The sequence below is a fragment of the Vibrio albus genome (assembly GCF_003144035.1).
Taxonomy (GTDB): domain Bacteria; phylum Pseudomonadota; class Gammaproteobacteria; order Enterobacterales; family Vibrionaceae; genus Vibrio; species Vibrio albus.
In genome coordinates this window covers 1-115,343 of the sequence record NZ_QFWT01000006.1, presented here as the reverse complement: position 1 = coordinate 115,343, position 115,343 = coordinate 1, and the positions used below count along the sequence as shown (strand labels likewise).

Sequence of the window (115,343 nt, the reverse complement as noted above, 5' to 3'; positions counted from 1 at the left end):
AGCCAGAATATAGCCATCACCACGCATGGTTTTGATCAGTTTAGGACTCTTACCACTGTCTCCAAGACGGTTACGCAGACGGCTGAGCTGGACATCAATACCCCTCTCCATCGGCAGCGCATCGCGGCCCTTCATCACCTGAGAGATGGAGTCACGATCCAGAATTTCATTAGGATGTTCCAAAAATAGCATCAAAAGAGTGAAGTCCTTACCTGACAACTCTGACTCTTCTCCCGAACCCAGGTTTTTCAACGTGTGTGACTGTACGTGCAGTTGCCAGTTGGCAAACTTAAGCACCTGAGGTTTTACCTGAGGAGTTTCGGTTACCTGTGTACGGCGAAGAAGCGCTTTGATACGTGCCGTTAACTGGCGGGGACTAAAAGGTTTTGCCACGTAATCATCTGCTCCGAGCTCCAGACCTACAATCTGATCCGTTTCTTCTGACACAGCGGTCAGCATCATTATCGGCACATTGGAGGTCTTGCGTACATACTGACACAAGGTAAATCCATCCTCTCCCGGCATCATTACATCCAGCAGGATCAGATCCGGCTCACCTTCCAGCAGGCGCTGCTTCATCTCTTCCCCTTCTGATGCCAGCACCACGGTATAACCCATCTTAGTCAGGTACTCATCTAACAGCTCACGGATCTCCTGATCATCATCGACAACAAGAATACGCTTATTTGTATGTATATTTCCGTTCATCCCTAACAACTTCTTGAATGATTACTATTGAGTCAAGAATCTTACAAATACGGGCACTTTTCATCCATTTCATATTCAAAGCTGAATATCGGCGGCTCTTTTGTGATCTGACTCGACTTTTAAGGTACTTTGATGATACAAAATCATATGCCTCAATAAGCTTATATTTCCCACAAACTTTGCCATAACCCATAGCTATCCGGGATTCTGAGCTAACCAATATAAAAACTTAACCGCACTTTACCATGTCCTTACGCAAGACTTGCGCTATGTTACGTTATGTTACGTTCAGCGTGACGGTGCACTCGAAAAAGTTTTTTCCTTCCAATTAATATACTCATCGTCAACTGAGACAATAAATTTTTCAATAAATAGATTTTCAGTGTGAAATACATTTTTATTACTTAGTTCCCCCTCTAAGCAATTTATAAAATCACACGAATAATCAAAATAAAATTACTCTACAACTAAACCCAACGCCTTTTTAATAAAGATATTAATAAAGGCGTTAATATTGGAGGTTCGTATGAACGTATTTGGTACTATGCAGAAAATGGGACGCAGCCTGATGCTTCCTGTTGCCTGTATGCCAGCTGCAGGTATTCTGCTGGGTATCGGTGGTAACTCTGAAGTTGCTAAATTCCTGCCAGACATCGTCGCTCAGGTTATGACTGAGGCCGGTCTGGGTGTGTTTGCTAACATGTCACTGCTGTTCGCTATCGGTGTAGCGCTTGGCTTTACTAAGAACGACGGTGTGGCCGCTCTGGCTGCTGGTCTGGGTTACCTGACCATGGTTCGCGTACTGGGCGTTGTCGCTCCGGGTACGGAAACCGGGGTATTCGGTGGTGTTATCATGGGTCTGGTCGCCGGACAACTGTTTAACAAGTACCATACTATCCAGCTGCCAACTTACCTTGGCTTCTTCGGTGGTAAACGTTTCGTTCCTATCGTTACCTCTCTGGCTGCCTGTGTGGTTGCTGGTCTTCTGGCGGTTATCTGGCAACCAATCGGTGCCGGTATCGAAGCGTTCTCTGAGTGGGCTGCGTATCAGTCTCCTGAAGTTGCATTCGGTATCTACGGTATCGTTGAACGTTCTCTGATCCCATTCGGTCTGCACCACATCTGGAACGCACCATTCTTCTATGAAGTTGGTCAGTTCACGACTGCTGCTGGTGAAGTGGTAACTGGTGAAATCCCTCGTTACCTGGCTGGCGACCCTACTGCGGGTAACCTGGCTGGTGGCTACATGTTCAAAATGTTCGGTCTGCCTGCTGCGTGTCTGGCAATGTACGTAACGGCTAAACCAGAAAACAAACTGAAAGTGGCTTCAATCCTGGGTTCTGCTGCACTGACTTCATTCCTGACTGGTATTACTGAACCTATCGAATTCGCATTCCTGTTCGTTGCGCCTGCTCTGTATGCAGCACACGCACTGATGGCTGGTTCTGCATTCGTTGTGATGATTATGCTGGGCATTAAACACGGTACGACTTTCAGCCACGGTCTGTTCGACTTTACTCTGCTGTTCGGTCAGTCAACTAACGGTTGGATGCTGCCTGTTGTCGGCCTGTGCTACGCCGCTCTGTACTTCTTCGTATTCACTGCGCTAATCAAAGCGTTTGACCTGAAAACTCCAGGCCGTGAAGATGAAGCTGAGTCTAACGTTGCAGTTGAAACAAGCGGTGACGAACTGGCGCAAAACATCACGATGGCATTCGGCGGTAAAGCAAACATCAAAGACCTGGACGCATGTATCACTCGTCTGCGTGTAACGGTTAACGATGGCAGCAAAGTCGACACTAACAAACTGAAAGAGCTGGGTGCAGCGGGCGTATTCGCAAAAGGCGATAACTTCCAGGCAGTATTCGGTACTCACTCTGAAATCATCAAAGGTAAGATGGAAGCACTGGCTTAAGTGACTTTCTGACCTCTCCTGATACCAAGCCCGACTCTCAGAGCCGGGCTTTTATTATTATCTATATTACGCAAGGCTTGCGCTATGTTACGTTATGTTACATTCAGCGTGACGGCGCACTCGAAATTATTTTTCCTAATCTATTAATATAATCATCGTCGACTAAGACATAATTTAAAAAATCAATTTTCAGTGTAATTAAACCTTTTTCCATGGAACTAAGTTTCTACGCAGTTTATTTAATAACACTGATAATTAAACATCCTTAATTTAAAATTAAATCAATATTTCTTATTACTATCTAATAAGGTAAATATTAATTATCGGAGGTTCATATGAACGTATTTGGTACTATGCAGAAAATGGGACGCAGCTTAATGCTTCCTGTTGCCTGTATGCCAGCTGCAGGTATTCTGCTGGGTATCGGTGGTAACTCTGAAGTTGCTAAATTCCTGCCAGACATCGTCGCTCAGGTTATGACTGAGGCCGGTCTGGGTGTGTTTGCTAACATGTCACTGCTGTTCGCTATCGGTGTAGCGCTTGGCTTTACTAAGAACGACGGTGTGGCCGCTCTGGCTGCTGGTCTGGGTTACCTGACCATGGTTCGCGTACTGGGCGTTGTCGCTCCGGGTACGGAAACCGGGGTATTCGGTGGTGTTATCATGGGTCTGGTCGCCGGACAACTGTTTAACAAGTACCATACTATCCAGCTGCCAACTTACCTTGGCTTCTTCGGTGGTAAACGTTTCGTTCCTATCGTTACCTCTCTGGCTGCCTGTGTGGTTGCTGGTCTTCTGGCGGTTATCTGGCAACCAATCGGTGCCGGTATCGAAGCGTTCTCTGAGTGGGCTGCGTATCAGTCTCCTGAAGTTGCATTCGGTATCTACGGTATCGTTGAACGTTCTCTGATCCCATTCGGTCTGCACCACATCTGGAACGCACCATTCTTCTATGAAGTTGGTCAGTTCACGACTGCTGCTGGTGAAGTGGTAACTGGTGAAATCCCTCGTTACCTGGCTGGCGACCCTACTGCGGGTAACCTGGCTGGTGGCTACATGTTCAAAATGTTCGGTCTGCCTGCTGCGTGTCTGGCAATGTACGTAACGGCTAAACCAGAAAACAAACTGAAAGTGGCTTCAATCCTGGGTTCTGCTGCACTGACTTCATTCCTGACTGGTATTACTGAACCTATCGAATTCGCATTCCTGTTCGTTGCGCCTGCTCTGTATGCAGCACACGCACTGATGGCTGGTTCTGCATTCGTTGTGATGATTATGCTGGGCATTAAACACGGTACGACTTTCAGCCACGGTCTGTTCGACTTTACTCTGCTGTTCGGTCAGTCAACTAACGGTTGGATGCTGCCTGTTGTCGGCCTGTGCTACGCCGCTCTGTACTTCTTCGTATTCACTGCGCTAATCAAAGCGTTTGACCTGAAAACTCCAGGCCGTGAAGATGAAGCTGAGTCTAACGTTGCAGTTGAAACAAGCGGTGACGAACTGGCGCAAAACATCACGATGGCATTCGGCGGTAAAGCAAACATCAAAGACCTGGACGCATGTATCACTCGTCTGCGTGTAACGGTTAACGATGGCAGCAAAGTCGACACTAACAAACTGAAAGAGCTGGGTGCAGCGGGCGTATTCGCAAAAGGCGATAACTTCCAGGCAGTATTCGGTACTCACTCTGAAATCATCAAAGGTAAGATGGAAGCACTGGCTTAAGTGACTTTCTGAACTCACATGATAAAAATCCCGGCTCTTCTCAGAGCCGGGATTTTTTATATCGCGCATTGATAATCTCTTCTATCCGTTTCTGTTCCTGTCTGGCCTGCTCATACTGCTGCTTTTTCTGCCAGCGCTCGACGACGTTCTCCAGCCCCTTTACTTTGGCATGGCAGACTTCCAGCTGTTTTCTGGAATGCTCACACTCCGCATCGAGCACCGCTTTCTCATGTCGGTGATGATTAAGAGCACCCGCTAGCATTGTCCGGGCTCCGGCCGTATTCTGCAGAACCACACTGCTACAGGCTCCGGATACCACACGCTTCGCACACCCGGAGTGGAGCTCACCTAATAACTCCAGTTGCTGCTGGTAATGCTCGGCCTGATGGCGTAGCTGTTCCAGCAACATACCTTGTTGCTCACGCTGTTTCTCGGCGATTTTCTGTAACTTACTGACGGCACGTAACTTACTGTCCACCATTGATTCCCTGCGGTTGGGATGGACTGAACAATTCGGCCAGTTGGGTCAGGCTGGTCACGTAGTCAGACCTTTCCTCTATCCCCTGTTGTAAATACGCTTTCAGAGCGGGCTGCATTGTGACGGCCTGATCCAGTTCAGGATCCTGGCCTGCCTGATATCCTCCCAGAGGAAGCAGCTCCTTCACCTGTTGATAGTTAGCATTGAGCTGACGGAACTGATTAGCGACCGTCACATGAGAAGACTGAGTACAGCTGTTCATACAACGGCTGATAGACGCATTGATATCAATGGCGGGATAGTGCCCCTGCTCTGCAAGGGTGCGGGATAATACGACATGACCATCCAGAATGGCCCGGGCAGAATCCACCACAGGGTCCAGCTGGTCATCGCCATCCGCCAGAACGGTATAAATTGCTGTCAGACTACCATCAGGATGCTCGCCGTTGCCGGCACGTTCTAATAGCTGAGGCAACAGGCTGAATACCGAAGGTGGATAGCCTCTTGAGGCCGGTGGTTCACCGAGAGAAAGGGCGATTTCCCGCTGGGCCATCGCATAGCGGGTCAGGGAGTCCATCAGCAGTAATACATCTTTTCCCTGATCACGGAAGTATTCCGCAACCCGGTGACAAAGCTTGGTCGCCCGCAGGCGCATAAGGGGGGATTCATCCGCAGGAGCGGCAATCACTATCGCTTTCTGCATCCCTTCCGGGCCAAGGCTGCGTTCAATGAACTCACGAACTTCCCGGCCACGCTCACCGATCAGGCCGACCACAATCACGTCGGCAGAGGTGTTTTTGGTGATCATGCCCATCAGGACACTTTTGCCGACACCACTGCCGGCCATTAAACCTACGCGCTGTCCTTTACCTAATGTAAGCAACCCATTGATGGCACGCACTCCGACATCCAGAGGAGTATCCACCGGGCGTCGTTTAAGGGGATTTATCGGACTAGGGTCAAGCGATAACCAGTCACCTCTGTCCAATGGTGGACCATCATCTAATGGTTCACCAAGACCGTTAACAATACGCCCTATCCAGTCAAAGCTGATCTGTACTGTGCTACTCTCTTGCAGCGGAATCACTTTAGCCCCGGCAAACAGCCCACCCAACTGACGAATCGGCATCAGATAAGCGGTGTGATGATCAAAACCGACGACCTGAGCCTCCGTCATCACACCGTTATCGGTCTCTACCAGACAACGCTGTTCCAGTTTAAAGCGACAACCTACCGCCTGCAGCATCAGGCCAGTTACCTTCACCAGTCGTCCTGTTACTTTAGCAACAGGCACCGATTCCAGTGATGCGAGCGCATCATTCAGCCGGGTGGCTAATTGGCCATCACTCACCGGAGGCCCCGGAGTCTTTCTGGATTTCTATGGGTTCAGCGGACGAAGCGTCACCCAGCAGATGTTCCCGCACGTTCTGCATACAGGTTTCCAGACGGGCATCACAACTGACATCCGCTTCTGCGTGATCGGTCACCAACTGACACCCGCCAGCTGGTAGCTGATTGTCAGCCACCAGTTTCCATGCCGCTGGCAAGTCAGCATTAATATTACTGATCCGCTCCAGATCCTGCGGGTTAAGGTGGACGACCACTTTTTCTGTCTTACCCGGCAATGAGTCCAGGGTTTCATCCACCAGCGCCAGAATCTGCTGTGGCATCAGGGTCAGTTCTGCCCGAATCACCCGCTGAGCGACCTTCTGTACCAATTCGCAAATGTGTTCACGCTGTTCACGTTCTCTGTCATTCTGCCAGCGAGTCATTTTTTCCAGCAATTCATGCACTGGGCGGGCTGCTTCAATAAAGCTCTCTTTACCTGAACGTTCACCATTCACAAAGCCTTTCTGGAAGCCCTCTTTCTGTCCTTCCAGCAAGCCTTGCTGTTTGCCCTGTTGCAGCCCCTGCTGCATACCTTCTTCATGGCCCTGCTGGATACCCTGCTGAAATCCGTCTTCCAGGCGCTGCTGCAATTCTGCCCGCGCATCCAGGATATCCTGATCTTCATCCAGAAAAGCGGCCATGGACTCCTGCATCGGTTCGGCAACCGGAGGAAAACGGTGCTTACGGTATTGAGCTGGAGATAAACGCATCACATTGGTTGCTTTCATCGCTATTCCACCGTCTGTTCCTGATACAGGCTCAATTCGATCTCACCACCGTCTGACAACTCTCTGGCAATCTGCATAATATCCTGCCGGGCTCTCTCAACCCGGCTGACTGCCATCGCCCCTTTCAAGGCCATCTCATCTTCCAGCGCCTTAATCATACGTTGTGGCATGGACTGTTTTATGGCTTGCTGCAGGCGGATCTCAGCCCCTTTCAGAGCAATCGCCCATAGCTCGACTGACACTTCCTGAACCAGACGGTCCATGGTTTTTTCGTTCTGTCTGCCCAGCACCATAAAGTCGAACATATTCTCTTCAATTTCTGACACCACAGATTCATCATGCAGCTTCAACAGCTCCATCAACTGCCCGCGATCCCCTTCGAAACGATTCAGTATATCGGCAGCCTGTTTTGGTCCGGATACGGCCGTACCGTGGTTCGCTGACATAAATTCAATACAGCGCTCAATCAGCTCATTCAGATCCCGGGCCACTTCGTGGTCAATTTCCTGAATACGCGCCACCCGGTACAACAATTCGTCATGGCGGTCCTGAGGCATAAGCGTCAGTACCTGTGAGGAGGTTTCCGCCGGCAGATACGCCAGAAAGATCGCCTGCATCTGCGGGTGTTCCTGACTGATAAATTTCGCCAGCAGATCCGTATCCACCCACTGCAGGCGCTGCATGTTATTGCGTATTTCATCGCCGTAAATATTGTTCAGCAGTCCTTTGGCCAGATCGTTACCCAAGGCTTTATGCAACGTATTGGACAGATATTCTTTCGACGCCCCGCGGATACCACTATGCTCTTTAAAATCCTGAAAGAAACGGTGGATAACCTGCTTGGCGCTGTCGCTTTTTATGCCGTTCAGTTTTGCCATTGCCCGGGTAACGCGCTGCACTTCATCCCGGCTGAAATGCTGTAATACCTGAGCCGCGGCATCCTCCCCCATTCCCAGCAGAACCAGGGCTGTTTTTTCTACATTATTCAGCTGACTCATTTTGCGTACTCTGTTCGTTAACATTGACCCATTGCTTAAGAACTTCAGCAACCCGTGTCGGTTCTTCACTGGCTATCAACTGCAGGTGTTTCAGCTGAATTTCCAGCGGTGATCCCGGTGGTGGCAGCAGATCACTGCTCGCATCCAGTCCTGAACTGGAGACATCGATACCCCGGTCAGATAAACGCTGGTTAAGCACTTTTTCGTGCTCACGTTCCGCTCGTGTCTGCAGGCTGCTATCGTATTCGTCTTCTTCTTCCGGTGGCGCAAATTTCAGCTCATCATCCTTACGCTCAATACCGGTCAGGTGCAGAACCAGAGGCCGCAACACAAAGAAAATCATCGACAGCCCCAGAACACCGCCAATCACATAACGTATCGGCTGCTGAATTGTCGGATCCTGCCACCACGGAATCACCGGCGGCGCTTCTATTTCTACCGGCGTAAAGTTAAAGCTCATAATACTCAGTTGATCCCCACGTTCCGCTGAAATACCTACCGCATCACGAATCATGGTGCTGATCTGTTGCTTGTCAGCGTCACTCCAGCCAGCCGCTGTCGGGGCCACTGCAGAGTTCAGCAACACTGACACCGTCAGCTTATTCAGTTTGCCCTGCTGATAACGGGTATGCCGGACACTGCTGCCTACGGCATACTGTCGGTTTATTTCCGTGCGTTCACTGGTATTCTGGCTGTCTTCAGTGTTGTCCTCACCCTGTACCACCGGAGGCTCATTACTCAGGGTACCGGGAACGCCCAGTGCTATCTGATCAACCGACGCGTTCTGAATGCGGTGTTCATTCTGCACCACAGGATCCGAATCCACGATTTCACGGGTCTCTTCCGTACGGCTGAAATCAAGATCGGCCGCCACCTGAACCCGGAAGTTGCTCGCCCCGACAATCGGAGTCAGCATATCCGCAGCCCGCTGAATCACCTGCTTCTCCAGTTGCTTCTGATAATCCAGGTACTTCGCATTCACTCTGCCGGATTCTTCAGAGCCGATATCCGCACTAAGCAGCCGGCCATACTGATCCACTACCGATACATGTTCAGCTTTCATACCGGTCACACTGCCTGTGACCAGATTAATGATGGCTTCGACCTGCCCGGCTTTCAGGTCTTCCCCGCCTTTGAGTTCCAACATCACAGAGGCTGATGGTGCCTGAGCATTCTGGCGGACGAACAAAGTCTGACGCGGAATCGCAAGGTGTACCCGGGCATTCGACACGGCGTTCAGAGAAAGAATGGTACGCACCAACTCCCCTTCCAGGCCATGGCGATAACGTGCTGTTTCCATAAACTGGCTGGTACCGAGAGACGAGTCCTCCTGTAAGGAATCCAGCCCGGTCGGTAACTGAGCCTTGACCCCTTTAGACGCCAGCAGCATCCGGATACGGGCGACTTCGCCTTCTTCCACCAGCACCTGACCGTTTTCTTCCTGCAGACGATACGGGATACCTTCGGTTTCCAGTACCGACACAATTTCGCCGGTATCAAACCGCTCCTGATTCCCGTACAAAGGACGATAGTTCTGCGTCGAACTCCACAGAGCCACGACAATGATGGCAGCAACAATTGCCGCCAGTGCCGCAGACAGAACCAGATTGCGCTGACTGCTGTTCCACATTGATTTGGCACGTTCAATATATGGGTTAGCCTGCATGTCCGCTGGTGAAGCCGGCACAGGTTGAGGGATTACTTCAGACATCGTTATTTACACCGGCATTTTCATCACATCTTCAAAAGAAGCCACCACCTTGTTTCGCACCTGCATCAGGGCAGAAAAAGAAAGGCTGGCTTTCTGACTGGCAATCATAGCCCCCACCAAATCATCGCTTTTTCCCGTTTCAACTGCGGTCATACGGTTACTGGCATCCGTCTGCTGTGCATTGACCGTATCAAGCACCTGACGCATGGCACCGGAAAAAGAAAGCGGCTCATTCAGTGTGACTTTGTTGGTCATCTCCGCGGCAGATACGGTTTGGTCAAATGGATTGGCCGCCACCACAAAGTTGGGCTGTGCCAGCGATTCCATTGTCTGCATCTTGCCTAACATAAGTTGCTGGGCTTCTGCCATCTGCATCAAACTATTGGTTGTCATCTGTTCTCTCCAAATTAAGCTGCTGATCCCAGCACAGCCTGTAAATCAATGCCCTGCTCACGCATGGCGGCTAATTTGTAACGCAATGCCCGGGTCGTCACACCCAGAGCATTTGCAGTCTGGGTCCGGTTACCACCGAACTGACGCAAGGTATCAATGATGTACTGAAATTCCGCTTTTTTCTTGGCCTCAATATGACCACATTCCTGCATAGCCCGATGACTCTGCTGTCCGTTCATATGTTCCATCGGCAGCATCAAATCCTGAGCGGTAATCACATCACCGTGGCGCATCACCAGGGCCCGCTGAATAATGTTTTCCAGTTCCCGGATATTGCCGGGCCAGTGGTACTGAAGCAGGGCCCCCTGCGCATCTTCGCCAAGCCGGCACTGACTCTTTTCCTGATATTTCTGCACAAAGAACCGGCACAGCGGCAGAATATCTTCCGGTCGTTCACGAAGCGGAGGCCAGTGCAGAGGCAGCACATCCAGGCGATAATAGAGATCTTCACGAAAGATTCCTTTCTGAACCGCCACCCGCAAATCCTGATTGGTGGCTGCCACCACCCGGATATCTAATTTGACCGTTTTATGGCTGCCGATACGCTCCACTTCCCGCTCCTGTAAGACGCGCAACAGCTTAGCCTGCAAAGCCGGCGACATTTCGGCTATTTCGTCCAGCAAAATAGTGCCGCCGTTGGCTTCCTCAAATTTCCCTGTCTGGGTCTGGGTCGCCCCGGTAAACGCCCCTTTCATATGACCGAACAGTACCGCTTCCAGCATGCTCTCGGGAATAGCCGCACAGTTCACCGCCACAAACGGAGCTTTACTACGGGAAGAATGTTCATGAACATAACGGGCCAGTACTTCCTTACCCGTCCCGGATTCACCGGTGATCAGTACCGTTGCATTGGTGCAGGCCGCCCGATGAGCCAGTTGCAGAACCTGCTTACTGCGCCAGGACTCAGCAACAATATTCGCCATCGGTTTTTCCAGGGTTTCCACCCGGCGCAACAGGCTCAGAAGCTGATTGGGCTCAAATGGCCGTAACAGATAATCGGTTGCTCCGGCCTTCATGGCATCAGCCGCCAGCAAGCCCTGATCCTGATTCACCACCGCAATGGCGCTTCTGCCCGACCCGCTCTGCTGATGACGACGAATCCAGTCCGTCATACTTATATCAGACAGCTCCGAGCTAATGAGAGTGATCGAGGCATCCTGACCACTCAGCACCTCTCTGCCAGAGGTGGAGTGGATAACCTGATACCCTGCCAGAGCCAGAATGCCGGCCATCTGGTTTGCGGTATCCAGATCAGGTTCTATGAGCTGTATCTTTTTACACTGCATGATGGCGCTTATCCTTTTCCTTCAGAACGAATAACCCTGATCGTCACCCGACGGTTCCTGGCCTGCCCTTGCTCGGTTTCATTGCTGGCGACCGGATAACGCGCCCCGTGGGCACGTACTTCAATCAAGGCGGAGCGAACCCCTTCCGCTTCCAGTATGCTGGCAACGTCGTCGGCTCTGACACGGGATATCTGTCTATTTCCTATTGCAGAGCCAACATTGTCCGTATGACCATCGATCAATACATGAGTCACTTTTTTATCCAGCCGCACATAATGCGCCAGTTGCGACAAAATATGTTTCTGCTCCGGATTAACGGTTCTCTGGCCTAACTGATAATGCAGTTCAGTATCTCTGGCCTGCTTAAATGACATGTCCGGCAATGCGGCGCGACACTGATTAAAGCGCGCCATTGGCTCGTTAATATTGACGGCCGGAAGACGGACAGAGAATGACTCCCCGGAAGCATCCGTCGTCACTTGGATCCAGGCTCCACGAGACACCGCAGACACTAATCCGGCAACAGAATGAGTAAATATAACCTTTTGATTTTTAATGACAGCCTGTTGGGTAACCAACTCTTTCTTCTGACTGTCCAGATAAGGGGAAGGTAGAAAATAAACCCGGGCATGGTCAACTGGCTGAGGAAACCGGAAACTGGATAGTTGAAACTGGAGAATATGGTTGGGTTCAGCAATAAACGCAACATCACCAAAATTTTTTATTTTTTGATTTAATAAACAGCTGAACTGGTCTCCTTTATATTCCCACCTGGAAATATCCATAGGAACAGATATGTCTTTTGCCAGCGAAAACCCACAATAAGAGCTTAACACGGACAAGATAAGTGCTGTTGAAAGAGAGTAATACCGAAACATAATAAAATATATTTTCACATCCGTGAGTTAACATTATGTTAAATTTTATATTAAAATGTTAAGACCGCCAAAATGCAGCCGCCCGAGCTAATTAATAAATTTTATTTATTGTTAAATAACCATCATGAAACCGCTTTCCATTGAAATTCCAGATGATTGCCATTCACGATAAATTTTCTCGCAAAACTAAAATTAAAATTAAAATTAAATACAGTAACTTACATCAATATTATATAAAACAAGTGTTCATTTGATGCAGACTGCCTATCTGGGTATGTAAGCTTGCATTAAATTTTTGTCAAAAAAAGCCCCATTTTTGGTAAAATTTTAATGCGTGGACTAAGATCACAGTTTAGCAAAATGAGCTAATTAAAAACCTTTTATGTAGGTTAATCTCAGCATTAAAAATAGACAAACGCCTAATTTAAAATAAAGAGAATAATACCAAGCCGATATAGATTACCGTTTTTTTACACTAATATTTCAGATAACGAACAATGAAACGATTGAATAATAAACCAGATGCAGACATAACGAGTGTCAGTGTTGAATTATTGGGCAAACCTATTCATTCAATAAAGAATGAGTTGCATACTATTTTGCTCCAGGCAACCTCAGAAATAACACACCTGCTCAGAAAGTGGCTAAAAGAGCCAGGTATCAGTTTATTATTTAATGGTATTGACGTTCAGGCTAAAGAATCGAAAACCTATGAGCAAAAGCCAGCAATACTCCGGCATCAGGAAGGCGGGCTTATCACAACCAGCATGCCGATGGATCTACTGATGCGCCTGTCCGACGGCTTCTATGCCGCTGATGTAAAGCGCACACCTGACGACAGCGGAGCCATCACCCACGCTATCACCAGCAGCGATCTGCGCCTGCAACAACGTATCGCGAAGCTGTTTGCTTCCCATATTGCGCCGGCCGATATGTGGCACATTGTGGATGCGATCAGCGGCAAAGAGATCAGCCTGCGCGCAGAATTTACGCTCAGTTTAAATGACATATCCGGGTCACTGTATATTGACCTGGACAGCACTCTGGTACAAACGCTGGTCGACGAGCTGAACTTAGGCACTCATCCGGCTATCCAGGATAAATTTGATAAAGCCCTGGAGAATACCCCGGTCAGGCTAAACACCGTCTTGTGCCGTAAAACCCTGCCTTTAGATCAGGTACTGAAACTACAACCTGACGACATCATCAATATAGAACTGCTTTCCAACATGCCTGTCAGCATCGGCCAGGAACGCCTGTTTACCGGACATGTGGCTGAACAAAATGGACAGCTGGTATTAATTCTGAAGGACTGAACATGATGAGTAATGTTAACGAGCAAACGGCTTTCAATGCCGATGACCTGATGCTGGACGATCTGGAACTGGAATCGTTTGACAGCGACACCGCCCCTACCGCTGCGGCAGATACGATGGCAGAGCGGGACCTGAGTTTTTTCCGGAAAATCCCGGTGACCGTGACTCTGGAAGTGTCCAGCACAGAGCTTTCTCTTGGTGAACTGATGAAAGCAGGAGAAGGCAGTGTGATTGAGCTGGACAAGCTCAATGGCGAGCCTCTGGACGTGAAAGTCAACGGTTCGCTGATGGGCCATGCAGAAGTGGTGGTGATTAACGATAAATACGGTATGCGTCTGATCGATGTACTGGAGTCGCCACTCGACTCTATCGGTGACTAAACATGAAACGTGTTCTGCCAGTCCGTCTCTTCTGGTCTTTGATTATACTGGGGCTGATGACCGCTGGTGTCAGCCATGCGGCTATCGCCGCCCCTCTTGGCGACAATGGCGGGCTGTCCATCCTGACGGTAACCGACGGTCAAACCGAACAGGCCTACAGTGTCAAGCTACAGATTCTGTTGCTGATGACGGCGCTGAGCTTTATTCCGGCCTTTCTGCTCATGGCGACCAGTTTTACCCGCATTATTATCGTGCTGGCGATTTTGCGTCAGGCTCTGGGTCTGCAACAGAGCCCGCCTAACCGGGTACTGGTGGGTATCACTCTGGCGCTGACTATCCTGATTATGCGTCCGGTCTGGAGTGATGTGTATGACCACGCCTTCAAGCCTTACGACGCTGGTGAAATCACGCTGATGCAGGCTTTCAGCACAGCGGAAAAGCCCGTGCGGGAATTTATGCTGCGTCAGACCCAGCAAACCGCGCTGGAGCAGATGCTGCGCATCGCCAATGAACCGCTGGATCAGAACGTTGAAGACATCTCCTTTGCCGTTGTCCTGCCGGCCTTTGTTATCAGCGAACTGAAGACCGCCTTCCAGATCGGCTTTATGCTGTTTATCCCTTTTCTGATCATCGACCTGGTGGTGGCCAGTGTGCTGATGGCGATGGGGATGATGATGCTGTCTCCACTGATTGTCTCCCTGCCGTTCAAACTGGTAATTTTTGTACTGGTTGATGGCTGGGCCATGACGGTCGGCACCCTGTCTGCCAGTTTCGGATAAAGAGGAAACACCATGACACCGGAACTTGCGGTCACCCTGATATCCGATGCGGTATGGATCATCATCAATATCGTCATGGTCCTGATTATCCCCGGCCTGCTGGTCGGCCTGGTTATCGCTATCTTTCAGGCTGCCACCCAAATCAATGAACAGACGCTGAGCTTTCTGCCCCGTCTGCTGGTCACGCTATTGATGGTCATTTTTGCCGGACACTGGATGATCCGTAAGCTGATGGACCTGTTCGATTACCTGTTTCACAACATCCCCGGCATGATTGGGTAATGGCGGAGGAGTCAATCTGGTGGAGATGAGTTTCGAACAACTGAATGCCTGGATGGGCCAGTTCTGGTGGCCTTTTTTCCGTATGGGGGCTGCTCTGCTGGCCATGCCGTTCTTTGGCGATGCCCTGATTCCGGTCTGGGTCCGGGCATTACTTGCGTTGTCTCTGGTGGTGATTACTGCCCCTCTTATGCCCGCCATGCCGCAGATTGATCTGCTCTCTTTCGCCGCCATTGGACTGGCACTGGAACAAGCCGTATGGGGCATCCTTTTCGGCCTAATCCTGCATCTGCTGTTTACTGTCCTGACCATGCTGGGTCAGATTGTCTCCATGCAGATGGGACTGGCGATGGCCATCATGAACGATCCGGTAAACGGGCTCTCGGTCGCGGTATTAGGGAGAATGTTTCAGATCTTCTCTATGCTGCTGTTTCTGGCTCTGGAAGGCCATCTGTTGGTCATCGATATTCTGGTACAGAGCTTCTCGGTATGGCCGGTCGGCTCCGGATTATCCGACGTATCGATACAGGGCGTCATCAATATGGGCAGTTGGATGTTTACGGCAGCACTGGCATTGGCGCTGCCGGCCATCGTCTCCATGTTGCTGGCCAATATCAGTTTCGGCGTGATGAACCGGGCCGCCCCCAGCCTGAACGTGTACGCGCTGGGTTTTCCGATGACCATGCTGCTCGGTCTGTTCGCCGTACTGATCTCCGTGAGCAATGTCCCGGCCCGTTATACCGAGCTGGTACACGTCACCCTGAATGAGCTGCAACGCTATATCACGGGAGGCATATGAGTAATCAGTCGTCTCAGGATAAAACCGAAAAAGCCTCACCACAGAAAATAAAAAAAGCCCGTAGCGAAGGGCAAATACCTCGGGCCAAAGAGTTCACCACCTCCCTGCTGTTCATCGTGGTGGCGCTGTTTTTCTATACTCAGATAGAGTCTGTCTGGCACAGCCTGTCCGGCGTATTTCGCTTTAATATGAGCCTGACCCGGGCTGATTTAGAGAATCCATGGCAAACACTGGAACATCTGGGCAACAGTCTGGGTATCATCATTCAACTGCTGCTGCCCCTGTTCGCCGTTATTCTGCTGGCGACCATTGGCGGCAGCATGGTACTGGGCGGCTGGCTGTTTCACCTGCCGGGCGTCTTTCCCAAACTGTCCAAACTGAATCCTCTGTCCGGCATCAAACGTATGTTTTCTACCCGCTCTCTGGCCGAACTACTCAAGTCGTCGTTAAAGGTCTGTGTGATTTTGTTGCTGCTCTACACCTATCTGGATAGTCATTTGATCGAACTGCTGGGCATGCAGGGTATGCCCTTTAAACAAGGGGTTATGCTTATTTTGCAGATCCTGTTTGACGGCGTGTTGCTAATGGGCTGTACGCTGCTGCTGTTCGGACTGGTCGATATCCCCTACCAGCGCTGGGAGCATATGAAGCAGTTGAAAATGACCAAGCAGGAGCTGAAAGAAGAGTTCAAAAACAACGAAGGGCGTCCAGAAGTCAAACAGCGCATCCGTCAGGTTCAGCAGCAGTTCGCCCGGCGGAAAATAGAAAAAACCGTACCGGATGCCGATGTGGTGATCATTAACCCGACCCATTATGCGGTCGCCATTAAGTATGATCCGGCGGTCTATGACGCACCGTTTGTCGTCGCGAAAGGCATCGACGATGTGGCCATGCACATTCAGCGCATCGCCCGCGAGAGTCAGGTCGAGGTGATCAGCTCACCGCCACTGACCCGCTCTATCTACCACACCACTCAGATAGAACAGGCAGTACCGAACCAACTCTATATAGCGGTAGCGCATATTCTCACTTACGTATTACAACTGAAAGCCTTCAGACAAGGTCAGGGTAACCAGCCCCAGCCTCTGCCAGCTTTCGCTATACCTAAACATTTACAGCATTAACGGACGATCAGATGCTTAACTGGATACAGACACTCAGAACAACCGGCAAAGGGTACGTGGGTATTCCCGTGACCCTTCTCATGATACTGGCGATGGTAATTCTCCCCTTGCCCCCGCTACTGCTGGATGCCCTGTTTACTTTTAATATCGTTCTGGCGATTCTGGTATTGCTGGTCAGCACCACAGCCAAACGACCTCTGGATTTCTCCGTCTTTCCGACCATTTTGCTGATCGCCACCCTGATGCGCCTGACTCTGAACGTGGCATCGACCCGGGTGGTACTGCTGAATGGTCATAATGGCGGTGATGCCGCCGGTAAAGTGATTCAGGCCTTCGGTGAAGTGGTGATCGGCGGTAACTATGTGGTCGGTATGGTGATCTTCGTAATACTGATGATCATCAACTTCGTGGTGATCACCAAAGGTGGCGAACGTATCTCGGAAGTGGCCGCCCGCTTTACTCTGGATGCCCTGCCGGGTAAGCAGATGGCGATCGACGCTGACCTCAATTCCGGCTTGATTGATCAGGAACGCGCCAAACAACGGCGTAAAGAAGTGGCCAATGAAGCCGATTTCTACGGCTCCATGGATGGTGCCTCCAAGTTTGTCCGCGGGGATGCGATAGCGGGCCTGTTGATCCTGTTTATCAATATCCTTGGTGGGATCAGTATCGGGGTGTTTGAGTATGATCTGCCGGCTGCCGAAGCCTTTAAAACCTACGCGCTACTCACCATAGGTGATGGTCTGGTCGCCCAGATCCCGTCCCTGCTGCTGGCTACGTCGGCGGCGATTATCGTCACCCGCATCAATGATAGCGATGAAGATATGGCCCAGTCGATGGGCAAACAATTACTGGCCTCACCCGCAACCCTGTTTACGGTTGCGGCTGTGATGCTGATCATCGGCCTCGTACCGGGTATGCCGCATCTGGCCTTTTTCTCATTTGCCGCCGTGCTGGCTTTTTCTGGCTGGCGACAAACCAAAACCCCCGGCCACGAACATCAGTTAGATGAGCTGCAAACCATCTCAGATGCCATGCAGCATGAGGATGAGCATCCCCTGAGCTGGGAGGATATCCCGCATGTCCACAGCATGTCTCTGGCGCTCGGATTCCGTCTGGTCCACCTGGTGGATAAAACTCAGGGCGCGCCACTGTCACAGCGTATCCGCGGGATCAGAAAAAACCTGTCCGAGCAGGCAGGCTTCCTGCTGCCTGAACTGAGTATCCGCGACAACCTGAGCCTCAAGCCCAACCAATACACTATCTCAGTTTGCGGCGAAGTCATTGAGCAAGGCTTTATCGAGCCAGACCGTTATATGGCGATTGCTGTGGGAGAAACCTACGGTGACATCGACGGCATACTTGGCAGCGACCCGGCTTACCAGCTTCCCGCCGTCTGGATTGAACACCAGAATAAGGCCAAGGCGCTCAATATGGGGTATCAGGTGGTGGATGATGCCACGGTTATCGCCACCCACATCAGCAAAGTGATGAAAACCCATCTGGACGAATTATTCACTCACGATGATGTCGAACTGCTGATGCAGAGGCTCGCCCAACAAGCTCCTAAACTGGCGGAAGCCCTGAATGCCGCCCTGACTCCGGCTCAACAGCTTAAAGTCTATCGTCAGTTACTGCTGGATCAGGTACCGCTGAAAGATATTCGCACCATCGCTAATACCATGCTGGAAAGTGCGGAAAACACCAAAGACCCGATCCTGATCGCAGCCGATGTCCGTTGCAGCCTGCGCCGTACCCTGATCGGCCTTCTCAACGGTGATAAAAACGATCTGAATGTTTACGCGCTATCCAACGATCTGGAGCAAATCCTGCTCAGTTCGCTGCAGCAGGCACAGTCCGCCGGTCCCGTCATGCTGGATAGCTTCCCGGTCGAACCCAATATTCTCAACCAGTTCCAGCAGAATCTGCCGGTCGTCAGGCAACAACTGAAACAGCAGGGCATGCCGCCGATCTTATTGGTGATGCCTCAGCTAAGGCCTCTGCTGTCACGTTATGCCCGTACCTTTGCGAAAGGGCTGGCAGTACTGTCCTATAACGAAGTTCCTGAGAACAAACAGATCAATGTGGTAGGTAACCTTGGATAACGTATTAAGAAGTCAGGCGCTGTACGACAGCATACTGAGACGGCTGCCGAAAGAGCCGGAAACCCCAGATGATGCAATACTGCTGGAAGCCTTTACCCATAATGATGTGCGCCATGCCTGCCAGCCCATCCGGCATATCCGTACGGATCAGGTAACATACCAGCACCTGACTTTGCGCTTTGGCAGCAATGGTGAGCAGAGTGTGTACCATTTTGATACCTCCGAAGCCGTCAAAAGATGTCTGGATCTGTATAGTCTGTCACTTGCCATCCACCAGATAAGCTTCCAGCTGGAAACCTTCCACCCTGATGTGATTAACGATCTGGTGGTGCCAATCCGCGCTGATATTTTTTCCTGCCCGGATACTCAGAAGTTTATCCGTCAGCTTATTAGTCAGCATAAAAAAGCACTGAGGCATATTATTCCGACCGTGCAGCTGTTTAATCCGGATCTGGACCTCTCATTGCTGGCTTCTCAGTTGCAGCCTCTGAGAGAACATACGGCCGAGCTTTGGTTTGATGTCAAATCACCGACCCCTTATCTGGAACAATTGGAGCTGCTTGAACCAAAAACCATCAAGGTTTCTCAGCCACTGCATGACTTTAATGCTCAGGTCGGACTGATACCGATCATCAAATACATCCGTAGCCACCACTTGTGCCTGGTCTCCGGACAGGTCAATACACAAAAAGAACTCAATCAGCTGAAAAAACTGGGGACAACCTACTATTTCGGCTATATCAGCGATATTCCGATCTCATATTCCACCCACGGTCCTAATTCTCATCTCAATGAAAAGGAAAGCAAAAACGAGTTTTTGAAGAAATAACGCTGAAAAAAATTAAATTTGCTGTCTGATTACGAAGTAAATTTGTCGCACAAATCACAGTTCTACTTTCAGGTGAAATAATCAGCATTTTTTTTTATTTTCCGGTTAATTCTCCGCAAGATACATCCGCATAGAGTATGTGAGCAGGAACCAACCTCAGATAGATTTGATAAGGAGAACTATCATGGCTCTTTCAATGCACACAAATTATGCATCACTGGTTACTCAAAACACTCTGAACAATACTTCAGAATTGCTGAACACAGCAATGGAACGTCTGAGCACAGGCTACCGCATCAACTCTGCTGCTGACGATGCTGCAGGCCTGCAAATCTCCAGCCGTATGGAACTGAACACCCGCGGCATGGCCGTTGCGCAGCGCAATGCACAGGACGGCATCTCTATGCTGCAAACAGCGGAAGGTGCATTCGATGAAGTCACTAACATCCTGTACCGTATGAATGACCTGGCAACTCAGGCAGCGAACGGCACCAACAGTGCTGATGACTACACCGCACTTAATGCAGAGTTCGGTGAGCTAGAAGCTGAACTGAACAACATCATGGACAACACCACTTACGCTGGTGACACCCTGATTACGACTTCTGGTATCAAAACAGGTGACCTGACCCTGCAAATCGGTTCATCGTCTGCGGAAGTTCTGGACCTTGCGACAACGGTTGACACTGGTGTTGGCGCGGCCTATGACGACCTGACTACTGCTAAAACCGGCCTGGCTGATCAGGCAAGTGCTCTGACAACCATGGATGAAATGGCGGTCTCTCTGGGTCTGGTAGGTACTGCACGTTCTGGTCTGGGTGCGACAATCAACCGTCTGGATCACACCATCTCTAACCTGGGCAACATGATCGAAAATACCTCTGCTGCGAAAGGCCGTATCACTGATGCTGACTTCGCGGTTGAAACCTCCAGCATGACTAAAAACCAGATGCTGATGCAGGCTGGTACTAACATCCTGTCCCGTACTAACCAGCTTTCCGGCCTGACGATGTCTCTGCTGGGTTAATCCAAAGCTGACGCATATTGATGTGCGGAATCTGACTAAGCCTCCCGCGTGGAGGCTTTTTTTGTTCTAAGCGTAAAGGAATACGGAAATATCAGGCGGAAACCGAAGCGGAAGCAACACTTCCGCCGCCTAAAAAAATAAAATCACAACCATATGATATTAAAGGGTTTTATTTTATATGGACGTGGCACATTCCTTGCGATTTATACCTCAGTTTAATTAAGGAGTCTGGCAATGAGCTCTATTGACCCAGCAACAATGGCACAGAACTTAGCGACCTATGACATTCAGGGGTTTCAAAACCGTTACACCACACAGCAAACGAAGTATGAAAATCAGCTGAGTGCCCTGACAGCCATCGAAACGGCACTACAGGATTTCCGTAGTACGGTCAGTGAATTGAACACCAGCACCAGCGGCATTCTGCAAAATGCTGCCACACTGTCTCAGGACGGGTACTTCTCTGCCAGCGCTGATGCCAGTGCCTTGTCAGGCAGTTATCAGGTGTTTGTGGAGCAGGTCGCGACGGCCCACCAGATGTCTGTGGGTATGCCGGACACCATCACCGCCGATACCGAAGTACCGGCTGTCGGCATGCTGGATTTCACCCAAAACAGCAACACCTTGTCCATTGATTTATCGACCATTGATGCTAACGGTGATGGGGTGAACACCATTTCCGAGCTGATTAACGCTATCAACAACGCCTCAGACAATCCCGGCATCAATGCGACTCTGGTCAGAACCGATGGTGCAACGCATTTTATGCTTAGCAGCACAGAAACGGGAGCCGCCAACAACATCAGTGTCGCCGCCAGTGGCACCGGACAAGCCTGGTTTGAAGATGCCTTTGCCGCCCAAACCGATATCAGTACCCCACAAGATGCCGTTATCTGGCTCGGCGCAGAGGGGACCGGTCTGCAACTGACGAACAGTTCAAACACCTTCAGCGGGGTAATTGAGGGCGTCGATCTTACCGTAACGAAAGCCCAGACATCGGGTGATACCCCTGTCAGCGTTACGGTTGGTGCAGATCCGGAAGGCAGTAAAGAACAGGTCAATACCATCATCGACGCCTATAACACACTGATGTCGACCATCGAAAAATATACGGACTCCGGGGACGAAGATACGGCCAGAGGGGTACTGGCCAGCGACAGCATGATCCGCTCGATTGAAACGCGCATCAGTAACCTGTTCCATACCTCTTATGAAGGCAAAACATTGATGGAAATGGGGCTGAGTATTGACCGCAACGGCACCCTGACTCTCGACAGTGAACGTTTCGAGCAGGCTCAGCTAAACAACAGTTCAACGCTGGAAGCCATGTTTAGTGGCACAGACAATCTGTTCGACTCCATCGACGCCATCATTGCCCCATACACCCAATACTCGACCGGCCTGTTCAGCTCGCGAAAAGATTCTCTCCAGCAGAACATCAGCCGCATCGACGACAAACTGACGGTTCTGGAACGCAAATATGACATCTCTTATCAACGTTACCTGACCCAGTTTACCCAGATGAACAATCTTATGACTCAAATGAATCAGACTTCCGGTCTGTTCTCAGTATAAGGAACCACACCATGCTAATGCACGATTCCGGATATGACTCTTACCAGCAGGTTAACCTCGATGCACAGGCAGCCTCTGCGACACCACACCAGCTGGTGCTGATGCTGATTGACGGCCTGCTGGATGAACTGGTTCGGGTCAAAGGACATATCAGCGCAAAACGTCTGGCCGAAAAAGGGGAAGGCATTAACAAGTGTATGAACATTCTGATCGGACTGGACAGTGCACTGGATATAGACAATGGCGGTGAAATTGCCGCCAATCTGCACGACCTGTACGACTTTATCCAGACCGAACTGTTCCGTGCCAGCGTCAATAATGATAACGCCCGCATCGAAACCGCCGAACAGGTCATCACCACTATCCGTGAGGGCTGGGAGGGATTTGGCAAGCATGCATAATATCACGCCTCATCAGCTCAAGCGGTACGCCCGACAGCTGCTCAGTGCGACTGAGCATGCTGACTGGCAACAGATCCAGCAGTTGGATAAGGAACTGCGACCTCTGCTGAAACAGTGTCAGCAGATGCAGTTGTCTCCGCTGTTACAACAGGAAATGACCTATCTGAAAGGCTGCCATCAGCAAGCTTATACCACGCTGTCCGATGCCCGGGACCGGCTGAACGAACAGCTAAAAAGCTTTACTGAAACCAAAGAACGTAATCTGGCCTATCAGATGACCATGAACCTGGAGTAACCCATGGGTGCAACCATTCAGACACCAGCTCAGACACCGCAGCCCTCACCGGCGCGCGCCTCTGAAGACATGAACGTTCGGCCGGGCTTCTCCGCACAGACCGTAGCAGACGGCCAGAAAAAGCCCGCCAGTTTTGCTCAGCACTACAGCGCACCGGCCTCTTTTTCCGTCAGTGATACAGTTGGCCGCCGCACGGCTGATGTCGATGCGGACGCCAGCGACACACCCCAGGCAGAACCAGTCGTTCATACCTCAGATCTGTCCGCGTCAGTACCACCTTTGGGCATGCCTTATCAGGAAAGGGCTGCACACATGCCGGACAGCAAAGCCGACCTTCTGGCTCAGACTCAGGCACTGAGTGGCGGGTCACGGCCTACAGGCGTACAGGCAGGGCTACGCCTGACAGGTTCGGAGTACCGTCTTCAGCAACACCAGCTGTCTTTTGGCTCACAAGACACCGCGGCTCTGCTGAAAAGCAATAATACGGCGAACGTCACCCCGTCAGATCAACTGAATAAGTTGTTTCTGTCCCGGCATGATGCGCCGCTGGCCGGCACTGCCACCATAGCAACATCGGCCGATCCCGCTGCCTCCGCCGTACAGCATGCTTCGGCCGCAAGCCCGAACAGCATTGCCGCCACAGATAAGCCCGCCTGGGCCAATATTCAGGTCGATACCTCGCAGGGCAAGTGGGGAGAACAAATGATGCAGATACTGCAGGACCGGGTGTCCATGCAGGCCAGTCAGAAAATGCAGGAGGCCCGCATCCGTCTCGACCCGCCAGAGCTGGGTAAACTGGATCTGCTGGTTAAAGTGGATGGCGACCGCCTTCATGTTCAGATCAATGCCAACCATGCTCAGGTACGGGAAGCCTTGGTTCAGGTCTCGGAACGTCTTCGCCATGAACTACAGCTGCAACAGTTTGTTCATGTGGATGTGAATGTGGGAACCGATACCCCGCAGGATTCATCGCAGCCGTTCTATCAGGATGAAGATGACACCTACCAGATCACTTCAGCCACCCCGACGGACAGCGAAGACAACACCCGACCACACTCGTCTGACTACTGGTTATCAACCAGTGCATAGCAAGGAATTCCATTCATGACTAAACGTAATACTATTATGATTTTCGTTGCCATGCTGCTGACCTGCCTTACGGTCTCGGCAGCTACGGTGGCCGGCACCGTCTGGTATATGCAAAACCAGAACAAACTGGATTTTAAGTCTGTCCTTTCCCGCCTGTCGCTGAGCGACAATAAACCCGAAGATAAACCGACTTTTCATTCTCTGGAGAAACTGGTACTCGGGGTCAAAGGCAAGCAACAAACCCACTTTATCATGCTGGAGATTGCGGTCAAAACGCACAAACCTGAACAGATAAAAGCGATTGACGGGTACATGCCTCTGGTTCGCAACGCGCTGCTGAGACTGTTCAGCAACAAAGCCTATGAAGATCTGCAGGCGCAAAGGGAAATAGACACCCTACAGAACGAAGTGAAAGCCACCCTGCTGACAGCGTTTGCAGACACCCACTTTGTTCAGGATATTGACGATGTCATTCTGACCAAATATGTCATTCAGTGAGGCCGCCATGCTTGATGCCAACCCAGCGGCTGACTATCAGCCGGAAGTCAGTTACTCCCCGGCAAGCTCTGCATTTAACGAAGAACAGTTACTCAGACAACACCTGATCATCGTAAAGCGGGTAGTGAGCCAGTTGAGTTGCCACAGCAATACCCATTGCAGCACTGACGATATGCAGCAGATAGGATTAATGGGGCTGCTTGAAGCGGCTCGCCGTTATGAAAACGTCGATGACCCTAACTTTCCGGCGTTCGCCGTATGCCGGATCCGCGGTGCGATTCTGGATGAGTTACGCCGTCTGGACTGGCGTTCCCGCCAGACCCGCCAGCAAGCCCATGAACTGAATGACGTTACCCGGGATCTGACCAAGAAACTGGGGCGGCAGCCAACCGAGCAGGAAATTATCGCCGCACTGGGTACCAGCCGGGAAGATTATCATCAACGGCTGCAGGCCAGTATGGCCAGTGAAATGCAGAGTCTGGATCAGTTACTAGAAGCGGGCGGAGACACCGGGCCGGATCCCCGCGGGGACAATATCGCCCACGAACAGATGCGCAAAACACTGGAAGTGGCCTTGTCGAACCTCAATAAACGGGAACAACTGCTGATCACCCTGTTCTACCAGCACGAAATGAATCTGCACGAAATCGCCGAGGTGCTCGGCCTGACTGCACCCCGTATCTGCCAGTTGCACAAACAGGCCTTAAAACAACTTAACCAATATCTGTCCAGTTAGGAGTTTCCATGCAAAAAATTATTGGTGTTTTTATTATTATTCTTTGTGTGTTCGGAGGCTACATTTGGGCAGGCGGCAATCTAATTGCGATCTGGCAGCCTGCGGAAATGCTGATCATTGTCGGCGCTTCGCTGGGCTCGGTCATTATCGGCAACCCGCCACACGTTCTTAAAGAGATTCGCCTGCAACTGAGAAAGATCACCTCCGCCCGCAAAGAAGAGCCACAGTACTACATGGAACTGATGGCCCTTCTGCAAATCTTACTGGAAACCATCCGCAACAGCGGATTCAAGTCTCTCGATACCCATATTGAAGACCCGGAAAACAGTCATATTTTCAGCCGGTATCCACTCATTAAGCAGGACGACCACCTGGTCGCGTTCATTACGGATAATTTACGTTTAATGGCGATGGGGCAAATGTCGCCTCATGAATTAGAGGGACTGCTGGAGCAGGAAATCCACGCCATTGAGCAGGATTTGCTGCTGCCTTCCCGCTCGCTGCAACGTACCGCAGAGGCGCTGCCGGGATTTGGTATTCTGGCGGCAGTGATGGGCATCATTATTACCATGCAGTCCATTGACGGCTCTATCGCGATGATCGGCTACCATGTTGCCGCCGCTCTGGTCGGAACGTTCCTCGGCATATTCGGCTGTTATTGCCTGCTTGACCCGGCCAGTAACGCCATGGCTCAGCGGGTCAAACGGGAGATGTCAGCCTATGAGTGTGTCCGTGCGACTCTGGTTGCCTATGTCGCCAAGAAGCCGACACTACTGGCGATTGATGCCGGACGAAAACATGTTCAGCTGGATATCAAACCCAGCTTTAACGAAATGGAGAAATGGCTTGCCAGCCAGGAGGGGTAATGCAAAACCACGAACAGGTTGTATTTAAGCGCAGTTATAAATCCGGTCATGATGAAGCACATGGCGGGGCATGGAAAGTCGCTTTCGCTGATTTCATGATCGCGCTGATGGCTCTGTTTCTGGTGCTGTGGCTCTCCTCTGTCGTCGACCAGGAAGAAAGGGAAGCGATCGTTTCCTATCTTAACAGCTCCAGCGTGTTTGACGGTGAAGCCGGCAACCCGTTCGATACCTCCAGCAGCATGCATCCGATTGACTTTGGTGGCTCAGCAAACGACTTGAGTTCGCATAACGCCGCGGTCACCAATGCGTCCTTTTTCAGCGGGAATGGCGATGGATCACAGTCTAATTCGCTGATACAAGGCAAGTACGAAACACAGGAGCAGCTGGCCGTTCTGGCCAAAGTGGTCGAAGAGATGATCCGGCAGATATCCGCTCAGGGTAATATCATGGTTGAGGTCACCCCTCAGGGACTACGCATTGTGCTGCAGGATGATTATAAACAGCATATGTTCAACCGGGGCGGAGCAGAACTGACGCCGTTTTTTGAAGACCTGCTGCTGGCTCTGGCCCCGGTGTTTCAAAGAGTAGAAAATCCGCTGATCATCAGCGGTCATACCGACGCCACTCGTTTTAAAAGCCACAACAGCCGGTCAAACTGGGAACTGTCAGCGTCAAGGGCCAATGTTGCCCGTCAGACATTACAGTCCGGTGGTATGCCCGATAACCGCGTACTGCAGGTGACCGGCATGTCAGACCGGGCATTACTGAACGCCGAATCGCCGACCGCCAGTGAAAACCGCCGTATCGAACTGTTTGTCCTGACCTCTCCGGCCGCGGAAATTGTCGATGCTCTGTTTGGCAAACATCAGCCGAATAATGCGCTGGATAAAGCCAGACAACAGGCCCGGTTTAATCAGCCGGTTCTGCGCCGGGAAAAAGAAGCCGGATAACCAAAACCGGATTACGCAACACGCATAACAACAGGCAGAGAGACTGCTCCCGGTTGCCTCTTCTGCTACTTACCACTGGGAATATAAGGTCTCCTATGCCTTATCAGCTAATTCATAACCGTAAACCGGATCGGCTGCAGAAAGTCTTCGCCTGGCTGATTGTCATTGACTACCTGATGCTGACCGCCTTTCTGATCCGTCTGACCAGCCTGACCCTGAATGAAGGGGTCACCATCAGTGCCCTTCTGGTGCTGTATAATACTTTGCTGACCTTTCTCTGCTTTCGCCGCTCGCGACGGTCAGATGACTACTACACCATCTACCCCATCCTTTCTGCTACCTTGCTCGCCTTTATTCTGTTTCTCTATTTCTTCTTTATGCTGGCGTAAAAAAAAGGGGGGGCCTCGCAGCCCCCCAAAGGCTTGTGACAACAGGTAAGGCTCTAGCTCAGCAACGCAACCACGGTATGACGCGGCACATTGGCCTGTGCTGAGAGAGCCTGATAAGTCGAAGTAAAATGAGTGCGGGCCTGACTCACGACAGTCAGTTTCTTCTGAATGGTCTCAGTATCGGATGGAGAATGAGGACGGGCTTCTGCCGATGCCACCAGTTGGGACTGATGCCCCTTGATGGTGTCAACACTCTGTTGTACCTGACGCAGCCAGGTGTTGACTCCCGTCAGGGTCTGGCGTACTGCGTCTCGGCTTTTCAGTACCACATTGAGATCTTCCACCCCTTCCGGCTCCGGATGGGTGGTGATCAGGTTGGCCTGGCCGGCGGGGTAGCGGTGTCCCTGTCCGGTCACCATGACCTGTTGCTGCATTTTCTGATAAGCGCCGTCTGAGGTCGAAAACAGCAGTTGTCCTGCTGTATCACTCTGAACTCTGAGCCCTAATGGCACCAAATCGCGATCCATCTGCCGCGCCAGTCTCTTATCATCCACTTGCGGGTTGAACTGTAGCAACGCCGTACCCTGACCGGGAAATTCAATGCGTACCAGTTCTGCCTGCTGGCGATGACGCTTAAGGTCCAGTCCCGGAATAGTAAAGGTCCGGTTCGGCTCTCTGTCATAGTGAACATTCAGTTGCGTATCCAGCACCCTGCTGCCGTCTACTCTGGCACCATCGAGAATCTGCCGGATGGTGTGCTGATGCTGAGTAGCCCGTTCACTGGCCACCGGCAGGGTAATACTGGCGGTACTGAGTGACTGGGTGAGTTCCCGCTTCATCAGTTGCAGTTCTTTACCTATCATCCCCAGTGCCTGACGGGCCACCTGTGAGGTCGTGACCTGCTGCTGAGTGCGCTGAAGGGAGACACCAGAAGCAGAATACTGCCCGGGTGTCGCGGATGTCATGGGCCGTCCGGCGTGCGCCACTCGCGACGAGGTGGCCCCGGATTGGCCAGCATTTGAGGGCGGTAAGACCGTTGCTTTATTCTGCTGATCCGTTATCCGGACCTGCGGAGATCTGAGTTCTACAACTGAGTTCACAACCACTCCCATTACATGCGGTCAAACAGCGATAGCTCACTGATTTTCATATAGCTGGCCTGAGTCGCCTGTAATGCAGCCTGATAATCAGACAACCGGACCGAGGCTTCCCCGTAATCCAGTGCGCTGATCTCGTTGCTGACTTTATCCACAAACAACTTATTATCCGCATGGCTGCTATCCAGCAGATCCAGATTATTGTGCAGACCACCAATCTGAGTAATGCCACCCAGCACATTGTTGACCGTCTGATCCAGTACTGCCAGCGTGGTATCCACCTCGGTACGGAATGCCGCAGTCGGAGTATCAAATTCGGCAATCACCCGCTCCAGTTGCTGCAGGATATCATTCCCGCCCAGATCGAAGATATCCTTCGCCGTCAGGTTAGACTGCATCGAAATGCCTTTCGCCACCGTCACCATGCGCTTATCAGCATTACCGTCCACGGTATAGCCAGCCGTATCATCGTAAGACATGGCAGGGATATCGGTCCGGGTACCGGAAAACAGGTAATGACCCTCTTCATCGCTACGGTTCACGGTAGAAAAAACCGCCGCTTTCAGTTGTTCAAGCTGCTGAATAATCCCTAGCCTGTCCGGGTCACTTAACGTGCCGTTTGAGCCCCAAAGCACCAAATCCCGGGCACTCAGCAAACTGTCATTGATTGAGGTCAGGCTGACTTCCTGAGCTGAAAGCGTCGTTTTTACATTCTGAATATTATTCTGATACTGGGCAATCGCGCTCGATTCCCGCTCCAGATTAATCAGCTTGACCGCTCCGATCGGGTCGTCAGACAACTTGGTCATCCGATCACCGGTCGACATCTGCTGTAATACTTCACCAAGACCGGCATTATTACTTTGCAGGCTGCTGAGCATCATCTGACTGATCTGGTTATCACTGATTCTGATCATGACTTCATTCACTCCCTTCGCTTAGAACAGCTGTAACACGGTATTAAACAACTCATTGGCGGTACTGATCACTTTCATGTTGGCCTGATACGCATTGGAATAGGTCATCAGGTTGGCCGCTTCCTCATCCTGATTGACGGCACTCATGCTGTCCCGGGTCGCGACGGCCTGATCATGCAGCGCAGTCGCAGCATTGAAGTCCGATATCGCCTGACGGGCCTTAATGGCGGTCTGACCGACCATGGAGGAAAACGTATCATGGGCACTCATGTTGCCATAGCCGGTAATCGTAAGCTGAGTATTACTGGTCTCGATCAGTTGCTGAAGCACGTCATTATTGCCGGGCGTGCCATCCGCAGAAAATGCCAGTTCTTCGGCACTGAGTCCCGTTTTCTTCAGACTTGAGGCTGGGTTGGACGGATCGTAGCTAAACAGAGATTGCCCCGCGTTGCCCAGCAAATCCTTACCGCCCGCCAGCACAGTATTGATTTCATCGGCCAGCTGCGCGGCCATATCATCCAGTGCCTGATAATCCGGCAGCAGTACCTCTGTCTGATACTGACCGATAGCGCCCAGTTGTGCCCCGACATCGCCGGTAATCGCAAAGTTCTGCCCGGCAAAATCCACGTGCAGCTCAGCAAGGTAAGGGTCACCAGCATCAGGCACCGCCTTTAACTGCGCGGCATCTTCCCCCAGAACCAGCGGCTGTCCGGTTGCCAGTGTCACCTGAAGGCTGCCGTTCTGCTGCTCGGTCGTACGGATATCCACCCGCGAGGACAACTCTCCAATCAGCCTGTCCCTTTCATCCTGCAGCTGTGACGGGTTTCCGCCAGAGCTTTGCAGCTCGGACAATTTCATATTGACGTCAGCAATATTGCCTAACAGACTGTTGACCTCAGCAATGACCGCTGTGCGCTGCCCGCTCAGATCCCGGTGCTGGGAAAGCAGTGACTCGCTCAGAGTGCTGAAGCGGTTGCTTAACGCCTCTGATTCGTTCAGTACCTGTTGGCGCAACGGCAGGGATTCCGGCTTAACCGAGGCATCATTCAGGGCGGCATACAAGTCATCCAGCCCCGTACTGATGCTGAAGGCGTCAGAGCTGAGCATACTCTCCATCTGACTGATATTCGTGGAATAACTGTCGGAAAAAGCCTGCTGGCTGTTCGTCAGCCATGTCTGGCGCACCACATACTGGTCCGTCACCCGGCGAATGCCGGTGATCTCAACCCCGTTACCGGCACTGATACCTGCATATTTAGTCGCACTGACCGATGCCATGGTGGCCTGCTGGCGGCTGTAACCCGGAGTATTCACATTCGCAACATTCTGAGAGGTCACATCCAGTGCAACTTTGTTGGCATTCAGCCCTGACAACGCAATATTGATAATACTCATAGCGACTCACTGTTTATTTTTCGGATCAGCGGCTGCTGGAAAGCGCTACTGTTTACCGGTTCCGGCCATGTTGAGGTTTCCCCGGAAAGATTCTGTAAATCAAAGGCGACTGAGGCTGTATTAATATTAAGCGGCTGATTTTGTGCGGTCTTGGGGCTGGTTTCGGCGAACGGACCGTTCGCCGGTTCCACCATTTGTGCCACGGAACCCAACTGCTCAGGGCTAAGCTGCCTGACCAGCATCTCTGCAATCCCGCTGTTCTGTTTCCGTGCCAGCTCAATTGCCAGTTGTCCGTCATAAAAATCCCGGTACACCCCCTGTTCCTTGCTGGAGAAAGGAGAGTCCTCCGCAGACAGGACATCGCTGGCACTGCGCATCTGCCGCAGCACCATCTGCAGAAACATCGCTTCAAACTGACCCGCGACCACTTCCAGCTTCTCCTGCTGGTTAGGGTTATATTTCACTTCCGTCATCGCACTGTTGTCGTGATACAGCATTGCATTCGGCATGCTGCCTGTATTGTTATTCAGTTTCACCATGCCCCCTTAAATCACGACCAGATCGGCATTCAGAGCGCCGGCTTCATCCAGCGCCTGCAGAATAGACATCAGGTCATCCGGTGTGGCACCCAGACTGTTGACTGCATCCACAATCACGCTCAGTTCGGTACCTTCCGGCCAGATATACATTTGTGCTTCATCCTGATTAATATCCACTTGAGAACGCTTTACAACCTGGGTATTTCCTTTTGCAAACGGATTTGGCTGACTGACCTGATCCGCTTCGGTAATCGTCACCGTCAGATTGCCGTGACTGACTGCCGCTTCGCTCACCTTCACACTCTGATTAATCACCACCGTACCGGTGCGGGAATTGAAGACAATACGCGCGGGTTTGCGTCCTTCTTCAACGTTTAATTCTTCCAGCATCGACATCATAACAACGCGTTGATCGGTATCCTGTGGTGCCAGTACCTCGACCCGGCCTTTGTTAATCGCACTGGCGACTTCGGGGCCAAAGGTGTCATTAATCACCCGGGCGATATTCTTCGCCGTCGTAAAGCTGGCTTTTTTCAGGTTCAGCGTGATCTTAGACTTGCTGTTGAAATCGGAAACAATCTCGCGTTCCAGCGTCGCGCCGTTGGGAATGCGTCCTGTGGTCGGGGTATTAATGGTGATCCGGGAACCGCTGCGGCCCTCGGCCTTCACACCCCCAACCACCACATTGCCCTGCGCCACCGCATAGACTTCTCCGTCGACGCCACGTAACGGTGTCATCAATAGCGTGCCGCCACGCAGGCTTTTGGCATCACCAATAGAAGACACGACGATATCCAGCTCCTGTCCCGGCCCGGCCATCGGGCTGACAGAGGCGGTCACGCTGACCGACGCCACGTTTTTCAGTTTCGGATCCATATTGTCTTCAATCTGCACACCGAACTGACGCAGCATGTTGGTGATCGACTGGCTGGTAAATTTCACCTGGTTCCGGTCACCATCCCCGTCCAGACCAACCACCAGGCCATAACCCACCAGCTGGTTGTTACGAATGCCCTGCACATCCACCAGGTCCATCAAAGGGGTCGTGTCCTGTGCGTGAACCAAAGCCGTAAAGCCTAAGTTTATTCCCAGCAGACAGGCATATAGGTAGCGAGAAAAATACGTCATCAAAACGGCATCCAAGGGCTATTAAAGAACTGTGACAACCAGCCGGCACTGTTACTGTCGGCCAGAGCGCCACGACCGGAATAGGTAATGCGGGCATCGCCAATACGCTGAGAAGAGACCTGATTGCGTCGGTTGACATCGTCCACCCGGACAATACCGGTGAGACGGATAAACTCATCGCCCTGATTGAGGCGGATCCACTTCTCGCCACGTACCCGCAGCACACCGTTAGGCAAGACCTCATGTACGGTCACGGTAATCGCCCCTTCCAGGCGGTTGCCCTGAGAAGAGGAAGAGCTGCCGTCAAACGCACGGTCTGCCGATATCCCCACCGCCAGATCGTTCAGGGTATTTGCCCCCAGACTCGGAGCGGAAAAGTCCACCGAGGCGTTCTTGCCATACTGAGTGTCCGCCTGTTTGCTGGATTCCGTCTCTTCGTCCAGCTGCACCGTCAGAATATCCCCGACCCGGAAAGCCCGCCGGTCCCGGAACAGGGTCATGGCAAACTGATGGCGATACAGGCTGCCGTTCTTCGCTTCCGGTAAAGAATAATCCAGCGTCGGCGGTGCGTATTCCTGCGCATCCGGTTCAGGCGGTACGAAATCCGGGTGGCTGACACACCCGGTTAAGATCAGACTGAACAACAATAAGAACCAGACCGGAGATGTCTTCATAACCATTACCTTAGCGCCTGTTATTACACAGACTGCGCCACAAACTTAAGCATGTCATCGGCGGCAGACACGACCTTGGCGTTCATTTCATAGGCGCGCTGAGTGGTGATCATATCCACCATCTCTTCCACCACCTGAACATTTGAGCCTTCCAGAGCGCCCTGCTTAATGCTGCCGACACCTTCTGTACCCGGAACGACTTCATCCGCCAGACCACTGGCTTCCGTCTGACGGAACAGGTTACCGCCCACGGCTTCCAGACCGGCCGGATTGATGAAGGTTGCCAGGGTGATCTGACCTAAATCCTGCGGGTCAGGGTTGCCGTCCACGACCGCCGTCACCGTACCATCAGTACCGATGGACAGATTGGTGGTTCCCGCCGGGATCTGAATCTGTGGCTCCAGCGGCAGACCCTGACTGTTCACCATCAGGCCTTCTGCATTGACATGAAACTGACCATTGCGGGTATACATGATTTCGCCGTCAGAGTTTTCAATCTGGAAGAAACCGCCACCCATCACCGCCATATCCATCTGCTGAGTGGTGTTCTGCGTGGTCCCCTGAGTGAACACTTTCTGTGTCCCCACAACGCGGACACCGCTACCCAACTGCACGCCGCTGGGCAGTGTATTAACGGCATCCACCTGAGCACCCGGCTGACGCTGAATGCTGTAGAACAAGTCTTCAAACACCACCCGATCACGTTTAAAACCGACGGTGTTCACGTTAGCCAGGTTGTTGGAGATGGCCGTCATCTTGGTATCCTGTGCCGCCATCCCGGTTTTGCTGACCCATAATGCAGAATGCATTTCCTTCTCCTTAATCTGTTCTTTATCTGGTGCTCATCAGACGGTTACCGGCCTGTGCCAGTGTTTCTGCGGTTTTCATCACCCGCACCTGCATCTCAAAGTTACGCGTCAGAGACATCACTCCAACCAGCTCATCAATCGCGGATACGTTACTGCCTTCCAAGTGTTCCGGAGCGACCTGTACCGTCATATCCGGCGGAAGCATCCCGCCCTGAATGTTATGCAGCAGGCCATCGCTCTCTTTCTGAACCTGAGTAATATCCGGATTGACCAGCTTCAGCTGGCCCACGTTGATCTGTGCTCCGCCACCCGGAGGAACAACCGTCACCACGCCACGGGCGCTGATCTCTACGTTCTGATGCTCCGGCAACACCATAGGAGTGCCGTCACCCATCAGAGGAAAGCCGTTCACCCGCATATTGCCGGCCTCATCCACACGGATGTTACCGGCGCGGGTATACGCCTCATTGCCAGCCGGTGTCTGCACGGTAAAAAAGCCATCACCATTAATGGCAATATCCAGCGCCCGACCGGTTTTCACCAGATCCCCATTATCAAAACGGGTAGAGGCGGAATTGGTGGTGACCATGGTGCGACCATCAAACGCGCCCCCGGTTACGGCAATGCTCTGTGCCCGTTCCATATCAGCCCGGAACCCCGCCGTATCGGCGTTGGACAGGTTATTGGAACGAACATGCTGCGCTTTCAGAACCCGGCTTGCACCGCTGGTGGCGGTATACAACAAAGCATCCATCAACGAATCTCCTGAATTCCGTAACGATTACACGGCATTAAACAGTGTCTGCATCAGTTTATCGGAGGTGGAAATCGTCTTTGCGTTCGCCTGATAGTTGCGCTGCGCGGTCATCAGTCCCACCAGCTCATTACTCAGATCCACGTTGGAGCCTTCCAGTGCACCAGAAGACAGGTTACCTAAGGTGCCGCTACCGGGAACATTACGTACCGGCTCTCCAGAGCTGTAGCTCTGCATCCACGCCGTCCCGCTGGTTTTCACCAGTGCTTGCGGGTTAGCAAAATCGGCCAGTACCACTTGTCCCTGTAGCAGAGACTGACCGTTGGAATACGCGGCGAATACCATACCGTTGTCTTCCACCCGGATCCCGGTCAGTTCACCCGCGGTATAGCCGTCAGGGCTGTTGGTGCTGACACTGAAATCGGAACCGAACTGGGTACTGCCTTTCAGGCTGATATCTATACTCATTGCCTCTGCGCCAGCCGCCGGAAACTCAACGTTAAAGGTGCCAGTTGGTGACGCCAGGGTGCCGTCTGTGTTAAATGTCACGGCCTGATTCTCTACGATGGTGCCACCATCGATCTGCACATTGACTTGCCAGTTGTTGTCCGAGGTTTTGGTAAAGTACTGAGTCACGGTATGCGGATTGCCCAGTGAGTCGTACACCTTGGAGGTATAAGACGAGTTAAAGCTGTCCGTATTGGCCGCATCAAATGGTGTGACTGTGGTATCAATGGCCGTCGCACGGGCATCAAAATTAGCGATAAAATCCATATTACCGGTGGCTTTGGCCGGCAAAGAGGCCGTGTTGACCGCCAGATCGCCAAGCGCACCAGACTGCAGGGCCGAGCCATCTGCTGTCGCAGAAAAGCCCTGCAGCTTCATACCCGTATTGCTGACGATGTTGTTGTCTTTGTCGGTACCAAAGATACCTGAGCGGGTATACAGCGTCTGACCGGCGCTGTCTTTGGTGACAAAAAAACCACTGCCGTTAATCGCCAGATCCAGTGAGCGTCCTGTGCTGGACACAGAACCGTTCTTATCAAAGTTCTGTGACGTACCGGAGACTTCTACCCCGCCAGCCTGCATGCCGTTATAGACGGCAGCAAATTCAGTGCGTGATTGCTTAAACCCGGTTGTTGATGAGTTAGCAATGTTGTTACTGATGGTGTTGATCTGGCTGTTGGTTGCGTCCAGACCGCTTAATGCGATATCAAAACTCATAAGTTCCTCTTTTCAGGCTGTCTGTGCCTGCCGATAATTCTGCTTATCCGCCAAACTGGCTGATCTGATAAAATGGTACGCTGCCCACTCCGGCAACATTCACTAACGCGGCACCGCCATTGGACGGCACACTGACCTGAGCCACTTCGCCGGCCAGTAAGACTTCTGCCTCAGGCATATCTTCCTGCAACTGAGCGGCAATCGTGTACTGGCCCGGAGCCAGCTCCAGCTCATTCGGGTTAATGGTAAAGTCCACTTCCCCTGCTGCTTTAGGTCCCAGAGGCACTTTAGTGACCTGTCCATACTGATCCTGCAAGAGCAGGTTCACCGTATTTGAGGCATTCTCCAGCACCAGTTTTCCCTGCTGTTCCTGCCCGGTCAGCTCCACCTGATTCCCGTTCACATACACGGTCTGCCCGACCAGACCAGCCGTGGTCAGCACCTGCATGTTGTCCATCAGAACCAGATTGTTCTGCATCAGCGACGCCATGTTTTCCGTACTCTCTACCTGAGAGAACTGAGCCAACTGGCTGACATATTCCGCCCCTTCCATCGGGTTCAGCGGATCCTGATTCTGGATCTGAGCCACCATCAGGGTCAGGAATTCATTTTTCAGTGACGCTGCATCGTTCGCGTTTTCCTTGACCGCCAGTTCGGCTTCTGTCGTTGACACCGGAACGTCCATCGCCAGCGCGTCAAATTGTGCAATCGTCATCAGCTACCCTGCCCTAACCGCAGCAGCCCCTGCTGCATGCTTTTCACATTACTCAATACTTCAACATTGGTTTCAAAGCTCCGGGTGGCTGACATCATGTCGGCCATCTCTGCCACCACATCCACACCCGGGTAATAGACATACCCTTCGTCGTTTGCCAGTGGATTATTGGGCTCAAAGCGCCGCTCAGCCTCCTGAGAGCTCTGTACCACATCCACAATCCGCACCTCTGCGCTCGGAAAAGCGTTGTCACCAGCCGACAGTTGCGCATTGCTGTACACGGTCGCAAAGACGGGCTTCAGCGCCTTATACGCATCCTGAGGACTGGCGGACACGGCGTCAGCATTCGCCAGGTTACTGGCGACGGTGTTCAGACGAATGGTCTGAGCATTCATCGCTGACCCGGCAATAGAATAAATATCGGTAAATGCCATGGGGTTAACGTCCTTCTATCGCTTTCGCCAGTCCCTGAAATTTCATATTCATAAAGGTCAGGCTGGTCTGAAAATCCATACTGTTCTGGGTAAACTTGGCCTGTTCCACGCCCAGTTCAACCGTATTCCCGTCGCTGGAGTTCTGATAAGGCATGGCATACTTGGAGGTAATCAGCATCTGCGGCGGCGGTGTATCCACCTTGCCTGGTGACACATTTCTCATTACCGTTTCAAAACTCAGGTCTTTTGCGAGATATCCAGGTGTGTCAACATTTGCTAAGTTACTGGCTATAATCCTGGTGCGCTGAACCCTGAAATTCAGAGCATCAGGATGAACACCCAGTGCATTGTCAAAACTGATTGCCATATCAATTCCTTGGTTCCGGCCACATATCAGGGGGTTATAAGACAAAATACGTGCCAATAATATAGGCGTTTATTATCAATGAGTTATAATACAGGGCGGAAGGGAAACTTCCGCACATCGGAAGCCGAACGGAAAGACAGGAAGTTCATTCTGCACCTACTTATTTCAGCCCTGCTGTTCTTGATGGGCAGCTCCGCCGCAAAAGCAGAATCAGCAAGAAAAAATGAACTGGAAATGCACCTGAACCAGTCAGTGAGACAAGAGATCGCGACCTATGCCGCCCTGCATGACTGGACAAGGTATACACCACAGATCACGCTGCGTATCCCCTCTTCGGTTGAGCACCTGCCTGCATGCCCGCAGCCGTTACGGATCACCAGTCGTGATTACAATCAGCAGCCGATTGGTAACCTGAAACGACAAGTCAGCTGTAACGCTCCTGAGCAACAATGGCAGCTCAGTATCCGGGTTACCGTGAGTATCACCCTCCCGGTGGCGGTGGCAAAAACCACCATCAACAGAGAAACCAAGATCAGCAGTGAGATGCTGAAAATGGAGTCGATGACTTTCCGGCAGCCAAAAGATTTTGTGACCCGCTTTCAGTCACTGCTGGGCAAAAGGGCCAAACGACGCATCCGCAGCGGCCAGATTGTCAGTCCATCGTATCTGGAGCAGAACTGGCTGATCGAAAAAGGCGATGAAGTGATTATCACCGCCAGCAAAAACGGTATGCAGGCCAGCACCAAAGGTATTGCGATGGAAAACGGGGCCAGAAATGAACAGATCAGCGTGAAAAATGCGTCATCCGGAACCATTATCCGAGCCACAGTGACAGAGCGGGGAAAAGTAGAGACCAATTTCTGATAAATCAGCATGTTTTGGCACAAAGTTTTTCTACGATTCAAAAAGCGGAAAAAAGTATTTAATTCATTTCCGGTCTTTGTCGCTCTATTTAACTGAGAGAATGATATCCAGGAGCCCGTCATGAAAGTAGATAAAGTTGCCAGCTCACCGATCCCGGTTTCGCAACTGAATCAGCCCGCTTATCCGCAGACTGAACAGCCGCAGAGACCGACTTCCGTCCGGCCACAAACCACGATAGAGCAGGCTATTACGGCCACAGCAGCCGATCAGCTTGCACAGCTTCCGGATATCGACGCAGAAAAAGTCACCGCCGTGAAAAATGCGCTGGCCCGTGGTGAATTAGAGCTGGATATTCACGCGCTCTCCAGTGCTGTCATGCGTTTCCATACCGGACACGAATAACAGGTGACAGCATGGCAGCACCCATCAGTAAAAATGACGTAGTCAGAGAGCTAATCCGCGGTATCCAATACGATGTCCGCCTGTATGATGAGCTGTACAAATTATTGCTGAAGCAGCAGCACTGCTATCTCTCATTTGATGAACAGTCGATGCAGGCGATCACCGACAAGCTGCAACCCATGCTGGATACGCTGCACAAAAACGCCGAACACAGAACCAAACTGCTGGGGTACCTGGGGCTGGAGCAAAACAAAACCGGCATGAACCGGCTGCTTGGCGCATTGCCCGGTAAGCTGCGAACACAAGCAGGCCAACAGTGGCACATGCTGGAAACCCGGGTTCAGTCCTGTCAGCAACAAAACCAGCTCAATGGTCAACTTTCGGCTTCTTTTAATGAGATGCTGCAACAGTTTGACCATGACAGCAGCAACAGCTACTCATCCTCAAAACTGATGGAGTTACGATGAAAAGAGCGATCAGTTTCTTTTCTCTCTTCTTCTGTCTGTCTTGGTCACTGACTGTATCTGCTCAGACCTTATCGCCAGATAATAACCCTGAATATCACAGGCTGGCCGGATTCAAAACGCTCATCAACCAGCAGTTTGACCACTCCCGCCCAATCGTCCGGTATATCCTTGAAGAGCTTGAATCCAGGCAGTTACCTTCCAGTCTGGCTTTTGTACCGATGTTAGAGTCCTCTTTTCAGCCTGATGCGGTTTCACCGGCTAACGCCGCAGGGCTGTGGCAGCTAATGCCGGCCACCGCACAACGTTATGGCCTGACCGTTAATCAACATAAGGATGAGCGCTTTAACCTGAGCCGGAGCACTCACGCCGCCATCAGCTACCTGGCCTTTCTGTACCAGAAGTTTCACCATAACCTTTCCCTGACACTGGCAGCGTATAACGCCGGGGAAGGCCGGGTGGAAAGAAGCCTGCAAGAGAACAAGCGGTTTACTGAGCTTAAGCTGCCGGAAGAAACCATCCGGTATGTACACCGTTTCCATGCCCTGCTGGATCTCGTCGACCTGAGCCGGTTTTCTTCCGGATCTCATTCTATGTCACCGATTATCCGTCTGAATAACACCGCAGCAGCACCGCTGATTCCGATGCAGACCCGGGAGACTCAGAGACTGCAACAGCTATTCGCCAAACGCACTACCATCAATACTGACCATATCCAGCCACTGGTCAGGCTGAATCTTTAGACAGTCCCGCGAATATATAACGAAGGTCCTGCATCAGAATGTAACCGATACCCCGGCGGAGACAGCTACGGCTTCATCCCGATACCCTCCCAGAGAACCACGATAGATACGCTTATTCAGATCCTGGTCGAATAATCCCAGTAGGTTATGAAAATCCACCGACAGGGTGACATCCCGGGCAGGCTGATGTCTTAAACCGACATTAAGATAGATCTGTTCCCGATACGCCTTTTCATAGCCTTCGGTAATAAAGGGTGAGCCATTATCGAGCAGGTATTCACCATAATCTTTCGAGCCCTGATAACCCCAGAGCGCCCTTAAGGTGCTTGTGAGCTGGGTCTGCTCACTGATGTCGTAACGGTATCTGAGCTTAGCTGAGTAGGTGGCCCAGTCCGCCAGATCGTCTCCATAGCCAAACGGCATCGCTGTAATAGCCGTATTCTGTCCGTACAACTCAAAGTCGAGAAGCTTGGTGTAGGCAAAAGACAAGTTGAGCGCATGCCGGTCATAGTCCAGTGCCTGCTCAGCTTCAATACCCCACTGAGTCTGATTACCGATGGTGGATGAATTTCGAGCCGTCTCATCCCATCCCAACGCATCCAGATCAATATAAAAGACGCTGAAACCAAAGAAGTTCCCCTCCGACAAACGCTCATAACGGGCTTCAATACTGTTCAGCACCTCGGTATCCCCTTTACTGTTGCCGGACAGTTCCGCATTACGGTTCGCCTGAGCGATATTCATCCGCCGGGACTGGGTCAGTAACAGCTTGTAGATATTCCTGTCGTCGGAAGAGTAGACTGCCGACACTCTGGGTGAAAACAGGGTATCCGTATAGGTATGCTTATCCAGACGACCGCCGAGGAACAAAGTCCAGTCTTCATCCGGACGCCACTGCCACTCACCCAGTAGCGACGCGGTATAGGTATCCCAAAGCCCCCGGCTGCTAGTTTCAAAATCCAGACCATATTCTTCATAAGAATATTCCGCCCCCAAAGCCAGATCACTATCGGGCGTGGCACTCCAGCGGGCAACCACCCGGCCAAACAGTTCACCTTCTCCATAATGGTTAACCTTGGTATTCGGGAAAGGCTGCACTTTGGTAATGGTCGTCCGGTCATAACTGAGCATCCAGCTCAGTTCGGCATCACTCAGGGTCTGATGTTTCTGCTCAAAGGTGGCGGTAAACTGTTCATAGCCAATCTGAGACATCAGTTCACCCGGCATATCCAGCCCTTCAGGTGGCTCAACCAGCCCTCTGAACATGGTGGCGATATTGCGGCCCGCTTCGGTATATCTCAGCCATAAATGGCTGTCCTCATAATCCAGCCCCAGGTGTAGTTTTTTAAACGGCTGACCCCGGAACCCCTGCCAGTCTCTGGTGTTGGTTGGCATCGGTTCGCCACGGGGAATGGTTTCTCCGGTATTAATACTGACCCCTTCCGCAGCAAAGACCAGTGGCGCATCGTCACCGTTCGCCCCGTTAACATCCGCCAGCTCGGAGTGAAAATACACGCCCAGCCCGTTATCCAACTGGCGGCTGACATTAAGGTCGATGGCTTTATACAGCATACCGGCTCCGCCACGGACAGACACCGAATCGTGTTCCAGTGTAGTTGAATCAAAGGTCTGAATATCAATCACCATAGCAACGGCACCCAGACCATACATGGACGAGCCCGCCCCTCGAATCACATTGATCTGCTTAATATCCCCCATCAGTGGAAAGTCCCGCTCGGTGATCGCACCACGCCCCGAACGTTCATTCATTACCCGGCCATTCACCCGGATCATCACCTTATCTTCGCGGTCACTGATGATGCCCCGGATACCCAGATGCGGCAGTTCATAATGATGGCGAGTCATCTGCAGGCCAGGAACCGTTATCTCCAGCAGCTCAAGCAGAGAGCGAGCCCCTAATTGCTGAATATCTTTCTGAGTAATATGGGTGACTGCGGCAGGGACTTTGGCCTGACTGGTACCGGTCAGCGAACCCGCATCGGAGACCTGAACCAGCATCAGTTCAGAGAGTGAGAGGTTTAATAGGGAAGCAAACTGCTGATCGTCCTCTTGTGCATAACAGAGACTCACGGCACTGCTCATAAACCAGAACAGTATAAACTTAATGATGTTAGACATATGCAATGTCCCAGAAAGGATATTTATACACACAATAAATATGCGGATTATCAATAAGCATAGTAAACAACAACGCAAAGTACAAAAGACCTTTTTAGAGTCAGAATTCTCCGACAATTTGGAAAGATAGAACTTCTTACATTACTCTTTAGGTAGGCAATCCGGCAGACAAGGAGTAACAGTGTGTCACACTCACTCAACTGCGCTCCTTTTATTATGCGTGGAATAGTTGTCCTTCTCATCCTTTTGAATAGCAGCCCCGGTGTGGCTGCAGATGTAAGCCGCAATGACCTGACGGCGGCCTACCTTTTCCGTCTGGCCGAAAACATCCAGTGGCCGAATTCGGCTAGTATCAGCCAGTATCATATTCATCTGATCGACTCGAACCGGGGTATCTATCAGACCCTGCGCAACATTTCCCGTCAAAACAAACTCAACGGAAAGCCGTTCAGTGTGAGCCAGTCCCGAAGCACGCAGGTACCGCAGGGCACACACCTGGTGTATCTGGCGCAGTCTAAATCAGATGCCTTTGCCGATGTATTACGTCAACTTAACGGCAAAAATACACTATTGATCTCTGATCACGTTGCCAACAAGCAAGAAATCATGATCAACCTGTTCGAAAATGCCAGTCAGCAGGTGCAATTTGAGATCAATAAGGCCAATATCCTGAACCACAATCTGGGGGTAAACCCTGATATTATCCTGCTGGGAGGTACTGAAATCGATGTAGCCCGGCTCTACCGGGAAGGACAGAGACAACTTCAAAAGCTGGAACGACAGGTCAGTGAACTGAATCACAAACGCCAGTTACTGCAGGAAAGCGCCGCTCGCTCAGAGAAAGAAGTCTCTCTGTTAGCCCGAGATCTAAAAGCACAGAAACAGGCCATACAACAGGAAAAACAACGGCTTGCAGAAGCAGAAGCCAGAACCCAACAACAACAACAGGAACTGGAACATCAGAACGAGCAAATACAACGTCAGGAAACACTGATTACCCAACAAAAAGCGGCGGTACTGCAGGAACACACTCTGCTAAAAACGGCCCAGCTTAAGTACCAGATACAGAGGGAAAAGCTGAACACCCGGGAACAGGTGATTACCCGGCTCAATAAAGCGATACAGGATGAACAGAATCGTTTTAAAGCCGCGGAAGCCCAGACTAAGCAATTGCAGACGTTTATCAGGGATCAGGAACAACAGGTAGAAGAAAAGCTGCAAAGATATGAAGAACTTACCTCTAAAGTCAGCCAACAGCAGACAGAGATATCCCGCCAGGAAGAGCAAATCCGCAAACGTGCCGCAGCCATTACCCAACAGGACACCATCATCAGAGATCAGTCTGTGCAACTGGCCCAACAGGACGACATCATCGGCACACAGAAGAACTACCTGACGGCAATGGGCATCGCCGTTATCCTTGGTGTATTTCAGGTCCTGTTAATCCTGTTCGGCTACCGGGCTAAACAGAAAGCCAACAAGCACCTTTCCCAGCAAAACCTGCTGCTGGAAAAAACCACCAAACAGTTAACCATTACGCAGAAAAAGGCCAAAGAAGCCAATCAGGCAAAAACCATTTTTCTGACCACCATGTCACATGAATTACGCACTCCTCTGAATGCCATTCTGGGTTTTTCCCAACTGATGCAACGAGATACCTCACTACCGGAAACACAAAGAGAGAAACTCAATATTATCAATAACAGTGGTGAGCACCTCCTCGGCCTTATTAATGATGTTCTGGAACTGTCAAAAATAGAAGCCGGGCGTATTACTCTGAATACGCAGACCTTTGACCTTCACCGGATGCTTACAGAACTGGAAAGTATTTTTAAAGGGCGTCTTGAAGAGAAAGACATGGATCTATGGTTCGAAAAAGAGGACTCACTACCCCGCCTTATCCACACCGATCAGGGGAAATTACGCCAGATCCTGATTAACCTGCTGGGTAATGCCCTTAAATTTACAGAAAAAGGGCATATTGTTCTGAAAGCATCGTTAATAAATCATAGAGACTCAGGACAGGCTCCCGATCACCCCCTTACGGATGAAAGAGCCGGGCTGACGCTGAAATTTGAAATCACCGATACCGGTACCGGGATTGCCCCAAAAGACTACAGCAAGATATTTGCTCCCTTCGAGCAAGCAGAACACGGAGCACGAAAAGAAGGCAGTACCGGGCTGGGGCTGTCTATCAGCCAGCGATATGCTCAGCTAATGGGAGGACAGATAACCTTTACCAGTCAACTGGGTGTCGGCAGCACTTTTTGTGTGGAAATAAACGCACAGACTGGCGACCAAGAAGAGGAAGAAGCAACACCTCTTCTGCCAAAAGTAGCCTCTCTCGCTCCGGGGCAGGAGGAGATACGTATTCTGGTCGTCGATGATAACTACAGTAACCGCCTGCTACTGGATAAAATGCTATCGGAGGTTGGCTTCATCGTCAAAGAAGCCGCCAATGGTCAGGAAGCCATGACGCTCTTTGAGCAATGGCACCCGCACCTTTTACTTCTGGATATCAAAATGCCGGTAATGGACGGCACTGAAGTCACCAAACGTATCAGAGCAACGGACAAAGACACCGGTATCATCATCATCTCTGCCAGCGTATTTGAAGAACAAAAGCAGCAACTGTTGGATCTGGGCGCAAATGCTTATATCCGTAAGCCCGTGCGCGAAGAACAGTTGTTCTCCGAGATAAAGCAACAACTCAATATCCACTATACTTATCAGATCCCGGTGGACAAAACTGAAGGTCATAAACTGCAGCCAGAAGACATCGCCGGTTTACCTGAAACACTGCGCCGGGCATTCGCAGAAGCGGTTCTGGTCGGTGATATAGGCCGTCTGAACGAACTGGTCACGGAAGCCGAAGCCCATAATGCCGGTGTCGGCTCCGCGTTACGAACCATGGTGGAGCATTTTGAACTGAACCATATCCAGGCCCTTTTCGATCAGGATACCCCTAACACTCAAGGAGAACAGGATGACTCATGAACCTCCCCCCAAGCCCGTGATACTGGTCGCCGATGATAACCCGAATAATCTACAGGTGGTTTCTTCTATGCTCACCGAATGTGGCTGGCAAGTCAGGGTAGCCGTGGACGGTGAAGCCGCACTGAAGAGCATTGCAATGCAGGCTCCGGATCTGGTTCTGCTGGATATTCATATGCCCAAGTTAAATGGTTATGATGTCTGCCGGACACTCAAAGCCGACAGCAAAACAGCCGATATTCCGGTTATCTTCGCTACCGCCGTCTCCGAAGGGTTTAACAAACTGACCTGCTTTGAGCTGGGAGGGGAAGATTACATCACCAAACCTCTGCAGTTAGAAGAACTGCGTGCCCGGATAGGGATACAGATAGAGAAAGTCTTCTGCAAAAAACAGCTCGAACAGAGCTACGCCCAGATTCTTCAGCTAAAACGGCAGGTAAATGCACTATCCGGGGACCCACTCCCTTATCCGGAAGCCGAACACCCGTCTTGATTACTCTGGCATCTGCTCCACATACTCGGATACACGTTCAAATTCATTAGCGACACCGGTACATAGTTTCCCGGCCTGTGCCGCATCCTGATTTTTGGCGGCCTGTTCAAGCTGAATACAAAGCTCCGACAGAGCCATAGCACCAATGGCTTTACTGGACGATTTCAGCTTATGCATCATTTCAGCAACCTGTCGCCAGTTCTTTTGCTCAATATGTGCCGCAACCGAGGCCATAACCTGCTGATTGTCTTCCGTAAATTTATGTAAGAAATAGTGTTGAATTTTCTTATCATCCCCTAAGTACCGACTCATCAACTGATGATCAATCACGGATGATGACTGTTCAGAGATATTTAGGGTTTCAGAGTCGCTTGGGAGTTCAGAACGCTCCCCTTTTACCGGCTCGTCCATTAAAGGCAGCCACCGGGCTAAGGTTTCTTTCAGCTTGGTCAGCTCAACCGGTTTGGCCAAATAACCATCCATCCCGGCCAGCATACAGCGCTGGGATTCACCCTGCATGGCATTGGCGGTAATGGCAATCACTGGCAGGTGTGTCTCTTCATGCAGTTCCTGATCCCGGATGCGGGAGGTCAGCTCAAAGCCGTCCATTCGGGGCATATGGCAATCGGTCAGCAACAGACCATAGCTTCGTTGTTGCATTTTATTCAGTGCAACCTCTCCGTTTTCTGCTATTTCTGCCACATAGCCCAACAGGTTCAGTTGACGTTTTATGACTTCCTGGTTAACCACATTATCTTCTGCAACCAGTATTAACCGGCCCTCAGCTTCGGCCTGAGCCAGTGAAGGCAGCGGATGGGTATTACCGACCAGTTTTTCCGGTAATGCTTCTTCCTGATGTTCACCACACCCCATCGCCCTCTTCAGGGCCTTATGAATCGCTTCCGGGCGGAACGGATTTATCTCAGCCAGAACACCCTCCTTAAATGCCCTTTTCTCTTCCCGCTCTGACTCTGATATTAAAACGACGCTTGGCGTTTGGGGGTACCGATGCTGGTAGGCGTGAACTAAGCGTTCCTTTTCCGCTGTCTTCCAGGTTCCGGCAAAAAGCAATACCCCAACTCCCTTTTTCCGCACGTCTTCTGCAGACAGTACGTTTGCTCCCCGGGCAGTCAAATCCCGCTCGAGATATTCGCTAATGCGAATATCATTGCTCAGCAACAGAATATTATAGTCATCCAGAGATAACTCCGGCTTATCATGATTGACCGGCACACAAGGTAAAGTGACGACAAACTTACTGCCTTCTCCCTCCTGACTGACACAGTGGATTTCCCCCTGCATTAAACTGACCAGCCTGCTGCAAATAGACAGCCCCAGCCCTGAGCCTCCATAGCGGCGATGGGTACTGGTATCAGCCTGTACAAAAGGGTGAAACAAATTCTCAAGCTGCTCCGGACTGATCCCAACCCCATTATCTTCTACCTCCAGAACCAATGTATCTTGATGCTCCGGGTGTAGGAACAGGCGCACCAGAATATCCCCCTGAACGTTACCGGTGGTACTGGTAAATTTGATGGCATTACTCAGCAGGTTAAGCAGCAGTTGCCTAAGGCGGGCATGATCCCCCCGCACCCGGTTAGGCACCGCCGGATCCACCAGGCAGAACAGGTTCAGATGTTTATCCAGCAGGGAGCCAGAAACCATCTCCGCCACACTATCAATGAGCCCCCGCCAAGTCACGGGAATAGATTCCAGCTTCATCTTTCCGGCTTCTATTTTGGAAAAATCCAGAATATCATTGATGATATTGAGAAGAGACATTGAAGAGACTTTAGCAATACGCGCCAGACGTTGCTGTTCGTCATCCAGAGGCGTCTGATTCAACAGGTCAATCATGCCAATCACGCCGTTCATCGGGGTACGGATTTCATGGCTCATCATCGCCAGAAAAGAAGATTTGGCCTGATTCGCCGCTTCTGCCTGTTCCTTCGCGCTGATCAACTGCTCCCGTAATTCACGCTGCTCGGTAATATCCTCTTTTACCGCCACATACCGGGTAAACGAGCCGTCTACACCCCGTACCGGAGAAATCACCACCAGCTCCCAGTAAAAGCTGCCGTCCTTTTTACGGTTACACAACTCACCACTCCAGACGTTACCCCGGCTGATGGTCTCCCAGAGTTCCTGATACATCTCATCAGAATGTACACCGCTTTTAAAGATACGCGGGTTACTGCCGATAATTTCTGACAGTTCATAGCCAGTCACTTCGGAAGCGGAATGATTGGCGTATTCTATGGTTCCGTTCAGGTCGGTAATAATGATGGAGGTTCGGCTCTGCTCTACCGCCGCCTGCAGATTACGCAGTTCCCGGGCCTGCCGGGCCAGTTTAAGATGAACGCCTATCCGTGCTTTCAGCTCTTCCAGTTGAAAGGGTTTGGTAATGTAATCCACCGCCCCCAGCTCAAACCCTTTAACCTTACTGAACTCCTCATTCGCCGCAGAAATGAAGATAACCGGAATATCTTTAAAACGTTCATCTTCTTTTAATCTGGCGCAGGTCTGATAACCGTCGACGCCCGGCATATGGACATCCAGCAGAACAAGATCCGGTACTTTCATCGCCACGCTCTGTAACAGCATGCCCCCGTCTCTGACCAGACGAGCTTCACAGCCAAGCTCTCCCAACATGGATTCCAGTACGAGTAAATTGGCAGGGTCATCATCAGCTGCAACAATCGATGATCCACTCAGATCATGCTCCATCCACATTATTCACTCCCCATCCTTATTCATTCGGCCAGTCAGGCATACTAAAAAATGTACAGCTTTTGCTAAGTATAGTCTTTCCTGCTGACTATAATTAACGCAGACAGGCTTTATTCGCTGGTACGCAGCAACAGGGAGAACGTCATGAATTCACCGGAAAACACCGCTTCAGAAAACACTTCCGGCTCAGAGAGCAGAAACGAGCAGCTTTCCCGCCTGTCGCACGATTTACGTACGCCATTGAATACCGTGATCGGCTTTTCTCAGATGTTGATGTTAAAGGAATCGGACACAACAAAGCGACAGCAGTTAGAAGCCATTCATCAGGCGGGTGAAAAACTACTGTCCCTGATAGAACAGCGGGTCAGCCCGCATAAAAAAACCAACGTAGAACCAGAACCACCCAAGCCTCAGACCATTACCCCTGAAGACTTGACGGTACTGCCCGTTTCCCTGCGTACACAAATGCACAATGCCGTTCTCATCGGTGATTTTTCTCAGCTCAGAAAGCTGATTGAGCAGATAGATAAAGAACATGACGCGCTAGCACTTACTCTGCAAGCGCTTGCGGAGCAGTATGATCAACTGCGGTTACAGGCACTGTTTGAAAAAGACGGGGAAGAAGAAAAATGAGTTGTTATGTAACCACCTGCTACACTTGATCATGTACAAAACAAAATCCGAATAAAAAGGGAAAGGATTCATAGCGCCGGAGATATCACATGCCTGAAAACGTGGACCTGACAACACTACGCGTCATTGTGCTCGATGATGATGAGTTTATCCTACAGCAGACCCGGATTATTCTGGAACAGCTTGGAATTACCAACATAGCCGGCTACCCCGACGGAGCTCAGGCCTTTCAGCAACTTGAAGCCGGAGAACGCTATGACCTGGCGATTATCGACCTCAATATGCCGGTGATGGACGGCATTGAAGTACTCCGTAATCTGGCTAAGAATGAGTTCGCCGGCGCAATCATCCTGCTGAGCGGTGAGGATATGCGTATTCTGAAAACCGCACAGAATCTGGCGAATGCCCATCACCTCAATGTGCTGGGTGCTCTGCACAAACCGATCAGTCTGGAAGCATTACAGGCCAAACTAAAGCTGTATCAGCCTGAACAAGTTTCTCCCCTCAGTAATTGTGGCCTGACAGAAAGCTATGATGAACTCAGTATCGCCTTTAAAGAGCAGGAAATTGTTCCCTACTTTCAACCTCAGGTAAACGTCTCTGATAAAGCGGTCACGTCGGTTGAAGTCCTAGCCCGCTGGGTACATCCGGAACACGGCCTTATTCCTCCTACCGTATTTATTCCCCTGGCCGAAGAGCATGGCGTCATTGACCTGTTAACCGAACAGATATTAAAGCAGTCACTCTCGCTATACCATGAATGGATGAATGCCGGATATGAGTTCACCATCGGGATAAACCTTTCCGCAGACAGCCTGGAAATAGTCGACCTTCCGGAAAAATTTTCAGCCATGGCAGAAGAGTATGGTGTGCCATGCAGCGCTATCATACTGGAGATTACGGAAGGCAAACTGATTCAGAGCCAGGCTAAGGCGTTAGATGTGATTACCCGCTTGCGCTTGAAGGGGTTTGGCCTGTCTATTGATGATTTTGGCACCCACTATTCCAACATGGCCCAGCTAAACAATATTCCTTTCACTGAACTGAAGGTAGACCGGGAGTTTGTCCACAACGCCGCCGATGATTCGGCAACCTGTGCCATTCTGGAGTCCAGCGTAGATCTGGCAAAAAAACTGAACATGGTCACGGTCGCAGAAGGGGTCGAAAACCAGGCCGACTGGGATCGGGTCGCCTCCACCGGCTGCGACCGGGTACAGGGCTACTTTATCGCTAAACCCGCTCCGGCCGATGAATTTTCCGCCTGGCTGAAAGAATATTCTGGCGGGGGGTAAAGGGTTCTATACCATCACACCCTCTGCCCGGCGACGTAGCCGCTGCTCCAGCACCACTGGAAGTTGTAACCTCCCAGCCAGCCGGTGACGTCCAGCACTTCGCCGATAAAATAAAGGCCGGGGATGGTTTTTACTTCCATTGTCTTTGAGGAAATGTAGTCGGTATCCACCCCCCCGAGGGTCACTTCGGCTGTCCGGTAACCTTCGGTGCCGTTCGGTATGATCTGCCAGTGTTGCAGTTGGTGGTCAATCGCCTGAATGTCTTTCGGGTTCAGCTGCTTCAGCGGCTTGTCTGTCAGCTCTTTACGCTCTATCAACACTTCTACCAGCCGCTTAGGCAGCACTCTGGACAAGGTGTTTTTCAGGCTCTGATTCGGATGCTTTTCTCTGGAGTGGGTAAGCAGCTCTTCAATGTCGGTTTCCGGCACCAGATTAATGCTTACCTTCTGCCCCGCCTTCCAGTACGACGAAATCTGTAATACCGAAGGACCGGAAATGCCACGGTGGGTAAACAATAAGGCTTCTTTAAATACTGTTCCGTCTTCTGCAGTAATCTCCGCCGGAATCGCAATCCCGGACAGTTCTGCCAGATGATCTTTGTCTTCTTTATGCAGAGTGAACGGTACCAGCCCCGCGGTGGTCGGCACTACAGATAAACCAAACTGCTCAGCCACTTTATAGCCAAATGGAGTCGCGCCCAATTTAGGCATAGACAAACCACCAGTTGCGATAACCAGTGAGTCACACTCAATCTGCTGGGTATTGGCTGAGAGACGAAAACCGGCTTCAGTCTGTCCGATGGAGTGGACCTCAACCTGATAGCGGAATTCGACCTGCTGTGGATCGCATTCCTGCTGCAGCATCTGCACAATCTCTTTGGCGGAATCCAGACAGAACAACTGGCCATGGTCCCGTTCTTCATACTCAATACCGTATTCAGACACCAGGCCGATAAAATCCCAGTTGCTGTACTGCGATAAAGCCGATTTGACGAAGTGAGGGTTCTGACACAGGTAATTACCGGCAGAAATATCATAGTTGGTGAAGTTACACTTACCGCCACCGGAAATCAGGATCTTACGCCCGGGTCTTTTGGCATGGTCCAGCACCAGAACTTTCCGGCCCCGTTTGCCCGCCTGCGCCGCACACATCAGCCCCGCCGCTCCGGCACCAATCACTACTACATCAACCTTTGTCGTCACAGTTAAATCCACTCTCACTCCGGCATAGCCGGGATTACTATCAGGTATGAGATTAAGGGGTGTTTGTCGAGCAGATGTACGCAGCAGGGATGCTGCGTCCAAGCCTACAGGGATGTATTTACGGCGTTCTGAGCGACAATTAGCCCTTAATATATCAAGGCCTGGAAAATAAAAAGGATGTGCTAACCACGCACATCCCCGCTAATTGAACAGCATTTTAACCATTCATTCTACCATTGCCAATACAGGCATACCCTACTCACAAATCATTAGCACTTATCCCTAAATTACTCGCTTTAAATCAAAATAGCAGCGAGCAATGTGACGCCCAGAAGATTCATAAACAGAATAAACAGACCTCTGACTTTATCGCATTTTTTGATAAACAGAGGATCATGATGATGCATGTACTCACGGCTTCTGATGTAGTGATAAAGGCGAAACTGCTTCACAACATTGCCATGCGTGGTGAAAAAGTCCCTGCCATCGACTTGCTGATATAACAAAGGGTGAGCTTCACGCATAATATAAAGCAACGAACGCAATGCTGTCAGCGCACGCGCCAAGTTAACACTTACCACTACCATCAAAGTGAATAAAACAAGATCGCTACTGATCATCCTCTCCTCCTTACATCTTCAGGAATGCGTGCAGAAAAAGATGAACAGTACGCCTGTTAGGCATGATCTTCGTCTTATCTGCTTACGCGCCGCCAGCATCCATTACTGAAGATGAACCTTCTTTTGCCATTGCTGCCAGATCTTTATCCAGTAAGAACAGAGATTTACCATCCTCACCCACAAGCTCCAGCTTATCTAAAATCCCTTTAAACAACTTCTCTTCTTCATGCTGCTCTGCAACATACCACTGTAAGAAGTTGAAGGTTGAGTAATCCTGCGCGGTGAAAGCAACATGAGCCAGTTTGTTGATCTTTTCCGTGATCATTACTTCGTGGTCATAAGTTTCCTTAAACACTTCACCCAAGCTTTCAAAGTCATGCCTTGGGGCAGCGATTGAACCAAGAATCGGTAACGATCCAGTTTCACTCACATACGTAAACAGGCGCTGCATATGTTCCATTTCTTCTGTGGCATGAGCCCGCAGAAAAGCAGCTGCACCTTCGAAACCTTTATCTTCACACCATGCACTCATTTGTAAGTATAGATTGGATGAATAAAATTCGAGGTTAATTTGATCATTTAGTTGATCAATCATTGCTTGAGATAACATTTTTTCTCCTTGTAAAAGCTTACCAACTTCTGTTTAGCATAAGGTTTTATAAGACTTTTATCAGTAAAATATAGCACCTTTCTATTATGTGAGACGTAGAAAAAGACCGCTCCAGTTATGAGATCATGTATTCAAAAAACTTTCCGATTACCTGCTAATCTTAGTAAAGATACCTCGAAAAGGAGCTAATTCTATGTGTTACAAACATATTCTGGTTGCTGTCGATCTGACTGAAGAAAGTAAAGTGCTTATTCAAAAAGCAGTGGCGCTGGCCAAACCGATTCATGCTGATCTTTCTTTTATCCATATCGATGTGAACTACGCAGAGGTATATACCGGGCTGATCGATATTAACTTGGCCGATACCCAAAACCGGGCAATAGAAGCTTCAAAACAACAGCTACGGGAACTGGCTGACTTTGCCGATTATCCGGTCAAGCATACTATGGTCGGTGCCGGAGATCTGGGATACGAACTGAAAGATGCCATTAAGCAAAAAGAGGTGGATCTCGTCATTTGTGGCCATCATCAGGATTTCTGGAGTAAGCTGCTCTCTTCCACTAAACAACTGCTGAACAGCGTACCGATTGATTTGCTGGTCGTGCCATTAGATAAAGACTAATTGTACATAAACAGGTAGAATGCGGACGTTTTTTATTCATTCGTCAATTAACTTTTTTTAATTTGGTTACCAATCATGTTCTACCTTTCTGCCGTCACCCTGTTATGGGCGTTTTCTTTTAGCCTGATCGGCGTCTACCTTGCCGGTCAGGTTGACTCATGGTTCTCCGTTCTGATGCGCGTTGCGCTTGCTGGCGTAGTCTTTGTCCCTTTCCTGAAATTCCATCAGGTTCCCAAATCACTGATCATCAAACTAATGACGGTTGGAGGCATTCAGCTTGGTCTGATGTACTGTTTCTATTATCAGTCATTCTTATTGCTCTCCGTACCAGAAGTGCTGCTATTTACCGTCTTTACTCCTATTTACGTCACTCTGGTCTACGATCTGCTGAAAGGCCGTTTTTCACCCTGGTATCTGCTCACCGCGGCCATTGCCGTCGCCGGAGCGGTAGTCATCAAATTTTCCGGTATTAATGACAACTTCCTGACCGGATTTCTGGTGGTACAGGGTGCCAACCTCTGCTTTGCCATTGGTCAGGTAGGCTACAAGTACATTATGGAGAAAGAGGACATTTCCCTGCCTCAGCACACCGTATTCGGTTACTTCTACCTCGGTGCATTATGTGTTGCTGTCATTGCTTTTGCTCTGCTGGGTAACCCGGATAAGCTGCCGACAACGGCCCTGCAGTGGGGAATTCTGGTATATCTGGGTCTGATTGCTTCCGGGGTGGGCTACTTCCTGTGGAATAAAGGGGCATGTGTAGTGAATACCGGTGCTTTAGCGGTCATGAATAATGCACTGGTGCCTGCCGGTTTGATCGTCAATATCTTGATTTGGAACCGCGATGTCGATTTGGTGCGTCTTCTGATCGGCGGTAGCATTATCCTTCTGTCACTGATCGTGAACGAAACCCTGGTTAAACAGAAAGTTCGCAGCCAGTATCAGACACGATAAACACACTCTCAGGTAGTGCCTGTCACGGCGCTACCTGACTATCCTCAGCCATTAATGCAAGGCAGCAGGTACGTCAGAATCAGAAAGAAGCTCGGCCGTACCAGTCAAATGCTGCATTTTCACCAGCTTCTGCTCTATCTTAGCCTGACGGCTGGTGGCTTTTCTTAACTGCTTCTCCAGCTTCTTCTGTTTTTTCCCGGCTTTTTTCAGTTTCTTCAGAGACTTTTTCGTTTGATTTGGCTTAGCCATGACGACGTCAGCAGTGGCACCGACATTAGCGGCCTCAGAAATAAAAGGAATGGCTTCCGGCTTGCACAGCACTGATGACTCAGCAGACGTTCTGGCACAGGAACGACACAGGTATCGGGGTTCTTTGACCAGAGAATGTATGGTGCCCAGATTGGCCGCAATATCGTGGCGGTTAAATTTACATAATCGTTTAGCCATGTACAGCTCCAGCTACGTCACAATGAGCTTATGAGATAAATAGAAGTCAATGCAATTAAGAATCATTACTAATTGGATAATACGATAGCTGAACAATTTTTCAAGCAGAAAAACACCACCTGATGAGGGAGAACAGCTAACCCATTGATGCTTTTACATATACATCGAACCGGTTTTTTTTCGTTTCAATCGCCATGGTCGGTTTGCGCCCGGCCAGCCAGTCTGCATAGTCAGGCCGCTTCACAACCACCCTTTTTACGGCCAGCGCAAAGGCCGGCTCCAGCAACGCATCGGCATCCTCATCCGCGCCAACCAGAGACTGAAACACCCGCATTTCTTTCTTCACCAGGGCACTTTTCTTCTTGTTTTCCGGGTGCGGGTACATAGGGTCGAGGTAGACCACATCCGGCCGAACAAATGATGCCTGCTGAGTCAGTTGTTCAAGAGCATCATGGCTTGAGGCGTGCAACAGAGACATTCGCTCAGACACCCATCCACCTATGTCGGGATCCAGCTTCGCGCGCTTCAGACCGTCATCCAGCAAGGCGGCCACCACAGGGTTGCGCTCTATCATTTGTACGTTACAGCCAAGAGAGGCCAGTACGAAGGCATCCCGACCTAAGCCAGCAGTCGCATCCAGCACCGTTGGTGTCGCGCCTTTGTTCAGACCAGCCGCTTTCGCAATCGCCTGTCCTTTTCCACCCCCGAATTTACGCCGGTGCCCGACGGCTCCCCCAACCAAATCCACATAAATGGCCCCCAGTTTGGGCTCATCCAGTTTACGCAGTTCCAGACGTTCTGTTGTCAGTACCAGAGCAAACGGGCTCTGGTCATCATGGCTTAAATGCCACAATGCCGCTATGTCGTCTAAGCGGGGCTGTAAATAACTCTCTTCGCACAGTAACTGTAGCTGCACACTGAACTCCATAAATGAATAATCGTCGACATAAATAATGCCAAAAAGCAGGGTGGGTATTCTAACGGAATGGAGCCGGGTATCCTATCATTCCAGATGATATTGCGTGCCTAAGATCTCATCCACCAGCTCTGCCAGAGGCTTAGGCCGGTTAATCACATACCCCTGAGCATAATCGATCCCAAGCTCGGTCAACCGGCTGATAATGCGCGTATTTTCCACAAACTCTGCAACCGTACGTTTACCCATCTGTTTGACCAGGTCATTAATGGAGCGCACCATGACATAGTCGGTCTGATTGGTATCCATATCCCGGACAAACATGCCATCAATCTTCACAACATCGATAGGCAGTTTTTTCAGGTAGCCGAACGAAGACAACCCGGACCCAAAATCATCCAGAGCGATCAGGCAACCTTTCTTTTTAATCCGGGTAAACAGTTCAACCGCCTGATTGATATTCCCCATCGCCGCCGTTTCTGTCACTTCAATACACAGTTTCTCACTGGGAACCGAACTTTCATCAATGGCATTGAGCAGAAAACGGACGAAATCCCGGTTCCCTATCGTCTGACCGGACAGGTTAATCGAACAGAAAGATAACTGTTCGACAGCCTGTGGGTGTGCTTCGAGCCAGGCCAGCGTTTTTGTCACCACGGCCCGGTCAATCAGGTGAGCGATATTGTATTTCTCAGAGGCCGGCATAAAGATCCCCGGTGAAATATACTCGCCTTCCGGGTTACGGATCCGCACCAGAATTTCAAAATGGAGTTTTGGCTGACCATCTTCATCATTTAAATCAAGGATCTGCTGGGCAAACAGCTCCAGCCGGTCATTCGCCAGAGCCTCATGGACCAGGCTGACACTTTCCATTTCCTGCTGCCGCTGACGCAGGTCGGCATCATCAACGTGATACACATGATAGCGATTACGTCCTTCATCTTTCGCCGCATGGCAGGCGGTGTCGGCTTGAGCATGCACCATCTGAGGAGAATCTGCCGTATGATCAATCAGGCGGATACCGATTGAACAGGTAATATTCAGTGTAATATTTCCCCAGGTAAACGCACTGGTACTCAACACCTGAATGATCGCTGTGGCAATCTTCTGAGCCCCTATCTCATTACAGTCTCTCAGCAGTACCGCAAACTCATCCCCGCCCATACGGGCCAGGGTCGCACTGTAAGGTAACTCTTGCTCTACCAGGGCTGCTGCGAATTTTATCGCGGCATCCCCCGCTTCATGACCGGCAGTATCATTCAGGACTTTCAACTGGTCGAGGTCCAGATACAGCATCGCGTGGGTTCGCATATGCCCTTCAACTTCCCGCAGAGATTTCTCCAGCTCTAGCTCAAAATGGTTACGGTTAAAGGCTTCCGTCAACTGATCGTAACGGGCCTGATACTCCAGTTGTTCGGTCAGTGAACGTATCTCAGTAATATCTTCTCCCACCACCAGTAACTGGCCATCTTCACCAATAGGCCGTACATTCTCCCGAATCCAGAGAGACTGCCCGTCTTTATGCCGGTAACGAATTTCTCTTCGCCACACACTCTTTGCATTTTGCTGAGGCTGAATCAGCAGTTGTCTGGCCGGAAGCGACGTCTCATCGACATAAAAATCCCGCAGCCGATGCCCGAGTAACGCCATGTTATTATACCCCAGCAGCTCTTCTGCGAACTGGTTAACCGCCTGAATCCGGTTGTTATCATCCAGCGTCAGCATCATCACCGGTTGCTGATCATAATACGTTCGCAGCGTCGCTTCTCTCTCTACCAGCTTTTGCTGCGTTAATACTCTGGTCGTAATATCGCTGGCTTCAAACATATACTGAGACAGTTTACCGGCTTCCGAAGGCAGCGGACTCAATACCACATCCAGCAGCATACAGCCATGAGTTGAAGACAGAATTTCCAGTTCGAAGCGCTCGACTAACTGCATGTCTGTCGATTCAAAATAATGGCGCAAACGCCGAGCCGCTTCTTTTTCCAGTGCATGGTGTCGCCAGAAAGGCAGCTCCGGCTCAAATTCCTTTCCGGATATCAATTCCTGAAGGCGGGGGTTACTCAGTTTAACCCGTCCGAACGAGTCCAGAATCCCGACAAACTGGTGGCTCCTATCAAGCATGGATTCCAACAAAATCTGGTTGTGCTTGGCCTTATTTTCACTCGCATACAACCGCCTCAAATAATACCCTAACACCAGAATAATGACCGCCATCATCAGTATTAAACTCAATGCCAGGCGCAGAGTGCTCCCGTACCTTTCTGTCAGTGACTGTGGTTTATTCAACAGGGTGACCGACTCTTCCAGTGGGACAGTCAGATTCCACTGGCTGATAGCCGTATAATCAAGCACGGTTTTCGGGGTGCCATTTCGAACCGGTGGTAACGGTGCAGAAGGATTTCCGAGGATTTCCCGCAACATATGTGCAGCGGTTTCGCCCTGCCCACGCGCGCTCTGTATTACTCCCCCTACGGCACCATAGCCCATCCCTGAATCATGCGTCAGATATACCGGAGAGGCGGCAGACTCAGCGACACGCTTCCAAATATTGAGACGGGCTGGCTTCCCTTCCCTGTCACGATAATAGCCCCAGAACAAAATCGCCGTGTTTATTCCGTCCGACTCCGATACGCGCTCCAGCAGTTCGTCATAGGATTCAGGAACCATATGTTCAATCTGAACGCTCAGATTCGTGTGGTTTTGGATAAACCGATCTATCTGATCACGCACCGCATACCCCGTCACGGAATAATCGCTGATAATAGTGACACGCTTTGCCTGCGGCTGAACACGCTGAATTAAAGCCAGGTTCTCTTCAAGATCGATATTGGAACTGACTCCGGTTGCCCTTAACGCCTTGTGCATATCTGGCTGATAGCCATTGATGCCACTAAAAATGACCGGTGTATCGCCAAGTAAATCACCCAGACGGTTCATCAAGTTCAGTGCATTATTATCGCTGACCACAACAGCCTCAAACTGCTCTTCTTCCAACTTGGCGTGGTAAAGCCGATAGAGTTGCCGGAGATATTCCGGAGTTTGATCCCGTTTGGTATCCAGATAGAGAGCACGATAGGTAATGCCTTGTCCATTCAGGTCGTGAGACAGACCAGCCTGAAACTCATCTGTCCAGGAAAACCCCTGATGGTAAGAGTGCACAACCAACACATCTTTACTGCTTTTAGCTGGTGCGGCCACGCTCCATAAAAGAAGAAAAATAACAATCAGTTGTCGCAAAACAGAAGTCTCATGGGAATATGGGGATTTAATAGTATCATTCATGCTGATTAAATATACTATTTATATATTACTGTTTAAAATCGGATGTTTTTTATGCATACCTCTGCTCGTCTGGATGATCTCGACCGCGCCATTTTAAAGACCCTGATGGAAGATGCCCGTCGCCCATACGCTGAAATGGCCAAGCAGTTCGACGTCAGCCCGGCGACCATTCACGTCCGGATAGAAAAAATGAAAGCCGCTGAGATTATCGAAGGCACGGAAGTGATCGTGAATCCGAAAAAACTCGGCTACGATGTCTGTTGTTTTATTGGTATCAACCTGAATGCCGCCCGGGATTACCACTCCGCACTGGAGAAACTGAATGCCTTAGATGAAGTCGTCGAGGCGTACTACACAACCGGTGCCTATAATATCTTCGTCAAACTGATGTGCAAAAACATTGAAGAACTGCAGTATGTGCTGATAGACAAGCTACAGGCGATTGATGAGGTGCAATCTACCGAGACTCTGATATCGCTACAGAACCCGATAAACCGGAATGTGGAACCATAAAAATACCTAAGAAGCTAGACCACTTCGTTCCTAGAAACTAGAGACTATAAAAGAAGCTCGCAATGTAGGCTTTTATAGTCTCTAAAAGCGCAGCGATCTAGTTTCTGAAAGGTCTACCGCGCATCAATAATCTTACTGAATCTCAATCCCCGAATGTCTCAGCAGCGCATCGATTTCCGGTTCACGACCGCGGAAACGTTTAAACAGCTCCATCGGCTCTTCACTGCCCCCCATTTCCAGAATATGGGTCAGGAAGCTCTGGCCGGTTTCCGCATTAAAGATACCTTCTTCCTCAAAGCGGGAGAACGCATCTGATGACAGCACTTCCGCCCACAGGTAACTGTAGTAACCCGCGCTGTAGCCACCGGCAAAGATATGACTGAACGAATGCGAGAAACGGTTCCATTCCACACTTGGCAAGACCGCCACTTTTTTCTTCACTTCTGCCAGCGTTTCCAGAATGCGGGCACCCACATCCGGATCATATTCCGTATGCAGAGTGAAATCGAACAGGCCGAATTCCAGCTGACGCAAAATAAACATCGCTGACTGGAAGTTCTTCGCCGCCAGCATTTTATCCAGCATTTCAGATGGCAAAGGCTCGCCTGTTTCATAGTGACCAGAGATAAACTGCAATGCATCCTCTTCCCAGCACCAGTTTTCCAGGAACTGGCTCGGCAGCTCTACCGCATCCCACGGTACACCATTAATGCCGGAAACAGCAGAGACATCCACCTGAGTCAGCATATGGTGAATACCATGGCCAAACTCGTGGAACAGCGTCGTGACTTCATCATGAGTAAACAGCGCAGGCTTATCGCCGACCGGTTTGTTGAAGTTACAGGTCAGATACGCCACCGGCGTTTGCAAATCACCGGACTGAGTGACGCGACGCACGCGACATTCGTCCATCCAGGCACCGCCGCGCTTATGCTCTCGGGCATACAGGTCAAGGTAGAAACTACCACGCAGCTCATCGTCTGCATCAAAGATATCGAAAAATCGTACCGACTCGTGCCAGACATCCACACCTTCTTTGCGCTCTTCCACCCGCATGTTAAATACACGCTTCAGCACTTCAAACAAACCGTTGATCACTTTTTCTTCCGGGAAATACGGGCGCAGCTCTTCAGCGGAAATCTTGAACAGATGCTGCTTCTGTTTTTCGCTGTAATAAGAGATATCCCACAGATTCAGTTCGGTTACACCATACTCTTCCTGTACAAACTCACGCAGTTCCTGAACTTCACGTTCACCCTGAGGCTTGGCTTTCGCAGCCAGATCATTCAGGAAGCTCAGTACCTGGGTGGGCTCTTCCGCCATCTTGGTGGCCAGCGATTTCTCACTGTAGGTATTGAAACCCAGCATACGAGACAGCTCGTGACGCAGCTTCAGCTGCTCGACCATGATCTCGCTGTTATCCCATTTACCGGCATTCGGACCACGATCCGAAGCTCGGGTTACATACGCCTCGTACATTTCACGGCGTAGCTCCTGATTATCACAGTAGGTCAGCACCGGAAGGTAAGAAGGAATATCCAGCGTCAGTAACCAGCCATCCAGCTCTTTGGCTTCGGCCGCTGCTTTCGCAGCTGCAATGGCACTGTCCGGCATACCGGCCAAATCGGCTTCATCGGTAATCTGCTTGGTCCAGCCCATTGTCGCATCCAGCACATTGTTGGAAAACTGGGAGCTAAGCTCCGACATGCGTTTGCTGATCTCACCATAACGATGCTGCTCATCCGCTGGCAGGCCGATACCCGACAATTCAAAATCACGCAGCGCATCGGTAATGCTCTTTTTCTGGGCTTGCGTCAGCGTGGCAAACTCATCACTCGCTTTGATCGCTTTATAGGCTTCATACAGCCCCTTATGCTGACCAACCCAGGTGCCATATTCCGACAACAGGGGCAGGCAGCTTTCATAGGCTTCCCGCAACTCCTGAGAGTTCATCACGGAGTTCATATGGCTGACCGGAGACCAGATCTGACCCAGCCGGTCATCCACTTCTGCCAGCGGCGCGCAGATACTTTCCCAGCTTGGAGCATCATTGCCATGCAGCACTTTTTCAACTTCGACCCGGCAGTCCGCGATAGCCTGCTCTACGGCCGGTTTTACATGTTCCGGCCTGATACGAGAAAAAGGAGGCAAATCGGTAAATGTCAGAAGTGGGTTGGTCATAGCATGATTCCTTTATTGATTCGTTATAGTCAGGGCGTGCTGATATGCCGAGTTCGTTATTGCAATACTCTCTATCCCCATATACGACTATAAATGTAGGCTGAATATCAGAATTTCAATAGTCCGTTCGTCTGACTTATACCTGTCTATGGGTATATAATAACCTTAACTCAAATTCATCTTTCACACACCCCGAGAGAATCGCCTTGTTAAGTTACCGACACAGCTTTCACGCTGGTAACCACGCAGACGTGGTTAAGCATATCGTCCAGAGCCTGATCCTGGATGCCCTGAAACAAAAAGACAAACCATTTGTGTATCACGATACCCATTCAGGCGTAGGCCGCTACGACCTGACCCATGAATGGTCGGAAAAGACCAGCGAATACAAGCTGGGAATCGGCAAACTATGGGAAAAAACGGCCGCAACAGAGGCTGCGCTGCCTGAAGAGCTGAACAGCTATCTGGATGCTGTCCGTTGCCTGAATCAGGATAACACGCTGCGTTATTATCCCGGCTCACCACGTGTGGCCCGGGCACAACTCCGTCAGCAGGATCGCATGGTGCTGACCGAACTGCACCCAAGTGATTACCCTTTGTTGGAACAGGAATTCCACCGTGACCGTCAGGTAAGAATTTACAAAGAAGACGGCTTCCAGCGGCTGAAAGCCAGCCTGCCACCGAAAGAGCGCCGGGGGCTGGTCCTGATTGATCCGCCTTATGAGCTGGCCCGCGAGCACCGCGATGTCGTCACCGCCATTGCCCACAGCCACAAACGCTGGGCAACCGGGATTTATGCTATCTGGTATCCAGTGGTTAACCGCTGCGATATTGACGATATGATTGATGGACTAGCGTCACTCGGCATTCGTAAAATCCTGCAAATCGAGTTGGGTGTCACTCCGGATACCAACGAACGAGGGATGACAGCGTCTGGCATGATTGTGATAAATCCACCGTGGAAACTGGAAAGTCAGATGAAAACAGTGCTGCCTTTTCTTAAGGAAACCATTGCACCGGCCACCGGACACTATAAAGTAGAGTGGATAGTGCCTGAATAAAGACACATAAGAATAATGGAGAAAGTAATGACAACACATTTTGATTATATCTGTATCGGGGGCGGCAGTGGCGGTATTGCTTCTGCCAACCGTGCTGCAATGCGTGGTGCTCAAGTTGCACTGATCGAAGCCAACGAACTGGGCGGCACCTGCGTTAACGTCGGTTGTGTACCGAAAAAAGTCATGTGGCACGGTGCTCAAATTGCCGAAGCCATTAAATTATACTCTGGAGATTACGGCTTCGACGTCGACCTGAAATCGTTCAACTGGCGGAAACTTGTGGAAAGCCGCGAAGCCTATATTAAACGTATCCACGAATCATACAACCGGGTATTAGGCAACAATAAGATCCGTGTTATCAAAGGGTTTGCTAAGTTTGTCGACAACAAAACAGTGGAAGTAAACGGCGAGCAATACACCGCCGATCATATCCTGATTGCCACTGGTGGTCGTCCAACCATCCCGAACATTCCGGGCGCGGAATACGGTATCGACTCCAACGGCTTCTTCGAGCTCAACGAACAGCCGGGCCGGGTCGCTGTCGTGGGAGCCGGTTATATCGCCGTAGAGATCGCAGGCGTGCTGAATGCCCTTGGCTGCGAAACACACCTGTTCGTGCGTAAAGGCTCCAAACTGCGTACGTTCGATCCGATGATCATCCAGACGTTGCATGAAGTGATGGATGCAGAAGGGCCAAAAGTACACACCCACTCCGTACCGCAGAAAGTGGAAAAAGAGGCGGACGGCTCTCTGACGCTGTACCATGAAAACGGCACCGCTCACAATGTCGATACCATTATCTGGGCCATCGGCCGTAACCCGGCAACCGATGCCCTGAACCTGAAAGCAGCAGGTGTGGAAACCGATGAACGCGGCTACGTGAAAGTGGACGAATACCAGCAAACGACCGCAGAAGGTGTGTACTGTGTAGGTGATATTATGCAGGGTGGTATTGAGCTGACTCCGGTAGCCGTTAAAGCCGGACGCCTGCTGTCCGAGCGTCTGTTTAACAACATGACCGATGCGAAAATGGATTACGATCTGGTGCCGACCGTAGTCTTCAGCCACCCGCCAATCGGCACTATCGGTCTGACCGAACCGGCCGCGAAAGAGAAATACGGCGAAGAAAACATCAAAGTGTACACTTCAGGTTTCACCGCCATGTATACCGCGGTTACCAAGCACCGCCAGCCATGCAAAATGAAACTGGTCTGTCTGGGTGAAGACGAAAAAGTCATCGGCCTGCACGGCATCGGCTTCGCGGTAGACGAAATGATCCAAGGCTTTGCCGTTGCCATGAAAATGGGCGCTACCAAAGCCGACTTCGACTCGGTCGTCGCGATCCACCCGACAGGCTCGGAAGAGTGGGTTACCATGTAGGTTGCTATAGCATAGAGCAACAATACCACAACTCTCCTTCCCTCATTAGGACATCAGCTTGAATGAGGGAAGTCTCTCTTATCTCCATCAGATAATTTTCTTCACAAACTCATCGAAAATTTTACGGTTTTTCCACAAAAACACGTGTCTTTTCCTAAGCCTGCCCCGCAGTTAAAGTCAAGGAAACTATAACTCTCTGTTAAACAAAAAGAGTTCTCGCAATGAAAATCTGTAATAAGGTCAAAATATTACGCTCTTTGGCTATGACTAAATCTCCAGACAAAAAATAACCATATAAGCATCAGTGCAAAATAAGACCTTATATAAATACGTTATTTCAAAACATGAAGGAGTTTTGTCATGGCTGATAATACGGCACCAATGCCTATCGATAAGGATACGGTAGAAACGAAATACTATCGTTGGTGGCTGGAAATTTGTAAACTCGTTAATCCCAACAAGCGACAGAGCTTACGCTGTGCTATCAGCATCATCGAAGCCTATCGCTGCGATATGATGTATCTGCACTTATGGACTACGTATAGGCATGCCTCCAAACAAGAAAATTTCGATCGCCAGCAGTGGACAGAGAAATATATAAATGCTCTAGACCGTTATATGGAACGGGATAAAAAGCGTATCCACAGGATCGCTGCACACTGCCCTAATATGCTGATCTGCATCGCAGGGGTTATTAATGGTGTCCGCCGTTCCACAAATATCAATGGAACGGTGAGAACCATTCTGCTGCTGGATATCATTGACGGGACAAATATTGATCTGATATCTGAACTGGAAATGAGCCATATTCGTTGTGTACAAAAATCACACTCGGTCTATCTGCCACTAAAAGAACCGGAAATCTATTCCATTGTATCCATTGTGGATAACCTGCTAAAACTACAACCATCCCTGCATAAAACAATCGAAGAAAAGTATCTGAAGACAAGCTACTTAGTTGCCCGTACCCTAGGGGTTAAGATTGATATTGAACAACGTCAACTCCCCCATCATTTACCTGCCTGAAAAGTCTATTCACATAATTAACATTTATGATCTTGACCCCAAAAATAAAAAAACATACATTAGTTATGGTTAATAAACTCACGTAAATACATACAACTTATAAATGGTTATAATGGCTTCTTCTTCGTCCGCCAGTGATAGTTTTACTCAAATTTACTATGAATTACTCGATCTATCGGCCGATAAACAACAAGCCCTTTTGACAAAAATTAAATCAGATAACCCAGACCTTTATTTTTCCCTCTCCGACCACTTGAAAAGTGATGATAGTTTTAATTTTTCCAACCTAATCGGTTTTCATGCTGAACAACTAATGAAATATTCTGATGTCACTGATTTATCAGGAAAAATAATAGACAAGTATCAAATAACAACCGAGCTTGGCCGAGGAGGAGTGGGCGTAGTCTATGAAGCTGAACGGGCTGATAAAACGTTTCAGCAAAAACTGGCTATAAAGTTTATAAGACCCTCTCTGACTGAAATAGTAGGTACGGATTTCCTCTATTTAGAAGCCCAGCTTCTGGCAAAACTTAACCATCCGTTTATAGCAAAAGTATTTGATGGTGGCAGACATCATGAGCTGATTTTCATTACTATGGAGAAAATCGAAGGGCACACATTAGCAGATCAAGAAAAAACTTCTAACTTAACCTTAAAAGAAAAAATTGAGCTATTTATTAAAATATGTGAGGCCATTGAACATGCCCATAGAAATGGGGTTCTTCATGCTGACATCAAGCCAGAAAACATCATTATTGACGAAAAAGGTAACCCCAAGGTTCTGGATTTCAATATTACCCAGCGCATAAAATCAATACCGATGAACCTCGACACTGGGTTACTGGCATTCAGCAAAGAATTCGCCAGCCCGGAACAAGTTGCCGGACAATATTTGGATAACAGTAGTGATGTGTATTCATTAGGGAAATTACTTAATTATCTGCTGCCGGACTTCCGTGCAGATAAAGATATATTTCGAGTAATCAATAAGGCCTGCTCTATCAACCCAGAGCATAGGTACTCATCCGTGCAAATGATGATAGATGATGTGCACAATATTCTTACGTTCCGTCCAATCAGTATGCGTAAGAATGAATCATTTTATGTGCTTAAACGCTTCGCTCAGCGAAAGCCTTTCCATACTATCGCTATCTTCTCACTGGTTCTGGCCATTTCTCTTTTTTCCGGATTACTGGTTCAAAAGAATCATCAACTCAGTAAAGAAAAAGCTATCGCTGAAAATATGATGTTCGAGATGACCCAACTGCTCTATCACAGCAAAGGTGATGTTGATAAAGAGATGTCCGTTCAGGCCATGCTGGAACTTACCCGGAGACGCATACTCTCCTCTCCCGACCTGCCTGGTGACATGAAACAAAAGATATTACTGGCGATGATGACTCCCATCCCAGATAGAAACCAATAAAAAACGACAAATAGGTTAAAACTGATATGGATATCGACATAAAAACAGCCATAATTCTCTGCATGCTTAGTCTGTCGCTTCCCTGTTTATCAGCCCCCAAAACCGGGTACTTTATTGATGCTCCAGTAACCGGTCTCCATTATAAAACCAGTTCAGATTTACAAGGGACGACTCATAAAGGAGCCTACCAATATAACGATGGTGATATCGTTACCTTCTACCTTGGTAATGATGATTCTTCAATGGTACTGGCCTCTATTTCCAGCCAGGAACTGATAACACCGACTCTGGCAACAACAACGCCAAGCAGGAGTATCAATATGACCCGGCTACTGCTCTCTCTGGATAGTAGCCCGGAAAACCCGGATGAAATACTGCTAACCAGCAAAGTCCTTTCTAAGCCCGAGTTCCAGAAAAAACTTAAAAAAATAGATCTGAGTGCTTTAGATAACTACAAGACAACACTTGGGCTCAATTTAGTATCAGCGGCAGAAGCAGCCCGACACTTGAGTCAGAGTCAGAGGTTTATTGAGGAAAACTTCACTTCAGATAAGATCATTCTACGCCCGTTAAATACGGTCCTGGTAGAAGATAGCATTGCCAGAAGGGACTGGCGAGGCAACCTGTGCTTTTTCGACGTCTCCCGTATTGATGAACCAGATTATTACGGGCCAATTGGCCGACTGAAATACAAGCTGACTCCAACCGGGATTTTTACCTATCCCAGTATAGGTGATTATTTTGGCAGCGACGATGGTTCAGTGTCTTCATGCGAACTCAACACAAAAGAAAGTTTCAGCACACAGGAGTTTGAAGCTGTTCCTGATTACGAAAAGTGGGGAGGAATACTGGCCTGCGCTAAGCGAGGTTGTACTCGCAACGATCTAAATGGCTTTTCGGTTGATGAACATGACGATATAGAAGAGTGGAAATACCGCACCATCGCGATGAACTATGATCAAAAAACCGGCATCTTTATGCAAAAGACTCAGGGGTTGGGCCCAAATAAAAATGTTCACCATTTAAACCGCAGTGAAAAAATGTGGTTTACCAGCTCTGACGCTCGGATGGACAATATAAACTTAGCCGGCATATGGCAACTGAAGGATTACCACCCAGAAGGGGATATCCAGTACGCCTGTCTGCTGATAATGCATGGCTCGGTTTTCCGTACCTCTTCAGATAGCCATCACTGCCCTAAAACCCTATCCTTATACACGGAAGATGTTAGCCAGTCATTTGCAGATATGTGGTGGTTGCATTCAGGGAAAAACACAGCATCACTGGCTCAACTGAACACTCCAGTCAAATGGCATACCAGTGACGGAAAAACCAAATACACCAGTTGGGAATACCTTCCTGCCGGCGATATGTGGGATAAAGGATTGCTGTATCGCTTACAACAAAGACTCAAAATGAATCGTAGCGGTGTGCAAAAAGCTGAAACCATCCGAATTTCCGAACTAAAAAAAATAGAGAGGTAAGTTATGGCTATACAAGGAAACAGTAGTGAACTTACACAAATCATCCATGGTTGGCAACAAGGCGATAAACAGGCAGAGCAACAATTGTACCTTTTCGCTTATCAGAAATTACGTGATATCGCCCAGAGAGAGCGAAAACGCAGTGCAGAGAAATTTGGCACCAACAATGACGTGCTGCTAAATAGTGCCAACAACACCACAGCGCTGATCCATGAAGCCTATATTAAACTCTCCAGCTCTGGGCTGGACCTGGTTAAGAACCGCCGTCAATTTTATTTGATGGCAGCGAAAGTGATGCGCCAGATACTGATCGATAATGCCCGTGCAATGCAGGCTCAAAAGCGTCAGCCCGTCAATGAAATCCAGAACGAAGAAATGATCTATATCGACCAGCTTCTGAGCATAGAGAAAGCACTGGATAATTTCAGTGTTCGCTATCCCAGACAGTCTGACGTGATAAAACTAAAGTACTTTATGGGGTTATCGAATAAAGAAATAAGCTCTCTGATGGATTGTAGCAACAGCCTGATAGAAAAAGATCTGAAATTTTCCAGGTCTTGGCTAAGAACAAGAGTAATGTAAGGGTTCAAGGATGAAAAAGCTTACCTTTGCACTCCCGATATTAGTGATTATTGGCGCTATATTTACATTCACCATGGAGGGGAATGTGAATGCAAATAGTACAGAAGATATTAACTCAGCTACCTCTACGATCGCACAAGCAGGTGCTTCCACGTTAGCCAAGAAGGAACAGCACGCTCCAAAAGTTAATCGGCAAGTATTTGTTTTATCTGCTGACAAAAAAGAAAGCGCACCGCTAATTGAGCACCAGCCGAACCACTCAGTAAAGCCTAATACACAACAAAAAACAGAAAACACAACAGCACCTGTTTCTGTTAAGACACAAATAGTCTCCGAACAAGAGGACGAATACAGCACAAACAGCAAACCTATCATTAACGTCAGTGTTCAACAAAGCCTGCAGAATATAATCTATGGGTGGGAGCTGACGGAAGGAAATCCTGCAAATCAATCGCTAGATTTCAGTGGACTGTTCAGCGATGATGAAAATGACCTTCTCTCCTATTCTGCTTATATCACTACCGATACCATTAAGGTAAATACCCTGCTAGACAGCATTCAACTGAGTGGCTCTGTTCCGGATCCAGAAGAGGGTGGTAGTGCCGTCATCTTGCAGATTGGAGCGAAAGATCATTTCCATGATGACGAAGAAACACCCTGGACCATAGCTCAATTCAACCTCCCTTTTATTGAAAGAGCAGAAGATGAAAACAGCCACCCTCTGGTTGGCCAAACCTTGTACTATATAAACACTTCCAATCAACTTGGAAATAAGCAATACAGCTACCAAGTGGCCTACTGCCAAGCCCTATTGTTTATCAATGGCTCGATGTTCTTCGCTGCTTCCAAGAATAAAATCAACTGCCCGGATAAAAGCCAGTTGAAAAATATAGGTACATATAGCATCAATGAAGATACGTTGATTGCCACCAATACTCAGGAGCAAAACAGCCAAACATGGACCATCAAACACAAAAAAATATATGATGAACAACATACAGACATACTGGCAACCGTAACACAATCGTCTTCGTCTGACACCTACCTGTTACAAAGTAGAAAAAATGATGCAGAACAGAGGTTGTTCCCAACGAGAAAACAGCAATTACTGCCTTATTACTATCCCATCGCTACAAATCAATACGCTCAGTACAATATAGGTCTGCATTTGGACCACTATACTTACATACAGAGCCCAAATGGAGAATATTACGATGCCGATATTAATTTTTATCTACCCGGCACAAACATCAGCTGCGGAATGATCGAACCCTACTTCGAAAGCTTTACTATCGCTGGTATAGATATCTATGGCGATCTGATAACCACAGCCGGTAAGCCAGGAAATTCGGCCTGCTTTGAATATCAAACACTCAGCCACCCTCAAAGTGTATTTATTGATTTTAATTTCGAAGAAATGACCGAGTTAATCGATGGTGAAATATACTCTATTGTAGGAAAAATTAAGCCTCAATACAGAAACAAATGGGAAGATATAAAATTTAATGCTTACTGGAATGAGGACAACAATATATTTTCTCTTGATTAAGTTCAGAGAATAGATCATATCAACTGCCTAAAAAGACAGTTGATATATTGGGTTAAAAGCTCCATAAAGCCTGTAGACCAGTACTGAACCCATAGGTGTCAGACTCTGGTAATACAGCCAAAGCTGATACGAGGTTATTACTGCTATCTCTATAAGTAACGGACTCAGAGTCTGACTCAAACCGTTTTTCATATTTCATATTAATATACCACCCCAAATACAGCCCTTTTATCATTTCATAACTAATATTACCTTCCAGCATCGTATGATAACCAAAATAGCTAAAATCTCCACCAGACAACCGAGTATTTTCAGTACAACTCCAGACAGGAATCCCGGCAACAAATTTAAAACTGGTTCGAAGTTTATTATCTCCTGATAATGAGCCATTATCATAACTCACTCCAGCATCCAAGGTGACATCGGTTGAAGACTCTTTCCATGTAGAGCCTTCCAGAAAAACAGGGTTGTTATAACCATTAATTCCTCTGAGGTCAGAACGGGTATAACTCTGATACCGGAACGAAGAGCCCACTAAAATACGCCACTCTGGTGTATACTTATAGTGAAGTAATACTCTAGTTTCAGCATTTGAGTAATCATAACTGTTTTCCTGCATCAGGGCACCAGACGAATCTTTCCACGCTTCCGTAGACTCACTGGGAGAAAATGTCGCCATCGCATCCATAGAAAAATCAAACTTGTCATTTACGTGAAATAAACCACCGGTATTGAGTATAGGGCTAGTCGTTGTTACAGAAGACGTTATACCGCTATAACTTTCCTCATACGTCACATTCTCCATACCAACCGTAAAGTACGAATAGCCATAATCCTCTTCTATCTCATAAGATTGAGCTACAGACGAAAAGAAAAGCACTAAAACTATAACCTTTGATATTTTACTCATAAAAAGAAACACTTTAGTTAAAGTTGAAAATTAGATAAAAATTGTTACTTAATAATAAAGTCATTGGAAGAAAAATAATTTATATAAATTGAAAAATAATTTATGGTTTTTACTCTGAATTACGTGCATTGCATACTTAATACTTGGTCGGTATTTTCACTTATAAGGTTAACAATCTCTAATAACGTCGAAGGAATATTATGAAAAAGGTGAGTTTACTGGCAGCATCCGTCGCTGCAATTCTTACTGGCTGTGGCGGTGGCTCTGATAGTGGTAGTACAACCCCCGCGGTGGGAGGTGTCATCATTACAGGTATGGATGGCTATTACCAAAACGCGGTAGTATTTGATGATGTTGATAAAGATGGTGTTCTGGATACAAACGGGGATACTATCTACGGACTCACCAATGACAATGGCCAACTATCTCTTCCTTCCGGTACAGAAATCAGCGGACGACTGGCACTACAAGTCATTGCTCCGGGAGGCACGGCTCAAAGCAACCTAATCTCATATGATTCAACAACCTATGCAGGTGTCTATACCATCGACACCGATTATCCGGGAACGGCTCTGAAAGAGGTTGTTTTCCGTACAACAGCCTCTGCTGAAGCCAGCACTGTGATAAGCCCAATCACGGATCTGGTCACAACGCTAGAAGAAAGCGGTGATACGGATGCAGCAACTACGGTAGCCGAAGCACTGAATATTGATGCCTTAGACATTCATGCCGATTATATCAACGACAGTAACACCACTATCCATAAAATTGCCCAAATTCTGACAGCATCTAAAACTCAGGATGCTGATAATTATGCAACGGCAGCTAGCGATGTCACAGCAGCAACCATCTCTGCTGTTAACAACATGACTGAAGAAGAGCTCAGTGATGTCAATACGGTTCCAGTTGTGACTGTCTCTGTCGATGAAACGACCGGAGAAACCACAGCGACTGCTGTAACAAACTCCAAAGCCACTGTAAATGACACAATAAAAACCACCATTCAGGATGATCTAACAGCACTTGCTGCAACAGAAGGTAGCACAGTTTCATATAGTTATGACATTTCTGAGCTGTTTAAGGATGCAGATCTGGGCGATGCGACACCCACTATGTCGCTTAGCTACTCTGACGCAGACACAACGGGTGTCGTAATGGTGCTGGATGGCACTACATTAACCATTAGCTCAAATCAAATCCTGACCAGTGACGATATCAGCTTTAGTCTGTCGGTTATCGATTATGCCTCAGATACGACAACAGTGATCGGCTCGGCATCAGCCAGCTTAACTCTGCCTGTAGAAGCACTGAATAATGCCCCGACTTACGATAGCGATATTCAGGCTAGTATTCAGACGACCATTGACGGCTGGCAATTAACTCAGGGCGATGTATTTAACAATAGCTTTACCATTACAACCTTGTTCGAAGATGCTGATGGTGACGTGCTGACTTATACCGGCTCAACAACAGCAACCGGCCTAAATGTGGAAGAGATCAGTAATGATACCGTGGTGCTTTCAGGCACTCCAACCGTATCCGGCACTGACTATACACTGACCATCACCGCTTCCGATGGCAAAGACTCAAAAACCGCAACGTTGACTCTTCCTGAAATTGCTGAAGGTACCAGCAACAGCAGCTCATCAGACTCTGCTGACATTCAGGAACTGGTTGGCTCGACTTGGTTTGTGCTGGAATATGGTGAAGATGATGGTGACGAAAGTAACAACTTCACCCGAGTTTGGTGTGATACCTTACGCTTTGAAGACGGTGTTGTTTACGGCAATCAGAGAAGCAGCGATAATCTAACCACCTGTAACGCCAGTGCAGACTCCCAATGGTATAACGGTACTTATGCCATCGTTGATGACACTATTGTGGCAACCTATAGTGATGGTGGCGAAGAAATGAGCATAACCTACTCTCTTCAGGAAGAGGCTGTCCCAGGTGATTCAGTTTCTTCCGGTGCTCTAACTGTCTTATACACTGAAGGTTCCGACTCAGCACGCTATACTTACTTCGCCTCTAAGACCGATGCCGAAGCCCGAATTCAAATCGCTTCCGACGATGGATATGAAGCTCGTAACTTCAAAATGTGGCTACCAGATGCAGCAAACTACACCTATCAGTTAGGTTCCGTTGATATTGCCCTTAATAATTCAGGAGATAGTGTAGAAGAAGACAAGGCTGATGCCGATATTTTCTTTAACCCGGAAGAAGGTGGCTCTATTTCCTGTAGTGATATCTATGAGTTCTACGATCGCTTTATCATAATGAGTGCTGGTATGAATACTATGAACACCACATCAGATGACCTGCAACTTAGCTGGGAAAATGGCTACGGTATTCGGAGTAACGAATGTTTTGACCACACCGATGAAAGTGACCCCTATGCATCCATTGATTTCGACTTTGATGCCAGTAACCTGGTTCAGGGCGAAGTATATAGCATTATTGGTCAGGTAAGCGATGGTGCAGGCTCATACACGGATGCTATTAAGTTTAATATCCAATGGACTGGTACCGGCAGTACCGAGTAAACATTAGCTTTAACGATACTATCTACCCAACCAGTTTTCTGGTGGGGTAGATAATATTCTAATTATTTTACTGACATCATTACCATCTAAGTCTGCCTCCTCATAGTCTGCTACCAGAGGGTAGTCATCACACCTGACCTGAATAAAAACTCTACTCAATCAGTTAGAAACCAAACATCATCTCACTTCATTCCTTAGTCATCACCTTATGCAACATAAACAATATAATTGTGAGCATAATCAAACTCGATAACATTCCAAGTGCAGAGCCGTGGCTACAAGGTTAATATAGTGTTATAGGCGTTAAAACTATCAATAAAATAAGCCAGTCAGTTTGCTTGTTGTGTTTGGAAATACTGTTTGCTGCAAAAGTCCGATACTAACCTCGTCTTTTCGCTGCAACTTTTGAGGTGATAGTGGCGGGAATAATCACGACATGTTGATAATTTCGCCCTATTCAGGGGGATGCTATGCAGAATGTGATTCATTCCAGAAACATTGAGCCGCTGAGCCAGCAGGGGTTTATTGCCCAAAGTCAGCTTTTTTACGACTCAATCCGTTATAACAATATCGGACTGGTGCTGGCTATTCGCCCGGCAATCAACGACTCACAAAGAATAATCAGCTTCATCGACACCATGAGCCGGAGCAAGTCGGTCAAGACCTTCGGCAAAGTGAATGATCACTTATTTCTCGTGTTTATTTCCCAGGCGACCTGTGACACGCCAAACCGGGTCCGGGCCATTCACTACAGCATCTACAATTTCTTTTCCGAGCTGAAAAGTCTGAGCCAAAGTAGCCACCAGTTTGCTATTTCCGGAAAAATAGGCGTCTCCGCCCTGAATTACGATTCTTCATCCATTAAAGGAGCGGTCACTCATGCTTCACAAGCGACGATGGAACAGGACACAAACAGTAAACAGCGAGTCAGTATTTACGATTCGAAACTCAGTTCAGACCTGAAACGATACCGCCTGCTGGAAGATTTAGTATCGATAAAAATCAATAATGATGAACTGGATATCGTCTATCAGCCTATTATCAACTGCAGCACCTGGCAGGTAGATGGTTACGAAGCTTTATGCCGGTTTAACGTCAGTGAAGTTCTGAACGCAGATACGAAAGAGATGATTGGCATTGCTGAAGATCTGGATATGGTGTCGGAACTGGATCTGCTTGTCTACCAGAGAGCCTTTAAAGAACTGTCTACCCGATTAAACAAGAAAGGACAGTTTATCAATATCAACCTGTCTCCGAACACCAGAACCAATGTGGATAACCTGTTCCGCTACATTGAAGTGTTAGCTGATCAGGAATCCATCAGCCTGGAACAGCTGGTTATTGATGTCAACGAAGTTCGTCGCCCCTCTTTAGGGCTGACCTATGAGAACCTGCTGCCGAAGGTACGCCAGAAGGGAATACGTGTTGCTCTTGACGACCTGAGTATGGGCTTTTCCCTCGCTCCTCACCTCAGCTCAGGGAACTACAACTACCTGAGAGTCAGTCACAAATTCATCCGCAACTTTAACGAACAGAGTGAGTACTATCAGATTGTTAAATTTCTGGTTACCTTAAGTCATAAGTTCAGGGTCAAAGTGATTGCCGAAGGCATTGAAACTCTGGAAGAAGCCCAGTTACTGGCGTATCTGGGCGTCGACTTTATGCAAGGTTATCTGTTTTCTCCGCCAGTGCCACAACCTAAGTTACATGAGGTGGAAAAAGAAATTCAAAGCCTGCTAAAACAGTTGCATGTAAAAGGATTAAGTGCGGGCAGCAGCCCTGATATTGAAGAGGATGCTTCTGTCGTTATCAGTATTGCCAGTAAAAACTTACCACGACTGGATCCCGGAGATTCTCTGCTACTCGCCAGTGAATATTTTAGCTCAGAGGCCATTTCTGTCCTGCCTGTGCTTGATGATAAACAATGCGTGGGTATCGTGAACCGTGAGCTGCTGAACCTGCACTTCACTCCGGGTATGGGTACAGAACATGAAAGTACCCGTGAAGCGGCTATCTGGCAAAAACCGGTTAACAGCCTGATGAATGTGACTTTTCCTCAGATGGAAGCCCAGACCAAAATCAGCGATCTGATTTACCTGATCAAAGAACAGGGATTCCGGTTACCCGTTGTGCTGGTTGAAGATAAAAAGGTCTATCGGGGTATGGTGACAGAAAGTGACCTGACCCACTACGTGATAAAGAAAAATGCCAAACTCACCGATAGTCGCTTGTTGGCTCAGGAAACCGCCCCGACAAAAAGTGAAGAAGACGGCTACCCAGTGATTTAGCGCTGAATCAGAATCTCACGCCAGGGCAGAGTCCTGTCCCCGATAACAATAAAATTCGGATTTTCCAGAGTCTCTCTCTGATTATAGGAGAGAAGCTCAAGCTGGGTGCTGATGATATCACCGCCCGCTTCCTGAACAATACATTGTGTGGCAGCGGTATCCCACTCTCCGGTCGGCCCTAAACGCAGATAACAATCGGCAGAGCCTTCGGCAACCAGGCAGGCTTTTAATGCCGCAGATCCCAGTGGTACCAGATCATATTGCCATGCTGAAGACAATTTTTGAGTGATCTGCTGAACCTTTTGTCTGCGGCTGACAGCAATGGTCAGACGAGGAGTACTCTCGCCATGTTGGTGAGCATGAAGGCGTACCGGACCACCTTCCGGAAGCATTTTCCACGCTCCCTGACCTTTAATGGCGTAATACACAACCCCGGATACAGGTGCATACACCACCCCCATCACTGGCAGATTATTCTCTACCAAAGCAATCACGGTGGCAAAGTCGCCGCTGCGGGCAATAAATTCCTGAGTGCCGTCCAGAGGATCCACCAGCCAGTAACGCTCCCAGCCAGAACGGGTTTCCAGAGCAATATCTGCCGCTTCTTCTGAAAGTACCGGAATATCCGGAGTCAGTTGAGTCAATCGCTCTGTCAGCAGTCGGTGGGCCGCATAATCAGCCGTGGTCACTGGCGTGTCATCACTTTTGGTAAACGCTTCATACTGCCGGCCCTGATAGATACCCAGAATGAGCTGACCGGCATCCCGGGCAATATCAATAACATCGGGTAGTAGTCGGGAAAAATAATTCTGACTGGATGACATAAACAGGCTCCTGCGATGGTTTACTGTTGAGACTGTGCCAGATAACGCTGCGCCAGCATCAGAGCAGCAATACTTCTTGCTTCAGAAAAATCAAGATGGGTCAGCAGTTCATCCGCCTGCATCAGAGGCCAGCGCACCACTTCCAGCGGTTCAGGTTCATCGCCTTCCAGCACTTCAGGATACAGTCCCTCAGCCACAAACAATGTCATTCGGCTGGAAAAGTAAGTGGGGGCTAATACGACCTCCTTTAGCCGGGTTATAACTTCAGCACCAAAGCCGATTTCTTCTTTCAGCTCCCGGTTTGCCGCTTCTTCAGGCGACTCTCCCGGGTCAATCAGCCCCTTAGGAAAGCCCAACTCATAACGGTCCGTTCCGGCACTGTATTCCCGCACCAGCAACAGATCCCCCTGTTCGGTCACCGGAACCATCAAGACAGCATTACGGCCACTCGGCTTCATGCGCTCATAAGTACGCTCAACGCCATTGGAGAATTTAAGATCCAGAGATTCAATCGTAAACAGCCTGGATTGAGCAACAGCCTTCACTGCCAGTATCTCCGGTTTTTTATTCTGTCCCATGCGTCGTTCCTTTCTTATCTCTGACAAATTAAGTGTAATGGATAATACCAGAGTAAACTAGCGCCGGTTACAGCCGGCCTAAGTAAGTCAGAGGGTAACGACCCTGAGCATCCGGATTACCCAGCCATTTCAGCTGCGCCTGCATGGAAGAAGGGAATTCGGCCCCGGGCTTAAACCAGGCGTCCAGAGAATACCGTCTGTTCGGCTGCAGTTCGGCACTGAATTCCGCCGAGACCTGTTTATTATTCTGCGTTCCCGAAGCGGCGAGTTTACTGTTATTACAGCTCAAATCCGCAATCACCATCCCGGGAACCAATGTACCGATTGGAGACCGGACTTCGCTGCCATTCCAGACCAGACTACCGGTGGCAGACTCACACCACGGCTGAGCATAACGATAGTCCTGGATGGTCAATTCAAGCTGCCCGGCCACATCAACCGGAACCGGCACTGTCACCTTCTTCAGTACGCTGGCAGCAGGCATCGAAGCCAGTATCTTCTCGGCATACACACCTTGTAAATCTGCGCCAACCATGCCTTTTCCCTGCAAATCCAGATCACTGCCACGACCAAAACGCACCATAAATTCGGCTTTCCCGCTGAAGAGTTTTACCGGCTGAAAGTTCCAGCTTACCTGACCGATATTGTCTCTCTTCCAGACAACATTCTGCGCGGAACCCTGCCAAATCGAGCCCTGAACACCTTCCAGTATCAGGCCCCGTATCTTGGGCATCTGATTAATCACAAAAGCTGCCGGGGCGTGTACCACAACACTAATACCGAATACCAGCACCATAAACACCACAATGGCGATAATCCGTTTCACCTTATACGCCTCGCTTCAGTTGCAGACGCTTGATCTCTACAACCCCTTTCTGGTCTGTACCGGATATATCCATAAATTCAACATCCACTCCCTGTTTTTCTTTCAAGTACGCCAGCCACTGCACAAAACGGGTAAAGGCCACCGGCTTTATCCATACCTGCAACATCTCGTCTCTCGGCTGCATACGGATCAGTTCAATACCATAGTTTTGGGTGGAGGATGACACCACCTGATTTAACGGCCCGCCTGAGGGGCCATTGCTGCTGCCACCCCGCAGTTCTACAATCTGATCAGCCTTGTCCGTCACCCAGCTCAGCAGCTGCTTTTCCCTCTGAGCGTTCAACTGAGCATTCTCAGCACGCTCTGACAGAGGCTGTATGACGCCCCAGTATATGCTACCGAACAGCAGCAATGCGCCACATACCACCACCAGGCGCTGTTCGCGAACAGAAATGCCTGACCACCAGCCTGTCACCAGGTTCATTATTCCGTTCATGGCTTACTCCTGAGTGTATAACTGCCCGTCACTCTGTCCCCATCCCGGTCCAGTGGTCCCTGACTGACACTAAACCGTTCAGCCAACTGACTACGCAGCACCTCAAACGACTGGAAATCTTTCATATTGACGTCCACACGGATTTCTCCCCTTTGCGCATCGTATCGCAGGGTGCTGAACTGCACATCCTTCGTGTTAGCCAGGGAAGCCGCCAATTCTGAAAGCCATGACAATGCCGAATCCTGAGAAGCGCCACCTCCCAGCCGGGTAGCTTCACTGTTCATCTGACGTTTCAGGTAACTGACGGTTGGGATTTTGCGCCGGTCAGGGAAGACGGTTCGGAAAATGCGTTCACTCTCTTCACGGTAAGCATTGGACAGACTCTCGGCCTGATGCACCTCAATCATTTGTTGTGCCAACAGGATGATAAAGAACAGACATGCCGCCAGAGCCGCTTTACGCCACACCCGGATATGTTTCAACAATGATGACTGAGGTTTAAAACCACCGGTTAACAAATTCACCGGAGACGCCATAGCGCCTTTGGCCAACAAGACCATAACGACTTCCGGTTCTAGCGCCTGCCAGCGTCCGAGATAGGGCTCATCGAGATCAGGAACCGGAGTATAACTGTAAACCATAGCGGGGCTGTCTTCTTGCCGGCACCAGTCGGAATCCAGCAATAAAGATAACCATTCCTGTTCCACCACAATACCGGCAAACGCCGATTTTCGCATTAGCCACTGAGAACCTATCTGCAGTGCGGTAATCCCGGCTTCCTGTAAAGGTAAAGCATAGACATCCGGCATTACCCGTTTGACTTCCATGCCGGCCTGAGCAAAGTCATCCAGAAGCTGTTCCAGGTACCGCTTTTCTACCGCAGCAACCTGCGCAACACCGCCAGATTTTTTCAGTACAGAAAAATGCAGATCATCCACATCCTGCGCAATATCCTCTTCCAGAAGATAAGGCAGCATCGTATCAAGCTGACGCGATGCCCCGGCCGGGATGCTGGCCTCTGTCAATAACACATCGCAACTATCCAGCAATACAACGACTGAACGCTGATTTGCATACGGTGTCAGTTCCTGTAGCAACTTCCGGCTTGCCAGTTCTCCACTGGCAATGATTTCCTGCTGACTTGCAGACCAGACCAGCCACTGAACCTGGCTGTCAGCCTTTCTACTCAGTCGAACGGTCAGAAATTCGCTCACTGATACCTCCAAAACGACGACGAATCACAATTACGTCCTCTCTGTTTTTGCTATAGAGTAAGCTGCGTGTTCTCACTCTCGATTCATTGACTTCGACTTCCGCATCCAGTTCAAAATAGCGGCTGTCTACTGCCAGATATCCCTTAGCCCGGTTTCTTACTGAGCTATCGATAGCCGCCACAGCGCCTTCGGCGAGAAAGTCATCGACACTGGCCCAGCCATCGAAAGGCCGGTTATCCACCAGTGCCCGCGCATCACCGAGACTTAAATGCGGAGAAAACAGTGCCACCAGAATAGCCGCTCCGTTCTCATCCAGCGTATTCACATTCAGACGCCAGTCATCATAAGGTAACGCACAGACGACATGGTTAATCTGATCCATAACCTTGTTGTCTACCTGATATACGGCCCGCAGCTCCGATGCATCCGCCACCAGCCCGTTCGGAGCCAGATACGCAGGTTGCAGCGATTCGTACGTGCTGTCTTCCACTCCGGCCATGGAATCCACCTGGCTGTCTGCATCCAGAAACTCCCAGGTAGAATCCGCAATCACTTCCGCCTGATAGTTGTCAGCCCCCAGTTCCTGCAGCAGGTTCATCCATACTGTCACCAGATACGGCCGGTTACTGCCACTCCCCGCATTGACCCTGGCGAGCACATTAATATTAAAACAGGACTGCATATCCCGGATATGCCCGGTAGCCGTTCCGTAATCCAGAGGAAACACCTGCTCTTTGAGCGCCCAGGGCTGGCTCATATTAATCGTGTCGTTATCTTTATAACTTTCTTCAATACCGTACCGGGCCAATGCTTCAACACCGATACTGTACCAGTACGCCTGCTGATGGCTCAGTTGATGTTCCGCCCGCCTGAAATTCACAAACAACCGTTCCGACATGGTAGCGGCTATCGACACCAGCACCGCCAGCAGCATGAGCACAACAATCAATGCCGCCCCTTTCTGGGACCGGAAGACATTACTCGTCATCCGAACTCACCTCCGCAGACTCACTCTGTAGAGTGGTCCCTGCCGTCAGATAAATCTTCTCTATCCTGCCATAATCCTTCAGCGTGAAAGTCACTCCCACCGCCTCCGGCAAAGCCAGATCGACATTCCATTCGTTACTCCACTGTCCCTGAGAATAGAAGCGAACATCCAGTGCTTCCACATCGTCCAACAGGGGCGTGACTTCTCCCTGTAGCCCCACAGGCGTATCCGGATAACGCCACCAGACTCTTTCCAGTGTCTCTTCCCGGATGCGGTAGCCCACTTTGCTTATCTCACCACGCGGGAACATCTGCTGCGGGTTCTGCCAGCCAAGCCGGGTAAACAGAATTCCCTTACTCTCTGAATCCAGCAGTCCGTCCTGAACCATCAATAGCCGGGAAGACAATGCCTCGCCGTTCGTCCGGAACTGCCTTAAGGCTATCTGGCGAAAATCGTTATCCAGCAGCACAACGGCACGCTGAATCGACTTCAGCCGTTCTGTATGTTCAATCGACTGCTCATTACTTCTCTGCACCTGATTGAGGATCTGATAGGCAGACACACTCAATGCGGCAAAAATTGCGATAGCCACCAGCACTTCTATCAGCGTAAACCCCTGATTACACCGGGTACGGCGGGAATACTTATTTTGAGGCATAACTGCGCACCGTCACGGTCGGGTTTTCCTGTGTTTTTTCTGCAAACACGCTGACATCAAATGCCTGGATCATACCTGCCGAAGTCGCAACAGGAGTGACTTTCCAGAACCACTCCCGGCCAGCCAGTTCTGTTTTACCTGACTGAGCGTTTTTTGCCGTACCAGCTAATAACGTCAGCGCGACCTGATTATCCACCACCATGGCAGCAAAGGTTTTTTCCTCCAGATAAGCGATGGTGTTAATATGCTGAGATACCGAGCGGACAACACTGATTGCCGCTGTAGCAAAAATCGCCAGCGCGATCATCACCTCCAGCAGGGTCATACCCCGGCTGACACGCCGCATCCCGGCCTTACCTGTCCGACTCATCCGCTTCTCCCGGAGCGAGCAACAACACCTGCCCTGATTCTTTTCCTACAATCTGCCAGCCCTGTTCTTCCGGCTCTCCTTTGGGATAAATCGTCAGACGAAACGGCGTGATCTCCCCGCTGGACATCACCAAAAGCTGCGGAGGCTTAAGCACGGTGTCCTGCTCCAGATCCGCAAACATATCCTCATCGAACAGACTACCCGGCTCAAACAACCCTTCGCTGTGCTCCCAGGCACCACCACCTGGCACAAACTCCCATACCAGAGTATCTTCCAACTGGGTTTCACCATAGAACCGCGAATCGTACTCCTGCCAGCCTTCGGCCTTTAAGGTGAGGAACCGGTAGGTGAGTCGGCTTTCTTCCAGTCGGATACCGTAATCCTGACCATTCAGAATGGCATCTTCGTTCAGCAACTGTAGTCGATGATAAAAACGCCGGGCCTCTTCCTTCGCCAGATCCTGCCGGTTATCCGGCAGGTTAAGCACGACTGTTACCGCAGTCAGAGACAGCAGTACCACCACCAGCATAATTTCAATTAAGGTAAACCCGGCCTGCTTTCTCATCAGTCAGTTAATTCGCCGTTATTAACGAAAATCCTGCATATTCCAGTTACCGATATCGGCATTAATATCTTCACCACCTTCCTGGCCGTCAGCACCCAGTGTAAAAATATCCACCGTACCGTTATCTCCAGGGCTCATATACTGATACTCATTCCCCCACGCATCCTGAGGCAGGCGCTTAATATAACCACCATCACGATAGTTTCTCGGCTCTGGGTTACCCGCTGGTTTGCTCACCAACGCTTCCAGTCCCTGATCGGTTGTCGGATACACGCTATTATCCAGTTTGTACATATCCAGCGCCTGTTCCAGTGCTGAAATATCAGAAATCGCTTTTTGCTGATCGGCTTTTTCTTTGTTCCCCAGTAAGTTAGGTACCACCAGACTCGCCAGAATACCCAGAATCACGATCACAACCATCACCTCGAGCAAGGTGAAACCTGATTGTTTTTTATAGCTTTGTTTCATTTTTTTCTCCAACAAACCAGCATGTTACCAATGTACACACTGAAAAATAGATTCGTTATAGTGACCACTGTAAGAGCTTCACCCTCTATCCGGCAATCAGATTATTCATTTCCAGAATCGGCATCATGGTTGCGGTGACAATAAACAGCACCACCCCGGCCATCACCGCGATCAAGGCAGGCGTAAACAGCCCCATGGCAATGTTTACCGTTGCTTCAAACTCTTTATCCTGATTATCGGCAGCCCGGGTCAGCATCTGTTCCAGCTCACCACTCTGCTCGCCACTGGCGATCATATGCAGCATCATCGGCGGAAACAATTGAGTCTGTTCCAGAGATTTTCTCAGGCTGCCCCCTTCCCGCACCTTGTCTGCGGCCAGAATCACCTGCTCTTTGACATACCGGTTTGCCATGACGTCCACGGCCACTTTCATGCCTTCCAGAAGAGGGATCGCGCTGGAGGTACAGATAGCAAGAGTGCGGGCAAAGCGGGCTGTGTTCAGTCCCCGGGCAATTTTACCAATCAAAGGCAACCGGAGGATTCGGCGATCCCAGGCAAGACGGTTAGAGGGCTTTTTCAGTGCCAGATTCGTCAGCCAGATAACGACCAACAAGACAAACAGAATAATCAGCCCCCAGTTTTGAACAAAGTCACTGGAAGCCAGCAAGATTCGGGTGGATGCCGGCAACTCCTGCCCCATCTGAACAAACTGGTCCACTATTTTGGGCACCACACTGGCCAGCAGAAACGCGACGATTCCGATAGCAAACACCGTCAGTACAGTCGGATAAATCATCGCCTGCTGCAGTTTGGAACGCATCTCCTGCCGGTTTTCAATATAGTCAGCCAGCCGGTTTAGGACGGTATCCAGATGACCGGATTTTTCCCCTGCAGACACCATGGAACAGAACAGCTCATCAAACACATGCGGATATTCTTCGAGGCCGTCCGACAAGGTGTAGCCTTCAACCACACGTGACCGCACCGCCACCATCATGGTGCGGATACGAGGTTTTTCCGATTGTTCAGCCACCGCGCGAAGACATTCTTCCAAAGGCATACCGGCCTGAACCAGGGTCGCTAACTGGCGTGTAATAAGAGACAGATCTTTGGTACTGATACCACGCCGGAAAACCTCACGCCCCCGACGTCCTTCACCAGACCCCGTGCTGGTCTCTTCGACCTCAACAGGCATGAGCCCCTGCTCTTTCAGCTTTTGACGAACCTGACGGGCATTGTCCCCCTCCAGAACGCCTTTTTTCTGCTTTCCACGGGCATCCAATGCCTTATATTCAAATGCAGCCATCAGATGTCCCTCATACTTCCTTGGTCACCCGCATGACCTCTTCCAGAGTGGTTATGCCCTGCATTACCTTCTCCAGCCCATCGTCACGGATACTCGGCGTCGACGCCCGGATGGCTTTTTCTATGGCCAGTTCACCTTTTTCAGCATGGATCAGTTCCTGCACTTCATCCGTCACCAGCAGTAACTCATGAATGCCTGTCCGTCCCCGATAACCTTTAAAGTTACATGCCTCACAACCACAGGGCTTATAGAGCGTCAGCGAGTCTTTTTTGTCTTGCCCCAGCAGTTTTTTCTGTTGCCTGTCCGCTTCGTAAGGTTGCTTACAATCCGGACACAGGGTACGAACCAGACGCTGCGCCAGTACCCCAAGCAGAGACGAAGAAATTAAAAAGGGCTCTATACCCATATCCCGTAGCCGGGTAATGGCACCAATAGCGGTATTGGTATGCAGAGTCGACATCACCAGGTGGCCGGTCAGTGAGGCCTGAACGGCGATTTCTGCGGTTTCGAGATCCCGAATTTCACCGACCATGACGACATCCGGGTCCTGACGCAAAATCGCACGTAGCCCCCGGGCAAAGGTCATATCCACTTTCGGGTTTACCTGCGTCTGACCAATACCATCGATATCAAATTCAATCGGATCTTCAACCGTCAGGATATTGCGTTCATCACTGTTCAGCTCCTGTAATCCCGCATACAGAGTGGTCGACTTACCGGAACCTGTCGGGCCGGTCACCAGAATAATACCGTGCGGACGGGCAATCAGTTTACGGAAGCTTTCGTGATTGGTTTCCGTCATACCCAGACTGTAAAGATCCAGCCGGGTCGCGTTTTTATCCAGCAGACGCATTACAACCCTTTCTCCATGAGAAGAAGGCATGGTCGACACACGAACATCCACCGCCCGACCACCGATACGCAAGGAGATACGACCATCCTGAGGAATACGTTTTTCCGCGATATCCAGCTTCGCCATGACCTTCACCCGGGAAACCAGCAGAGGAGCCAGTTTCCGGCTTGGCGTTAACACTTCACGCAGCACACCATCAATACGAAAGCGGATAGACAGAGTCTGTTCAAAGGTTTCAATATGGATATCGGAGGCCCCTTCTTTGATGGCCTCCCCCAGCATGGCGTTAATCAGTTTGATGATTGGCGCATCATCGTCTGAGTCCAGCAGATCTTCATTCTGTGGCAACTCTTCTGCCAGTGAAAAGAAGTCATCGTCCGCACCGATGTCTTCCATCAGTTGCCGCGCTTCTGACGAGCCCCGCTGATACGCTTCTGTCAGCTTATTTTCAAACGTATCAATATCTGTCGCTACCGGGGTAAATGCAGTATTCAGTACCCGGCGCACTTCAACCAGAGTACTGATTGCAAGAGGCTCCACATACAAAAGAGTCAGGGTCGGATCAACCACTCCCCGCTCTTCATCGTAATCCAGCACTACCCGATGCCTTTTAGCAAAACTAAATGGCAGCCGCACAGGAAGCCCGGTTGTCAGTGCCATTATTCCGCCTCCATCTGTATGATGAATGCCTGGATCTCAGCAGGATGCATCACACCACTGCCATACTCAGGCAGCACCGGCATCGCATCATCCGACAGCAGATTAAAGCCTTGTTCGGCCTTATACAGCTGCTCAGCGCGGATATAGTTGTATTTGCGCTGGGTAATACCGTCAGCCGTCATGCCATCACGGATAATGGTGGGTTTGATAAACACCATCAGGTTGCGTTTTTCTTTCTGACTACTGGTCGAACGGAACAGGTAGCCCAGACCGGGAATGTCACCCAGCAGAGGCACTTTAGACTCACTTTCCACAGCCTGCTCATCAATCAGCCCGCCTAATACCAGCATCTGGCCATCTTCAACCATGACAGAGGTGTTCAACTGGCGCTTACCAAAACGCACATCCACCGCTCCGCTGGCTCCCAGTACATTCGACACTTCCTGCTCAATGCTCAGTTGTACCGAATCACCTTCGTTGATCTGCGGAACCACCTTAAGCTTAATCCCGACTTCTTTACGTTCAACGGTCTGGAACGGATTACTATTGGAAGAACTGGCGGTAGAACCGGTAATCACCGGTACTTCTTCACCCACCACAAACGAAGCTTCGCCATTATCCATCACCGTAATGCTCGGAGAGGAAAGGATATTGGAGTTGGAGTCGGAAGAGACTGCGGTGATAAGGGATGTCCAGTCACCCATCATAATACTGACGGCAGCACCATTGATCCCACCTAATGCAGAAGAAAGAGTGGAGTAGTCCCCAAGTTCCGTTGTTTGCCTTTCCTTGTAATCACCAGCACTCTCATTCCAATATGTTTCCGTGCTCGTCGTATCCTTCGCTTCTTCCAACCCAACCATCACGCTGCCTATAGACGCTCCGGTATTGCCATACTGAACGATCGAGCCTGATTCCAGAGAGCCCCACTGCACCCCGAGATTCGCCGCATCGTTTTCTGACATTTCGACAATCAGTGCTTCAATCAACACCTGAGCCCGGCGGATATCTAGCTGGGCAATCACATCTTCCAGTTCATTCATAATATCTGGCGGTGCAGTAATCACTAAGGCATTAGTGTCTTTGTGGGCACTGATCATCACAGAGTCTTTCTGCGCACTTTTGGCTCCGGTCCGGCTCTCTTTCTCTGCCTGAATGTTATCCGACACACCCCGAAGAACATCGACCAGCTCTTCTGCTTTGGCGTATTTCAGATAGACCACCCGGTTGTTGCCTTTGGTCGCCATTTCCACATCCAGCTGGTTAATCAGCTTACGCAGGCGTGTACGTACCTGCGGGTCTCCTGAAATCAGCACCGAGTTCGTTCGCTCATCCGCGACCAGTTTTGGCTGCAAAAAGGCCGGGGTACTTTTGCTATCCGCAGCTTTATTCAGGGCTTCAACAATACGAACCATCTCAGCCGCAGAAGCGTTTTTCAGCTCCACCACTTCGACGTCTTTATCTCCGGCACGGTCTACCCGTTCAATAATTTCTGCCAGACGATTCACCACGGCGGCATGACCGGTGATCAAAATAATATTCGCCGGATCGTAATGCACCACATTACCGGCTCCGGCATTATTATTCAGTTGTCGCAGTAGCGGGGAAAGTTCGCGCACCGACACGTTGCGTACCGCCACCACCCGGGTAATCACGGCATCCCCTTTGATGCTCTGATCATCACCCACGACCGGAATAGCCGACGTTTTCGCATCTTTGGCTCTCACCACTTTCAGAATATTGTTGTCCATCTCGACGACAGCAAAACCGTACACTTCTAATACGTTCAGAAAAAACTGGTAGTACTGCTCTTCGGTTAATACGTCGTAGCTACGGACATCAATTTTCCCTCTTACGGAAGGATCAACAATGATGGTCTTTTCCAGATTTCGGCCAACAATATTAATAAATTCCTGGATATCGGTTCCTTTAAAGCTAGCGCTGAATTCATTGGCCGTTGCCATTGCCGGAGTCAGTAACAGACTACCGGCCAGAAGCCAGGTGCTTTTGCTTAACCACATTTTCACTTGGTACTCTCCAAATACTCCGGCATTCCGCTGCCAGATTTAAAATACGATATAAATGTCATACGGCTGACCATCACGAATCACCGTCAGGTTTAGCTCTGTCAAATCAGACACATTCTGCCAGATCCGCCCCATGGCTTTAGGATCGGTCAAATCTTCTCCATTCAGGGTCGTCGCAACATCCCCCTCCTGCAGCCCGACAGAATCAAACAACGCCCGCTTAGAGCCCGGACTCACCCGGTACCCAATAATCTCATCTTCTTCTTTCACCTGAGACAGACGGATATATTGCATTATTTTCTGCGGGTCCTCGGTGATCTCCTGACGAATTTGATCCAATTCATTGCTTTCCAGTGTCCCGGGGTTATTACCTCCGCGTAAAGCAGCCCGGTTCACCTTTGGAACAGGCTGTCCAGATAAACGCTTATACTCAATCCCTTCCAGCATCAGTGTTTCGAAACGACCAGCATTATCAATAATTACCCTATCCACCAGCACACTCTTCAGTGTCGCCCGCGTTCCTTCTATCTCTTCGCCTATTCCATAAGTCGCCTGGCTACCACGGTTGGCAATAACCGCGAGGCTGGTTTCAGGGGCACTGCTTGAGACCACACCCACCAATACTAAGTTTAATCGGGTTTTCGGCGCATCAGTCACAACTGGCGCAACGGGTTTGCTGACGGCTTTTTCTGAATACTCACCAAACAGATTCGCATTCACCAGTTGCGAGATGTCCTGCCCGCTTTGCGCACCTGCTCGCTTGCCAGAAACCGGAACCGGGCTCCACTGCGATACCATAGGCCCATTCTCTGTTACCCCCCAGATCAACTCTCCGGCAATCCATGCGGAAACCGACAGAAAGATCAGCACCACAACGGTACTGAGCCTGGCTTGATAAGCCGTCAGAAACTGAAGTATGCCGTTCAGAAAGCCAGCTATTTTAGGACTCTGACTCAAAGTAAGAGACATTAGAAAACCTTATGTTGTTTAGCAAGATGCATATTGGTGAAATAACCGCAAAGGTTATCATACCCTTATCAGTATAGGACGGTTAGAGACAGTATATTTATTCTGTTAACCTTGAAAAAGTAGATTTCTGTCACTATTTCTTAGTTCCATAACGCAGCGAAACTTACTGATAGAAGATGACGAAGCTATGACAACAAACAGTTCCGAAGCGGTTCGCTTAGATAAATGGCTGTGGGCCGCCCGCTTTTATAAGACTCGCTCCATTGCCCGCAATATGGTTGATGGCGGCAAGGTTCACTATAATGGTCAACGCACAAAGCCAAGTAAAATTGTCGAAACAGGAGCCGTCATTACTCTTCGCCAGGGTAATGAAGAGAAAACCGTCATCATCGAGCAAATCTCTGACCGACGCCGTGGTGCTCCGGAAGCTCAGCTACTGTACACAGAGACAGCCGAAAGCGTTAACAAACGAGAAGAGAATGCCCAGAAACGTAAACTGAACACTCTCTACAGCCCAAGTCCTGATCGCCGGCCGGATAAAAAACAGCGTCGCGATCTCATTAAATTTAAACATCAATAAGCTGGAGCTTTTCCTAATGGCAAACGCAAACAATGTATTAAACCGCTACCTGTTTGACGATCTTTCCGTTCGTGGTGAGTTAGTACAACTGGACGACACCTACCAACATGTTATTTCCAGCAAAGACTATCCACAGCCGGTACAACAGCTGCTGGGTGAGCTACTGGTCGCAACGACTCTGCTGACAGCCACCCTGAAATTTGAAGGTTCTATTACCCTGCAGCTTCAGGGAGACGGCCCGGTATCACTGGCGGTCATTAACGGCGACCACGATCAGAAAGTGCGTGGCGTGGCTCGCTGGGAAGGAGATATTGCCGACGATGCAGGCCTGCATGAGTTGATGGGAAAAGGCCATCTCGTCATTACAATCACGCCAAAACAAGGTGAACGCTATCAGGGTGTCGTCGGTCTGGAAGGCGAGACTCTGGCTGATTGCCTGGAAGGTTATTTCATCCGCTCTGAACAGTTAAAAACCCGCCTGTGGTTCCGCCTCGGTGAATATGAAGGAAAACCACACGCCGCTGGTATGCTACTGCAGATTATGCCAGACGGTACCGGTACCCCTGAAGACTTTGAACATCTGGAGCAGCTTACCAATACGGTTAAAGATGAAGAGTTATTCTCACTGCCTGCCAATGAACTGCTTTACCGGTTATATAATCAGGAAAAAGTACAACTGTTTACCCCGCAACCTGTAGAGTTTCATTGCGGATGTTCCAGAGAGAGAAGTGCTGGTGCTATTTTGACCGTAGACAAAGATGAAATTTATGACATTTTAGCGGAAAAAGGAACAATTTCTTTACATTGTGATTACTGTGGCACGAGTTATACGTTTAACGAAGGTGATATCACAGAGCTTTATGCACAAGGTGACCTTCAAAATAAAACCATACATTAACAATTAATTTAATAAGTTTTATTATATTTTCCTCAAGAGCCAGCTAAAACTGGCTCTTTTGCTTTATAAAAACAAAATAATCAATAAGTTACAAAGAAAATAATCCGTACACAGCACTCTAAAAACCGTCAATTAACGCTCAGACTGAACGATTTAGTCTAATAAAATGAACATAGATCCAAAATGTGATGAGCGATTAAAAAACACCCAACCATCGTCAATATTTTTTGACTTGCCTCCCTGTTTTCTCCCATGCTGATTGCTAGCATGAATCTCAGAATTCTTACAAAATCCCTACAAAAATCTAATAAGGAGCACCTATGACTGTTATAGAACACACTAAGGCTGCACAACTTGATCTTTCCGTCTATGGAATCGAGGGGGTAACAGACATTGTTCATAACGCCAGTTATGAGCAGTTGTTTGAGGAAGAAACCCGCAACGATTTAGAAGGATTTGAAAGAGGCGTTGTGACTGAGTTAGGCGCGGTTGCTGTTGATACTGGAGTCTTTACCGGTCGCTCACCTAAAGATAAATATATTGTTAAGGATGATACCACCCGTGACACTATGTGGTGGACGTCTGATCAGGTCAAAAATGATAACAAGCCGATCAGCACAGAGGTCTGGAATGACCTGAAACAAACCACCACAAAACAGCTATCCGGCAAACGTCTGTTTGTTACCGATGGTTATTGTGGTACCAACCCCGATACTCGCATGTGTGTCCGCTTCATTACCGAAGTCGCATGGCAGGCACACTTTATCAAAAATATGTTTATTCGTCCGACCGATGAAGAGCTGGCTACTTTCGAACCAGACTTCGTTATTATGAATGCGGCGAAAACCGTTAACCCGAAATGGCAGGAACACGGCCTTAATTCGGAAAACTATACCGTATTCAACCTCACGGAAAGAATGCAGCTTATCGGCGGCACCTGGTACGGCGGTGAAATGAAGAAAGGCATCTTCGCCATGATGAACTACTTCCTGCCACTGAAAGGCATTGCATCCATGCACTGTTCTGCCAATGTGGGTGAGCAGGATGACGTTGCCGTTTTCTTCGGCCTGTCCGGTACAGGTAAAACCACCCTATCCACCGATCCCAAGCGTCGCCTGATTGGTGATGATGAGCATGGCTGGGATGATAATGGCGTCTTCAACTTCGAAGGGGGCTGCTACGCGAAAACTATCCGCCTGTCGAAAGAAGCAGAACCGGATATCTATAATGCGATCCGCCGTGATGCTCTGCTGGAAAATGTCGTGCTGCGCAACGATGGTTCTATCGACTTTGACGATGCATCAAAAACGGAGAACTCCCGGGTCTCTTACCCTATTTATCATATCGATAACATCGTTAAGCCTGTCTCAAAAGCCGGTCATGCTGAAAAGGTTATTTTCCTGACAGCTGATGCATTTGGCGTGCTTCCTCCGGTATCTAAACTGACCCCGGAACAGACCAAATACCACTTCCTGTCTGGCTTTACCGCCAAACTGGCGGGTACAGAGCGCGGTATTACCGAGCCTCAGCCAACTTTCTCAGCCTGTTTTGGTGCAGCCTTCCTGACTCTGCACCCAACCAAGTATGCAGAAGTGCTGGTTAAACGTATGGAAGCGGTCGGCGCGGAAGCTTATCTGGTGAATACCGGCTGGAACGGTTCTGGCAAACGTATATCTATCCAGGATACCCGCGGTATTATCGATGATATTCTTAATGGCTCGATTGAACAGGCGGAAACCAAACATATTCCGATATTTAATCTGGAAGTACCAACAGAGCTGCCAGGCGTCCATAAGGAAATCCTTGATCCACGTGACACTTATGTCGACCCGCTACAATGGGAAAGCAAAGCAGAAGATCTGGCTCAGCGCTTTATTAAGAACTTTGAGCAGTATACCGATAATGAAGAAGGTAAAGCCTTGGTTGCAGCTGGTCCGCAGCTAGACTAACTACCCCTTATTATCTTTATTTAAGCCCCTTGTTATGAGGGGCTTTTTTTATTTAATCATAGAGTTACAATGGAGTTAAAACAGGGACAAAACGACCTGCCTGAACGCTACGCCTGAGAGTAAAAAACAGATAATGAAGAAACGACTTTTAGCTATCGCGATGACCTTTCTACTGCTAATACTATTAGCGGTAGCGGGGTTGTATTGGGCTTTACAGGGGCCATACGCCAGCCGGCTGATGAATCTTACCCTGGCGCAATATTCAGATGCCTCCATCACCGTTCAAGAAGCCAGCATTACCTTCCCTGACCATATTTCTCTCCACGGAATACAAGTGACCGCATCAGGTTCAGACCAGCCATTAGCAATCGAGAGCGCTGATATCTGGATAAACCGGGCCTCTTTTACCCAGATAACACCAATAGTAGACAGTGTCATCCTGAGTGGTCTGAGCCTGCAGTCCGGTTTTCCGGGTTTTCTGCCTCCACTGATTTCCTCAATCCGGCAACAGAGTGAGATCCATCAGATCGCCATTTCTGGCTTCGATTACGCCGATGAAACCTTCCTGATACGTGATGGTGACATTCAGATCAAAGCGCCCCGGCTCCCCCCTGAAACCTTCCAGCTTCCGTATGGAACCATTCAGTTTTCGGCCAGCCAGCTCTACTGGCAAGGCGAGGCTTTAAACAACCTGCTCATTGACGGTGATTACCTGCCTGACCACAAAAGTGTCATATACGGCCTGTCATTCGACTGGCGGGGAGGAAAACTATCCGGGCAAGCCGAACAGTCAGATGAAGGCTGGTCTTTAGTTAACGCCACTATTAGCTCTCTGCATCTGGATGCTGAGCAATCACAAAAATCCCTGACTCTCACCACACAGGAACATCACCCGTTTGAAAGCCTGTCCCGAATAAATAGCCTGGATATACTCAACAGCTCTTTCAGCATAGACGGTGTCACCCTGACCAACTTAGACCTGTCGGCAGAACAACTGAACTGGCCTTTTGAATTTCAGTCTCAAACCGGAGGCACTCTTTCTATGAATGCAGAAAGTATCCGGGTAATGGATCAACAACTTCTGGACCCGGCACTTCAGCTGCATTTCACCGACGATGGCTGGCTGTTAGACCATTTTACAGCAGATTACAGAGAAGGGCAGGTGCAGGCCCGGGGCATATTTACGCCTCACAGCGCTCACCTGGCGGAACTGAATATCAATGGAGTAAAGTGGTTCGCAGAAACGGAGAGCGACACTCGTTTTATACATCCACTTCTTCGACCTATACAACAACTTACCATCGACCAACTGGAGATAAAATACAGTCAGTTTATCCAGTTGGCACAACAGCCGAGCTGGCAGCTGTCCGGTTTTAGTGCCGAAGGGAATCAACTGGAGCTGATAAGAGATAAACAACCGGGGCTATGGAATGGACAGCTCTCCCTGCGGGCAAATAACGCCAGTTTTGATACGGTACTCACCGAACAACCTCTGATCCGTATGCAAAGTACGGAAGGAAAGTGGCAACTGACTCAGGCAATTTTGCCTCTGGAAAACGGTCTGATTGAGGCGTGGGGTCAATACGACTTCCACCAGCTAAGCCAGCCGTGGCAACTGGAAATCTCTGCCGATGGCTTGCCGTTCAGCCTGTTCGCAGACCGGCTACCTAAATCCTATGGGGAATTGCAGGCCATTACGGAGTTTGAGTTGACAGCCAGTGGGCTGGCCGGAGATAAGCTGATGCTGAATCATAGCCTCAGTGGCAACCTTCAAGGGTCTTTGCGTGATTCTGTCCTGATAACGACACCTTCAGAAGACAGCCTGATCACTCAGCCTGTCACCATATCGGCTGTCCATATTGCGGCCAACCGTGGAAGATTAACACTGAATCCGGTAACACTGGCCGATACGGTAAACGGAGACAACCACCAGCTAACAGGGAAACTGAATGGGCATCTGGATCTGGTGAAGCCGGAAGAAGGCACACTACAACTGCAGTTGAACGAGCCATGTCTGCAGTCGGTTTTTGATCTGCTTAAGAATACTGAACAGCATACCCAGTTGTGTGATTAACTTTCTACTCCTCTGCCACTTTCAAAGGCCTCAACCAGCAGACAGACACCGAATACAAACACGCATAAATCCATCCCTGGGGCTCCGCTGCGCCATCCATGGCGCAGAGGGTTTGTTTATCGCTATCTGCCTGCTCCCTAAGCTACAGAAAGCATGATCACACCTGCAGCCAGAAAGTCACCGGCCCGTCATTGACCAGCGATACCTTCATATCCGCAGCGAAAGCGCCCCGTTCAGTCGGCAGAACCTCAGAACAGAGGTCAGAAAAGTGCTCATATAAACGCTCAGCCTCACTTGGGTGAGCTCCACGGGAAAATCCGGCTCTGGTGCCTTTTTTGGTGTCTGCCGGCAGAGTAAACTGAGACACCACCAGCACACTGCCATCCACCTGTTTTACGTTCAGATTCATCTTGTCGTCTTCATCACCGAACACACGATAAGTGGTCACCCGCTCCATCAGACGCTTTGCCTTAGCTTCATCGTCATCTCTTTCCACCCCAAGCAACACCAACAAACCTCTGCCGATTTCTCCGATGATCTCACCGTCCACCTTTACCGATGCTTCACTCACCCTCTGAATCAGCGCTATCACTCTCTGCTCCCTTTAATTTATGTTGAATTAATCTGACCACATGGAAATCCAGCGGCACCTCGCAATGCCATTTTTCTTTTTCACCCAGACTCGCTGTAATTTCCGCCCCTATCAGCACAATAAACCAGCACAGGTATACCCAAACAAACAGGATCGGAATGGCGGCCAGTGCTCCGTAAATCAAATGATAGCTGGGGAACTGCGTCATATAAAAGGCAAAGCCCGACTTGATAAGTTCGAACAGCAATGCGGCAACAAATGCGCCAAACAGAGCATGGCTCACCCGAACCTTAATATTGGGCACCAAAAGGTACAGACCGAAGAAAGCAAAATAAGACAATAACGACGGCATCACCCGGTAGAAAAAGTTCACCGCTCCTGCACTGAGTACGCTCAGGGAAGTAATATGCGAACTGAGCGCAATACTCGACCCGATCAGCAGAGGGCCAAGCGTCAATACCATCCAGTACATAGAGAACGAGTACACCCGACGGCGCTTTTGTCTCACCCTCCAGATAAAATTCAGGTTGTTATCGATGGCCGAAATCAGCAACAGGGCCGTGACAAACAGAGCCAGTGCACCAACCGTCGTCATCTTGGCCGTATTCGCAATAAACGCATTCAGCGCCTCACTGATAGCGTCTCCGGCAGCCGGAACAAAATTACTGAAGATAAACTGCTGTACCTGCTCTCCAACCCCTTCAAAGGCCGGAAAACGCGTCATAGCAGATAATATCACGGCTGACAGAGGCACAAGGGAAAGCAGCGTAATGTAAGCCATATAGCCGGCATTCACTTTAAGACGGTCGTGAGAGGCTCTTTCTTTCAGGTAAAAAAGATAGTGTATAGTGGTATTAAGAAAACGTTTTAGCTTTTCCATGAGCAGCCCGCTAATTTCTGCCTGATAGCAAAGGAGTTTTAGGTATATAGCTAAAGCATAAGGGAGGAGAGGAGAAGTATCCAGCCCGGAATTCCGGGCCGGATAAAGTAAGATTATTTCGCAGGGCGGCTCGCGCGCTTACGATCCGCTTCCGTAAGAAGCTTCTTACGGATACGGATGCTTTCCGGAGTCACTTCCACCAGTTCATCATCATCAATGAATTCCAGCGCCTGCTCCAGAGTATATTTGATAGCAGGAGTCAGCACCTGAGCTTCATCCGTACCAGAAGCACGTACGTTAGTCAGCTGTTTACCTTTCAGACAGTTTACTGTCAGGTCGTTGGAGCGGTTATGAATACCGATAACCTGGCCTTCATATACTTCGTCAGCGTGCTCAGTAAACAGACGACCACGTTCCTGCAAGTTAAACAGGGCATAGGTCAGAGCTTTACCAGTCGCGTTAGAGATCAGCACGCCATTAATACGCTGACCGATTTCACCGCCTTTATGCGGACCATAGTGGTCAAATGTGTGGTACATCAGACCAGAACCAGAGGTCAGGGTCATAAACTCAGTCTGGAAGCCGATAAGACCACGAGAAGGCATCATAAAGTCCATACGTACACGGCCCTTACCATCCGGAGACATATCAGTCAGTTCGCCTTTACGCAGACCGATATTCTCCATGATACCGCCCTGATGCTCTTCCAGAACGTCGATGGTTACCGTCTCATACGGTTCCATCAGTTGGCCATCTTCTTCTTTGATGATCACTTCCGGACGGGATACCGCCAGCTCAAAGCCTTCACGACGCATGTTTTCGATCAGAATAGACAGGTGCAGCTCACCACGACCAGAAACACGGAATTTATCCGGGTCATCAGTCTGTTCAACACGTAGTGCCACGTTGTGAACCAGTTCTTTTTCCAGACGCTCAAGAATGTTACGTGAAGTAACAAACTTACCTTCTTTACCCGCAAACGGAGAGGTGTTTACCTGGAACGTCATGGTTACCGTCGGCTCATCAACAGACAGTGCTGGCAGTGCTTCTACCTGACCCTGGTCACAGATAGTGTCAGAGATCTTCAGTTCACCCAGTCCGGTAAACGCAATAATGTCACCAGCGGTAGCTTGTTCTACCTCATGACGCTCAAGACCAAGGTAACCCAGAACCGTACCTACTTTACCGTTACGGGTTTTACCGTCAGCACCGACTACCGTCACCATCTGGTTCGGTTTAACAGTACCACGAGTGACGCGACCAACACCGATAACGCCTACATAGGAGCTGTAGTCCAGCTGAGAAACCTGTATCTGCAGTGAACCTTCAAGGTCAACTTCTGGCGCACTTACGTTCTCGACAATCGCCTCAAACAAAGGCTCCATGTTTTCGCCTTCTTCGCCTTCTTCCAGAGTCGCCCAGCCATTCAGTGCGGAAGCGTATACTACCTGGAAGTCCAGCTGGTCATCTGTCGCACCCAGGTTATCGAACAGGTCAAATACCTGATCCATTACCCAGTCAGGACGAGCGCCCGGACGGTCAATTTTGTTGATAACCAAAATCGGCTTCAGACCATGAGCAAATGCTTTCTGAGTTACGAAACGCGTCTGTGGCATCGGGCCGTCTACAGCATCAACAATCAACAGTACAGAATCGACCATCGACATAATACGTTCCACTTCACCACCGAAGTCGGCGTGTCCCGGAGTATCAACGATATTGATTCGGTAGTCATTCCAGTTAATGGCCGTGTTCTTAGCCAGAATGGTAATGCCACGCTCTTTCTCGATATCGTTCGAGTCCATGACTCGCTCTTCTACTTCACCACGGGACTCAAGCGTTCCCGACTGCTGAAGCAGTTTATCTACCAGTGTGGTTTTACCGTGGTCAACGTGTGCGATGATCGCGATATTTCTCAGTTTATCGATCTGTGGAGTCGTCATGGATTTTGATTCACTCAAGTAAAAAGACGCATTAGGAGCGAAAAAACAGCTCCTAGGTTACAAATTGGTTTAAAAATCGGCGTTAATGTACCAGATTTTTCCCGGAATACCTAAGAAATGTGATCTGTAACGAAGATGATTTTTTAATTCTAAACAAAAGATGTTACTTTTAGGTAAAAATCCGATTGACAATTATTCATTTAGCATGCTGAATAATCACCTGTAGTCAGTAATGACTTTCTGCACCATTCTGATGCACCATTTTTGTGCTTAATCGGATCATTTTGGTGCAGCGCATGCACCAAAAATAAACATTACTGAAATAAGATCTTGAATTGCAAGGATCTAACATGATGGCACGGTTTTAGCATTAGCTTCTCGCAAAGTCTGTATTGATTAATTTACCGTTGCATGGACTAATCAATGCCGATTAATTTAATCGTGCTATGCCACTTTATTAACACTGGAGGTTATCCAAGATGTCAGTAGAAAATGTTCTATCGCTGATCCAAGAAAACGAAGTCAAGTTTGTTGACCTACGCTTCACAGATACTAAGGGTAAAGAGCAACACATCTCTATTCCTGCTCACCAAGTCGATGCAGACTTCTTCGAAGAAGGAAAAATGTTCGATGGTTCTTCTGTTGCTGGCTGGAAAGGTATCAACGAATCAGACATGGTAATGATGCCTGATGCATCATCAGCTGTTCTTGACCCATTCACAGAGGATGCAACTCTAAACATCCGTTGTGACATCCTAGAACCTGCGACTATGCAAGGTTACGACCGTGACCCTCGCTCTATTGCAAAACGCGCTGAAGACTACATGCGTTCTGCTGGCATCGCAGACACTGTTCTGATTGGTCCAGAACCAGAATTCTTCCTGTTTGACGACGTAAAATTCTCAACAGACATGTCTGGCTCTTTCTACAAAATTGACGACATCGAAGCTGTATGGAACACAGGCGCTGATTTCGAAGAAGGTAACAAAGGCCACCGTCCAGGTGTTAAAGGCGGTTACTTCCCAGTTGCTCCTGTTGATTCATCTCAGGACATCCGTTCTGCTATGTGTCTGATCATGGAAGAAATGGGTCTGGTTGTTGAAGCTCACCACCACGAAGTGGCAACAGCGGGTCAGAACGAAATCGCTACTCGTTTCAACACTCTGACTGCTAAAGCAGATGAAACTCAAATCTACAAGTACGTTGTACACAACGTTGCACACGCATTTGGTAAAACAGCAACCTTCATGCCTAAACCACTAGTTGGTGATAACGGTTCTGGTATGCACGTTCACCAATCTCTGGCTAAAGACGGTGTTAACCTGTTTGCTGGTGACAAGTACGGCGGCCTTTCTGAAACTGCTCTGTACTACATCGGTGGTATCATCAAGCACGCTCGTGCAATCAACGCATTTGCTAACCCAGCAACTAACTCATACAAGCGTCTGGTTCCTGGTTTCGAAGCTCCTGTTATGCTTGCTTACTCTGCACGTAACCGTTCAGCTTCTATCCGTATCCCAGTAGTATCAAGCCCTAAAGCACGTCGTATCGAAGTTCGCTTCGGTGACCCAGCGGCTAACCCATACCTGGCATTTGCTTCAATGCTGATGGCTGGTCTTGACGGTATCAAGAACAAGATCAACCCAGGCGAAGCAATGGATAAAGACCTGTATGACCTGCCTGCAGAAGAAGCACTGGCTATCCCAACAGTTGCTTACTCTCTGAAAGATGCTCTGGCTGAACTGGATGCAGACCGTGAGTTCCTGACTGCTGGCGGCGTATTCTCTGACGACTTCATCGATTCTTACATCGATCTTAAGTCTGCAGACGTAGAGAAAGTAAACATGACAACTCACCCTGTTGAGTTCGAACTGTACTACTCTGTGTAATATGCATACAGTGTTACAATAATTTATCAGGCTCGCCTCGCAGGCGGGCCTTTTTTCTATTTATCCCGCCTTTCTACACCCCTACCATAAGCCTCCTGACCCAGGGAACCGTCCTGGTAATCCACAAACTAGTCCGTATTGTGGCTTGAACCCATACCACTCAAACCTCCCCAAAACGGATGGTGACTAATGAAAATTTGGACCTACACAATAATATTTATCCTGATGTGTCCAGCAGTTAGTACAGCTCAGGAAATTTACAGCTGGGAAGATGAAAATGGTGTCATCCATTTTAGTGAATACACGCCACCAGCATCCGCCAGCAAACAGGAACAAGTCAGCCTGCCCGATATCAAAGCACCGGCACCAGCACCAAAAGTGCTTTCTGCTCTGCCTCTCGATAACAAAAAAACACAAACACCGTTACCACCAGAACAAACGCAACAAGATCGGTTACCCCAAGCCACTAAGCAGCAGATGGCCACTAAACCGTCTCCCAAGCAAGATGAACCAGACAAGCTGCTGGATATTCAAATTGTCACCCCTGCTGATAAACAGACTGTACGTAGCAATCGGGGCGTGATTACTATTGTACTGGAGGCAAACAGAGCCTTAAAACCACGTGAACATTACCAGTTAATCATGGACGACAACCGATTTGGTGCCCCCCAGACCAATACCGTCTGGAACCTGAAAGATATTGATCGGGGTACCCACAGCTTTACCGTCAATGCCCTACAAAGCGGCAAGATTATTGCATCTACCAGTACTATAAAAGTGCACTTACACCGGAGCAGTGTAAAGAAGTAGAGCATGATCAGGTTAATAGCGGGTATTAAAGCATTTTTTTAGCATTTTCTTATGAAATCTGACATTTATGTCAGATTTCATTCCCCACAAAAAAATAGCCTCTTCTTATTTCCTGTATCCTGGCTCATACTTAATTTTATGAGCGCACAATTTTGGTGCAAAGCGCTTTTGTGGAGCGTCATCTGGGCAATGATAGGGAAAGGTAATGAGGGTATGGTTAACAACGAACTTTCTACGGCAATCTTAGATAATGTAGTGACAGCGACGTTAATGCTGGATGAGCATCTGATCATTCAGTATGCAAACCCTGCCGCTGAACAACTCTTTTCACAAAGTACCAAACGCCTTATTTCCAGTCCGTTATCTCAATTGATTCAGCATGCCTCAATGGATCTGGCACTACTGACTCAGCCACTGCAGAGTGGACAGAGTATCACTGACAGCGATGTTACCTTTGTTGTCGATGGAAAACCCCTGATGCTGGAGGTGACTGTCAGTCCGTTAACCTGGGGTAAAGAATTGATGCTGCTGATTGAAATGAGAAAAATTGATCAGCAACGTCGTTTAAGCCAGGAACTTAACCAGCACGCTCAGCAACAGGCAGCCAAACTTCTGATCCGCAGCCTGGCCCACGAAATAAAGAACCCGCTGGGTGGGTTAAGAGGGGCGGCACAACTGCTGCAAAAAATGCTTCCGGATCCCTCTCTGGGGGAATATACCCAAATTATTATTGAGCAGGCAGACAGATTGAGAAATCTGGTTGACCGGCTGCTGGGACCACAGAAACCAGGCAGGAAAAAACTAGAAAATCTGCATGTGGTGCTGGAAAAAGTCCGCCAGTTAGTGGAGCTGGAAACCGGCTCAGATGTCATCATCGAACGAGACTACGATCCCAGCCTCCCTGAACTGATGATGGACCCCGATCAAATAGAGCAGGCACTGCTAAACATCGTCAGCAATGCCGCACAAATTTTAGCCAAGCAAGACGATGCAAGAATTACTATAAAAACCAGAACCATTCATCAGGCGAATATTCACGGCCAGAGATACAAGCTGGCTGCACGAATTGAAGTCATTGATAACGGCCCAGGAATTCCTGTTGATTTACAGGATACGCTGTTCTACCCCATGGTGAGTGGCCGGGAAGGTGGTACCGGGCTGGGGTTGTCTATTGCACAAAACCTAATCGACCAGCACAGCGGAAAAGTTGATGTACAAAGCTGGCCGGGAAGAACCACATTTACTATCTATCTGCCGATTTAAGCGGATATTGTTGCTAAGGAATTATCGATATGAGTAGAGGATATGTTTGGGTTGTCGATGATGATAGCTCCATCCGCTGGGTGATGGAGAAAACCTTGTCATCCGCGAATATCCACTGTGAAACATTCGCGGATGCGGAAAGTGTTTTGATGTCGTTGGAACGGGAAGCACCCGATGTTCTGGTGTCAGATATCCGGATGCCGGGTATTGATGGTCTGGATCTGCTCAATCAGGTTCATAACAAATATCCGGATCTGCCTGTCATTATTATGACAGCCCACTCCGATTTGGATGCTGCGGTGAATGCCTATCAGAAAGGGGCATTTGAATACCTGCCAAAACCTTTTGATATCGACGAAACGCTAACGCTGGTAGAAAAAGCCATCGCCCACAGCCATGAACAGAAAAGAGAGCAGGTGTCCGATGATGGCTTAGCCGCCAGCGCGCCAGAAATCATTGGTGAAGCACCATCCATGCAGGAAGTCTTTCGTGCGATAGGACGCTTATCCCGCTCTTCAATATCAGTCCTGATCAATGGTGAGTCAGGTACGGGTAAAGAACTGGTAGCCCATGCACTGCACCGTCACAGCCCTCGGGCCAAAAATCCATTTATTGCTCTGAATATGGCAGCAATACCGAAGGATCTGATTGAGTCAGAGCTGTTTGGGCATGAAAAAGGGGCGTTTACCGGTGCCAATAATGTTCGTCAGGGCCGTTTTGAACAAGCCAATGGCGGTACCCTGTTTCTGGATGAAATCGGTGATATGCCACTGGACATTCAGACCCGGCTGTTACGGGTTCTCGCAGACGGGCAGTTCTACCGGGTGGGCGGCCATTCCGCCATCAAGGTCGATGTACGTATTATCGCGGCTACTCACCAGAATTTGGAAAAACTGGCCCAGCAGGGTGACTTCCGGGAAGATTTGTTCCACCGCCTGAATGTTATTCGAATCCAGATACCATCACTACGGGAAAGAAAGCAGGACATCGAAAAGCTCACCATGCATTTTCTGGCCCGCGCTTCCGATGAGTTAGGTGTCGAAATGAAAGCACTGCATCCGGCAACACTGGATGTGCTAAAGCGTCTTTCATGGCCCGGCAACGTGCGCCAGTTGGAGAACATCTGTCGCGGCCTGACTGTTATGGCCAGTGGCAGCGAAATTCTGCCATCGGATCTGCCGGCAGAGCTGATGGAAGAAAAATCCATTACCACCTCCAGCGGCAGCGGAAGCTGGCAGGCAGAACTGGAATCCTGGGCTCAGGCCGCTCTTGCCTCAGGAGAAACAGAATTGCTTGCTTATGCTCTGCCGGAATTTGAACGTATTCTCCTGAAAACAGCCCTGAATCACACCAACGGGCATAAACAGGAAGCCGCCAAAGTGCTGGGTTGGGGGCGTAACACGCTGACCAGAAAGCTGAAAGAGCTGGATATGAGCTAACGAAACTAACAATAGGTTCGCTTATCAATCAAAGAAAAACAGTCATTATGGCTGTTTTTCTTTATTTTCCTGCGACAAATCATTAGTCTCGCTCTTATACTTAAGCACAGACAGCTGTTCAGGACTTCCGACATGATTACATCCCATCTCCCACTTGTTGATATACACCGCCATCTCGACGGCAACATCCGTATTCAGACCATACTGGATCTCGGAAAACAATTTGGTGTCAGTCTGCCGGCTTATGATCTGGAGTCCCTGCGCCCTCATGTTCAGGTCATTGAAACCGAACCGGACCTAGTCGCCTTTCTGACGAAATTGGACTGGGGCGTGGCGGTTCTGGGAAATCTCGATGCCGTGCGTCGTGTCGCCTACGAAAATGTAGAAGATGCCCTGAATGCCCGTATCAATTATGCAGAATTACGCTTTTCCCCCTACTACATGGCAATGAAGCATAAGCTGCCGCTGGAAGGCGTAGTAGAAGCAGTGATTGATGGTGTACAGGCTGGCAGCCGTGACTTTGGGGTCAAAACCAACCTTATCGGCATTATGAGTCGCTCTTTTGGCACCGATGCCTGTCAGAAGGAGCTGGACAGCTTATTATCTCAAAAAGACCACCTGGTTGCCGTCGATCTTGCTGGTGATGAACTCGGGCAACCGGGTGACCGTTTCGTCTCTCACTTCAAGCAAGTCAGGGATGCTGGTTTGCACGTTACCGTCCACGCCGGAGAAGCCGCTGGCCCTGAAAGCATGTGGCAAGCCATTCAGACATTGGGGGCTGAGCGTATCGGTCATGGAGTAAAAGCTGTGCATGACCCTCAGCTAATGGATTATCTGGCAGAGAACCGCATCGGTATAGAGTCCTGCCTGACCTCTAATATCCAGACCAGTACCGTTGAGTCACTGGCTAACCATCCACTCAAACAGTTCCTTGAACACGGTATTCTGGCCTGTCTTAATACCGATGATCCTGCAGTAGAAGGTATCGAATTGCCTTATGAATATGAGGTAGCCGCACCACAAGCCGGGCTCTCTCAGGAACAAATCCGGCAAGCACAAGAGAATGGGCTGGACATGGCCTTTCTGTCACCGGCAGAGAAACAAGCTCTTCGTCAACAGATTCAGTCATAACCGGACAGCGACTGCTCCGACAATGTCGGAGCTATTTCACGCACACAACATTTAACAGAGAAGTTCCGGTAAGGTGGGTCACTTTGCCACTGGTAAATAGCCCGCGTTTCCCCATCCCCCAATACGGCAGGTGTAACGGCCACTTTTCACGCGTCATTACATTGGAGCTCAGCAGGGATTTCCACTGCTGTTCATCCACCATCGACATTCCCATTGATGAACACACACTTTCCGCTTTCGTGTAATCAAGCCGGTTCCAGGCTATGCCATATTCCATATAAAACTGCTCATTTCCCTGCATTAAGAACGGAACGACAAACTGCTGTTCTGCCACACGGGTCTGCCTGCGCAAAGTAATTCCGTCGAAAGCCGGTGTTTTTTCCTCAGGTAAAGATGCCGGCTGAGCTGGCGCTTCTGGTGCCACGGCAGGAGACAATTTACGTACAGGCTTCGCCGGTTTTTCTTTCATTGTCCGGACCGGTTTTGCAGGCTTTGCCGGAATCGGTTGTTTAGCTTCAGGCTTGGTATCACTTTTCCTGGTCTGTCCATCCTCAGTCACCCAACGGACAAACGACTCTTTATAGGCTGGCAGGCCTCTCACCCCTTTCAGTTCACTGTTGGCTTTATCAAAGTGGCTATATGGGCCAATCAGACAACGAAAACCTTTTCCATCTTGCTTTATCCATACGTTAGTCGAAATTTTTCCATAGATAAGCTTTGCTTGTTCCAAAGAGAGGGGCTGGGGGAAAATACCACACTGAATCCAGAAGAAGCCTTTGTCTTGTTTAGGCTCGCGTCCCCATAGCCCCTGGCCGATAGGGCAAGACTCCGTCAAAACGGCCAGCTCATTTTTGGCGTTCTGCTTCGCCTCACATACATAATCGTCTGCTGCGTACACCACTGAGGATAAACAGAAGCCAACAAAGAGGATGGATAAAAGCCCCCTAACCCTTTTCCCTGTGAAGTAATTATTCATACGTTATTCTCTAAACAGTTTGCCGCTCTATCTCTATTTAGTGTAGACCCAAAATGTTACTGCTTTTATAGCAGTAAGACAGATAAAGTCTGGATGACAAAAGAGCCGCTTTATCAGAGCAGCTCTTTAGTTTAGGAACGTTTATGGTTAAAGATCAATCGCTTTCGATCACCCTTTATAAATTTTTGGGTTAAATACATCCCGCAACCAGTCACCAAGCAGATTAATAACCAGAACTAACGAGACCAGTACCACCCCTGGGAAAGCGGTTATCCACCATGCACCAGAGAAAATATAGTTAAATCCAATACTGATGAGTGAACCGAGAGAAGGCTGCTCGACAGGCAAACCCAGCCCCAAAAATGACAGTGCGGCTTCTGACATAATCGCGTTGGCAATCTGTACCGTAGAAATCACCAAAATAGGAGACAGGCAGTTAGGCAGAATATGGCGGAACATGATGCGTGGCGTCTTAAGCCCCATCACCCGTGCCGCTTCCACATATTCTTTCTTCTTCTCCGACAGTACCGATGCACGTATCGTACGTGCGTACTGCGGCCACTCGGCCACCCCGATGATGACCACCAGCATGATCACGGCATACTCACCATAAAACTCGTTACCGAAGCTGGCTTTAAAGATAGCAGAAACAATAATTGCCACCATCATCGTCGAGAAAGACAACTGGATATCCGCAAAACGCATTAGGAAACTATCGATACGCCCACCAAAGTAACCCGATGAAAGGCCAATAATGATGCCTAAGATCAGCTGTACACCCACCGCTAAAAAGCCAATGGTCAGAGACAGGCGCGAACCATACAGCATCGTAGACAGGATATCACGCCCCTGCTCATCGGTTCCAAGCAGGAAGCGGGTATCTCCCCCGTCCATCCAGGAAGGTGGAAGTTCAGAATCCATAATATCAATGGAAGTCAGGTCATACGGATCCGTTGGAGATATTAACGGTGACGCGAACGCAATAACCAAATACAACACAAAAATGGCAAAACTGAACATGGCCACTTTGTCATTCAGGAAATAATGCAGAAAGTCAGAATTTTTAAAACGCTCCCAACGGCCAGGAGCAGTTACTGTATTACTCATATCAGGCTCCTTTACCTGTCAGGTTCACTGTCGGGTTAATCAGCCCGTATAACAAATCGATAATGGTGTTCGTCACCACAAAAATCAGACCCACAAAAATCACATAGGCAGTAATAAGCGGTGTATCCACACGGTTAATCGCCTCCAGGAACAGGAAGCCGGTTCCCGGCCACTGGAATACCGTTTCTGTCAGTATGGTATAGGCCACCATCAGACCAAGCTGTACACCACCCACCGTCAGAACCGGTAGCATGGTATTTTTCAGAGCGTGCTGATAATACACTTTCTTCATCGGCAGGCCCTTAGCCTTGGCAAATTTAATATACTCCGAGCTCAGTACCTCCAGCATTTCAGAACGCACCAGACGGATAAACAGAGGCAGCATGATAGAGGCCAGAGAAATACACGGTAGCACCAGATGAGCCAGGCCATCCAGCGTAAAGAAACCGGACTCCCAACCTAACAGATTAAACGTCTCACCACGCCCGTAAGAGGGAAGCCAGCCCAGTTCAATAGAGAATATGTACATCAGCATAATAGCGGTCAGGAATACCGGAACAGAAATCCCGATACTACTGAATGCCATAACGACTTTAGTAAAAAAGCTTTTCGGGTGAATGGCCGAATACACGCCAAGCGGAATGGATAAACCAATAATGATCAACGAGGCACCGAATACCAGCTCCAGCGTCGCAACCAGTTTTTCCAGAATCACTTCTGTGGCTGGTTTTTTAAAGAAATAGGAAGTCCCTAAGTCACCTTGCACGGCGTTAGTTACAAAGCGTGTGTACTTCGTCATAAACGGGTCATTCAGCCCCAGTTCATCTCGCAGTGCCTGGCGTTCAGCTTCAGATACAGACTGCCCTACCAGCTCACGTAACGGGTCCCCAAGGTTGTCCTGGATAGAAAACGCAACTACGCTGATGACAAACATTACAATCAGAGCCTGAAACAGGCGTTTGACCAGAAACGAAAACATTTCTTGCCCCTTACAATCATCAAAAATTCAGTCTTCATTAATAAATCGCAATACAACACTCAGCCCGACTGAAATAAGACTGTGTGCCCTAACCGGAAATATCCCGGGTAATACTCTCTGCCGCTGTCTGGCTAGTAAAATATAGGAGCCCAGCAGACAGATCCCCGCATTTGCGGGGATCTCTTCAGCAAAATAAATCACTTTGCTTGGTTATTTCACTTCCAAATCACCGAAGTAAGGGAAGTTCATAGCGTTCACGATAGGTGCGATATCCACATTAGATTTAGCACCCCACGCCAGGTTCTGCCAGTGCAGGGGAACAAACGCAGCATCGTTATACAGAGTTGCTTCCACCTGTTGCAGCATTTTCGCACGCTTAGCCGGATCGGTTTCAACGTTTGCATCTTCCACCAGACGATCCACCTCAGGGTTTGAGTAGTGGCCACAGTTGTACTGACCACGACCCGTTTCTTCATTACGGGTCATTGTCAGGAACTCTGAGAAGTTCGCAGAATCTTCAGTATCCGAATGCCACCCAATCATCAGCATGTCTGCTGCACACTTATCAAATTCAGGCCAGTACTGCGCCTTAGGCATGGTTTTCAGATCCACTTTGATACCGATCTTAGACAGCATTGCTGCCGCAGCCTGAGCCACCTTAGCATCGTTCACATAACGGTTATTCGGTGCGATCATGCTCAGCGTAAAGCCATCTTCATAACCCGCTTCTTTCATCAGTTGTTTCGCTTTCTTCAGGTCATAACGCGGTTTCAAATCCGGGTTATAGCCCGCATAACCTTCTGGGCTCTGCTGACCCGCAGCTGTTGCAAAACCTTTCATGATCTTCTTCGCGATACCTTCGTTGTTGATCGCATAGACTATCGCCTGACGAACCCGGGCATCTTTCAGCGCTTCATTACTGTTCTGGTTCATCTGGAAAGTGATAATGCGGGTACCTGGCAGCGTCACAAGATCCACGCCACTGGCACTATCAACACGGCGCTGATCATTCGGTGCTACCGGTGCAATCATATCCACATCACCAGAAAGCAATGCTGCAACACGGGTTGCGTCTTCTTTGATTGGTACCAGTGTCAGGTGATCAACGTTGCCTTTGGATTCTGTGTCCCAGTAATCCTCAAAACGTTCAAATTCCACTTTTACACCCTGCTCACGAGAAGTCACGATAAACGGACCTGTACCGGAAACATGAGTAGACGCAAAGGAGTTACCGTGCTTCACAATTTCAGATTTGTCTTTGCCTTCTTCAGTTGTGCCTGAGTAGAACGCTTTATCCATTGGGAAGATATAAGTCGCCGTCTGAAGAACCAGAGGGAACGCTTCTTTTGATACGATATCAACGGTGTAGTCATCCACTTTCACCATCTTCTCAAACGGTGCAAAGATAGCCTTAAAGTCCGGTGAATGTTGCAGACGCTCAAAGGTCCACACGACATCATCAGCGGTCATTGCATTACCGGAATGGAATTTCACACCTTTACGCAGGTTAAAACGGAAGGTTGTCTCATCAACACGCTTCCAGCTTTCCGCCAGACGAGGTTCAAAATCCAGAGCCTGGGTATAACGTACCAGTGGGTCAAACACCATATGAGACATCTGCAGGGTACCACCTGAAAGCTGCTCATGCGGGTCCATTGATACCGGATCAGCATCATAAGCAACGGTAATATCTGCAGCCATTGCACTCAGGCTCAGGCCAGCAGCCATCAGAGCAACGGTAAGTTTGGTCTTAATGGTTTTCATAGCATAACTCCTTATGCGGGAATCCTTATCCCTTTTGTTTGTTGTGTGTGCTTCTGTGTATTTATATTTTAATTTAAGCAACATCCTCTCTTAATCCGGTAAATTCCGGCATAAGAGAAATCAATTGCTTACTGTATTCATGGTGTGGATTATTAAATAACTGCTCAGTCGGGGCCACTTCCAGCAAAGTTCCCATTTTCATCACCCCGATACGGTCACACATCTGACGGATAACCGGGAGATCATGACTGATAAACAGCATGGTCAGGTTAAGTTCACTCTGTAGATCTTTCAGCAGGTTCAGAATCTGAGCCTGAACGGAAACATCCAGCGCAGAAGTTGGCTCATCACAAATCAGCAGGCGTGGACGCGTAGCCAACGCACGGGCAATAGAAATACGCTGACGCTGACCACCAGAAAACTCATGAGGGTATTTCAAACCGGCCATTCTTCCCAATCCCACGTGATCCAGCAGGTCATACACTATCTGACGAGTCTCACTTTCATTACGGGTCAGTTTATGGAACCGGATCGGCTCAGCAATAATGTCAAAGACCTTCATGCGTGAGTTCATGGAGGTATATGGATTCTGGAATACCATCTGCATCTGACGACGCATAGGGCGGCGGGCTTTTTCTGACGTCAGTGCGGTCAGGTCAATACCTTCAAAGGTCACCTTACCAGAGTTCGGCGTATACAGACCGGCGATCACACGGGCGATGGTCGACTTACCGGAACCTGACTCACCAACCAGACCAAAGGTTTCCCCTTCAAATACTTCAAAGCTGACATTGTTCGAGGCCTGCACATATTCACGACGGCTTTCAAACAAGGAATCTTTGGTGATAAAGCGTAGGTTAACATTCTCTACGTTAAGAAGCGGCCCTGTATATGAACGCTGATCCTGACTCTGACCCAGCCAGTGATTCTTAATATCCAGCGATTTCATCTCCGTCGCTTCTTCGATATAGCTGACCAGAGGGAACCTATCCAGCTTCACGTCTGAACGAGGAACAGCAGAAATAAGACTGCGGGTATAAGGGTGATCTGGATTACCCAGAACCTTATCTGTCTTACCAAACTCAACCAGGTCGCCACGGTACATCACCGCCACCTTATCGGTTACGTTCGAAACCACACCCATATCGTGGGTAACCAGCATACAGCCAACGTTATTCTTTACGCATAGCTCACGAATCAGGCTCAGAATTTGGTCCTGAATAGATACGTCCAGTGCCGTTGTCGGTTCATCGGCAATAATCAGGTCTGGCTCGCCAGCCAGAGCAATAGCAATCACCACCCGCTGACGCATACCACCAGAAAACTGATGAGGGTACTGCTTCAGACGGTTTTCCGGCTGCGGAATGCCCACCTGATTCATCAAAGCTAACGCACGACCATACGCTTCCTGGTCGGACACATTCATATTTGCGTGGATAGTTTCTTTCAATTGCTGTTCTACAGTGAACAGCGGGTTCAGGGAAGTCATCGGATCCTGGAAAATAAATCCAATTTTGGAACCGCGCACTTTGCGCATCTCTTCTGGTTTAAGACCAGATATCTTTTCACCATCAAGGTATACATCACCACTGGCGATTTGTCCCGGTGGACTAAGCAAATCTATTACCGCATTACCAACCGTAGATTTACCGGCACCAGACTCACCCACAACACCAACAATTTCACCACGCTCAATAGAAAAAGAAAGTGACTTTACAGCAGCGTGTACACCATGGCGGGATGGGTATTCAATTCGAAGGTTTTTAACCTCAAGAAGTGACATTTGAAGTCCTCTGTCTTGTCTTTATGCCCTGACCATTACTCAACTGAGCTAATATCCATCTTGGCATAAGTGAAGTCCATTCGTTATCAGAAGAAGACTCTGATAATTAAGCAGCAGCTAAATTTGGCAAAAAACACAGACAAATGCAAGAAATGGAGAATAAAAAACGGCATGAAAGCAATTTTAAAGCATTTGAAATCAATATTTATTCATTTTGCACACTATTGTAATCCAACAAAAATGACCTATCTGCGATCAAAACGCACCAAAATAAGGATATTAACCTATAAAAAGGAGATATTGATCGCATAAACAGAATTTCCAAAAAACCAACAAAAATGAATCATTATGCCAGCCATTACCCCAAATCAGAGAAACAAAGCCCAGATGCAATCGAAATCATCAGTATATTATTTCAATAATTTGCGTTAATTCAGAACAGAAAAACCATAAAAAAGGCACAAAAACGGATAATGCATATATTAAATGGAATAATATCAGATGAATCTTGCATAAAGATACCGTATCAAGCACCCTATAAGCCGTACTCAGATAGAGTTAAAACAAAAAGCCCCGTCAGATGACGAGGCTTTAAGGTGGTCAGTGAAGAGCCGGATTCAAGGAATAGCCGAACCCCCGACCCTCTATATGCTTTCTAAACTAAACTGATGCGCAGATCGAAAAAAAGCCCCAGTCTTTCGACTGAGGCTTTAAAGGTGGTCGGTGAAGAGGGATTCGAACCCCCGACCCTCTGGTCCCAAACCAGATGCGCTACCAAGCTGCGCTATTCACCGACTTTATTTCTTCCCGGTTACACCGAAAAAGGAAGCAATGCTACCTGAATGATGGGGTGGCTAACGAGACTTGAACTCGCGACAACCGGAATCACAATCCGGGGCTCTACCAACTGAGCTATAGCCACCGCTGAGATAAAAACCATCAAACAATGATGGATTTGAAAAGTGGTCGGTGAAGAGGGATTCGAACCCCCGACCCTCTGGTCCCAAACCAGATGCGCTACCAAGCTGCGCTATTCACCGACTTTATTTCTTCCCGGTTACACCGAAAAAGGAAGCAATGCTACCTGAATAATGGGGTGGCTAACGAGACTTGAACTCGCGACAACCGGAATCACAATCCGGGGCTCTACCAACTGAGCTATAGCCACCACTATTTTTACCGATATATGTCCAGGGCCCTCCGAAATGGCGCGCCCGAAAGGATTCGAACCTTCGACCTTTGGCTCCGGAGGCCAACGCTCTATCCAGCTGAGCTACGGGCGCATGCCCTATCGGCGGAGTGGAATAATACGTATATCACTGGTATGAGTCCACCCTTTTTTGCACTTTTTTTCTCGATTGTTGGCTTTTTCAGCAGTTTCAGCCTTATTTATTAAACATCGAACGTAAGTTAGCAATATGTGCCTGACCTTTCGCCATTCTTTCTTCCTGAGACTGCGGTTTCTTCACCATTTCCCACTCGACATCATCATAAGGTAACTCATCCAGAAAACGACTCTGTTGCGGCTTAAGCAGCTCTCCAAATTGGCGACGCTCCCGACATAACGTAAAAGTCAGTTCTTTCTGAGCCCGGGTGATCCCCACATAAGCCAAACGCCGCTCTTCATCGACATTTTCCTCATCGATACTGGTTTGGTGCGGAAGAATGCCTTCTTCAGCTCCCATCAGGTAGACATACGGGAACTCAAGCCCCTTAGAAGCGTGCAGTGTCATTAACTGTACCTGGTCAGCCGTTTCATCATCCTCTCCCCGCTCCATCATATCTCGCAGGGTCAGACGCTGAACCACTTCCTTAAGAGTCTTTTCTTCCTGATCCGTGTTATCCCCTTCCAGATCGGCCACAATCCAACTGTACAGATCAGAGACATTTTTCATCCTCATTTCCGCAGCCTTAGCACTGGTCGAGGTTTCGTATAACCAGTCCTCATAGTGGATATCACGTACTAAAGCTCGTACAGCATCCACAGTATTACCACGCTCAGCATTATCGGCTATCGTCACTACCCATTGGGTAAACTTACGTAGATTCTCGAGGCCTCTCCCACTGAGGTGCTGTTCCAGACCCAGCTCAAAACTGGCTTCAAACAGACTTTTCCCCCGCATATTGGCGTAGGTTCCCAACTTTTCCAGCGTAACTGGGCCTATTTCACGCCTCGGGGTATTAACGATACGTAGAAAAGCATTGTCGTCATCTGGGTTAACCAGCACACGCAGATAAGCCATGATGTCTTTGATTTCTGCTCGGGCGAAAAAAGACGTTCCCCCGGAAATCCGGTACGGAATCCGGTTCTGCATCAACGCCTTTTCTATTAACCGCGACTGATGGTTACCCCGATAGAGTATTGCATAGTCTTTGTAATGAGTACGGTTAAGAAAACGGTGAGCAATCAGCTCGCCAGTTACGCGTTCCGCTTCATGATCTTCATTTTTGGCGTGCAAAACTTTCAGTTTTTCGCCCTCTGGAAGCTCAGAAAAAAGTCTTTTTTCGAACACGTGTGGGTTATTCGCAATCAGAATATTTGCTGCTCGCAAAATACGGCTGGTAGAACGGTAATTCTGCTCAAGCTTGATGACTTTCAGGCTTGGGTAATCCTGACTAAGCAGTACCAGATTTTGTGGCTTTGCCCCGCGCCAGGAGTAAATAGATTGATCGTCATCACCAACAACAGTCAGGCGACCACGCTCACCGACCAAAAGTTTAACCAGCTCATACTGACTGGTGTTTGTATCCTGATACTCATCAACCAATAAATAACGTATTTTATTCTGCCAGTGCTGACGTACTTCTGCATTAGTCTTTAACAACACCACCGGCATCAGAATTAGGTCATCGAAGTCGAGTGCGTTATAAGCTTTCATCTGGTTCTGATACATTTCAAAACAGAAAGCAAACAGCTGATCCTGTTCCGATTGAGCCCGAGCTTTTGCCTGATCCGGCGTAAGCATATCGTTCTTCCAGTTGGAGATGGTGCTCAGCAAAGATCTTAGTAAGTCTTTATCTCCGTCCAGCTGTTTTTCCGTCAGCTCTTTTAACAAAGCCATCTGGTCCTGATCATCAAACAGAGAAAACCCCGCTTTGAGCCCCAGTGATTTATATTCCCGACGGATAATATTTAAACCCAAGGTATGAAAAGTTGAGATCATCAGCCCCCGAGATTCTTTTCGGCCAAGCGTCTGTCCAACCCGTTCTTTCATCTCCCGGGCCGCTTTGTTGGTAAAGGTAACGGCTGCAATGTTTCGGGCCTTATATCCGCACTGCTGCACAAGATAGGCTATCTTGTTCGTGATTACACGGGTCTTGCCTGAACCAGCCCCAGCCAAAACCAGGCACGGACCTGAGACAAATTTTACGGCTTCATTCTGCTGCGGATTTAACTTCATGACCCGATACCTTAAAGCAAACATCAAAGGGGCTATATAATAATCGTCCCTTGCACTGATTGCTATTCGGATTATCTACCAGACAGCATAAATTTCTACCAAGATAATTGAGCAATACCAGACTATAAATTTATACTTTTTCTCAGCACTATGACGACTTTTCCACCTAAATTACCTAAAATAAGTACAAATTTTCAGGAGTATAGTCAGATGTTTGATCCAAAGAAACTAGAACAGATTGCCAAGCAGATCCATGATTCCATGCCGGAACCAGTAAAAGAACTCGGTGCCGATGTTGAACAAAAAGTACGTCAGGTTATTCAGGGTCAGTTAAATAAGCTGGATGTGGTTAGCCGGGAAGAGTTTGAAGTACAGACTCAAGTTCTACTCAGAACTCGCCAGAAGCTTTCAGAGATGGAACAAAAATTGACTGCTCTTGAAGAGAAGCTGGCTGCTGATACAGAAGAAAAGAAAGAGCAATAAGGCACGCCACAGGCTCATACTGATGAGCCTGTTCCTTACTACAAGCAGAGTGGATGGGACGACTCCCTGATACCTTGTTTGGCGCGCCCCCGGCGTGACAGGCCGCGTTCTTTTAAACAAACAGCCTAACCAACTGAACTACCACTCCGCAGTGGTTTACTGTGCTAAAAACGTAAAAAAGCCCTGTCATTTCTGACAGGGCTTTAATATAAGTGGCGGAGTGGACGGGACTCGAACCCGCGACCCCCGGCGTGACAGGCCGGTATTCTAACCAACTGAACTACCACTCCGCAGTGGTATCATCCGCATGTGCGAATGTCCGCTTTTGTCTTCACTTTTTGAAAAAGTGAAAATAAAACTAAAGCCTGGCGATGTCCTACTCTCACATGGGGAAACCCCACACTACCATCGGCGCTATTGCGTTTCACTTCTGAGTTCGGCATGGAATCAGGTGGGTCCACAACGCTATGGTCGCCAAGCAAATTC

Annotated in this window: 104 protein-coding genes, 6 tRNA genes and 1 rRNA gene (1 of these 111 running past the window's edge); 50 read left to right on the top strand and 61 right to left on the bottom strand. The window is 49.2% G+C overall.

Going from position 1 to position 115,343, the window contains the following annotated elements; all coding sequences use genetic code 11:
• On the bottom strand, positions 1 to 696 hold the 5' portion of the coding sequence (locus DI392_RS12050; RefSeq protein WP_109320291.1) for a response regulator. It extends 24 nt beyond the left edge of the window; the window shows 696 of its 720 coding nt (coding positions 1–696); the start codon lies at positions 694 to 696; its stop codon lies off the left edge, out of view.
• Positions 697 to 1,234: 538 nt separating this feature from the next.
• Here DI392_RS12050 and ptsG (DI392_RS12045) point away from each other — a divergent pair.
• Both ptsG (DI392_RS12045) and ptsG (DI392_RS12040) read left to right on the top strand, forming a co-directional pair.
• Positions 1,235 to 2,623: a PTS glucose transporter subunit IIBC gene (gene ptsG, locus DI392_RS12045; RefSeq protein WP_109320152.1), complete on the top strand. Its 1,389-nt coding sequence runs from the start codon at positions 1,235 to 1,237 to the stop codon at positions 2,621 to 2,623.
• Between the two features lie 335 nt (positions 2,624 to 2,958).
• Positions 2,959 to 4,347, top strand: coding sequence for a PTS glucose transporter subunit IIBC (gene ptsG / locus DI392_RS12040; protein ID WP_109320152.1), 1,389 nt, complete (start codon positions 2,959 to 2,961; stop codon positions 4,345 to 4,347).
• 40 nt (positions 4,348 to 4,387) lie between these two features.
• Here ptsG (DI392_RS12040) and fliJ read toward each other — a convergent pair whose 3' ends face one another.
• Genes fliJ through DI392_RS12000 form a run of 8 tightly spaced genes read right to left on the bottom strand, consistent with a single transcriptional unit; the run spans position 4,388 to position 12,175 of the window.
• Positions 4,388 to 4,825: a flagellar export protein FliJ gene (gene fliJ / locus DI392_RS12035; protein WP_181388416.1), complete on the bottom strand. Its 438-nt coding sequence runs from the start codon at positions 4,823 to 4,825 to the stop codon at positions 4,388 to 4,390.
• Positions 4,815 to 6,176, bottom strand: a complete 1,362-nt coding sequence (fliI, locus tag DI392_RS12030; RefSeq protein WP_109320150.1) for a flagellar protein export ATPase FliI — start codon at positions 6,174 to 6,176, stop codon at positions 4,815 to 4,817. Before fliI ends, fliJ begins: the two co-directional genes overlap by 11 nt.
• Positions 6,169 to 6,924, bottom strand: a complete 756-nt coding sequence (gene fliH, locus DI392_RS12025; protein ID WP_109320290.1) for a flagellar assembly protein FliH — start codon at positions 6,922 to 6,924, stop codon at positions 6,169 to 6,171. The genes fliI and fliH overlap by 8 nt, the downstream gene beginning before the upstream one ends.
• A gap of 20 nt (positions 6,925 to 6,944) precedes the next feature.
• Complete coding sequence (locus DI392_RS12020; RefSeq protein ID WP_245884040.1) at positions 6,945 to 7,940, bottom strand: flagellar motor switch protein FliG; 996 nt, start codon at positions 7,938 to 7,940, stop codon at positions 6,945 to 6,947.
• Positions 7,924 to 9,606 carry a flagellar basal-body MS-ring/collar protein FliF gene (gene fliF / locus DI392_RS12015; protein WP_245884049.1) on the bottom strand — a complete coding sequence of 561 codons (1,683 nt, stop codon included), beginning with the start codon at positions 9,604 to 9,606 and terminating at the stop codon, positions 7,924 to 7,926. The genes DI392_RS12020 and fliF overlap by 17 nt, the downstream gene beginning before the upstream one ends.
• Before the next feature lie 51 nt (positions 9,607 to 9,657).
• Positions 9,658 to 10,044, bottom strand: a complete 387-nt coding sequence (gene fliE, locus DI392_RS12010; RefSeq protein ID WP_109320147.1) for a flagellar hook-basal body complex protein FliE — start codon at positions 10,042 to 10,044, stop codon at positions 9,658 to 9,660.
• Between the two features lie 14 nt (positions 10,045 to 10,058).
• The gene (locus DI392_RS12005; RefSeq protein ID WP_109320146.1) at positions 10,059 to 11,390 is read right to left on the bottom strand and encodes a sigma-54-dependent transcriptional regulator; all 1,332 of its coding nucleotides are present in this window, start codon (positions 11,388 to 11,390) and stop codon (positions 10,059 to 10,061) included.
• A gap of 8 nt (positions 11,391 to 11,398) precedes the next feature.
• Positions 11,399 to 12,175, bottom strand: a complete 777-nt coding sequence (locus tag DI392_RS12000) for a MotY family protein (protein WP_181388415.1) — start codon at positions 12,173 to 12,175, stop codon at positions 11,399 to 11,401.
• 590 nt (positions 12,176 to 12,765) lie between these two features.
• Here DI392_RS12000 and DI392_RS11995 point away from each other — a divergent pair.
• From DI392_RS11995 to DI392_RS11905, 18 genes are all read left to right on the top strand, one after another.
• A complete protein-coding gene (locus DI392_RS11995) occupies positions 12,766 to 13,584 on the top strand; it encodes a FliM/FliN family flagellar motor switch protein (protein WP_109320144.1) in 819 nt (272 codons plus the stop codon).
• Positions 13,585 to 13,589: 5 nt separating this feature from the next.
• On the top strand, positions 13,590 to 13,964 hold the full coding sequence (gene fliN, locus DI392_RS11990) for a flagellar motor switch protein FliN (RefSeq protein ID WP_109320289.1): 375 nt from the start codon (positions 13,590 to 13,592) through the stop codon (positions 13,962 to 13,964).
• Positions 13,965 to 14,020: 56 nt separating this feature from the next.
• Positions 14,021 to 14,743 carry a flagellar type III secretion system pore protein FliP gene (gene fliP, locus DI392_RS11985; RefSeq protein WP_245884046.1) on the top strand — a complete coding sequence of 241 codons (723 nt, stop codon included), beginning with the start codon at positions 14,021 to 14,023 and terminating at the stop codon, positions 14,741 to 14,743.
• Between the two features lie 12 nt (positions 14,744 to 14,755).
• A complete protein-coding gene (gene fliQ / locus DI392_RS11980) occupies positions 14,756 to 15,025 on the top strand; it encodes a flagellar biosynthesis protein FliQ (RefSeq protein ID WP_109320142.1) in 270 nt (89 codons plus the stop codon).
• 25 nt (positions 15,026 to 15,050) lie between these two features.
• Positions 15,051 to 15,821, top strand: a complete 771-nt coding sequence (fliR, locus tag DI392_RS11975; RefSeq protein ID WP_181388420.1) for a flagellar biosynthetic protein FliR — start codon at positions 15,051 to 15,053, stop codon at positions 15,819 to 15,821.
• A complete protein-coding gene (gene flhB / locus DI392_RS11970; protein ID WP_109320140.1) occupies positions 15,818 to 16,945 on the top strand; it encodes a flagellar biosynthesis protein FlhB in 1,128 nt (375 codons plus the stop codon). Before fliR ends, flhB begins: the two co-directional genes overlap by 4 nt.
• A gap of 11 nt (positions 16,946 to 16,956) precedes the next feature.
• Positions 16,957 to 19,050 carry a flagellar biosynthesis protein FlhA gene (gene flhA, locus DI392_RS11965; protein ID WP_109320139.1) on the top strand — a complete coding sequence of 698 codons (2,094 nt, stop codon included), beginning with the start codon at positions 16,957 to 16,959 and terminating at the stop codon, positions 19,048 to 19,050.
• A complete protein-coding gene (locus tag DI392_RS11960; RefSeq protein WP_109320138.1) occupies positions 19,043 to 19,879 on the top strand; it encodes an EAL domain-containing protein in 837 nt (278 codons plus the stop codon). Before flhA ends, DI392_RS11960 begins: the two co-directional genes overlap by 8 nt.
• 184 nt (positions 19,880 to 20,063) lie before the next feature.
• Positions 20,064 to 20,906: a lateral flagellin LafA gene (lafA, locus tag DI392_RS11955; protein ID WP_109320137.1), complete on the top strand. Its 843-nt coding sequence runs from the start codon at positions 20,064 to 20,066 to the stop codon at positions 20,904 to 20,906.
• Between the two features lie 234 nt (positions 20,907 to 21,140).
• A complete protein-coding gene (fliD, locus tag DI392_RS11945; RefSeq protein ID WP_109320136.1) occupies positions 21,141 to 22,481 on the top strand; it encodes a flagellar filament capping protein FliD in 1,341 nt (446 codons plus the stop codon).
• Between the two features lie 11 nt (positions 22,482 to 22,492).
• Entirely contained in the window at positions 22,493 to 22,882 is a 390-nt protein-coding gene (gene fliS / locus DI392_RS11940) for a flagellar export chaperone FliS (RefSeq protein ID WP_109320135.1), read from the top strand.
• Positions 22,875 to 23,177, top strand: a complete 303-nt coding sequence (locus tag DI392_RS11935) for a hypothetical protein (protein WP_109320134.1) — start codon at positions 22,875 to 22,877, stop codon at positions 23,175 to 23,177. Before fliS ends, DI392_RS11935 begins: the two co-directional genes overlap by 8 nt.
• A gap of 3 nt (positions 23,178 to 23,180) precedes the next feature.
• The gene (locus tag DI392_RS11930; protein ID WP_245884038.1) at positions 23,181 to 24,266 is read left to right on the top strand and encodes a flagellar hook-length control protein FliK; all 1,086 of its coding nucleotides are present in this window, start codon (positions 23,181 to 23,183) and stop codon (positions 24,264 to 24,266) included.
• Between the two features lie 15 nt (positions 24,267 to 24,281).
• Entirely contained in the window at positions 24,282 to 24,764 is a 483-nt protein-coding gene (locus DI392_RS11925; RefSeq protein ID WP_109320133.1) for a flagellar basal body-associated FliL family protein, read from the top strand.
• A 7-nt stretch (positions 24,765 to 24,771) separates the two neighbouring features.
• Positions 24,772 to 25,500 carry a FliA/WhiG family RNA polymerase sigma factor gene (locus tag DI392_RS11920; protein ID WP_109320286.1) on the top strand — a complete coding sequence of 243 codons (729 nt, stop codon included), beginning with the start codon at positions 24,772 to 24,774 and terminating at the stop codon, positions 25,498 to 25,500.
• A gap of 8 nt (positions 25,501 to 25,508) precedes the next feature.
• On the top strand, positions 25,509 to 26,366 hold the full coding sequence (gene motA, locus DI392_RS11915) for a flagellar motor stator protein MotA (protein WP_109320132.1): 858 nt from the start codon (positions 25,509 to 25,511) through the stop codon (positions 26,364 to 26,366).
• Entirely contained in the window at positions 26,366 to 27,316 is a 951-nt protein-coding gene (locus DI392_RS11910; protein WP_109320131.1) for a flagellar motor protein MotB, read from the top strand. Before motA ends, DI392_RS11910 begins: the two co-directional genes overlap by 1 nt.
• 95 nt (positions 27,317 to 27,411) lie before the next feature.
• Positions 27,412 to 27,705, top strand: coding sequence for a hypothetical protein (locus DI392_RS11905; RefSeq protein ID WP_109320130.1), 294 nt, complete (start codon positions 27,412 to 27,414; stop codon positions 27,703 to 27,705).
• 53 nt (positions 27,706 to 27,758) lie between these two features.
• Here DI392_RS11905 and DI392_RS11900 read toward each other — a convergent pair whose 3' ends face one another.
• From DI392_RS11900 to flgB, 12 genes are read right to left on the bottom strand one after another with little or no spacing between them, the layout of a single operon-like run.
• Positions 27,759 to 28,805, bottom strand: coding sequence for a flagellin (locus DI392_RS11900; protein WP_146194533.1), 1,047 nt, complete (start codon positions 28,803 to 28,805; stop codon positions 27,759 to 27,761).
• A gap of 11 nt (positions 28,806 to 28,816) precedes the next feature.
• The gene (gene flgL, locus DI392_RS11895) at positions 28,817 to 29,716 is read right to left on the bottom strand and encodes a flagellar hook-associated protein FlgL (protein WP_109320285.1); all 900 of its coding nucleotides are present in this window, start codon (positions 29,714 to 29,716) and stop codon (positions 28,817 to 28,819) included.
• Positions 29,717 to 29,740: 24 nt separating this feature from the next.
• A complete protein-coding gene (gene flgK, locus DI392_RS11890; RefSeq protein WP_109320128.1) occupies positions 29,741 to 31,114 on the bottom strand; it encodes a flagellar hook-associated protein FlgK in 1,374 nt (457 codons plus the stop codon).
• Positions 31,111 to 31,623, bottom strand: a complete 513-nt coding sequence (locus DI392_RS11885; protein ID WP_425445694.1) for a rod-binding protein — start codon at positions 31,621 to 31,623, stop codon at positions 31,111 to 31,113. The genes flgK and DI392_RS11885 overlap by 4 nt, the downstream gene beginning before the upstream one ends.
• A gap of 36 nt (positions 31,624 to 31,659) precedes the next feature.
• Positions 31,660 to 32,781, bottom strand: a complete 1,122-nt coding sequence (locus tag DI392_RS11880) for a flagellar basal body P-ring protein FlgI (RefSeq protein WP_109320127.1) — start codon at positions 32,779 to 32,781, stop codon at positions 31,660 to 31,662.
• Positions 32,781 to 33,455 (bottom strand): flagellar basal body L-ring protein FlgH, encoded by a 675-nt coding sequence (gene flgH / locus DI392_RS11875; protein ID WP_109320126.1) that lies wholly within the window; start codon positions 33,453 to 33,455, stop codon positions 32,781 to 32,783. Before flgH ends, DI392_RS11880 begins: the two co-directional genes overlap by 1 nt.
• Positions 33,456 to 33,478: 23 nt before the next feature.
• Positions 33,479 to 34,264 (bottom strand): flagellar basal-body rod protein FlgG, encoded by a 786-nt coding sequence (flgG, locus tag DI392_RS11870; protein WP_109320125.1) that lies wholly within the window; start codon positions 34,262 to 34,264, stop codon positions 33,479 to 33,481.
• A 22-nt stretch (positions 34,265 to 34,286) separates the two neighbouring features.
• Complete coding sequence (gene flgF, locus DI392_RS11865) at positions 34,287 to 35,018, bottom strand: flagellar basal-body rod protein FlgF (protein ID WP_109320124.1); 732 nt, start codon at positions 35,016 to 35,018, stop codon at positions 34,287 to 34,289.
• A gap of 27 nt (positions 35,019 to 35,045) precedes the next feature.
• Positions 35,046 to 36,242 (bottom strand): flagellar hook protein FlgE, encoded by a 1,197-nt coding sequence (gene flgE / locus DI392_RS11860; RefSeq protein ID WP_109320123.1) that lies wholly within the window; start codon positions 36,240 to 36,242, stop codon positions 35,046 to 35,048.
• A gap of 43 nt (positions 36,243 to 36,285) precedes the next feature.
• Positions 36,286 to 36,957: a flagellar hook assembly protein FlgD gene (gene flgD, locus DI392_RS11855; protein WP_109320122.1), complete on the bottom strand. Its 672-nt coding sequence runs from the start codon at positions 36,955 to 36,957 to the stop codon at positions 36,286 to 36,288.
• Positions 36,957 to 37,391 carry a flagellar basal body rod protein FlgC gene (gene flgC, locus DI392_RS11850; RefSeq protein ID WP_109320121.1) on the bottom strand — a complete coding sequence of 145 codons (435 nt, stop codon included), beginning with the start codon at positions 37,389 to 37,391 and terminating at the stop codon, positions 36,957 to 36,959. The genes flgD and flgC overlap by 1 nt, the downstream gene beginning before the upstream one ends.
• A gap of 4 nt (positions 37,392 to 37,395) precedes the next feature.
• Positions 37,396 to 37,758 carry a flagellar basal body rod protein FlgB gene (gene flgB / locus DI392_RS11845; protein WP_109320120.1) on the bottom strand — a complete coding sequence of 121 codons (363 nt, stop codon included), beginning with the start codon at positions 37,756 to 37,758 and terminating at the stop codon, positions 37,396 to 37,398.
• 78 nt (positions 37,759 to 37,836) lie between these two features.
• Between flgB and flgA the strand changes: the two genes are divergently transcribed.
• The 4 genes from flgA to DI392_RS11825 all read left to right on the top strand — a co-directional run bounded on the left by flgA (position 37,837) and on the right by DI392_RS11825 (position 40,231).
• Positions 37,837 to 38,622: a flagellar basal body P-ring formation chaperone FlgA gene (flgA, locus tag DI392_RS11840; protein WP_109320119.1), complete on the top strand. Its 786-nt coding sequence runs from the start codon at positions 37,837 to 37,839 to the stop codon at positions 38,620 to 38,622.
• Positions 38,623 to 38,742: 120 nt separating this feature from the next.
• A complete protein-coding gene (flgM, locus tag DI392_RS11835; protein WP_109320118.1) occupies positions 38,743 to 39,024 on the top strand; it encodes a flagellar biosynthesis anti-sigma factor FlgM in 282 nt (93 codons plus the stop codon).
• Positions 39,025 to 39,035: 11 nt separating this feature from the next.
• Entirely contained in the window at positions 39,036 to 39,491 is a 456-nt protein-coding gene (gene flgN / locus DI392_RS11830; RefSeq protein ID WP_109320117.1) for a flagellar export chaperone FlgN, read from the top strand.
• Positions 39,488 to 40,231: a lytic transglycosylase domain-containing protein gene (locus DI392_RS11825; protein WP_109320116.1), complete on the top strand. Its 744-nt coding sequence runs from the start codon at positions 39,488 to 39,490 to the stop codon at positions 40,229 to 40,231. Before flgN ends, DI392_RS11825 begins: the two co-directional genes overlap by 4 nt.
• A 33-nt stretch (positions 40,232 to 40,264) precedes the next feature.
• Here DI392_RS11825 and DI392_RS11820 read toward each other — a convergent pair whose 3' ends face one another.
• Positions 40,265 to 42,370: a TonB-dependent receptor plug domain-containing protein gene (locus tag DI392_RS11820; RefSeq protein WP_109320115.1), complete on the bottom strand. Its 2,106-nt coding sequence runs from the start codon at positions 42,368 to 42,370 to the stop codon at positions 40,265 to 40,267.
• 264 nt (positions 42,371 to 42,634) lie between these two features.
• Between DI392_RS11820 and DI392_RS11815 the strand changes: the two genes are divergently transcribed.
• Together DI392_RS11815 and DI392_RS11810 are read left to right on the top strand one after the other, a co-directional pair.
• On the top strand, positions 42,635 to 45,367 hold the full coding sequence (locus DI392_RS11815; RefSeq protein ID WP_181388414.1) for a YfiR/HmsC family protein: 2,733 nt from the start codon (positions 42,635 to 42,637) through the stop codon (positions 45,365 to 45,367).
• Positions 45,357 to 45,857 (top strand): response regulator, encoded by a 501-nt coding sequence (locus DI392_RS11810; RefSeq protein WP_109320113.1) that lies wholly within the window; start codon positions 45,357 to 45,359, stop codon positions 45,855 to 45,857. Before DI392_RS11815 ends, DI392_RS11810 begins: the two co-directional genes overlap by 11 nt.
• On the opposite strand, the gene DI392_RS11805 is transcribed toward DI392_RS11810, so the two are convergent.
• Positions 45,858 to 48,590 carry a response regulator gene (locus DI392_RS11805; RefSeq protein ID WP_109320112.1) on the bottom strand — a complete coding sequence of 911 codons (2,733 nt, stop codon included), beginning with the start codon at positions 48,588 to 48,590 and terminating at the stop codon, positions 45,858 to 45,860. It abuts the gene before it with no gap.
• Between the two features lie 141 nt (positions 48,591 to 48,731).
• On the opposite strand from DI392_RS11805, the gene DI392_RS11800 reads away from it, so the two are divergent.
• Complete coding sequence (locus DI392_RS11800; protein ID WP_109320111.1) at positions 48,732 to 49,220, top strand: histidine kinase dimerization/phospho-acceptor domain-containing protein; 489 nt, start codon at positions 48,732 to 48,734, stop codon at positions 49,218 to 49,220.
• An 89-nt stretch (positions 49,221 to 49,309) separates the two neighbouring features.
• Positions 49,310 to 50,512 carry an EAL domain-containing response regulator gene (locus tag DI392_RS11795; RefSeq protein ID WP_109320110.1) on the top strand — a complete coding sequence of 401 codons (1,203 nt, stop codon included), beginning with the start codon at positions 49,310 to 49,312 and terminating at the stop codon, positions 50,510 to 50,512.
• Positions 50,513 to 50,526: 14 nt separating this feature from the next.
• On the opposite strand, the gene DI392_RS11790 is transcribed toward DI392_RS11795, so the two are convergent.
• From DI392_RS11790 to ftnA, 3 genes are all read right to left on the bottom strand, one after another.
• A complete protein-coding gene (locus tag DI392_RS11790; RefSeq protein ID WP_109320283.1) occupies positions 50,527 to 51,714 on the bottom strand; it encodes a BaiN/RdsA family NAD(P)/FAD-dependent oxidoreductase in 1,188 nt (395 codons plus the stop codon).
• Positions 51,715 to 52,010: 296 nt separating this feature from the next.
• The gene (uspB, locus tag DI392_RS11785) at positions 52,011 to 52,334 is read right to left on the bottom strand and encodes a universal stress protein UspB (RefSeq protein ID WP_109320109.1); all 324 of its coding nucleotides are present in this window, start codon (positions 52,332 to 52,334) and stop codon (positions 52,011 to 52,013) included.
• 82 nt (positions 52,335 to 52,416) lie between these two features.
• Complete coding sequence (gene ftnA / locus DI392_RS11780) at positions 52,417 to 52,944, bottom strand: non-heme ferritin (RefSeq protein ID WP_109320108.1); 528 nt, start codon at positions 52,942 to 52,944, stop codon at positions 52,417 to 52,419.
• Positions 52,945 to 53,137: 193 nt separating this feature from the next.
• On the opposite strand from ftnA, the gene uspA reads away from it, so the two are divergent.
• Both uspA and DI392_RS11770 read left to right on the top strand, forming a co-directional pair.
• Positions 53,138 to 53,566: a universal stress protein UspA gene (uspA, locus tag DI392_RS11775; protein WP_109320107.1), complete on the top strand. Its 429-nt coding sequence runs from the start codon at positions 53,138 to 53,140 to the stop codon at positions 53,564 to 53,566.
• Between the two features lie 75 nt (positions 53,567 to 53,641).
• Entirely contained in the window at positions 53,642 to 54,520 is an 879-nt protein-coding gene (locus DI392_RS11770; RefSeq protein ID WP_109320106.1) for a carboxylate/amino acid/amine transporter, read from the top strand.
• A 51-nt stretch (positions 54,521 to 54,571) separates the two neighbouring features.
• On the opposite strand, the gene DI392_RS11765 is transcribed toward DI392_RS11770, so the two are convergent.
• The 3 genes from DI392_RS11765 to DI392_RS11755 all read right to left on the bottom strand — a co-directional run bounded on the left by DI392_RS11765 (position 54,572) and on the right by DI392_RS11755 (position 59,126).
• Positions 54,572 to 54,967, bottom strand: a complete 396-nt coding sequence (locus tag DI392_RS11765) for a hypothetical protein (protein ID WP_109320105.1) — start codon at positions 54,965 to 54,967, stop codon at positions 54,572 to 54,574.
• Positions 54,968 to 55,103: 136 nt separating this feature from the next.
• On the bottom strand, positions 55,104 to 55,883 hold the full coding sequence (locus DI392_RS11760) for a class I SAM-dependent methyltransferase (protein WP_109320104.1): 780 nt from the start codon (positions 55,881 to 55,883) through the stop codon (positions 55,104 to 55,106).
• A gap of 87 nt (positions 55,884 to 55,970) precedes the next feature.
• Positions 55,971 to 59,126 (bottom strand): ABC transporter substrate binding protein, encoded by a 3,156-nt coding sequence (locus DI392_RS11755; protein ID WP_425445693.1) that lies wholly within the window; start codon positions 59,124 to 59,126, stop codon positions 55,971 to 55,973.
• Between the two features lie 96 nt (positions 59,127 to 59,222).
• Here DI392_RS11755 and asnC point away from each other — a divergent pair, with 96 nt between their 5' ends.
• Positions 59,223 to 59,684, top strand: coding sequence for a transcriptional regulator AsnC (gene asnC / locus DI392_RS11750; protein ID WP_109320102.1), 462 nt, complete (start codon positions 59,223 to 59,225; stop codon positions 59,682 to 59,684).
• 132 nt (positions 59,685 to 59,816) lie between these two features.
• Here the strand turns inward: asnC and prlC are convergent, their stop codons facing one another.
• A complete protein-coding gene (gene prlC, locus DI392_RS11745) occupies positions 59,817 to 61,865 on the bottom strand; it encodes an oligopeptidase A (RefSeq protein ID WP_109320101.1) in 2,049 nt (682 codons plus the stop codon).
• 206 nt (positions 61,866 to 62,071) lie between these two features.
• On the opposite strand from prlC, the gene DI392_RS11740 reads away from it, so the two are divergent.
• The 7 genes from DI392_RS11740 to DI392_RS11710 all read left to right on the top strand — a co-directional run bounded on the left by DI392_RS11740 (position 62,072) and on the right by DI392_RS11710 (position 70,373).
• Positions 62,072 to 62,926, top strand: coding sequence for a 23S rRNA (adenine(2030)-N(6))-methyltransferase RlmJ (locus DI392_RS11740; RefSeq protein WP_109320100.1), 855 nt, complete (start codon positions 62,072 to 62,074; stop codon positions 62,924 to 62,926).
• A gap of 27 nt (positions 62,927 to 62,953) precedes the next feature.
• On the top strand, positions 62,954 to 64,306 hold the full coding sequence (gene gorA, locus DI392_RS11735) for a glutathione-disulfide reductase (protein ID WP_181388413.1): 1,353 nt from the start codon (positions 62,954 to 62,956) through the stop codon (positions 64,304 to 64,306).
• Positions 64,307 to 64,666: 360 nt separating this feature from the next.
• On the top strand, positions 64,667 to 65,332 hold the full coding sequence (locus DI392_RS11730; RefSeq protein ID WP_109320098.1) for a hypothetical protein: 666 nt from the start codon (positions 64,667 to 64,669) through the stop codon (positions 65,330 to 65,332).
• Positions 65,333 to 65,444: 112 nt separating this feature from the next.
• A complete protein-coding gene (locus DI392_RS11725) occupies positions 65,445 to 66,758 on the top strand; it encodes a serine/threonine protein kinase (protein ID WP_109320097.1) in 1,314 nt (437 codons plus the stop codon).
• 26 nt (positions 66,759 to 66,784) lie between these two features.
• Positions 66,785 to 68,242, top strand: a complete 1,458-nt coding sequence (locus tag DI392_RS11720) for a chromosome partitioning protein ParA (RefSeq protein WP_109320096.1) — start codon at positions 66,785 to 66,787, stop codon at positions 68,240 to 68,242.
• Between the two features lie 3 nt (positions 68,243 to 68,245).
• A complete protein-coding gene (locus DI392_RS11715; protein WP_109320095.1) occupies positions 68,246 to 68,824 on the top strand; it encodes an ECF-type sigma factor in 579 nt (192 codons plus the stop codon).
• A gap of 10 nt (positions 68,825 to 68,834) precedes the next feature.
• Positions 68,835 to 70,373 (top strand): hypothetical protein, encoded by a 1,539-nt coding sequence (locus DI392_RS11710; protein ID WP_109320094.1) that lies wholly within the window; start codon positions 68,835 to 68,837, stop codon positions 70,371 to 70,373.
• Positions 70,374 to 70,425: 52 nt separating this feature from the next.
• On the opposite strand, the gene DI392_RS11705 is transcribed toward DI392_RS11710, so the two are convergent.
• A complete protein-coding gene (locus DI392_RS11705; RefSeq protein WP_109320093.1) occupies positions 70,426 to 71,283 on the bottom strand; it encodes a hypothetical protein in 858 nt (285 codons plus the stop codon).
• Positions 71,284 to 71,483: 200 nt separating this feature from the next.
• Here DI392_RS11705 and DI392_RS11700 point away from each other — a divergent pair, with 200 nt between their 5' ends.
• Positions 71,484 to 73,826, top strand: coding sequence for an autotransporter outer membrane beta-barrel domain-containing protein (locus tag DI392_RS11700; RefSeq protein WP_109320092.1), 2,343 nt, complete (start codon positions 71,484 to 71,486; stop codon positions 73,824 to 73,826).
• Between the two features lie 470 nt (positions 73,827 to 74,296).
• Positions 74,297 to 76,114 (top strand): EAL domain-containing protein, encoded by a 1,818-nt coding sequence (locus tag DI392_RS11695; RefSeq protein ID WP_109320091.1) that lies wholly within the window; start codon positions 74,297 to 74,299, stop codon positions 76,112 to 76,114.
• On the opposite strand, the gene cysQ is transcribed toward DI392_RS11695, so the two are convergent.
• The 14 genes from cysQ to gspC form a co-directional block, all read right to left on the bottom strand.
• Positions 76,111 to 76,938 (bottom strand): 3'(2'),5'-bisphosphate nucleotidase CysQ, encoded by an 828-nt coding sequence (cysQ, locus tag DI392_RS11690; protein WP_109320090.1) that lies wholly within the window; start codon positions 76,936 to 76,938, stop codon positions 76,111 to 76,113. The genes DI392_RS11695 and cysQ overlap by 4 nt on opposite strands.
• A gap of 20 nt (positions 76,939 to 76,958) precedes the next feature.
• On the bottom strand, positions 76,959 to 77,516 hold the full coding sequence (gene nudE, locus DI392_RS11685; protein ID WP_109320089.1) for an ADP compounds hydrolase NudE: 558 nt from the start codon (positions 77,514 to 77,516) through the stop codon (positions 76,959 to 76,961).
• A 67-nt stretch (positions 77,517 to 77,583) separates the two neighbouring features.
• Positions 77,584 to 78,342 (bottom strand): type II secretion system protein N, encoded by a 759-nt coding sequence (locus DI392_RS11680; protein ID WP_425445691.1) that lies wholly within the window; start codon positions 78,340 to 78,342, stop codon positions 77,584 to 77,586.
• 1 nt (position 78,343) lies between these two features.
• Positions 78,344 to 78,838: a type II secretion system protein M gene (locus tag DI392_RS11675; protein WP_109320088.1), complete on the bottom strand. Its 495-nt coding sequence runs from the start codon at positions 78,836 to 78,838 to the stop codon at positions 78,344 to 78,346.
• Positions 78,835 to 80,052, bottom strand: coding sequence for a type II secretion system protein GspL (gene gspL, locus DI392_RS11670; protein ID WP_109320087.1), 1,218 nt, complete (start codon positions 80,050 to 80,052; stop codon positions 78,835 to 78,837). The genes DI392_RS11675 and gspL overlap by 4 nt, the downstream gene beginning before the upstream one ends.
• On the bottom strand, positions 80,021 to 81,040 hold the full coding sequence (gene gspK / locus DI392_RS11665) for a type II secretion system minor pseudopilin GspK (protein WP_109320086.1): 1,020 nt from the start codon (positions 81,038 to 81,040) through the stop codon (positions 80,021 to 80,023). The genes gspL and gspK overlap by 32 nt, the downstream gene beginning before the upstream one ends.
• Positions 81,030 to 81,698 carry a type II secretion system minor pseudopilin GspJ gene (gene gspJ / locus DI392_RS11660; RefSeq protein WP_109320085.1) on the bottom strand — a complete coding sequence of 223 codons (669 nt, stop codon included), beginning with the start codon at positions 81,696 to 81,698 and terminating at the stop codon, positions 81,030 to 81,032. The genes gspK and gspJ overlap by 11 nt, the downstream gene beginning before the upstream one ends.
• Positions 81,685 to 82,068 carry a type II secretion system minor pseudopilin GspI gene (gene gspI, locus DI392_RS11655; protein WP_245884036.1) on the bottom strand — a complete coding sequence of 128 codons (384 nt, stop codon included), beginning with the start codon at positions 82,066 to 82,068 and terminating at the stop codon, positions 81,685 to 81,687. Before gspI ends, gspJ begins: the two co-directional genes overlap by 14 nt.
• Positions 82,052 to 82,633 carry a type II secretion system minor pseudopilin GspH gene (gspH, locus tag DI392_RS11650; RefSeq protein ID WP_109320084.1) on the bottom strand — a complete coding sequence of 194 codons (582 nt, stop codon included), beginning with the start codon at positions 82,631 to 82,633 and terminating at the stop codon, positions 82,052 to 82,054. Before gspH ends, gspI begins: the two co-directional genes overlap by 17 nt.
• 21 nt (positions 82,634 to 82,654) lie before the next feature.
• A complete protein-coding gene (gspG, locus tag DI392_RS11645) occupies positions 82,655 to 83,101 on the bottom strand; it encodes a type II secretion system major pseudopilin GspG (RefSeq protein ID WP_109320083.1) in 447 nt (148 codons plus the stop codon).
• 85 nt (positions 83,102 to 83,186) lie between these two features.
• Positions 83,187 to 84,407, bottom strand: a complete 1,221-nt coding sequence (gene gspF, locus DI392_RS11640; protein WP_109320082.1) for a type II secretion system inner membrane protein GspF — start codon at positions 84,405 to 84,407, stop codon at positions 83,187 to 83,189.
• A 10-nt stretch (positions 84,408 to 84,417) separates the two neighbouring features.
• Positions 84,418 to 85,920, bottom strand: a complete 1,503-nt coding sequence (gene gspE / locus DI392_RS11635) for a type II secretion system ATPase GspE (RefSeq protein ID WP_109320081.1) — start codon at positions 85,918 to 85,920, stop codon at positions 84,418 to 84,420.
• On the bottom strand, positions 85,920 to 87,947 hold the full coding sequence (gene gspD / locus DI392_RS11630) for a type II secretion system secretin GspD (protein WP_109320080.1): 2,028 nt from the start codon (positions 87,945 to 87,947) through the stop codon (positions 85,920 to 85,922). The genes gspE and gspD overlap by 1 nt, the downstream gene beginning before the upstream one ends.
• Positions 87,948 to 87,986: 39 nt before the next feature.
• Positions 87,987 to 88,916, bottom strand: a complete 930-nt coding sequence (gene gspC / locus DI392_RS11625; protein ID WP_109320079.1) for a type II secretion system protein GspC — start codon at positions 88,914 to 88,916, stop codon at positions 87,987 to 87,989.
• Positions 88,917 to 89,103: 187 nt separating this feature from the next.
• Between gspC and hslR the strand changes: the two genes are divergently transcribed.
• The 4 genes from hslR to DI392_RS11605 all read left to right on the top strand — a co-directional run bounded on the left by hslR (position 89,104) and on the right by DI392_RS11605 (position 94,417).
• Positions 89,104 to 89,496 carry a ribosome-associated heat shock protein Hsp15 gene (gene hslR / locus DI392_RS11620; protein ID WP_109320078.1) on the top strand — a complete coding sequence of 131 codons (393 nt, stop codon included), beginning with the start codon at positions 89,104 to 89,106 and terminating at the stop codon, positions 89,494 to 89,496.
• Between the two features lie 16 nt (positions 89,497 to 89,512).
• Positions 89,513 to 90,394: an Hsp33 family molecular chaperone HslO gene (gene hslO, locus DI392_RS11615; RefSeq protein ID WP_109320077.1), complete on the top strand. Its 882-nt coding sequence runs from the start codon at positions 89,513 to 89,515 to the stop codon at positions 90,392 to 90,394.
• A 320-nt stretch (positions 90,395 to 90,714) separates the two neighbouring features.
• On the top strand, positions 90,715 to 92,343 hold the full coding sequence (pckA, locus tag DI392_RS11610; protein WP_109320076.1) for a phosphoenolpyruvate carboxykinase (ATP): 1,629 nt from the start codon (positions 90,715 to 90,717) through the stop codon (positions 92,341 to 92,343).
• A 133-nt stretch (positions 92,344 to 92,476) separates the two neighbouring features.
• Positions 92,477 to 94,417, top strand: a complete 1,941-nt coding sequence (locus DI392_RS11605; protein ID WP_109320075.1) for an AsmA family protein — start codon at positions 92,477 to 92,479, stop codon at positions 94,415 to 94,417.
• 157 nt (positions 94,418 to 94,574) lie between these two features.
• On the opposite strand, the gene dtd is transcribed toward DI392_RS11605, so the two are convergent.
• The 3 genes from dtd to typA all read right to left on the bottom strand — a co-directional run bounded on the left by dtd (position 94,575) and on the right by typA (position 97,832).
• Entirely contained in the window at positions 94,575 to 95,009 is a 435-nt protein-coding gene (gene dtd, locus DI392_RS11600; RefSeq protein ID WP_109320074.1) for a D-aminoacyl-tRNA deacylase, read from the bottom strand.
• Positions 94,981 to 95,889, bottom strand: a complete 909-nt coding sequence (locus DI392_RS11595) for a virulence factor BrkB family protein (protein ID WP_109320073.1) — start codon at positions 95,887 to 95,889, stop codon at positions 94,981 to 94,983. Before DI392_RS11595 ends, dtd begins: the two co-directional genes overlap by 29 nt.
• A 113-nt stretch (positions 95,890 to 96,002) precedes the next feature.
• Positions 96,003 to 97,832, bottom strand: coding sequence for a translational GTPase TypA (typA, locus tag DI392_RS11590; RefSeq protein WP_109320072.1), 1,830 nt, complete (start codon positions 97,830 to 97,832; stop codon positions 96,003 to 96,005).
• A 479-nt stretch (positions 97,833 to 98,311) separates the two neighbouring features.
• Here typA and glnA point away from each other — a divergent pair, with 479 nt between their 5' ends.
• The 5 genes from glnA to add all read left to right on the top strand — a co-directional run bounded on the left by glnA (position 98,312) and on the right by add (position 104,364).
• Positions 98,312 to 99,721 (top strand): glutamate--ammonia ligase, encoded by a 1,410-nt coding sequence (gene glnA, locus DI392_RS11585; protein WP_109320071.1) that lies wholly within the window; start codon positions 98,312 to 98,314, stop codon positions 99,719 to 99,721.
• A gap of 189 nt (positions 99,722 to 99,910) precedes the next feature.
• Positions 99,911 to 100,531, top strand: a complete 621-nt coding sequence (locus tag DI392_RS11580; protein WP_109320070.1) for a DUF4124 domain-containing protein — start codon at positions 99,911 to 99,913, stop codon at positions 100,529 to 100,531.
• Positions 100,532 to 100,744: 213 nt separating this feature from the next.
• Complete coding sequence (glnL, locus tag DI392_RS11575; protein ID WP_109320069.1) at positions 100,745 to 101,794, top strand: nitrogen regulation protein NR(II); 1,050 nt, start codon at positions 100,745 to 100,747, stop codon at positions 101,792 to 101,794.
• A 29-nt stretch (positions 101,795 to 101,823) separates the two neighbouring features.
• The gene (glnG, locus tag DI392_RS11570; protein ID WP_109320068.1) at positions 101,824 to 103,233 is read left to right on the top strand and encodes a nitrogen regulation protein NR(I); all 1,410 of its coding nucleotides are present in this window, start codon (positions 101,824 to 101,826) and stop codon (positions 103,231 to 103,233) included.
• Positions 103,234 to 103,365: 132 nt separating this feature from the next.
• Positions 103,366 to 104,364 (top strand): adenosine deaminase, encoded by a 999-nt coding sequence (add, locus tag DI392_RS11565; protein WP_109320067.1) that lies wholly within the window; start codon positions 103,366 to 103,368, stop codon positions 104,362 to 104,364.
• A 31-nt stretch (positions 104,365 to 104,395) separates the two neighbouring features.
• Here add and DI392_RS11560 read toward each other — a convergent pair whose 3' ends face one another.
• The 11 genes from DI392_RS11560 to rep form a co-directional block, all read right to left on the bottom strand.
• A complete protein-coding gene (locus DI392_RS11560) occupies positions 104,396 to 105,340 on the bottom strand; it encodes an SPOR domain-containing protein (RefSeq protein WP_109320066.1) in 945 nt (314 codons plus the stop codon).
• A 168-nt stretch (positions 105,341 to 105,508) separates the two neighbouring features.
• Positions 105,509 to 106,447: an ABC transporter permease gene (locus tag DI392_RS11555; RefSeq protein WP_109320065.1), complete on the bottom strand. Its 939-nt coding sequence runs from the start codon at positions 106,445 to 106,447 to the stop codon at positions 105,509 to 105,511.
• A 1-nt stretch (position 106,448) separates the two neighbouring features.
• A complete protein-coding gene (locus DI392_RS11550; RefSeq protein WP_109320064.1) occupies positions 106,449 to 107,426 on the bottom strand; it encodes an ABC transporter permease in 978 nt (325 codons plus the stop codon).
• Positions 107,427 to 107,636: 210 nt separating this feature from the next.
• The gene (locus DI392_RS11545) at positions 107,637 to 109,190 is read right to left on the bottom strand and encodes an ABC transporter substrate-binding protein (protein WP_109320063.1); all 1,554 of its coding nucleotides are present in this window, start codon (positions 109,188 to 109,190) and stop codon (positions 107,637 to 107,639) included.
• A 73-nt stretch (positions 109,191 to 109,263) separates the two neighbouring features.
• Positions 109,264 to 110,973: a dipeptide ABC transporter ATP-binding protein gene (locus DI392_RS11540; protein WP_109320062.1), complete on the bottom strand. Its 1,710-nt coding sequence runs from the start codon at positions 110,971 to 110,973 to the stop codon at positions 109,264 to 109,266.
• A gap of 717 nt (positions 110,974 to 111,690) precedes the next feature.
• A tRNA-Pro gene (locus DI392_RS11535) sits at positions 111,691 to 111,767 on the bottom strand.
• Positions 111,768 to 111,819: 52 nt separating this feature from the next.
• Positions 111,820 to 111,895: transfer RNA gene (locus tag DI392_RS11530), tRNA-His, on the bottom strand.
• A 41-nt stretch (positions 111,896 to 111,936) separates the two neighbouring features.
• Positions 111,937 to 112,013 (bottom strand) — tRNA-Pro (locus DI392_RS11525).
• 52 nt (positions 112,014 to 112,065) lie between these two features.
• A tRNA-His gene (locus tag DI392_RS11520) sits at positions 112,066 to 112,141 on the bottom strand.
• A gap of 38 nt (positions 112,142 to 112,179) precedes the next feature.
• Positions 112,180 to 112,256: transfer RNA gene (locus tag DI392_RS11515), tRNA-Arg, on the bottom strand.
• Positions 112,257 to 112,358: 102 nt separating this feature from the next.
• Entirely contained in the window at positions 112,359 to 114,374 is a 2,016-nt protein-coding gene (rep, locus tag DI392_RS11510) for a DNA helicase Rep (protein WP_109320061.1), read from the bottom strand.
• Between the two features lie 210 nt (positions 114,375 to 114,584).
• Between rep and ubiK the strand changes: the two genes are divergently transcribed.
• Positions 114,585 to 114,857 (top strand): ubiquinone biosynthesis accessory factor UbiK, encoded by a 273-nt coding sequence (gene ubiK / locus DI392_RS11505; protein WP_109320060.1) that lies wholly within the window; start codon positions 114,585 to 114,587, stop codon positions 114,855 to 114,857.
• Positions 114,858 to 115,070: 213 nt separating this feature from the next.
• Here the strand turns inward: ubiK and DI392_RS11500 are convergent.
• Together DI392_RS11500 and rrf are read right to left on the bottom strand one after the other, a co-directional pair.
• Positions 115,071 to 115,147 (bottom strand) — tRNA-Asp (locus tag DI392_RS11500).
• Positions 115,148 to 115,220: 73 nt separating this feature from the next.
• Positions 115,221 to 115,336 (bottom strand): 5S ribosomal RNA (rrf, locus tag DI392_RS11495).
• Positions 115,337 to 115,343 lie beyond the last annotated feature (7 nt).

What these genes read in the sequence shown, in the direction of transcription:
- fliN (WP_109320289.1), top strand. Translation starts at nt 13,590, where the DNA reads ATGAGTAATGTTAACGAGCAAACGGCTTTCAATGCCGATGACCTGATG.
- fliS (WP_109320135.1), top strand. Translation starts at nt 22,493, where the DNA reads ATGCTAATGCACGATTCCGGATATGACTCTTACCAGCAGGTTAACCTC.
- glnG (WP_109320068.1), top strand. Translation starts at nt 101,824, where the DNA reads ATGAGTAGAGGATATGTTTGGGTTGTCGATGATGATAGCTCCATCCGC.
- ftnA (WP_109320108.1), bottom strand. Translation starts at nt 52,944, where the DNA reads ATGTTATCTCAAGCAATGATTGATCAACTAAATGATCAAATTAACCTC.
- flgA (WP_109320119.1), top strand. Translation starts at nt 37,837, where the DNA reads ATGAGTTATAATACAGGGCGGAAGGGAAACTTCCGCACATCGGAAGCC.
- fliR (WP_181388420.1), top strand. Translation starts at nt 15,051, where the DNA reads ATGAGTTTCGAACAACTGAATGCCTGGATGGGCCAGTTCTGGTGGCCT.
- ptsG (WP_109320152.1), top strand. Translation starts at nt 2,959, where the DNA reads ATGAACGTATTTGGTACTATGCAGAAAATGGGACGCAGCTTAATGCTT.
- gorA (WP_181388413.1), top strand. Translation starts at nt 62,954, where the DNA reads ATGACAACACATTTTGATTATATCTGTATCGGGGGCGGCAGTGGCGGT.
- DI392_RS11880 (WP_109320127.1), bottom strand. Translation starts at nt 32,781, where the DNA reads ATGACGTATTTTTCTCGCTACCTATATGCCTGTCTGCTGGGAATAAAC.
- asnC (WP_109320102.1), top strand. Translation starts at nt 59,223, where the DNA reads ATGCATACCTCTGCTCGTCTGGATGATCTCGACCGCGCCATTTTAAAG.
- add (WP_109320067.1), top strand. Translation starts at nt 103,366, where the DNA reads ATGATTACATCCCATCTCCCACTTGTTGATATACACCGCCATCTCGAC.
- DI392_RS11720 (WP_109320096.1), top strand. Translation starts at nt 66,785, where the DNA reads ATGGATATCGACATAAAAACAGCCATAATTCTCTGCATGCTTAGTCTG.
- DI392_RS11825 (WP_109320116.1), top strand. Translation starts at nt 39,488, where the DNA reads ATGAAAAGAGCGATCAGTTTCTTTTCTCTCTTCTTCTGTCTGTCTTGG.
- flgC (WP_109320121.1), bottom strand. Translation starts at nt 37,391, where the DNA reads ATGGCATTTACCGATATTTATTCTATTGCCGGGTCAGCGATGAATGCT.
- flgK (WP_109320128.1), bottom strand. Translation starts at nt 31,114, where the DNA reads ATGAGTATTATCAATATTGCGTTGTCAGGGCTGAATGCCAACAAAGTT.
- flgB (WP_109320120.1), bottom strand. Translation starts at nt 37,758, where the DNA reads ATGGCAATCAGTTTTGACAATGCACTGGGTGTTCATCCTGATGCTCTG.
- glnA (WP_109320071.1), top strand. Translation starts at nt 98,312, where the DNA reads ATGTCAGTAGAAAATGTTCTATCGCTGATCCAAGAAAACGAAGTCAAG.
- prlC (WP_109320101.1), bottom strand. Translation starts at nt 61,865, where the DNA reads ATGACCAACCCACTTCTGACATTTACCGATTTGCCTCCTTTTTCTCGT.
- ubiK (WP_109320060.1), top strand. Translation starts at nt 114,585, where the DNA reads ATGTTTGATCCAAAGAAACTAGAACAGATTGCCAAGCAGATCCATGAT.
- fliH (WP_109320290.1), bottom strand. Translation starts at nt 6,924, where the DNA reads ATGCGTTTATCTCCAGCTCAATACCGTAAGCACCGTTTTCCTCCGGTT.
- DI392_RS11770 (WP_109320106.1), top strand. Translation starts at nt 53,642, where the DNA reads ATGTTCTACCTTTCTGCCGTCACCCTGTTATGGGCGTTTTCTTTTAGC.
- flgM (WP_109320118.1), top strand. Translation starts at nt 38,743, where the DNA reads ATGAAAGTAGATAAAGTTGCCAGCTCACCGATCCCGGTTTCGCAACTG.
- DI392_RS11595 (WP_109320073.1), bottom strand. Translation starts at nt 95,889, where the DNA reads ATGGAAAAGCTAAAACGTTTTCTTAATACCACTATACACTATCTTTTT.
- flgE (WP_109320123.1), bottom strand. Translation starts at nt 36,242, where the DNA reads ATGAGTTTTGATATCGCATTAAGCGGTCTGGACGCAACCAACAGCCAG.
- DI392_RS11540 (WP_109320062.1), bottom strand. Translation starts at nt 110,973, where the DNA reads ATGTCACTTCTTGAGGTTAAAAACCTTCGAATTGAATACCCATCCCGC.
- glnL (WP_109320069.1), top strand. Translation starts at nt 100,745, where the DNA reads ATGGTTAACAACGAACTTTCTACGGCAATCTTAGATAATGTAGTGACA.
- DI392_RS11765 (WP_109320105.1), bottom strand. Translation starts at nt 54,967, where the DNA reads ATGGCTAAACGATTATGTAAATTTAACCGCCACGATATTGCGGCCAAT.
- DI392_RS11710 (WP_109320094.1), top strand. Translation starts at nt 68,835, where the DNA reads ATGAAAAAGCTTACCTTTGCACTCCCGATATTAGTGATTATTGGCGCT.
- DI392_RS12000 (WP_181388415.1), bottom strand. Translation starts at nt 12,175, where the DNA reads ATGGATATTTCCAGGTGGGAATATAAAGGAGACCAGTTCAGCTGTTTA.
- cysQ (WP_109320090.1), bottom strand. Translation starts at nt 76,938, where the DNA reads ATGTCATCCAGTCAGAATTATTTTTCCCGACTACTACCCGATGTTATT.
- DI392_RS12020 (WP_245884040.1), bottom strand. Translation starts at nt 7,940, where the DNA reads ATGAGTCAGCTGAATAATGTAGAAAAAACAGCCCTGGTTCTGCTGGGA.
- DI392_RS11800 (WP_109320111.1), top strand. Translation starts at nt 48,732, where the DNA reads ATGAATTCACCGGAAAACACCGCTTCAGAAAACACTTCCGGCTCAGAG.
- DI392_RS11675 (WP_109320088.1), bottom strand. Translation starts at nt 78,838, where the DNA reads ATGAACGGAATAATGAACCTGGTGACAGGCTGGTGGTCAGGCATTTCT.
- DI392_RS11550 (WP_109320064.1), bottom strand. Translation starts at nt 107,426, where the DNA reads ATGTTTTCGTTTCTGGTCAAACGCCTGTTTCAGGCTCTGATTGTAATG.
- flgG (WP_109320125.1), bottom strand. Translation starts at nt 34,264, where the DNA reads ATGCATTCTGCATTATGGGTCAGCAAAACCGGGATGGCGGCACAGGAT.
- DI392_RS11925 (WP_109320133.1), top strand. Translation starts at nt 24,282, where the DNA reads ATGACTAAACGTAATACTATTATGATTTTCGTTGCCATGCTGCTGACC.
- DI392_RS11545 (WP_109320063.1), bottom strand. Translation starts at nt 109,190, where the DNA reads ATGAAAACCATTAAGACCAAACTTACCGTTGCTCTGATGGCTGCTGGC.
- DI392_RS11810 (WP_109320113.1), top strand. Translation starts at nt 45,357, where the DNA reads ATGACTCATGAACCTCCCCCCAAGCCCGTGATACTGGTCGCCGATGAT.
- gspC (WP_109320079.1), bottom strand. Translation starts at nt 88,916, where the DNA reads ATGTCTCTTACTTTGAGTCAGAGTCCTAAAATAGCTGGCTTTCTGAAC.
- rep (WP_109320061.1), bottom strand. Translation starts at nt 114,374, where the DNA reads ATGAAGTTAAATCCGCAGCAGAATGAAGCCGTAAAATTTGTCTCAGGT.
- DI392_RS11695 (WP_109320091.1), top strand. Translation starts at nt 74,297, where the DNA reads ATGCAGAATGTGATTCATTCCAGAAACATTGAGCCGCTGAGCCAGCAG.
- gspH (WP_109320084.1), bottom strand. Translation starts at nt 82,633, where the DNA reads ATGAGAAAGCAGGCCGGGTTTACCTTAATTGAAATTATGCTGGTGGTG.
- gspI (WP_245884036.1), bottom strand. Translation starts at nt 82,068, where the DNA reads ATGAGTCGGACAGGTAAGGCCGGGATGCGGCGTGTCAGCCGGGGTATG.
- nudE (WP_109320089.1), bottom strand. Translation starts at nt 77,516, where the DNA reads ATGGGACAGAATAAAAAACCGGAGATACTGGCAGTGAAGGCTGTTGCT.
- DI392_RS11715 (WP_109320095.1), top strand. Translation starts at nt 68,246, where the DNA reads ATGGCTATACAAGGAAACAGTAGTGAACTTACACAAATCATCCATGGT.
- flhA (WP_109320139.1), top strand. Translation starts at nt 16,957, where the DNA reads ATGCTTAACTGGATACAGACACTCAGAACAACCGGCAAAGGGTACGTG.
- DI392_RS12005 (WP_109320146.1), bottom strand. Translation starts at nt 11,390, where the DNA reads ATGCAGTGTAAAAAGATACAGCTCATAGAACCTGATCTGGATACCGCA.
- fliE (WP_109320147.1), bottom strand. Translation starts at nt 10,044, where the DNA reads ATGACAACCAATAGTTTGATGCAGATGGCAGAAGCCCAGCAACTTATG.
- DI392_RS11905 (WP_109320130.1), top strand. Translation starts at nt 27,412, where the DNA reads ATGCCTTATCAGCTAATTCATAACCGTAAACCGGATCGGCTGCAGAAA.
- DI392_RS11730 (WP_109320098.1), top strand. Translation starts at nt 64,667, where the DNA reads ATGGCTGATAATACGGCACCAATGCCTATCGATAAGGATACGGTAGAA.
- hslR (WP_109320078.1), top strand. Translation starts at nt 89,104, where the DNA reads ATGACAACAAACAGTTCCGAAGCGGTTCGCTTAGATAAATGGCTGTGG.
- DI392_RS11705 (WP_109320093.1), bottom strand. Translation starts at nt 71,283, where the DNA reads ATGAGTAAAATATCAAAGGTTATAGTTTTAGTGCTTTTCTTTTCGTCT.
- flhB (WP_109320140.1), top strand. Translation starts at nt 15,818, where the DNA reads ATGAGTAATCAGTCGTCTCAGGATAAAACCGAAAAAGCCTCACCACAG.
- lafA (WP_109320137.1), top strand. Translation starts at nt 20,064, where the DNA reads ATGGCTCTTTCAATGCACACAAATTATGCATCACTGGTTACTCAAAAC.
- DI392_RS11805 (WP_109320112.1), bottom strand. Translation starts at nt 48,590, where the DNA reads ATGTGGATGGAGCATGATCTGAGTGGATCATCGATTGTTGCAGCTGAT.
- DI392_RS11935 (WP_109320134.1), top strand. Translation starts at nt 22,875, where the DNA reads ATGCATAATATCACGCCTCATCAGCTCAAGCGGTACGCCCGACAGCTG.
- fliD (WP_109320136.1), top strand. Translation starts at nt 21,141, where the DNA reads ATGAGCTCTATTGACCCAGCAACAATGGCACAGAACTTAGCGACCTAT.
- ptsG (WP_109320152.1), top strand. Translation starts at nt 1,235, where the DNA reads ATGAACGTATTTGGTACTATGCAGAAAATGGGACGCAGCCTGATGCTT.
- gspF (WP_109320082.1), bottom strand. Translation starts at nt 84,407, where the DNA reads ATGGCTGCATTTGAATATAAGGCATTGGATGCCCGTGGAAAGCAGAAA.
- hslO (WP_109320077.1), top strand. Translation starts at nt 89,513, where the DNA reads ATGGCAAACGCAAACAATGTATTAAACCGCTACCTGTTTGACGATCTT.
- fliP (WP_245884046.1), top strand. Translation starts at nt 14,021, where the DNA reads ATGACCGCTGGTGTCAGCCATGCGGCTATCGCCGCCCCTCTTGGCGAC.
- uspB (WP_109320109.1), bottom strand. Translation starts at nt 52,334, where the DNA reads ATGATCAGTAGCGATCTTGTTTTATTCACTTTGATGGTAGTGGTAAGT.
- DI392_RS11995 (WP_109320144.1), top strand. Translation starts at nt 12,766, where the DNA reads ATGAAACGATTGAATAATAAACCAGATGCAGACATAACGAGTGTCAGT.
- motA (WP_109320132.1), top strand. Translation starts at nt 25,509, where the DNA reads ATGCAAAAAATTATTGGTGTTTTTATTATTATTCTTTGTGTGTTCGGA.
- gspE (WP_109320081.1), bottom strand. Translation starts at nt 85,920, where the DNA reads ATGGCACTGACAACCGGGCTTCCTGTGCGGCTGCCATTTAGTTTTGCT.
- uspA (WP_109320107.1), top strand. Translation starts at nt 53,138, where the DNA reads ATGTGTTACAAACATATTCTGGTTGCTGTCGATCTGACTGAAGAAAGT.
- DI392_RS11820 (WP_109320115.1), bottom strand. Translation starts at nt 42,370, where the DNA reads ATGTCTAACATCATTAAGTTTATACTGTTCTGGTTTATGAGCAGTGCC.
- DI392_RS11580 (WP_109320070.1), top strand. Translation starts at nt 99,911, where the DNA reads ATGAAAATTTGGACCTACACAATAATATTTATCCTGATGTGTCCAGCA.
- gspG (WP_109320083.1), bottom strand. Translation starts at nt 83,101, where the DNA reads ATGAAACAAAGCTATAAAAAACAATCAGGTTTCACCTTGCTCGAGGTG.
- DI392_RS11930 (WP_245884038.1), top strand. Translation starts at nt 23,181, where the DNA reads ATGGGTGCAACCATTCAGACACCAGCTCAGACACCGCAGCCCTCACCG.
- fliQ (WP_109320142.1), top strand. Translation starts at nt 14,756, where the DNA reads ATGACACCGGAACTTGCGGTCACCCTGATATCCGATGCGGTATGGATC.
- DI392_RS11605 (WP_109320075.1), top strand. Translation starts at nt 92,477, where the DNA reads ATGAAGAAACGACTTTTAGCTATCGCGATGACCTTTCTACTGCTAATA.
- flgN (WP_109320117.1), top strand. Translation starts at nt 39,036, where the DNA reads ATGGCAGCACCCATCAGTAAAAATGACGTAGTCAGAGAGCTAATCCGC.
- fliF (WP_245884049.1), bottom strand. Translation starts at nt 9,606, where the DNA reads ATGCAGGCTAACCCATATATTGAACGTGCCAAATCAATGTGGAACAGC.
- pckA (WP_109320076.1), top strand. Translation starts at nt 90,715, where the DNA reads ATGACTGTTATAGAACACACTAAGGCTGCACAACTTGATCTTTCCGTC.
- DI392_RS11555 (WP_109320065.1), bottom strand. Translation starts at nt 106,447, where the DNA reads ATGAGTAATACAGTAACTGCTCCTGGCCGTTGGGAGCGTTTTAAAAAT.
- flgD (WP_109320122.1), bottom strand. Translation starts at nt 36,957, where the DNA reads ATGACGATTGCACAATTTGACGCGCTGGCGATGGACGTTCCGGTGTCA.
- DI392_RS11920 (WP_109320286.1), top strand. Translation starts at nt 24,772, where the DNA reads ATGCTTGATGCCAACCCAGCGGCTGACTATCAGCCGGAAGTCAGTTAC.
- typA (WP_109320072.1), bottom strand. Translation starts at nt 97,832, where the DNA reads ATGACGACTCCACAGATCGATAAACTGAGAAATATCGCGATCATCGCA.
- gspK (WP_109320086.1), bottom strand. Translation starts at nt 81,040, where the DNA reads ATGACGAGTAATGTCTTCCGGTCCCAGAAAGGGGCGGCATTGATTGTT.
- DI392_RS11885 (WP_425445694.1), bottom strand. Translation starts at nt 31,623, where the DNA reads ATGCCGAATGCAATGCTGTATCACGACAACAGTGCGATGACGGAAGTG.
- flgH (WP_109320126.1), bottom strand. Translation starts at nt 33,455, where the DNA reads ATGAAGACATCTCCGGTCTGGTTCTTATTGTTGTTCAGTCTGATCTTA.
- DI392_RS11560 (WP_109320066.1), bottom strand. Translation starts at nt 105,340, where the DNA reads ATGAATAATTACTTCACAGGGAAAAGGGTTAGGGGGCTTTTATCCATC.
- gspJ (WP_109320085.1), bottom strand. Translation starts at nt 81,698, where the DNA reads ATGCCTCAAAATAAGTATTCCCGCCGTACCCGGTGTAATCAGGGGTTT.
- DI392_RS11795 (WP_109320110.1), top strand. Translation starts at nt 49,310, where the DNA reads ATGCCTGAAAACGTGGACCTGACAACACTACGCGTCATTGTGCTCGAT.
- DI392_RS11910 (WP_109320131.1), top strand. Translation starts at nt 26,366, where the DNA reads ATGCAAAACCACGAACAGGTTGTATTTAAGCGCAGTTATAAATCCGGT.
- DI392_RS11700 (WP_109320092.1), top strand. Translation starts at nt 71,484, where the DNA reads ATGAAAAAGGTGAGTTTACTGGCAGCATCCGTCGCTGCAATTCTTACT.
- flgF (WP_109320124.1), bottom strand. Translation starts at nt 35,018, where the DNA reads ATGGATGCTTTGTTGTATACCGCCACCAGCGGTGCAAGCCGGGTTCTG.
- DI392_RS11725 (WP_109320097.1), top strand. Translation starts at nt 65,445, where the DNA reads ATGGCTTCTTCTTCGTCCGCCAGTGATAGTTTTACTCAAATTTACTAT.